The organism is Micromonospora sp. WMMD734 (assembly GCF_049178975.1).
Classification (GTDB): Bacteria; Actinomycetota; Actinomycetes; order Mycobacteriales; family Micromonosporaceae; genus Micromonospora; species Micromonospora wenchangensis.
Window position 1 is genome coordinate 3,511,798 of the sequence record NZ_JBMHMK010000001.1, and the last position, 115,343, is coordinate 3,627,140.

A 115,343-nucleotide genomic window follows, 5' to 3' on the forward strand; every position below is an offset into this window, starting at 1 on the left:
GGGCGATCACCTCGTCGGTCACCCCGTCGGTGAGCACGGCGGTCAGCGACGGCGTGGCTGATCCGAGGGAGCCGTCGGAGCGGACCGGGGCACCGGCCGGCGTGGCCGTCGGGCCGACGTCGGCGTCCAGCTCGGCGAAGGCGACGGGGAAGTGCAGCCGCAGCCACTCCGCGCATCCCTCCAGCTCGGCGGCGGTGGTGGCGTCGAGCTGCTGCCGGTTGTCGCGCAGGTGCCGCAGGGTCTCCTGGGCGTCCGCCCGGTGGCCGTGCCAGAGCTGGTAGCGCAGCAACGCGGCGGCGTGCCGTTCGGAGAGGTGCCCGGCCCGCAGCGCCTCGCGCTGCGACTGGAGGTGCTGGCTCACCGCCGCCGGGTTGACCCGCCACTGGCAGGCGGCCAGCATCGCGGTCAGCGCCGCCCGGCGCGGCTCGTCGTCGCACATGTCGTGCGCCAGCTTGAGCGACTCCACCGCGTCGTCGACGCGGTCCTCGGCCAGCGCGTGCGTCGCCGAGTCCTGGAGCACCGTGATCGCCCACGGTTCGGCCAGGCCACCGGCGGCGAGCAGGTGCCCACCGATCGCCGGTGCCGGAGCGCCCTCGGCGTGCAGCAGTTCCGCCGCCCGGGCGTGCATCTCGGACAGCGCGTCCGGGGCCAGGTCGTGCAGGACGGCCGCCCGCGCCGCCGGGTGCCGGAACCGGCCGCCGTGCAGCAGGCCGGACATCGTCAACGCGTTGAGCACCCACTGGACCCGGGCCGGCTTGGTGTCCAGCAGCCGGGCCAGCAACGCCGGGGTGGCGAAGTCGCCGAGCAGGGCCAACCCGTGGGCGGTCTCCAGGATGGTCGGGTCCCAGCGGCGCAGGCAGGCCAGGACGGCCTGGCGGAACTGGTCACCGACGACCACCTCGGTGGGCTCCGTCGCCCCGGCGACCCGCCGGTCCTGGCCGAGCGCGTGCAGCAGCAACGGGTTGCCACCGCTGACCCGGTGGTACGCCGGGGCGAGCGCCGTGGCCGTCTCGTCGTCGGTCCAGCCGCGCAGCAGTTCGGCGACGCCCGCCTCGGACAGCGGTGACAGCTGGATGTTGCAGAAGCTCGCCTGCCGGCTGATCTCGGCCCGGAACTCCGGATGGAACGGCTGGGGCTGCGGTGACTCGGTGAGCACCACCAGGATCTGTGCGGCGGTGAGCCGGCGCTGGAGGTAGAGCAGGGTGTGCAGGGTCCGCTCATCGGCGAACTCGACGTCGTCGACGAGCAGTACGAGCGGCCGGCTACGGGCGAGGTCGAGCAGCTCGACACACATGGCGTGCACGGCCCTGATGTCGGCGTCACCCTCCGTCGCGACGCCGTCGATGTCGACGAACGCGCCGATGCGCCGCATCACCTCGGCCGGCAGCGGCACGCTGTGGAACAGCTGCCCCATCACGGCCGCGGGCAGCAGCCGTTCCGCCCGGGAACAGGCGGCGCGCAGCACCAGCCCGCCCGCCGCGCCGACGTGGTCGGCGAAGGCCCGCAACAGCTCGGTCTTGCCCGTGGCACCGGGGCCGCTGATCAGCGCGACCCGCCCCCTGCCCGTGGCACTGTCGGAGTAAAGGTCCCGCAAGATGTCAAGCTCGCGGCTTCTCTCCACAAAATCCACCCGTCTCCCCCCAGGTCAGCGATGACGCATCGAACGGGCGCTGCCGGCTCCGGGTCAGGCCCCCGACGAAACCGTTCGGCTCGATGCCACGCGGTCCGCCGGGACCCGCCCGGTCACTGGCCACGTCAGCCGGCAAACCAGGTCTTGCAATGATGACTGCCAATTGATTGATGGCTTTCACCGCGTCCCGACGGCGAGCACAGCATACATAGACACCCGTACAAGACGGTAGTGGGGTGATGATACTTCGTCACCGATATTACGAGCGGGGATGGCGTTTTGTCGGTTTGTCGTCCCCGGTCGAGAAATTACCACTCGGTAGCAATTACATGATCGAAGAGCCATCGCGACCCCTCCCACCTGCGCGGATGGCCGCAGATTCCACCCACGGCACACGGCCCTGACCTGGGAAATGACTCCGGCAGAGGACTCCTACCGGAAGCTTTCGGGCCAACTCCCCCCGGCCTGCACCGTTGCCCCCGACGTCGGCACACCATCACCGACCGGACGAGAAGCATCGAATCGGGCAATCTACTCTTGAGCAAAAATTGAGTTTCAGGGAGAAGACAGCTCTATTACAGAAGCAATTCATAAGCATTGGTCAATGCCGTACCCTTGCGGCAAGCCGGGGGCTATCACAAATGCGACTCACCGGGCCGCAAAGTAACCGCAGGTTGGCCGGCCGTTGAAATCTGGCCCCCGGTCGGGAGTTAGGGGTCGCTTCCGGGTATGCGCCGACCGGCGGTGCCGCCACGCTGGAGGCATCCGAGGGCAGTGACGCGAAACACTGTCGATCGCGTCTCCCGCCCCCAGCCGAGGAGGAAAGCGTGGACGATCTCACCCGGGTGAGCAGCGCGCGGCGGTTCAGCGACGTTCGCGGCGGCGACCACTTCGACGTGGTGCTCGAAGGTGGCCCGGTCGGGCTGACGGCCGTCGAGCGGGCCCACAGCGCGCCGGCCGGCACCGGCCGGATCAAGGTGCCCTACCTGGGCGGCTACGAGCACTTCGAGCGTTCCAGTGACCACGACGGCCTCAACGACGACGCCTCGCGGGTGGTGGTCTTCCGCTGGACCATGCGGACGAAGATCGCCGAATGAGCGGTACGACGGGCGGGGCGCCGGCCACCGGCGTCCCGCCCGTCGTGTTGTCCGCACCCGGTGCGCTCGGTGCCCCGTCGCCCGGTTCGGCGGCGTCGGGCGGGTGCCCACCGGTTCCCACCCCGCAACGCCCGTCCCGGGGGACGATCCTCCCGGTAGCGGGCGCGGATCCAGTCAGGCCGCCGGGCCGCCGGAGACCGCGTGGTGCAACTGCGCGCCGATCAGCTTGATCACGTCGGCGGCGTGGTCGTTGAGGTAGAAGTGCCCACCCGGATAGACCCGCACGTCGCATTCGCCGCTGGTGTGCTTCGCCCAGTCGTGCGCCTCGTCCAACGTGGTCACCGGGTCCGCGTCCCCGGTCAGCACGGTGATCGGGGCGTCCAGGCGCTGGTCCGGGTCGGTCCGGTAGGTCTCCACCGCCTTGTAGTCGCCGCGCACCGCGGGCAGGATCATCGGCAGCAGCTCCGGGTCACCCAGCACCCTCGGGTCCGAACCGCTGAGCCGGGCCAGTTCCCGCAGCACGCCGGCATCGTCGCGGGTGTGCACGTAGCGCTCGTCGCGGACCCGGGACGGCGCCCGGCGACCGGAGGCGAACAGGCGCACCGGCGGCTGACCCGTCCGCGTCTGCAACCGCAGCCCCACCTCGTAGGCGAGCACGGCACCCATGCTGTGCCCGAAGAGCGCCACCGGCCGGTCCAGCCACGGCCGCAGCGCCTCGAACACCCCGTCGGCCAGGGCGGCGACGGAATCCAGCACCGGCTCGTGCCGGCGGTCCTGCCGACCCGGGTACTGGATCGCCAGCACCTCCACGGCGGGCGTGAGGGCCCGGGAGACCGGGAACAGATAGCTGGCCGAGCCACCGGCGTGCGGCAACGCCACCAGCCGGATCGCGCTGGTCGGCGACGGGTGGAACCGCCGCACCCAGAGGTCGTTCTCGAGCGTTGCCGTCATCACTGGTCCCCTACGGATCGGCGCTGCGGGTGCGCCCACAGCAGGACGTCTCCAGCGGGCCAACCCCCGTGCCGACGGCTCGACCGACGCGCCGACCGACCCGCCGGGCACGGATGTCGAACCGACGCCCCCCGTGTGACGCCGGTGCCCGCTGTCGAAGCGAGCGTAGGAACGTCCGAAACGCCGGGACAACCCCTAAGCGGGGCACCGGGCCCCTAGCCCGGCACCGTCACGACCGGCGGCACGGACGACGGTGGCGTCCCCGCCCACCGCGGGAACGCCACCGTCGGAACCGTACGGTCAGGCCACCGGATGTGCCGGCCGGGACGGTTGGGGGGTCGAGTCCGGCCCGATCCGGACCGCCGGCGGCTCGGTGTCGAGGCGTCCTTCCGCCGCGGCCTGCTCCGCCCGGGTCGACGGGTCGCCCCCCGTCCCGGCCGGATCGGCCGAGACGGCCGCAGCGTCCGGGTCGACCGCCGGGGTGCCGGCGGGCCCGGCGTCGGCGGGTCCGCCTGACGGATCCTGACCGGGCACCGAGGCCCCCACGTTGCGCAGCAGCACGGCGGCCAGGACCGCAGTCACCACCAGGATGCCGGCCGCGGCGACCGCGGCGACCCGCAGTTCGTCGGCGAAGGCGGCCCGGGCCAGCGCGACCAGCGTGTCCGCCGCGGTGGCGGAGAGGGTACGGCTCTCCTCGACCGCGCCACCCAGGGTCTCCCGGGCGGTCGCCCAGGAGTCGGCCGGGACGCCGTCGGGGGCCCCACCGGAGAGCTGCCGCCGGTAGACGTACGTGCCGATGCTGCCGAGGATCGCCACACCGAGCGCCGCGCCGAACTGGCTACCGGTCTCGGAGAGCCCGGCCGCCGCGCCGGCCCGCTCCGGCGGCGCGGTGGAGACGATCAACTCGGCGCTGAGCGTCAGCACCATCGCGATGCCACCCGTCATCAGCGCCTGGCCCACCACCACCATGGCCAGCCCCGAGTCGTCACCGACCTGGGCGAGCACCAGGCAGCCGGCGGCACCCACCAGCAGCCCCCCGGCGGCGACGTAGGCCCGCCGGAAGCGTTGCGCCAGCATCGGCGCGAGCACCGCCGCGCCGATGCCCGCCGCGCCGGCGGCCGGCAGCGACCACAGGCCGGCGGTGAACGGCCGCAGCCCGAGCACCAACTGGAGGTACTGGCTGATGAAGAACATGAACCCGACCAGCGCGAAGTTGGCGAGCACGTTCATCACCACGGCCGCGCTGAACGCGGGGGCGCGGAACAGCCGGACGTCGATCACCGGGTCGGCGAGCCGGCGCTGACGCAGGACGAACACGGTCAGGAAGAGCAGACCGGCGAGCACACCGGCCACCGGTGGCCAGGTCATGCCGTCCTCGGCGAACTGCTTGATGCCCCAGATCATCGGCAGCACGGCGACGAACGCCAGCACCGTGCTGAGCAGGTCGAGCCGGCCGGCGGCGGGGTTGCGGAACTCGGGCAGCAGCAACGGGGCCAGGATCAGCAGCAGCAGCATGATCGGCACGTTGATCTCGAAGACGGTGCCCCAGGAGAAGTACTGCAACAGCGCCCCGCCGGCCACCAGGCCGATGACGCCACCGGCGGAGAAGCCGGCCGCCCACATGCCGATCGCGGCCCGGCGCTCGTTCTCGTCGTGGAACATGTTGCGGATCAACGACATGGTCGACGGCATGAGCGTCGCACCCGCGGCACCCATCACCGCCCGGGTCCCGATCAGCATGCCGGGACTGGTGGAGAGGGCCGTTGCCACGGATGCGGCACCGAACACCGCCGCGCCGATCATCAGCAGCCGGCGGCGCCCGATCCGGTCCCCCAGGGTCCCCATCGGAATCAGCAGGCCGGCCAGCACGAAGGCGTAGACGTCCGTGATCCAGAGGAGCTGACTGCTGGTCGGCTCAAGGTCCGCCGTGATGAACGGCAGAGCGTACGACAGCACGGTCATGTCCATGCTGATGATCAGTGTCACCATGACGAGTACCGCGAGGCCGATCCACTCGCGGCGGCCGGCCTTTGCCTGCGCTGTAGCCATGGCCGAAAGCTACCACCGGATTTAGACGCTCGTATACATCCGATGGATGAATTAGGGGGTGGTTCCGAGTAGGGTGACGCCCGTGGGTCATCGGGAACGCCTGCTGGCAGGGGCCAGGGTCTGCCTCTACGAGCGCGGCTACACACGCACCACCGCCCGCGACATCGTCGCCGCGTCGGACACGAACCTGGCGTCGATCGGCTACCACTTCGGCTCCAAGGAGGCGCTGCTGACCGCCGCCCTGGTGCAGGCGTTCGAGGAGTGGGGCGTCGAGATCGACCGGGTGCTGCGCGACGGCACCCAGCCCGACCTGATGGACCGGCTGGAGACCATGTGGACCGGCCTGGTGGAGTCGTTCGGCACGCACCGGCCGCTCTGGGTCGCCGGGATCGAGGCGTTCGCGCTGGCCGAGCACCTGCCGGTGCTGCGCGAACAGCTCGCCGAGACGTACACCCGGGCCCGGCCCGCGCTGGCCACCTTCGTCATCCGCAACGGGGGCGAGAACGTCCCCGAGGCGACCCGCAAGGCCGTCGGCTCGTTCCTGCTGGCGTTGATGACCGGCCTGACGGTGCAGCGGCTGCTCGATCCCGAGGCCGCCCCCTCCGGCAAGGACCTGGCCGAGGCGCTGCGGGTGATCGTCGGCGCGGTCAACGAATCAGGCGACCCCGAAACCCCGTCCTCCGACGCCTGACCCCCACCCGCCGGGTCGCGTCCCGACCGACCGGACAGGGGTACGACCCACCACCGCCCGCGTACAGGGGGTCGGGATAGGGGTCGGGGCGGACCCGCCGGACCGGTCACTCCACCCGGACCAGGCCGGCGCGGAGCATGTCCTCCAGCCAGACGTCGAAGTCGCGCCGGGTGACCGCCGGATCGGCCGACCACTGCCGGGCCAGCACACCGGCCGCCCGCTCCAGCGAACCGCCCTGCTGCTGCAACGCGATCCACATCGCGGCGGCGGTCGCCCCGAACCGGTATCGCAGCCCGCTCCGTTCGGAGATCAGCTCAAGCTGCCCGTTCCGGGTGACCTTGGCGACGATGCCCTGTTCGAGTCGCACCCGCATCCTCCCTGCCTCTCCCCGTGTCCACCCTGGTGGCACCCTGCGGCGAACCGTGACGTCCACCAGGCCCGCTCACTACGGTATGAGGTCGGACGGTGACACGGTACGGCCATGGACCCACGTCGAAGGTGGACAAAACCCCACCCGTACGCGGGGAGGAAGCCCGAGGTCCGCCGGCCACCCGTGGGGGTCGGCGGACCTCGGGCCTCCTCGGAAGAGGGTCAGTCCGACGCTTCCAACTCGTCGTCGAGGATGTCGAACAACTCGTCCGCGGTGACCGACGCCAGGTCCCGGGCGTCCGACGTCACCTCGGCCGCCCCGTACGCCGCGTTCCACCGGGACATCAGCGCCTGGAGCCGGACGGTGATCCGGCCCCGCTCCGCCTCGTCCGGCACGGTGCCGTCCAGCAGCGTCTCCCACCGGGCCAGCTCCGCCTCCAGCGACGGCGCGGCCGGCAGGTCACCGGCCAGCTCGGACCGGACGAACCGGGCCACCGCCGCCGGACTGGGGTGGTCGTAGATGAGGGTCGCCGGCAACCGCAGCCCGGTCGCCGCACCGAGGCTGTTGCGGAACTCCACGGCCGCCAGGGAGTCGAAGCCCAGCTCCAGGAAGCCCTTGTCCACGTCCAGCAGGTGCGGGCGGTCGTGCCCCAGCACCTCGGCCGCGCGGGCCTGGACCAGTTCGGTCACGGTCCGGTCGGCGTCATCCGGCGACAGGCCGGCCAGCCGGTCGGCCAGCGGCCGCTCCCCCGCCACCGGGCCGGCCGCACCGGCCGCCGCCCGCCGGGCCGGCGTCCGGACCAGGCCGCGCCACAGCGGCGGCACCCCGTCGGCCCGGGACCGGATCGCGGCCAGGTCAAGCCGGACCGGCAGGGCCACCGCCGGCACCGGCCCGAGGGTCGCGTCGAACAGCGCCAACGCGTCGGGCGTGGACAGTGCGGCCACCCCGGAACGGGCCATCCGGCGCAGGTCCGCCGCACCGAGGTGACCGGTCATCCCGCTGCCCGCCTCGGCCCACAGGCCCCACGCCAGCGCGGTGCCGGCGAGACCGTGCGCCCGCCGGTGCTGGGCGAGGGCGTCGAGGTAGGCGTTCGCCGCGGTGTAGCTGGCCTGGCCGGCGCCACCCAGGGTGGCCGCAGCCGAGGAGAACAGCACGAACCAGCGCAGCGGCCGGTGCAGGGTGAGTTCGTGCAGGTGACGGGCGGCCTCCGCCTTGGGGCCGAGCACCGCCGCCGCCCGCTGCGGGGTCAACGTCGGCAGCAGCCCGTCGTCGACCACCCCGGCCGCGTGGACCACCCCGGTCAGCGGGTGCTCGGCGGGCACCCCGTCGAGCAGGGCCGCCACCGCCGCCCGGTCGGCCAGGTCGCAGGAGGCCACCGTCACCTCCGCGCCGGCCGCCGTCAGCCGGCCGACCAGCTCGTCCACGCCCGGGGCCGCCGGACCGCGCCGGCTGGCCAGCAGCAGCCGCCGTACGCCGTGCCGGGTGACCAGGTGCTCGGCGAGCAGCCGGCCCAGGCCGCCGGTGCCGCCGGTGACCAGCACCGTGCCCGTCGGGTCGGTGCCGACGGGCAGCTCACCGTCGGGCACCGGCAACGCCGCGAGCCGGGGTGCGAGCAGGCCACCCCGACGGACCGCCAGTTGCGGTTCGCCGTCGACGGCCAGCGCCGCCCGCACCGCCGCCGGGTCCGGCCCGTCGACGTCGATCAGGACCAGCCGGCCCGGGTTCTCCTCCTGCGCGGCCCGGACCAGCCCCCAGACGGTGGCGTCCACCGGTCGGGGCACGTCCTCGCCGTCGGCGGTGGCGACCGCCCGGGTCGTCACCAACGCCAGCCGGGCACCGGCGAACCGGTCGTCGGCGAGCCACCCCTGCACCAGGGACAGCGCCCCGGTGGCCACCGCCGAGGGCGAGTCCGACGGGGAACGCCAGGCCACCACGACGGTGCCCGGCGTGCCGTCGGCCTGCGCCGCGAGCGCGGCGAGGTCGGCGTACCGGGGCACCCCGAGGCCGAGGTCGTCGTCGCCGAGGACCACGGTCGTGGCGTCGCCGGTGCCCTGCGGCGTCTCCACCGCGGCCCAGGTGAGCTGGTACAGCGACGAGCGGTGTGCGGCCCGGGCCCCGCCCAGCTGGTCGGCGGCCAGCGGCCGGACCACCAGCGAGGCCACCGAGGCGACCGGCGCGCCGGTGGTGTCGGCGAGGTCGAACGACACCTCCTGCGGGCCGGTCGGGCGCAGCCGCACCCGCAGCGCCGTCGCGCCGGTGGCGTGCAGGGTGACCCCGCGCCAGGCGAACGGAAGCCGGAGCAGGTCGTCGTCCGGTTCGTCCCCGGTCAGGTCGAGGGTGTGCAGCACCGCGTCGAACAGCGCCGGGTGCAGGCCGAACCGGTCGGCCGTGGACGTCGCCTCGTCGGGGAGCGCCACCTCGGCGTACACCTCGTCGCCGTTGCGCCAGGCGGCCCGCAGGCCCTGGAACAGCGGGCCGTAGTGGTAGCCGGCGTCGGCCAGCCGGTCGTAGCGGCCGGCCAGGTCGACCGGGGTGGACCCGGCCGGCGGCCAGGCGTCGCCGGCCGCGCCGGCCGGCGCGGTCGACGCCGCCGGGGCCAGCACGCCGGTGGCGTGCCGGGTCCACCCGTCGACGCCGTCCTCAGGCCGGGAGTGCACGGTGACCGGGCAGCGTCCCGTCGCGTCGGGCGCTGCGACCACCACCTGGAGGTCGATGCCGCCCCGGGGCGGGACGACCAGCGGGGCCTCCAGCGTCAACTCCTCCACCTGGGCGCAGCCGACCTGGTCACCGGCGCGGACGGCCAGCTCGACGAACGCCGTGCCGGGCAGCAGCACCGTCCCGGCGAGGTCGTGTTCGGCAAGCCACGGGTGGGTCCGCAGCGACAGCCGGCCGGTCAGCACGGTGCCGTCGACACCGGCCAGCCCGACGACCGCGCCGAGCAGCGGGTGGGCGGCCGGGCGCTGACCCAGCGCCGGCACGTCACCGCCGCCCGCCGGGGCGTCCAGCCAGAGCCGACGCCGCTGGAACGGGTACGTCGGCAGGTCGGTGACCCGGGCGCCGGTGGGCGCGAACCAGGCCCGCCAGTCCACCGGGACGCCCCGGGTGTGCAGGGTGGCGAGGGCGGTCAGCAGGGTCGCCGCCTCGTCCCGGCCGCCGCGCAGCACCGGCACCAGGGCGACACCGCCGGTGTCGGTGACGCACTCCCGGCCCATCGCGGTGAGCACCGCGTCCGGCCCGACCTCCAGGAACGTGGTGACGCCGGCCGCCTCCAGGGTGGCGATCCCGTCGCTGAACCGGACCGCCTCCCGGACGTGCCGCACCCAGTAGCCGGGGGTGGTGATCTCGTCGGGGTCGGCGAGCCGACCGGTCAGGTTGGACACCACGGGCACCTGCGGCGGGGCGAAGGTCAACCCGGCGGCGACCCGGTGGAACTCGGCGAGCATCGGCTCCATGTGCGGGGAGTGGAACGCGTGGCTGACCCGCAGCCGCTTGGTGCGGCGTCCCCGGGCCCGCCAGTCGTCGGCGAGGGCACCGACGGCGTCGTGGTCACCGGAGATCACCACGGACCGGGGTCCGTTGACCGCCGCGACACCCAGCTCGGTCTCCCGGCCGGCCAGCTCCCGGCGTACCTCGTCCTCGGATGCCTCGACGGCGACCATCGCGCCGTCCTCCCGCATCGCCTGCATCAGCCGGCCACGCGCGGTGACCAGGGTGGCCGCGTCGGGCAGCGACAGCACCCCGGCGACGTGTGCGGCGCTGATCTCGCCGATGGAGTGCCCGGCCACCAGGTCGGGCCGGACGCCCCAGGATTCGAGCAGCCGGTACAGCGCCACCTCGATGGCGAACAGCGCGCTCTGGCTGTAGACGGTCTGGTCGAGCAGCGCGGCGTCGGCGACGTCGGGTTCGGTGTAGAGCACCTCCCGCAGCGGCCGGTCGAGCTGCGCGTCCAGGTGGGCGCACACCTCGGCGAACGCCTCGGCGAACGCCGGGTACGCCGCGGCCAGCTCGCGGCCCATGCCGAGGCGCTGTGCGCCCTGGCCGGTGAAGAGCATGGCGAACCTGCCCGCTGACGGCGTCCCCTGCACCCACTCGGCGGGGTCGGTGCCCTCGGCGGCGGCGCGCAGGGCGCGGACCGCGTCGTCCCCGGCGGGGGCGACCACCACGGCCCGACGCTCCAGCACCGCCCGGGTGGTGGCCAGCGAGTACGCCACGTCGAGGGTGGCCCCGGTGTCGGCGACCAGCCCGGCCTGGGCGCGCAGCGCCTGCGCCGAGCGGGCGGAGAGCAGCCAGGGCAGCACCGGCGGGGTGTGCCGGGCGTCCCCGTCGGCGGGCGTCGCCTCGACCGCCGGCGCCTGCTCGATGATGACGTGGGCGTTGGTGCCGCTGATGCCGAACGAGGAGACCCCGGCGCGGCGGGGCCGCTCCAGTGCCGGCCACTGCTGCGCCTCGGTGAGCAGCCGCACCCCCCCGGCCGACCAGTCCACCTGCGGCGACGGCTGCTCGGCGTGCAGGGTGCGGGGCAGCAGCCCGTTGCGCATCGCCAACACCATCTTGATCACACCCGCGACGCCGGCCGCGCCCTGGGTGTGGCCGATGTTCGACTTGATCGAGCCGAGCCAGAGCGGCCGGTCCTGCGGCCGGTCCTGACCGTAGGTGGCGAGGACCGCCTGCGCCTCGATCGGGTCACCGAGGGTGGTGCCGGTGCCGTGCGCCTCGACCAGGTCGACCTCGTCGGGGCGGACGTCGGCGGCGGCCAGCGCCTGCCGGATGACCCGCTGCTGGGCGGGGCCGTTCGGGGCGGTCAACCCGTTGGACGCGCCGTCCTGGTTGATCGCCGAACCCCGCACCACCGCGAGGACGTGGTGGCCGTGCCGTTCGGCGTCGGACAGCCGCTCCAGCAGCAGCATGCCGACGCCCTCGGACATTCCGGTGCCGTCGGCGTCGGCGGAGAAGGACTTGCACCGGCCGTCGGAGGCCAGCCCCCGCTGGAGGCTGAAGTCGAGGAACGTGTCCGGCTTGGACATCACCGTGACCCCGCCGGCCAGCGCCAGCGAGCACTCGCCGGAGCGCAGCGCCTGCACGGCCAGGTGGATCGCCACCAGCGACGACGAGCACGCGGTGTCGACGCTGACCGCCGGCCCCTCCAGCCCGAGGGTGTACGAGATCCGGCCGGACGCGACGCTCGCCATGCTGCCGTTGCCCAGGTAACCCGCCAACTCCTCGGGCACCTCGGACAGCCGGCTGCCGTAGTCGTGGTACATCACACCGGTGAACACCCCGGTCGGGCTGCCCTTGAGCGAGGTCGGGTCGATCCCGGCCCGCTCCAGCACCTCCCACGACGTTTCCAGCAGCAGCCGCTGCTGCGGGTCCATGGCGACCGCCTCACGCGGGCCGATGCCGAAGAAGTCCGGGTCGAAGTCGGCCGCGTCGTAGAGGAAACCACCCTCCAGCGAGGACGTCCGGCCGGGCTTGCCGGGCTCCGGGTCGTAGAGGTGGTCGAGGTCCCAGCCCCGGTCGGTGGGGAACGGCGAGATGGCGTCCGCGCCGTCGACCAGGAGCTGCCACAGGTCCTCGGGGGTGCGGACCCCGCCGGGGAAGCGGCAGCTCATCGCGACGATGGCGACGGGTTCGTCGACCACCGGCCGGACCACGGTGGTCGGCTGTGCCTGCGCCGGACCGCCGAGGAGCGTGCCGTGCAGGTAACCGGCCAGCGCCGTCGGGTTGGGGTAGTCGAAGACCAGGGTCGCCGGCAGCCGCAGCCCGGTGGCGGTGTTGAGCTTGTTGCGCAGCTCCACGGCGGCCAGCGAGTCGAAGCCGAGTTCCTTGAACGCCCGCGCCGGCTCGACGGCGGTGCCGCTGTCGTGGCCGAGGACGGCCGCGACGTTGGCCCGGACCAGGTCGAGCAGCACCCGGTGCTGGTCGTCTGCGCCGAGGGTGACGAGCTGCCGGTGCAGGCCGGAGCCGGTGGCCGGGGTGGCCTGGCCACCTGCCGCCCGCCGGGCCGGGAGCCGGACCAGGCCGCGGAACAGGGCCGGCAGGTGTTGGCCCTGGGCGCGCAGCGCGGCGGTGTCCAGCCGGACCGGCACCAGCAGCGCCTCGTCGCCGGCGACCGCCGCGTCCAGCAGGGCCAGACCCCGGTCGGAGTCCAGCGGCAGGACGCCGGAGCGGGCCATCCGGGCCACGTCGGCGTCGCCGAGGTGCGCGGTCATCCCACTGCGCTGCTCCCAGAAACCCCAGGCCAGCGACGTGGCCGGCAGACCGAGCGTCCGCCGGTGCACGGCCAGGGCGTCGAGGAAGACGTTCGCGGCGGCGTAGTTGGCCTGGCCCGCCCCGTCGAGGACCCCGGCGGCGGAGGAGAACAGCACGAACGCCGACAGCTCCCGGTCGCGGGTGAGCTCGTGCAGGTGCCAGGCCGGGTCGGCCTTGGCCCGCCACACGGTGTCGAGCTGTGCCGGGGTCAGGGCGGTCAGCAGGCCGTCGTCGAGGACCCCGGTGGTGTGCACGACGGCGGTCAGCGCCGGGATGGCGTCGAGCAGCCCGGCGACGGCGTCCCGGTCGGCCAGGTCGGCGGCCACCACCTCGACGGTGGCCCCGAGGCCGGTCAACTCGTCGCGCAGCTCCGCCGCACCCGGCGCGGTCAGCCCGCGCCGCGAGGTCAGGACCAGGTCCCGCACCCCGTGCACCGTCACCAGGTGCCGGGCGACGAGCGCGCCCAGCACACCGGTGCCGCCGGTGACCAGGACGGTGCCGTCGGCCCGCCAGGACCCACCGGTGGTGGTGGCGCGGGTCAGGCGCGGCACCCGCACCTGACCGTCGCGCAGCGACAACTCCGGCTCACCGGTGCCGACCGCCGCCAGGATCTCCTCCACCGGGGTCTCCGGGTCGGCGTCCACCAGCACGAGCTGGCCGGGGTTCTCCGCCTGCGCGGCGCGGACCAGGCCCCAGATCGGGGCGTGGGCCAGGTCGGTGCCGCCGTCGACGGCACCGTCGGTGATCACGACCAGCCGGGCGGCGGCCTGGGTCGGGTCGGCCAGCCAGGACTGGAGCAGGGCGAGGGTCTCCCCCACCGCCGTACGGGCGGCGGTGGCCGGGTCGAGTTCGGCGGCGGGCGGGGTGAGCGGGGCGAGCACGACGTCGGGGACGCCGAGGCCGAGGCCCTCCAGGTAGCCCCACGACTCGGCGGCGGTGCCGGTGGGCACGGTCACCCAGTCGACGTGGTAGAGGTCCCCGTCGGTCGGGGCGGCGGCGGTGAGCTGGACCGGCCGGGACACCAGCGCGCCGATCACGGCGACCGGTTCGCCGTCCGGGTCGGCCAGGTGCAGGGTGGCGGACTCCGGGCCGCTGGCGGTGACCTTCACCCGCAGGGCGGTCGCGCCCGTGGCGTGCAGCGTCACGTCCGTCCAGGCGAACGGCAGATACGGCGGACGACCCACCGGCACCGGCTCACCGATCCCCACCACCTGCAACGCCGCATCCAACAACGCCGGATGCACCCCGAACCGCGCCGCCTCACCATGCGCCTCCTCCGGAAGCGCAACCTCAGCAAACACCACCTCACCAACCCGCCAGGCAGCCTGCACCCCCTGGAACACCGGACCATACTCGTACCCCTGCACCACCAGCTCGTCATACAACCCCGCCGTCGCCACCGGCACCGCACCCGACGGCGGCCATTCCCGCAGGTCGAAGCCGGGGTCGGTGACGTCGGCGGAGAGCACGCCGGTGGCGTGCCGGACCCAGCTGCCGGTGTGTTCCGGCCGGGAGTGCACGGTGACCGTCCGGCGGCCGGTGTCGTCGGCGGCGGCGAGCAGCAACTGCACCTGTACGGCCCCCTGCTCGGGCAGGATCAGCGGGGCGTGCAGGGTCAACTCGTCGAGGTGACCGAGCCCGACGTCGTCCCCGGCGTGCAGGACGAGTTCGACGAAACCGGTGCCGGGCAGCAGGACGGTGCCGTTGACGGCGTGGTCGGCCAGCCACGGGTGGGTGTCCAACGAGATCCGGCCGGTGAACAGCACCTCACCGGACTCGGCCATGGTGACGGCGGCCCCCCACAGCGGGTGCCCGGCGGAACCGAGACCGGCGGAGGTGAGGTCGGCGCTGCCACCGGTGGCGTTCAGCCAGTAGCGGCGGCGCTGGAACGGGTACGTCGGCAGCGGCACCTCACCGCGCGGACGCGCCGGCAGCACCGGCGACCAGTCGACGGTGACGCCCCGGGCGAAGGCCTCACCGAGCGAGGTGAGCCAGCGACGCAGCCCGCCCTCGCCCCGGCGCAGCGACCCGACGGCGGCCACCTCGAACCCCGCATCGGCGGCGGTCTCCTCGACACCCATCGTCAGCACCGGATGCGCACTGCACTCCAGGAACACCCGCATCCCGGCGTCGAGCAGGGCGCGGGTGGTCTCCTCGAAGCGGACGGTCTGCCGCAGGTTGGTGTACCAGTAACCGGCGTCCAGACCGGTGGTGTCCAGCACCCCGCCGGTGACTGTCGAGTAGAACGGGACGGTGGCGGCCCGCGGCGTGACCTCAGCGAGGTCGGCACGCAACCGCTGCTCGATCAGCTCCACCTGCGCCGAGTGCGACGCATAGTCCACGTTCACCCGCTTGGCCCGCAGGCCCTCGGCGGTCAGCGTCGCGACCAGGTCGTCGACGGCGTCCGGGTCACCGGAGACCACCACCGACGACACCCCGTTGACGGTGGCGATGGACACCCGGCCGTCGTAGGCGTCGAGGCGCTCGCGGACCCGCTCGGCGGGCAGGCCGATGGAGGCCATCGCACCCCGACCCGCCAACACCTCCGCAATCGCCAAACTCCGCAACGCCACCACCAACGCCCCATCCCGCAACGACAAACCACCCGCCACCACCGCCGCCGCAATCTCACCCTGCGAATGCCCAATCACCGCATCCGGCACCACCCCAAACGACCGCCACAACCCCGCCAACGACACCATCACCGCCCACAACACCGGCTGCACCACATCAACCCGCTCCAACGACGGAGCACCCTCCACACCCCGCAAAACCTCCACCAACCGCCACTCCACAAACTCCGACAACGCCACCCCACACTCATTGACCCGCTCCGCAAACACCGGAGACGAATCCAACAACTCCACCGCCATCCCCACCCACTGCGAACCCTGCCCCGGAAACACGAAGACCGTGCCGCCCTGGAGCACGCCGGGTGCGGTGCCGTCGGCGGCGAACGCCCGCGCCCCGGCGACGAAGTCGCTCCGGTCACCGACGATCACCGTGCGGCGGTCGAGCAGCGCCCGCCCGGTCGCCAGCGCGTACGCGAGGTCACCGGCCTTGACGGACCCGTCGCCCGCGACGTCGGCCACCCGGGCGGCCTGCTCCCGCAGGGCCTGGTCGGTACGGGCCGACAGCACCCAGGGCAGCAGCTCCGGCTCGGGGGCGTCGACCGGCGGCTCCTCGGCCGGGGGCGCCTGTTCGAGGATGACGTGGGCGTTGGTGCCGCTGATGCCGAACGAGGAAACCCCGGCGCGGCGGGGCCGGTCCAGCGCCGGCCACGGCTGCGTCTCGGTGAGCAGCCGCACCTCACCGGCCGACCAGTCCACCTGCGGGGTGGGCTCGTCCACGTGCAGGGTCCGGGGCAGCACCCCGTTGCGCATCGCCAACACCATCTTGATCACACCCGCGACACCTGCCGCACCCTGGGTGTGCCCGATGTTCGACTTCACCGAGCCGAGCCAGAGCGGCCGGTCCCCGGGACGTTCCTGACCGTACGTGGCCAGCAGCGCCTGCGCCTCGATCGGGTCGCCGAGGGTGGTGCCGGTGCCGTGCGCCTCGACGGCGTCCACCTCGGTCGCCGGGATGCCACCGGCCGCCGCGAGCGCCTGCCGGATCACCCGCTGCTGTGAGGGACCGTTCGGGGCGGTGAGGCCGTTGGACGCGCCGTCCTGGTTGATCGCCGAACCCCGCACCACCGCGAGGACGTGGTGGCCGTGCCGTTCGGCGTCGGACAGCCGCTCCAGCAGCAGCATGCCGACGCCCTCGGACATCGCCGTGCCGTCCGCGCCGGCCGCGAAGGACTTGCACCGGTGGTCGGCGGCCAGGCCCCGCTGGAGGCTGAACTCGATGAACGTGTCCGGGGTGGACATCACGGTGACGCCACCGGCCAGCGCGAGCGAGCACTCGCCGGAGCGCAGCGCCTGCACGGCCAGGTGGATCGCCACCAGCGACGACGAGCACGCGGTGTCGACGCTGACCGCCGGCCCCTCCAGGCCGAGGGTGTAGGCGATCCGGCCGGACGCGACGCTTGCCATGCTGCCGTTGCCCAGGTAGCCGGCGAGTTCCTCGGGCACCTCGGGCAGCCGGCTGGCGTAGTCGTGGTACATGACCCCGGCGAAGACGCCGGTGAGGCTGCCGCGCAGCGAGTTCGGGTCGATGCCGGCCCGCTCCAGGGCTTCCCACGAGGTTTCCAGCAGCAGCCGCTGCTGCGGGTCCATGGCGACCGCCTCACGCGGGCTGATCCCGAAGAAGTCGGGGTCGAAGTCGGCCGCGTCGTAGAGGAAACCACCCTCCATGGCGTACGTCTTGCCGGTCCGGCCGGGCTCCGGGTCGTACATGCCGGCCAGGTCCCAGCCCCGGTCGGTGGGAAACGGGGTGATCGCGTCGGTGCCGTCGGCGAGCAGCCGCCACAGGTCCTCGGGGGTGCGGACCCCACCGGGGAAACGGCAGCTCATCGCCACGATGGCGACGGGTTCGTCGTCGGCGACGGGGGTGGCCACGGTCGGGGCCTGCGGGGTGGCCGCGCCGAGGATCCTGGTGTGCAGGTAGTCGGCGAGCGCGGTCGGGTTGGGGTAGTCGAAGACCAGGGTCGCCGGCAACCGCAGCCCGGTGGCGGTGTTGAGCTTGTTGCGCAGCTCGACGGCGGCCAGCGAGTCGAAGCCGAGTTCCCGGAACGCCCGGGACGGCTCGACGGTGGCCGGGCTCTCGTGGCCGAGCACCCCGGCGACGTTGGCCCGGACCAGGTCGAGCAGCAGTCGCCGCTGGTCGGCGTCGGCGAGGCCGAGCAGTTGCCGGTGCAGGGCCGAGCCGCCGACCGGCGTCGCGGTCGCACCGGCGGCGCGCCGGGCCGGGAGCCGGACCAGGCCCCGGAACAGGGCCGGGAGCTGCTGGCCCTGGGCGCGCAGCGCGGCGGTGTCCAGTCGGACCGGCACCAGCAGCGCCTCGTCGGTGGCCACTGCCGCGTCGAGCAGGGCGAGGCCCTGGTCGGTGCCGATGCCGAGCACGCCGGAGCGGGCCATCCGGGCCACGTCGGCGTCGCCGAGGTGCGCGGTCATCCCACTGCGCTGCTCCCAGAAACCCCAGGCCAGCGACGTGGCCGGCAGACCGAGGGCCCGCCGGTGCGCGGCCAGGGCGTCGACGAAGACGTTCGCGGCGGCGTAGTTGCCCTGCCCGGAGCCGTCGACCACGCCGGCGGCCGAGGAGAACAGCACGAACGCGGACAGCTCCCGGTCCCGGGTGAGGTCGTGCAAATGCCAGGCCGGGGTGGCCTTGGCCCGCCACACGGTGTCGAGCTGCGCGTCGGTGAACGCGGCGACGGTGCCGTCGTCCAACGCGCCGGTGGTGTGCACGACGGCGGTCAACGCCGGGATGCCGTCGAGCACCCCGGCGACCGCGTCCCGGTCGGCCAGATCGGCGGCCACCACCTCGACGGTGGCACCCAGCCCGGCCAGCTCGTCGCGCAACTGCACCGCACCCGGCGCGGTCAACCCACGCCGCGAGGTCAGCACCAGGTCCCGCACCCCGTGGACCTCCACCAGGTGCCGGGCCACCAACCCGCCCAGCACACCGGTGCCGCCGGTGACCAGCACCGCACCGTCGGCCCGCCACACCGGGTCCCCGGCGTCGGCGCGGGCCAGGCGCGGCACCCGCACCTGACCGTCGCACAGCGACAACTCCGGCTCACCGGTGCCGACCGCCGCCAGGATCTCCTCCACCGGGGTCTCCGGGTCGGCGTCCACCAGCACGAACTGACCCGGGTTCTCCACCTGGGCGGCCCGCACCAGACCCCACACCGGGGCGTGCACCAGGTCGGTCACCTGGTCGGCGGCGCCGCTGGTGAGCACCACCAGCCGGGACTCGGCCAACCGGGGGTCGGCCAACCAGCGCTGCAGCAGCGCGAGCGCCGTACCCACCGCGGCCCGCGCGGCGACCTCGACGTCGGCGACCGGTCCGTCATCGGTGAGCCGGGCGAGGACCAGCTCCGGCACGTCGTCGGCGAGATCCGCCAGGTGGGACCACGAGGGCGTCGTCGGGGTGGCGGGCACCGCGACGGTGGTCCAGTCGACCCGGTAGAGGTTGCCCTCGGTGGTGGCGGCGGCGAGCTGCACCGGCCGGGACACCAGGGAGCCGATCTCGGCGACCGGCGCACCGGTCGGGTCGGCCAGATGCAGGGTGACCGCCTCCGGGCCGGTCGGGGTGACCTTCACCCGCAGGGCGGTCGCGCCCGTGGCGTGCAGCGTCACATCCGTCCAGGCGAACGGCAGATACGGCGGACGACCCACCGGCACCGGCTCACCGATCCCCACCACCTGCAACGCCGCATCCAACAACGCCGGATGCACCCCGAACCGCGCCGCCTCACCATGCGCCTCCTCCGGAAGCGCAACCTCAGCAAACACCACCTCACCAACCCGCCAGGCAGCCTGCACCCCCTGGAACACCGGACCATACTCGTACCCCTGCACCACCAGCTCGTCATACAACCCCGCCGTCGCCACCGGCACCGCCCCCGACGGCGGCCACGCCGACAGGTCGAAGCCGGCGGCGGCCGGGGTGTCGGTGAGCACGGCGGTGGCGTGCCGGGTCCACGGCTGCTCCGCCTCGGCATGCTCGGCCCGGGAGTGGACGCTGACGGTCCGCCGGGTCGACTCGTCGGCGGCGGTCATCAGCAGCTGCACCTGCACGGCCGCGCGCTCGGCGAGCAGCAGCGGGGCGTGCAGGGTCAGCTCCTCCAGGTGGCCGAGGCCGACGTGGTCACCGGCGTGCAGCACCATCTCGACGAAGGCCGCGCCGGGCAGCAGGACGGTGCCGTTGACGGCGTGGTCGGCCAGCCACGGGTGGGTGTCCAACGAGATCCGGGCGGTGAACAGCACCTCGCCCGACTCGGCCATCGCCACCGACGCCCCCCACAGCGGGTGGCCGGCCGCGCCGAGGCCCACCGACGCCACGTCGGTCGTGCCGCTGGTCGCGTCGATCCAGTAGCGGCGACGCTGGAACGGGTACGTCGGCAGCGGCACCTCACCACGCGGACGCGCCGGCAACGCCGACGACCAGTCCACCGGCACCCCACGGACGAACGCCTCACCCAGCGAGGTGAGCCAGCGACGCAGCCCGCCCTCGCCCCGGCGCAGCGACCCGACGGCGGCCACCTCGACCCCCGCATCGGCGGCCGTCTCCTCGACACCCATGGTCAGCACCGGATGCGCACTGCACTCCAGGAACACCCGCATCCCCGCCCGCAGCAGCACCCGGGTGGTCTCCTCGAACCGGACGGTCTGCCGCAGGTTGGTGTACCAGTAACCGGCGTCCAGACCGGTGGTGTCCAGCACCCCGCCGGTGACTGTCGAGTAGAACGGGACGGTGGCGGCCCGCGGCGTGACCTCAGCGAGGTCGGCACGCAACCGCTGCTCGATCAGCTCCACCTGCGCCGAGTGCGACGCATAGTCCACGTTCACCCGCTTGGCCCGCAGGCCCTCGGCGGTCAGCGTCGCGACCAGGTCGTCGACGGCGTCCGGGTCACCGGAGACCACCACCGACGACACCCCGTTGACGGTGGCGATGGACACCCGGCCGTCGTAGGCGTCGAGGCGCTCGCGGACCCGCTCGGCGGGCAGGCCGATGGAGGCCATCGCACCCCGACCCGCCAACACCTCCGCAATCGCCAAACTCCGCAACGCCACCACCAACGCCCCATCCCGCAACGACAAACCACCCGCCACCACCGCCGCCGCAATCTCACCCTGCGAATGCCCAATCACCGCATCCGGCACCACCCCAAACGACCGCCACAACCCCGCCAACGACACCATCACCGCCCACAACACCGGCTGCACCACATCAACCCGCTCCAACGACGGAGCACCCTCCACACCCCGCAAAACCTCCACCAACCGCCACTCCACAAACTCCGACAACGCCACCCCACACTCATTGACCCGCTCCGCAAACACCGGAGACGAATCCAACAACTCCACCGCCATCCCCACCCACTGCGAACCCTGCCCCGGAAACACGAACACCACCCCGGAGCCGCCCTGCAACGGCGTCGGCACCGCGGCCCCGGCGACCAGGGCGTCCGCGCCGGTCAGGAAGTCGGTGACGTCACCGACGACGACGGCCCGCCGGTCCAGCGCCGCCCGCCCCTTCGCCAGCGTGTACGCGAGGTCGCCCGGGTCGGTGGTGGCGGCGGACACGGCGGCCCGGAGCTGGGCGGCCTGGGCGCGCAGCGCCTCCTCGGTCTTGGCCGAGAGCACCCACGGCAGCACGGCCGGCGGCGCGACGATCTCGCCCTCCAGCTCGACCGGCGGGGCCTCCTCCACGATCACGTGGGCGTTGGTGCCGCTGATCCCGAACGACGACACGCCCGCCCGGCGCGGCCGGTCCAGCGCCGGCCACGGCTGCGCCTCGGTGAGCAGCCGCACCTCACCGGCCGACCAGTCGATTTGCGGCGACGGCTCGTCGGCGTGCAGGGTGCGCGGCAGCAGCTCGTTGCGCATCGCCAACACCATCTTGATCACACCCGCGACACCTGCCGCACCCTGGGTGTGCCCGATGTTGGACTTGATCGAGCCGAGCCAGAGCGGACGCTCACCCGGCCGGCCCTGCCCGTACGTGGCGAGCAGCGCCTGCGCCTCGATCGGGTCGCCGAGGGCGGTGCCGGTGCCGTGCGCCTCGACGGCGTCCACCTCGGTCGCCGGGATGCCACCGGCGGAGGCCAGCGCCTGCCGGATCACCCGCTGCTGCGACGGGCCGTTCGGCGCGGTGAGCCCGTTGGACGCGCCGTCCTGGTTGGTGGCGGAGCCCCGGATCACCGCGAGCACCTGGTGGCCGTTGGCCCGTGCGTCGGACAGCCGCTCCAGCAGCAGCATGCCGGCGCCCTCACCCCAGCCGGTGCCGTCGGCCCCGGCCGCGAACGACTTGGACCGGCCGTCCTTGGCCAGGCCCCGCTGGCGGCTGAAGTCGATGAACGTGTCCGGGGTGGACATCACGGTGACGCCACCGGCCAGGGCCAGCGAGCACTCCCCGGCCCGCAGCGCCTGCACCGCCAGGTGGATCGCGACCAGCGACGACGAGCAGGCGGTGTCGATCGACACCGCCGGCCCCTCCAGGCCGAGGGTGTAGGCGACCCGGCCGGAGACGATGCTGGCCAGGCTGCCGTTGCCCAGGTAGCCGGCCAGTTCGTCGGGCACCTGGTGCAGGCGCAGGGCGTAGTCGTGGTACATGACGCCGGCGAAGACACCGGTCGGGCTGCCCTTGAGCGAGGTCGGGTCGATCCCGGCCCGCTCCAGCACCTCCCACGACGTCTCCAGCAGCAACCGCTGCTGCGGGTCCATCGCGACCGCCTCACGCGGGCTGATCCCGAAGAAGTCCGCGTCGAAGTCGGCCGCGTCGTAGAGGAAACCACCCTCCATCGAGTACGTCTTGCCGGGCTTGCCGGGCTCCGGGTCGTACATGCCGGCCAGGTCCCAGCCCCGGTCGGTGGGGAACGGGGAGACCGCGTCCACGCCGCCCTCCAGCAGCTCCCACAGCTGTTCCGGGGTGCTCACCCCGCCGGGGAAGCGGCAGCTCATCGCGACGATCGCGATCGGCTCCTGGGTGAACGAGGCCGACGCCAGCTCCGGCACCACCACGTCCACGTCGGTGCCGAGCACGGTGGAGACCACGAACTCGGCGAGCGCCACCGGCGTCGGGTAGTCGAAGACCAGGGTCGCCGGCAGCCGCAGCCCGGTGGCGGCGTTGAGCCGGTTACGCAGCTCCACCGCGGCCAGCGAGTCGAAGCCCAGCTCGTTGAAGGCGCGGCGGGGCTCGATCGCCTCCGCGCCGTCGTGGCCGAGCACGGCGGCGACGTGCGCGCGGACCAGGTCGAGGGTGACCCGGTCCCGTTCGGCCGGGGTGAGGCCGGCGAACTGCCGGGCCAGCCCCTGCGCGGCGTCTGCCGGGCCGGCGGCCTGCGCGGCCCGCCGGGCCGGCAGCGGTACCAGGCCGCGCAGCAGCGCCGGCACCCCGTCGGGCCGGTTGCGCAGCGCGGTCAGGTCGACCCGGATCGGGGCGAGCACCGGCTCGTCGACGCCGAGCGCCGCGTCGAGCAGGGCCAGGTTCTCGGCCGGGCTGAGGCCGGGCATGCCGGACCGCTCGATGCGCTGCAACGCGGCGGCGTCCAACTGGCCGCCCATGCCGCTGTCGCCGGTCCACAGGCCCCAGGTGAGGGCGACGGCGGGCCGTCCCTGCGCCCGACGGGTGACGGCCAGCGCGTTCAGGGTGGCGTTCGCGGCGGCGTAGTTGCCCTGCCCGGCGCAGTCGAGCAGGCTCGCCAGGGAGGAGAAGAGCACGAACGCGGTCAGGTCGGCGTCGCGGGTCAACCGGTCGAGGTTGACCGCGCCGTCCAGCTTGGCCTTCAGCACCGCGTCGATCCGCTGCGGGGTGAGCGAGCCGATCGTCCCGTCGTCGACGATGCCGGCGGCGTGCACCACCGCCCGCAGCGGCCGGTCGGCCGGGACGGCGGCGAGCAGCGCGGCCAGGGCATCGGCGTCGGCCGCGTCGCAGGCGGCCACCTCGACGCTCGCGCCGGCCGCTTCCAGCTCCGCGCGCAGCTCCGCCACACCGGCCGCCGCCGGGCCACGACGGCTGGTCAACAGCAGATGACGTACGCCGTGGTTGCCGGCCAGGTGCCTGGCGACGTGCGCGCCGAGCCCGCCGGTGCCGCCGGTGACCAGCACCGTACCGTCGGTCGGCCAACCGGCGTCGTCGCTGCCGTCGGGGGTGGTGGCGACCCGGGCCAGCCGGGGCACACTGATCTCCCCGTCGCGTACCCGCAGTTCCGGTTCGCCGGTGGCCAGGGCGGCGGCCAGCAGCGGCGCGGGGGCGTCGGCGAGCCGGACGGTGACGAACCGGTCCGGGTTCTCCGTCTGCGCCGCCCGCAGCAGACCCCAGACCGCCTCGGTGGCGAGGTCGTCGGCACGGCTGACGAAGACCAGCCGGGTGCCGGCCAGGCGCGCGTCGGCCAGCCACTGCTGCACCAACGTCAACGCACCGGCGGTGGCGGCCCGGACGTCACCGGCGGCGACCCCGACGAACGCGAACTCGGGCGCGGTCGCGCCGGCGTCGATCGCGGCACCCAGCGCGGCCGGGTCGGCGTGCCGGGTGGCCGAGCCGATCCGCTCGTCGCCGAGCACCACCCAGCGGGGGGTGCCCGCCGGGGCGGGCCGGTGCCCGAGCTTCGTCCACTCCAGCCGGAACAGCCGCTCGTGGTAGCCGCCCCGGGCCGCGGTGAGCTGGGCGGTGGAGACCGGCCGGGAGACGAACGACCGCACCGTGGCCACCGGTGCGCCGGTGGCGTCGGCGAGGGTCACCGACACGCTGTCCCCGGCGGCCGGGGCGATCCGCACCCGCACCTCGGCCGCACCGGCGGCGTGCAGGGTGACGTCGTTCCAGGCGAACGGGATGCGCACCTCGTCGTCGGTGGGCTCGCCCCGGCGGGCCGCGTCGATGGCGTGCAGGGCGGCGTCGAGCACCGCCGGGTGCAGGCCGAACCGGGCCGCCTCGGCCCGGCTGTCGGCGGGGAGCGCGACCTCGGCGTACACCTCCTGGCCGTGTCGCCAGACGGCCTTGAGGCCCTGGAAGACCGGGCCGTAACCGTAGCCCTGGTCGGCGAGTTCGGCGTAGATGCCGGCCAGGTCGACCGGGCGGGCGTCGCGCGGCGGCCACTGGGTGAGCGGCTGCCCGGCGTCGGCGGACTCCGGGGTGAGGAAGCCGCTGACGTGCCGGGTCCAGAGCTGGTCGTCCGGGTCGGACCCGTCGGGCCGCGAGTAGACGGCCACCGGGCAGCGGCCGGCCGGGTCGGCGACGCCGACGACCACCTGGAGGGCGACACCGCGCTCGTCGAGCGCCAGCGGAGCCTCCAGGGTCAGTTCCTCGACGGTGGGGCAGCCGACCTGGTCGCCGGCCCGCACGGCCAGCTCGACGAAGGCGGTGCCGGGCAGCAGCGCCACCCCGGAGATGGTGTGGTCGGCCAGCCACGGGTGGCTGCGCAGTGACACCCGACCGGTGAGCACCACGCCCTCGCCGCCGGCCAGGCCGACGACCGCGCCGACCAGCGGATGCCCGGCGGCGAGCTGACCGAAGCCGGTCGCGTCGGCGCTGCCGCCACCGGATTCCATCCAGAACCGGCGACGCTGGAACGGGTACGTGGGCAGCGCGACCCGGCGGGCCCCCCGGGCGGCGAAGAACGCCGTCCAGTCCACCGGCACGCCCCGCACGTGGGCGCGGGCGACGGCGGTGACGACGTCGGTCTCCTCGTCGTGGTCGGCGCGCAGCAGCGGGGCGAAGACCACGTCGGCGTCGTCGTCGAGGCAGGCCGGACCCATCGCGGAGAGCACACCGGCCGGACCCAGTTCGAGGAAGGTGGTGACCCCCTCGTCGACCATCGCCCGGACGGCGTCGGCGAACCGGACGCTGTCACGCACGTGCCGCACCCAGTAGTCGGGGTCGCACAGTTCACCGGCGAGCACCGGCCGGCCGGTGACCGTGGAGACGACCGGGATGGTCGGCGGGCGGTAGGTGAGCACGTGCGCCAGCCGGCCGAACTCGGCGAGCATCGGCGTCATCAGCGGCGAGTGGAAGGCGTGGCTGACCTTGAGCCGCTTCGTCTTGTGCCCGGCGGCGGCGAGGGCGGCGACCACCTCCAGCACGGCGTCCTCGTCGCCGGAGACCACCACCGAGGTCGGGCCGTTCACCGCGGCCAGGCCCACCTGCTCCTCGCGCCCGGCCAGCAGCAGGCGGAGCTGCTCCTCGGTGGCCTGCACCGAGATCATCGCGCCCTCGGCGGGGAGCTGCTGCATCAGCCGGCCCCGGGCGGCGACCAGCAGCGCGGCGTCCTCCAGGGAGAGCACCCCGGCGACGTGGGCGGCGGCCAGCTCACCGATCGAATGCCCGGCGAGCAGGTCCGGCCGGACCCCCCACGACTCCAGCAGCCGGAACTGGGCGACCTCCACCGCGAACAGCGCGCACTGGGTGTAGGCGGTCTGGTCGAGCAGGGCCGCCTCGGCGGTGCCGGGCTCGGCGAACAGCACGTCGGCCAGCGGCACGTCCAGTTGCAGGTCGAGCCAGCCGCAGGCGTCGTCGAACGCGGCGGCGTAGACCGGGTAGCTGCGGTGCAGCTGCCGGCCGGCGTCCAGCCGCTGGCTGCCCTGCCCGGTGAACAGGAAACCGAGCCCACCACCGGTGGCCTGGCCCAGGTGTACGCCGGGCACGTCGCCACCGGCGGCGAGGGCGGCCAGGTCACGGCTGGCCCCGGGCCGGTCCCGGGCCACCAGCACCGCCCGCTGCTCCAGCGCGGTCCGGGTGGTGGCCAGCGAGTACGCGACGTCGAGCAGTTCCGGGGCGTCCCCGTCGGTGTCCACGACGGCGAGCAACACGGTGGCCTGGTCGCGCAGCGCCGCCTCGCTGCGGGCGGAGAGCACCACCGGCAGCACCTCGCTGGGCAGCTGCGGCACGGCGGGCACGGCCTCGTCGTCGACAGCCGGCGGCTCCTCGACGATGACGTGCGCGTTGGTGCCGCTGACCCCGAACGAGGAGACCCCGGCCCGGCGCGGGTGGCCCGGGTCGTCCCACGGGCGGGCCTCGGTGAGCAGCGCGACGGTGCCGGCCGACCAGTCCACGTTGGGGGTGGGCGCGTCGACGTGCAGGGTCTGCGGCAGCACCCGGTGCTTCATCGCCATCAGCACCTTGATCACCCCGGCGACGCCGGCGGCGGCCTGCGAGTGGCCGATGTTGGACTTGAGGGAACCGAGCCACAGCGGCCGGTCGGCGGGGCGTTCCCGGCCGTAGGTGGCGATGATCGCCTGGGCCTCGATCGGGTCGCCGAGCCGGGTGCCGGTGCCGTGCGCCTCGACCAGGTCGACGTCGGTGGCGGCCAGACCGGCCGAGGCCAGCGCGGACATGATCACCCGCTGCTGGGACGGCCCGTTCGGGGCGGTCAACCCGTTGGACGCGCCGTCCTGGTTGATCGCCGAACCCCGGATCACCCCGAGCACCCGGTGGCCGTTGCGGCGGGCGTCGGAGAGCCGCTCCAGCACCAGGATGCCGACCCCCTCGGCCCAGCCGGTACCGTCGGCCGCCGCCGCGAACGGCTTGCACAGCCCGTCCGGGGCGAGGCCCCGCTGCCGACTGAACGCGGTGAACGCGCCCGGGTGCACCATCACCGCGACCCCACCGGCCAACGCCGTGGTGCACTCGCCGCGCTGCACGGCCTGGCAGGCCAGGTGCAGGGCGACCAGCGAACCCGAGCAGGCGGTGTCCACGGTCAGCGTCGGGCCCTCGAAGCCGAAGGTGTAGGCGAGCCGGCCGGACACCACGCTCGGCGCGTTGCCGGTGAGCAGGTAGCCGTCCAGGCCCTCCGGGGCCTCGTGCAGCCGGGGGCCGTACTCCTGCGGTTCGGCGCCGATGAAGACACCGGTCTGGCTGCCGCGCAGCGACGCCGAGTCGATCCCGGCGTCCTCCAGCGCCTCCCAGGCGGTCTCCAGCACCAGCCGCTGCTGCGGGTCCATCGTCATCGCCTCGCGCGGGCTGATGCCGAAGAAGTCCGCGTCGAACTCGGCCGCGCCCTCCAGGAAACCGCCCTGGCGCACGTAGGTCTTGCCCGGCTTGCCCGGGTCCGGGTCGTAGAGGCCGTCGGTGTCCCAGCCCCGGTCGGTCGGGAAGTCGCTGATCACGTGCCGGCCCTCGAAGACCAGCCGCCACAGGTCGTCGGCGGAGGTGCTGTGCCCCGGGTAGCGGCAGCCGATACCGACCACCGCGATCGGCTCGTCGTCGGCGGCGGGCCGGCGCAGCGGCGCGGCGACCGGCGCGGGCGCGGCGTCCCCACCGAGCAGGGTCCGCAGCAGCCGCCCGACCGCCTGCGGCGTCGGGTGGTCGAAGACCAGGGTGACCGGCAGGTCCAGGCCGGTCGCGGCGGCGAGCCGACGGTGCAGCTCGACCGCGGCGAGCGAGTCGAAGCCCAGGTCGCGGAAGGGCCGGCCGGGCTCGACCGCGTCCGGGCCGTCCGGCAGTACGGTCCGCAGCACGTCGCGGGCCTGCTCCCGGACCAGCGCGGTGAGCGCCCGGTCCTGCTCGTCGGCCGTGCGGCCCTCCAGCCGTCGCCGCAGTGCCGACAGGGCGTCGGGCTCGGCACCGGTGGGGTTCACGGACTCGCTCATGGCACGCTCCACTAGGTCTCCGGGTTCGACGCCCGGCTCGGTGTGTCGGCTTTCGGCGCCCGATCACGGCAAGGCCGCCGCGACCGGTAGGGGGACCGGTCGCGGCGGCCTCGCGGCGACCGGTGGGTTCACCGGTCGGGGCGGTGTTACTCCTCGGGCGCGAGCAGCGCGCCGGAGGCGGCGTCGCGGACCGTGATCGCGGACATCGGGCACATGTCGGCGGCGTCGATGACCGCCTCGTCGGGGGCGGTCTCCGGGGCCAGGGCGGACGCCTTGCCCGCCCGGATCTCGATCTGGCGGGGGGCTGCGCCGGCGCAGACCCCGGTGCCGATGCAGGCGTCCCGGTCGACGGTGACGGTCCACCTGGTGTCCACAGCGGTCACCAGGCCACCAGCAGCTTGTTCGGGCCCCGGACCAGCAGGCCGGACTTCCACGACACGCCCGCGTCGCCGTCGGCCAGGCTCAGCTCGGGGAACCGGTCCAGGATGGTGTGCAGGGCGACCTGCAGCTCCATCCGGGCCAGCTGCGCGCCGAGGCAGTGGTGCGGGCCGTGGCCGAACGCGACGTGCGGGTTCTGCTCGCGGGTGAAGTCGAAGGTCTCCGGGTTGTCGAAGACCTCCGGGTCCCGGTTGGCCCCGGGCAGGGAGACCAGCACCGGCTCACCGGCACGCACGGTGATCCCGCTCAGCTCCACGTCCTCCACCGCGTACCGGGGGAACATGGCGGCCGGGTTCAGCGGGATCATCCGCAGCAGCTCCTCCACGGCCGCCGGCACCAGGCTCCGGTCGGCGCGCAGCTGCGCCATCAGCTCCGGGTGGGTGAGCAGCGCGTAGACGAAGTTGGGGATGTGCGTGGAGACCGTCTCGACGCCGGTGAGCAGCAGCCCGACCCCGGCGATGGACAGCAGTTCCTGCTCGGTCAGCCGGTCGCCCTCGTCGCGGGCCTTGACCAGCGCGCCGAGCAGGTCGTCGGTGGGCTGCTCACGGCGCTGCGCGACGAGCTTGCCCATGTAGCCGAACAGCTGCTCGGCGTAGACCATCAGCTGCTCGCTGGTGCTGGTCAGCCCCTCGGTCCAGATCCGGAACTGGGCCCGGTCCTCGAACGGCACCCCGAGCAGCTCGCAGATGACGGTGATCGGGTACGGCAGGGCGAACAGCTCGACCAGGTCACCCGGGGAACCCTTGGCGATCATCTCGTCGACGTACTCGTTGGCGATGCGCTGGGCGCCCTCGCGCATCTCGTTGACCCGGCGGGCGGTCAGCGCCTTGCCGGCGAGCTTGCGCAGCCGGGTGTGGTCCGGCGGGTCGAGCCCGATGATGCCCTCGTAGGTCATCTCCTCGCGGGTACGGGGCTGGTCCTTGCCCTGCGCCGCGGCCCGGCTGAACCGCGGGTCGGTCAGCACGGTCTTGACGTCCTCGTACCGGGTGGCCAGCCAGGACACCTCGCCGTACGGCAGTTGCACCCGGGCCAGCGGCTCGGTGCTGCGCAGCAGCCCGTAGACGGGGTCGATGTCGATCCCGGGCGCCTCGCTGAACGGATATTTACGGATCTCCTGATCGATCGTCACGGAGCACTCCCTCGGGTCGCACCGGGCGCACGTGATCCGGCGCTGGCGTCGATGTTCTTCGGCCGCTCGGTGCGGTACGGCGTATCCGGGCGACACGCCGGGCGCCGGCCGGACCAGGCGAGGGATACGTAATCAGGAAAGGAAATCCACCTACACCCCCGCGACGCCCCTAGCCTCCCCCTACCGACTGCGCTAAGGGGCGGCTCTGGGGTTCCGCTAGGGGTCCGGGCGGACGGGCCGCCACTAGCGTGTGGGCGAGGCAACGCGCTGTTGACCGTCGAGCGATTCTCGCGGGCGCGCACCGGTGATTGAGTCACGCCACGTCGGTGGGCGCAACCCCCCATGGAGGATGGTTGATGTCCCTGCTCGTTTCCACGACCGCCGATCCGGGGCGGTTCCACTCCTTCGGGCCGCACCACATCGATGAGCTGGGCGCCCGGTACGGATTGTCGGCCGACAATCTGCACGCGGTCCGCACCATTTCCCAGGTGCTGCCGTTCCGGGTCAACGAGTACGTCCTGTCGCACCTGATCGACTGGGACCGTATCCCGGACGACCCGATCTTCCGGCTGGTGTTCCCGCAGCGCGGCATGCTCGCCGCCGCCGACGAGCGGATCGTCGGCGACCTGCTGCGCGCCGGTGACCGTAAGGGGCTGCGCGGCGAGGTGGCCCGGATCCGCGCGGGGCTCAACCCGCACCCGTCCGGGCAGCAGCAGCACAACGTGCCCAGCCTGGACGGCCAGGAGTTGCCGGGCATGCAGCACAAGTACCGGGAGACGGTGCTGTACTTCCCGCAGCAGGGGCAGACCTGCCACGCGTACTGCACCTACTGCTTCCGGTGGGCACAGTTCGTCGGGGACGCCGACCTGCGATTCGCCGCACCCGGCCCGGAGCAGTTGGTGAGCTACCTGCACCGGCACCCGGCGGTGACCGACGTGCTGGTCACCGGGGGCGACCCGATGATCATGTCGACGGAGCGGCTGCGCAGCCACGTGGAGCCGCTGCTGGCCGTCGACACGGTGCGCACCATCCGGTTCGGCACCAAGGCGGTCGCCTACTGGCCGTACCGGTTCGTCTCCGACAGCGACGCCGACGACCTGCTGCGGCTGTTCGAGCAGGTGGTCGCGTCGGGGCGCAGTGTCGCGGTGATGGCGCACTTCAGCCACCCCCGGGAGCTGGCCACCGAGGTCGCCGGCCGGGCCATCGCCCGGATCAGGTCGACCGGGGCGGTGGTCTACTGCCAGGCCCCGCTGATCCGCTACGTCAACGACGACGCCCGCGCCTGGAGCGAGATGTGGCGGGCGGAGCTGGCTGTCGGCGCGGTGCCCTACTACATGTTCGTCGAGCGGGACACCGGTCCCCGGGACTACTTCCAGGTGCCGCTGACCCGGGCCGCCGACATCTTCCGTACCGCGTACCAGGACCTGCCCGGCCTGGCCCGGACGGTGCGCGGACCGGTCATGTCGGCCACCCCCGGCAAGGTCCTGGTCGACGGCGTCGAGCGGACCCCGGACGGCGACTTCTTCCAGCTCCGGCTGATCCAGGCTCGCGACCGGCGGCTGGTCGGCAGGCCGTTCCGGGCCCGTTGGTCGGCCGACGCGGCCTGGCTGAGCGACCTGGAGATCGACCCGAGCGCCCCGGCGGACATCCTCGCCGCGGTCAGCCCCAGCGCGGCCCGCCCCGGCGCGGCCGTCACCGCCTGAACCACCCACCGACCCGAAGGGAGCTGGCGATGGCCGGCCGGAAGATCTCGCCCAACCTCGCACTCGACCAGTTGGTCGCACAGCGCATCGCCGCCGGCGAGTCCATCGTGCACCTGGGCTTCGGCGAGTCCCGCCTGCCGGTGTTCCCGCCGCTGCTGCGGGCACTGACCGAAGGCGGCGACCGTAACGCCTACGGGCCGGTGGTCGGCGACGCCGCCACCCGGGACGCGGTGGCCGGGTACTTCTCCCGTCGCCGGCTGCCCACCGAGGCCGACCAGGTGATCATCGCGCCAGGCAGCAAGCCGCTGCTGATGGCCCTGCAACTGGTCGTCGGCGGGGACACCCTGCTCGCCGCGCCGAGCTGGGTCACCTACGCCCCGCAGGCCCGGCTGGCCGGCAAGACCGCGCTGGGGGTGCCGGTCCCCGAGTCGTGCGGCGGGGTGCCCGACCCGGCGGCGCTGCGGGAGACGATCCGCGCCGCCCGGGTGCTGGGTCACGACCCGCGCCTTCTGGTGCTCACCTCGCCGGACAACCCGACCGGCACGCACGCCCCGGACGACCTGGTCCGCGAGCTGTGCGCGATCGCCGAGGAGGAGGACCTGCTGATCGTCTCGGACGAGATCTACCGGGACATCCTGCACACCCCGGGCACGGACCTGCTCTCCCCCGCCGAGGTCGCCCCCCGGCGGACCGTGGTGCTCACCGGGCTCAGCAAGAACCTGGCGCTCGGCGGCTGGCGGATCGGCGCGGCCCGGTTCCCCGCCGGTGGATGGGGTGAACGCCTCCGGGCCGACGTGGCCTCGGTCGCCAGCGAGATCTGGTCCACCCTGGCCGGGCCGATGCAGTCGGTCGCCCGGTACGCCTTCGCCGAGCCGCCGGAGATCCGCGAGCGGCTCGTCGAGGACGCCGCGCTGCACGGCGCGGTGGCCGGCGCCGTGCACCGGATCATGGTGGAGGCGGGTGCCACCTGCCGGCCGCCGACCGGCGCGTTCTACGTCTACCCGGACTTCGCGCCGCTGCGCGAGCCGCTGGCCGAGCAGGGCATCACCGACGGCGCAGGGTTGCAGCGCTACCTGCTGGAGGAGCTGGGCATAGCGGTGCTCTCCGGCCACCACTTCGGCGACCGGCCGGAGGCGCTGCGGTTCCGGGCCGCCACCAGCATGCTCTACGGCGAGACCCGGGAGCAGCAGCGGCAGACGCAGACCGCCGCCGACCCGCTGACGGTGCCGCACGTCGCCGACGCGTTGGTCCGCATCGAGCAGGCCCTGGCCAAGCTTCCCCGGTGACCCGCACCGACTCCCCCGCCGACCGCGCCGGTGCCGGTCTGCCCCGACGACAAGGACGCCCCAGATGACCAGCGCCATCGTCTTCCCCGGGATGGGTCCGTGCGACTTCGCCGACGTCGCGAAGTTCATGCTCATCGACCGGGACGCCCGCGAGCTGCTCGCCACCGCCAGCGACGCCCTGGACTACGACCTGTTCGCCAGGTACCGCGACAGCGACAGCGACTACTCCGAGTACGCGCAGGTGGCCTTCCTGGTGAACTGCGTGGCGCTGGCCCGGTGGGCGGAACGGACCATGGACCTGCGGCCGGACCTGATCGCCGGGCCCAGCTTCGGGGGCAAGGCCGCCGCCGTGTTCAGCGGCGCGCTGGACTTCGCCGAGGCGGTCCGGATGACGGCGCGGCTGTCCCGGATCGAGACGGAGTACTTCACCGCCGAGCAGCGGGGCGTGGTGACGATGTCGTTCGTCCGTACCCCGGCCGAGCGGCTGCGGGAGATCCTGGCCGAGCTGGACGAGGCCGGCGAGTGGTACGAGATCTCCTGCTACGTGGACACCGACTTCTGGATGGTGACCCTGCACGAGGGGCGCACCGACTGGCTGGCGCAGCGGCTGCGGGCCGGCGGTGGGTTGCCGCTGTACGTGATGGACCCGCCGCTGCACGCCGCCGCGTTCGGGCCGTTGCGCGACCGGGTGGAGGCGGAGCTGTTCGGGTCGCTGCACTTCACCGACCCGCAGATCCCGGTCGTCGCCGACCAGGACGGCACCGTACGCACCACCGCCGACGGCGTACGGACGATGCTGCTCGACGGAATCGTCACCCCGGTGCGCTGGCCCGAGGTGGTCGCCACGTTCCAGCGGTCCGGGGTGCAGACGGTGCACGTCTGCGGACCGGACCGGTTGTGGGGCCGGGTCGGCGCAACCGTCCGCAACTTCCGGACCACCATCGTGGACCCCCGGCGGGCGCTGCGGCCGATCCGCCGCAGCGTTGCCGCCTGACGGTCGGCAGAGCACGGAGGACGAGATGACCCAGCACACCGACTACGCCCTGCACGGCAGGTTCCTCCAGGGGTTGGCCGCGGCGCCCCGGGCCACCGCCCTGCACGTGCCGTCCGGGCCGGTCAGCTACGAGGAGCTGCACGCCACCGCGTTGCGCTGGGCGGGGGCGTTGGCCGCCGGCCCGGACGGGCCGCCCCGGGTGGTCGGCATCCTGGCCGGCAAGACCCTGGAGTCGTACGCCGGGCTGCTGGCCACCCTGTACGTCGGCGCGACCGCCGTACCGCTGCACCCGGAGTTCCCGGCGGCCCGGACGGCGGGGATGCTCACCGCGTGCGGGGTGTCCACCCTGCTGCTCGACGAGGCCGGGCTGGCGGTCCGGGCCGAGCTGGGCGACGCGGTGGCCGGGGTGCCGGTGTTCGCGCCGGTGGTGGACCCGCGCGGCAGCGGCAGCGGGCTGCGGCTGCCGGTGGTGGGGGCGACGCCGCTGGCCACGCCCCGCGCCGCCGGCCCGGACGACGTCGCCTACGTGCTGTTCACCTCGGGGTCGACGGGGCGGCCCAAGGGGGTGCCGATCACCCACGGGAACCTGCGGCACTACTTCTCGGTGCTGGACGACCGATACGACTTTGGTCCGGACGACCGGTTCTCCCAGTCGTTCGACCTGAACTTCGACTGCGCGATGTTCGACCTGTTCTGCGCCTGGGGTGCGGGGGCGAGCGTGCACCCGGTGCCGCCGGCGGCCTACCGCGACGTGCCGGCGTTCGTCGCCGAGCGGGGCCTGACGGTGTGGTTCTCCACCCCGAGCGCGATCACCCTGGTCCGGCGGACCGGCCGGCTGGCGGCGGCGGCGATGCCGTCGCTGCGGTGGAGCTTCTTCGCCGGGGAGGCGCTGCACGCGGCGGACGCGGTGGACTGGCAGGCATCGGCCCCCGGGTCGACGCTGGAGAACATCTACGGCCCGACCGAGCTGACCGTGACCATCACCGGGCACCGCTGGTCGCCGCAGACCTCGCCGGGGTTGTGCGTCAACGGTCTGGTCCCGATCGGGACGCTGCACGACGGGCACGACGGGGTGCTGCTCGACGCCGACGGCACGGCCAGCGAGGTGGAGGGGGAGCTCTGCATCACCGGCCCGCAGCTCACCCCCGGCTACCTCGACCCGGCCGACGACGAGGGCCGGTTCCTGCTGCGCGACGGCCGGCGCTGGTACCGCACCGGGGACCGGGTCCGGCGGTTGGAGAACAAGGAGCTGATCTACCTGGGTCGGCTCGACTCGCAGGTGCAGGTGCACGGCTGGCGGGTGGAGCTGGCCGAGATCGAGCACGCCCTGCGGGGCTGCCCCGGCATCGAGGACGCGGTGACCGTGGCCCGTACCGGGGCCGGCGGCACCGAACTGGTGGTCTTCTACACGGGTGCGCCGACCGCCCCGGCGGAGCTGTCCCGGCAGTTGCGGCAGATCCTGCCCAAGGGGATGCTGCCGCGGTCGTACCGGCACGTGCCGGAGTTCCCGTTGAACTCCAACCGCAAGGTCGACCGCGCCCGGCTGGCCCGCGAGGCCGCCGGGAACTGACCCTGTCGATGCCCGGCCCGGAGCGCTCCGGGCCGGGCATCGTGCCGTCCACCCCGGGTGCCGGCAGGAGAAAACCCCTGGCCGGTCCCCCTCCTGAAGGGACCGGCCAGGGGCCGTCGGGGGCCGGGTCAGCGCTGCGCGGGCTGTCCGGCGCGCTCGGCGAGGGCCCGGCGGTCGATCTTGCCGTTGGCGTTGACCGGCAGTTCGTCGATCACCCGGACCTGCTGCGGCACCATGTAGTCGGGCAGCGCCTCCAGGCAGAACGCGCCCAGTTCCATCTCCTCCACACCGGTGACGCCCTCGTCGAGCACCACGAACGCGGCCAGCACCGGGTCCTTGCCCTCCTGCGGCAGCATCAGCGCGGCGGCGCCGGCGATGCCCGGGAACTCGCGGACCCGGCGCTCCACCTCACCCAGCTCGACCCGGTTGCCCCGGATCTTGACCAGGGAGTCGGCCCGGCCGGTGAAGTACAGCTCCCCACCCTCGCCCCGGTAGGCCAGGTCGCCGGTGCGGAAGACCACCTGCCCGGTGGCCGGGTTGAGCGGGTCGGGGACCAGCGCGGCGGCGGTGGCCTCCGGGTCGTTCCAGTAGCCGTGGAACAGGGCGGCGCTGCGCAGGTGGATCTGCCCGACGACACCCGGCTCGTCGACCGGCCGGCCGTCCTCGTCGATCAGCAGCATCTCCGCGCCTGGGTGGGCGTGGCCGATGGAGATCCGGTCGACGTCCTCGGGCAGCGGGTTGGGCACGTCGGTGAAGGACGCGGCGATGGACTCGCTGCTGCCGAAGCAGTTGACCACCCGGGCGTGCGGCAGGGCGCGTTGCAGCTCCCGCATCTCGGGCAGGGGGAAGTTCTCGCCCGAGTAGAGCACCCCGCGGATCTGCTCGCCGAGCGCGGCCAACCCGGCGAACTCGTGCCGCAGCACCCCCCGCCAGATCGACGGCACGCCGTTGACCTGGGTGGCGCCGCTGTCGGCGAGGAACTGCACGAAACGGCGCGGCCAGCGCAGCAGCGACCGGGGCACCGGCACCACGGCCGCGCCGCTGCCCAGCGCCAGGCCGATGTCGAGCAGCGAGAAGTCGAACTGCAACGGCGAGGTGGTGGCGACCCGGTCCTCGGCGGAGACGATGCCGTGCCGCAGCATCCCCCGGAAGAAGGCGAGCACGCCCCGGTGGCTCATCACCACGCCCTTGGGCCGGCCGGTGGTGCCGGACGTGAAGATCATGTAGGCCGGGTCGGTGGGCACCAGTTCCCGGCGGTGCCGGGTGCGCGGCGCGGGCGTCCGCTCGACCTGGATGCCGTCCGGGCCGAACCGGGCGGTGCCCAGCGGCGCAGGCACACCCTCGCGGCGGCCGTCGACGGGTTGCAGGTGCAGCGCGGCGGCGGTGCTCTCGGCGATCAGCGCGAGCCGCTGGGCCGGGGTCTCCGGGCTGACCGGGATGAACGTCAGGCCCAGCGAGGAGCAGGCCAGGAAGACCGCGATGGCGGTCGGCGAGGTGTCCGACTCCAGGATCACCCGGTCGCCGATGTCCAGGCCGAGCTCGTCGAGGGCAGCGGCGTAGCCGTCGACCCGCTGGGCGAGCTGACGGTACGAGATGGAGCCGACCTCGCCGCCGACGGCCTGGATGACGGCCGGCTTGTCGGGCGTCAACCGGGCGCCCGCCAACAGGAACTCGTGCAGCGTCTCCACGGAGGCATGCGTGCGCGCGAAGTTCTCTCGACTCATGGCCGGAGCGTATCGGCGGCCCCGCCGGCCCCCACCCGCATCGACCCCCCTAACGACCCCTTACCCGGGTCGGCCGAGGGCCGGGGAATTGTCGGGTCGTCAGCGCCCACGGGCGTTGTTAGCGTCTGTTCACCCTGCACCGGAAGGAATCGCGGACATGTGGGATCAACGGTTCGAGGCCATCCTGCGCCAGCACCTGCCCTTCCTCGACCCCGAGGAGACGCTGCTGGCCGGCACCAGCCTGCGCGACTCCGGCCTGGACTCCCTCGCCATGGTCGAACTGCTGGCCACCCTGGAGAGCGAGTACGACGTGCGCTTCGTCGACGAGGCGATGTCGATGGAGACGTTCGCCACCCCGCAGACGCTGTGGCGCGTGCTGACCGACATGCGGGGCGCGCCCGCTGCGGTGTGAGCGGCACGCGTCCCGAACAGTGCCCGTGACCGGTCCGGTCACGGGCACTGTTCGTGGTTGCCGGGTCAGCGGCCGATCGCCTCCAGGTCGGCGAGGTCCTCGGCGGTGAGGGTCAGCGCCGCCCCGGCGACGTTCTCCCGCAGGTGCGCCACCGACGAGGTGCCGGGGATGAGCAGGATGTTGGGTGAGCGCTGCAACAGCCAGGCCAGCGCGACGGCCATCGGCGTGGCGTCCCGGCGGGCGGCCACGGCCGACAGCGCCGCGGACTGCAACGGGCTGAAGCCACCCAGCGGGAAGTACGGCACGTAGGCCACCCCCTGCCCGGCGAGCCTGTCGATCAGCGCGTCGTCGTGGCGGTACGCCAGGTTGTAGAGGTTCTGCACGCAGACGATCGGGGCGATCGACTGCGCCTCGGCGACCTGTTCCGGCGTCACGTTGCTCAGTCCCAGGTGCCGGATCAGGCCCTCCTGCTGGAGCGCGAGGAGCGTCTCGAACGGCTCGGCGAGGGAGCCGGCCGCGGGGCCCATGGCGTCGCCGAGTCGGAGGTTGACCAGGTCCAGGGCCTCGACGCCGAGGTTTTCCAGGTTCTCCTCGACGGCCCGGCGCAGTTGCTCCGGCTCGCGCGCGATGGGCCAGCCGCCCTGCGGGTCCCGGGTCGCGCCGACCTTGGTCACCAGGTGCAGCCCTTCGGGGTACGGGTGCAGGGCCTCGCGGATCAGCCGGTTGGTGACGTGCGGCCCGTAGGCGTCGCTGGTGTCGATGTGCGTGATGCCGAGGGCGACGACCTCCCGCAGGACGGCCAGGGCGGCGTCCGGGTCGGCGGGCGGTCCCATCACCCCGGGGCCGGCGAGCTGCATGGCGCCGTAGCCGAACCGGCTGACGGTCAGGTCGCCCAGCGTCCAGGTGCCGCCGGGCAGAGTACGGGTGAGCATGCGGTTACCTCGGCCTTTCTTGGTGAACGGGCTGGTACCGGACCACTATCGGTGAGGTAGGTTTCTGATGGGAAGTAGGCACCTGAAAGTGCGTAGCACACCGACTGTGGGAGGAACGGCCATGACGACGAGGACGGCGGCCGAGCGCCGCGCGGAGACGGCGGTGGCGTACGACGCGTTCGTGGCACAGTGTCCCAGTCGGGAACTGCTCGCCCGGATCTCCGACAAGTGGGTCGCGCTGGTGCTGGCCGCGCTGCGTACCGACGGGTCGCACCCCTTCGGCGCGGACTGCGCCGGCACTCCCCGACCGATGCGCTACTCGGAGCTGTCCCGCCTGCTCGCCGGGGTCAGCCAGAAGATGCTCACCCAGACGCTGCGTACCCTGGAACGCGACGGCCTGGTCACCCGGACCGCGACGGCGACCGTGCCGGTCACGGTCACCTACGAGCTGACCGAGCTCGGTTTCTCGCTGCACGAGACGATGCGTGCCCTCAAAACCTGGGCCGAAACGCACCTGGACGACGTGCACGCCCACCGGGCGGCCTACGACGCCCGCCACCCCGCCCCGGAGGCCCGCTCCGCCTGAAACGGGCCGTCCGGGTGGTCGGGGTTTCAGAGCTTGTCGAGGAACTGGGTGAGGATCTCGGTGAACCGCTCCGGGGTCTCCAGGTGGGGCAGGTGGCTGGCCCCCTCGATGATCTCCCAGCGGGCCCCGGGGACGAGATCGTGGAAGGGGCGCACGGCCGCCGGGGTGACCTCGTCGTACTCGCCGCTGATCACCAGGGTCGGGGTGTCGATCTGCGGCAGCCGGTCGAGCAGCGAGTAGTCGCGCAGCGTGCCGGTGATGTGGAACTCGCTCGGCCCGTTCATCGCGTGGTAGACGGTCGGATCGCCGTTGATCTCCATGAAGGTGGCCATCAGCTCCGGCGGCAACGGCTTCCGCCGGCACACGTGCCGCTGGTAGAACACCATCATCGCGGCCGTGTACGCCGGGCTGCCGGTGGTGCCGGCGGCCTCGTGCCGGCGCAGCGTCGCGTCCACCCCGGGGGGCAGCGCGGCCCGCAGCACGTCCAGCTCCGGCAGCCACAGCGGGTACGACGCGGGCGCGTTGGCGATCACCAGGCCGCGCAGCCCGGCCGGCCGGTCGGCCGCGTGGGCCGCCGCCAGCACCCCGCCCCAGGACTGCCCGAACAGCACGTACTCCTCGGCGATGCCGAGCCCGCGCAGCAGGTTGTCGAGTTCGGCGAGGAACAGCTCGACGGTCCAGAAGTCGGCGCCCCGGCCCCGCAGGTGGGTGGAGCCACCGTTGCCGAGCTGGTCGTAGTGCACCACCGGCCAGCCGGACCGGCTCAACCCGGCCATGTTCAGCAGGTAGTCGTGGGTGCTGCCGGGCCCGCCGTGCAGCACCACCAGCGGCGGCTTGCCGTCGTGCAGCTCGCCCGTCACCCGGTACCAGGTCCGGTGGTCACCGAACTCGACGGTGCCCTTCGCGGTCGGTGCCAGTGTCATGTCGTCCACTCCCGGTGTCGTCACTGCGCGATCCAGTCCCGTACCACCCCGGCGGTCGTGGCGACCTGCCCCTCCATCATGGTGAAGTGGTCGCCGGGCACCTCCCGGAGCGTGTGCGGGGTCTCCCAGGTGGCCCGCCACCCGTCGTCGTCCCCGCCGGCCACGATGGACTCCTGCGGCCGGACGAAGAGCACCGGCGTGTCGATCTCCTCCACCGGGCAGCTCTGCAACAGCCGGACGTAGCGGCCCATCGCCGACAGCCGGGCGCTGCTGAACTCGCCGAAGGTGGCCTCCCGGTCCAGCAGCGAGTCGAGCATGTGGGTGAAGAACGTCGCCGTGGTGCTGCCGGTGGTGAGGTAGGTGTCCAGCAGCACCACCCCGGCCGGGCCGTGCCCCTGCCGCTCCAGCTCACCGGCGGTGGCGTGGGCGAACAACCCGCCGGAGGAGTATCCGACGATCACGTACGGCCCCTGCTCGGCGATCGGACGGACCATCTCGGCGAAGACCCGTACCGCCGCGTCGGCGGAGGCGGGCAGGCTCTCGTCCCGGCCGAATCCGGGCACCGGCAGGGTCCACACGTCCCGGGTGCCGCCGAACTCGGCGGTGAACCGGGCGTACTGCTGGTCGCCGCCGAGCGCCATCGGCGACGGGAAGCAGATGATCGCCGGCCCCTGGTCGCCCCGGGCGAGCCGGCGCGGGGCGGGGACCTGCGGCAGGTCGGCCGGGCCGTCGAAGGTGGGCCGGATGTCGGCCACCGCGTACAGCAGGGACAGGCCCTGCTGCACCCGGCCGCTCTTGACGGCGGTGCGGAACAGCGCGCTCATCGTGTCGGCGGCGGCGTCGGGCGTGCCGGCCCGCTCCTCGGCCGGTGGCGCGGCCAGCTCGGTGCGCAGCAGCGCGGCGAGTTCGTCGACGCTGCCGTGGTCGAAGACCACCCCGGTGGCCAGCCGCAGACCGGTCGCCTCGTTGAGCGCGGTGCGCAGCTCCATCGCGGTGAGCGAGTCGAAGCCCAGCTCGACGAAGCGCAGCGCCGGGTCGAGGTCGGCGGCGTCGCCGTGGCCGAGCACCGTCGCGGCGCGCGAGCGGACCAGGTCGGCCAGCAGCGCCTGCTGGCCGTCGGCGTCCAGCCCGCCGAGGGTACGCCGCAGCGCCGCCGGGTCGGGCCGGTTCGTTGCCGACGCGGCCCGCCGGGTCGGGGTGACCAGGGCCCGCAGGATCGCCGGCACCTCGTCGCCCGCCGGGGTGCCCAGGTCGGCCTTGACCGGGACGAGCACCGCCTCGGTGCGGGCCAGCGCCGCGTCCAGCAGAGCCAGCCCTTCGGTGGTGGACATCGGCAGCACCCCACCCCGCGACATCCGGGCCCGGTCGGTGCCGCCGAGGTCGTCGGCCATCCCACCGCCGGCCCACGGCCCCCAGGCCAGGGACTGGGCGGGCAGTCCGGCGGCCCGCCGTGCCCCGGCCAGCGCGTCGAGGAAGGCGTTCGCCGCCGCGTAGTTGCCCTGCCCCGGGCCGCCGAGCACGCCGGCCGCCGAGGAGAACAGCACGAACGCGGTGAGGTCCGCGTCGCGGGTCAACTCGTGCAGGTGGGTGGCGGCGTCGACCTTGGGGCGCAGCACCGCGTCGAGGCGGTCCCGGGTCAGTGACGGGATGATCCCGTCGTCGAGCACCCCGGCGGCGTGCACCACCCCGGTCAGCGGGTGCCCGGCGGGCACCCCGGCGAGCAGTGCGGCGACCGCGTCCCGGTCGGCCAGGTCGCAGGCGGCCACGGTGACCTCCGCTCCCCGGGCGGTGAGGTCGTCGCGCAGCGCGGCCATCCCGTCGGCGTCCGGCCCACGCCGGCTGGCCAGCAGCAGGTGCCGCACCCCGTACGTGTCGACCAGGTGCCGGGCGACGAGCCCGCCGAGGGTGCCGGTGGCGCCGGTGAGCAGCACGGTCCCGCCGTCGGTGAAGGTGCTGCCGGGGGTGCCGTCGGGCGCGGCGGCGGGCACCAGCCGGGCGGCGTGGGCGACGCCTTCGCGGACGACGAGCTGCGGTTCGCCGCCGGCCAGCACCGCCGGGAGCGCCTGGGCCGACCCGTCGTGGTCGTCGAGGTCGACCAGGACGATCCGGCCCGGGTTCTCCGACTGGGCCGACCGGACCAGACCCCAGGCCGCCGCGGCGGCCGGTTCGGTGACCCGGGTGCCCTGCGCGCCGTGGGTGAGCACCAGCAGCCGGGACGACGCCAGCCGCTCGTCGGCGAGCCAGCCCTGGAGCAGGGTGAGCAGCTGCCCGGTGGTGTGCCGGGCACCGGCGGCGAGGTCCCGGGCGTCGGGTTGGACGCTGGCGACCAGCACCACGTCCGGTGCGGCCCTGCCCGCGTCCAGGGCTGCGGTGAGGGCCGTCAGGTCGGGGTGTGTTTCGGCGAGCAGGCCGACGGTGTCGAGCGCGGCGGCCACCTTGAACTCGTCGACGCCGACCAGCGCCCACCGGCCGGTGGCCGGGGTGGCGGGCAGCGGCACCGGGGTCCAGTCGACCCGGTAGAGGTGTTCCTGCCGGCTGGCGCGGGCGGCGGTGAGCTGACCCGCGTCGATCTCCCGCAGCACCAGCGAGTCGACCCGGGCGACGGGTGCGCCGTCCTGGTCGGTGAGGGTGAGGGCGACCTCGTCGGGGCCGGCAGGGGTGACGGTGACCCGCAGCGCGGCGGCACCGGTGGCGTGGACGGTGACCCCGGTCCAGGAGAACGGGACGCCGGGCCGGCCCTCGCCCCGGCTCAGCCCGACGGCGTGCAGGGCCGCGTCGAACAGGGCGGGGTGCAGGTGGAACCGGTCGGCGTCGAGCACGTCGGCGGGGAGCGCCACCTCGGCGTACACCTCGTCGCCGTGCCGCCAGGCGGTCCGCAGGCCCTGGAAGACCGGGCCGTAGACCAGTCCGGCGTCGGCCATCCGCTCGTAGATCCCGTCGACGTCGACGGGGGTGGCGGCGGCCGGCGGCCAGACGGTCGCCGGGGTGGCCGGTGGGTCGGCCGGGGCCGGGGTGAGCAGGCCGGTGGCGTGCCGGGTCCACGGCGCGTCCCGGTGCCGGGAGTAGACGGTGACCGGCCGGCCGCCGTCCTCGCCGGGTGCGCCGACGGCCACCTGCACCTGGACGCCGTCGTCGTCGGGGACGACCAGTGGGGCCTGGAGGGTGAGTTCGGCCAGCCGGCCGCAGCCGACCTGGTCCCCGGCCCGGAGGGCGAGTTCGACGAGTCCGGTGCCGGGCAGCACGATCGTGTCGCCCAGCGCGTGCTCGGCCAGCCACGGGTGGGTACGCCGGGACAGCAGCCCGGTGGCGATCAGCCCGTCGGTGTCGGGCAGGGTGGTGACGGCCGACAGCAGCGGGTGCCCGGCGTCGAGCAGCCCGGCGGCGGTGACGTCCCGGTCCGCGCCGGTGTCCTGCATCCAGTAGTGCTGGTGCTGGAAGGCGTAGGTGGGCAGGTCGACGGTCCGGCCGCCGGGGTTGACCGCCGCCCAGTCGAGGTCGACGCCGGTGGTCCACGCCTGCGCCATCCCGGTGGCGTACGCGGTGACCTGTTCCCGGTCCCGGCGTTGCAGCGCGATGGTCACCATGTCGTCGAGGCTGTCGGCGACCATCGCGGTGAGCACACTGTCCGGCCCGATCTCGATGAACCGGGTGACTCCGCGTGCGGCGAGGGCGGCGACCGCGTCGGCGAACCGGACGGTGCCCCGCACCTGGCCCTGCCAGTATTCGACCGAGCCGAGTTCGTCGTCACCGGCCAGGTCACCGGTCGCGGTCGACACCAGCGGAATGCCCGCCGGGTTGGCGGTCACCCCGTCGACGACCTGCCCGTATTCGGCCAGCATCGGGTCCATCAGGTGCGAGTGGAACGCGTGCGACACCCGAAGCCGACGGGTCTTCACCGCAAGGGAGGCTTCCAGCGCGCCGATCTGCTCCTCCGTGCCGGACACCACCACCGCGCGGGGGCCGTTCACCGCCGCCACGTCGATGTCACCGAGGTCCAGCTCATCCAGCGGCGCGGCGATCGCCAGCATCGCCCCACCCGCCGGAAGCGCCTGCATCAGACCACCACGCGCCGCCACCACCCGACACGCGTCCTCCAACGACCACACCCCGGCCACATGCGCGGCGGCCAACTCACCGATCGAATGACCGGCCACGAAGTCCGGCTTCAACCCCCAGGATTCGGCGAGCCGGAACAACGCCACCTCGACCGCGAACAACGCCGGCTGCGTCCACCCCGTCTGGTCCAGAACACCGTCCGGGTCGGTGAACATCACCTCCCGCAGATCACCGTCCAGCAGGGGCGCGAACGCGGCACACACCTCGTCCAGGGCAGCCGCGAACACCGGGAACGCTTCGGCCAACTCACGACCCATGCCGACCCGCTGCGCACCCTGACCGGTGAACACCACCGCCGTACGACCCCCGGTGACCCGACCCGACAGGCCGGCACCCGAGGTCAGCGCCTCCAGGGAGACGGCCAGGTCGGCGGCCGTACCACCGACGGCCACCGCCCGGTGATCCAGCGCCGCCCGACCGACGGCCAGCGAATACCCGACGTCGACCGGCCGTTCGTCGGTGAGGAAGTCCCGCAGCCGGGTGGCCTGGGCGGTGAGGCCGGTGGTGGAGCGGCTGGCGAGCGGCCAGAGCACCACGGCCGGTGCCGGCGTCGGCTCGGGGGCCACGACGGGCTGCGGGTACTCCTCGACGATGACGTGGGCGTTGGTGCCGCTGATGCCGAACGACGACACCGCCGCCCGACGGGGGTGGCCGTTGGCGGGCCAGTCGACCGCCTCGGTGGCGAGCCGTACGTCACCGGCGGACCAGTCCACGTGCGGGCTCGGCGCGTCCACGTGCAACGTGCGGGGCACCACCCCGTGCCGCATCGCCAGCACCATCTTCATCACCCCGGCGACACCCGCCGCCGCCTGCGTGTGACCCAGGTTCGACTTCACCGAACCCAACCACAACGGCCGCTCCCGATCCCGACCGTACGTCGCCAGAATCGCCTGCGCCTCGATCGGATCACCCAACGTGGTGCCCGTACCGTGCGCCTCCACCACGTCCACCTCGGCGGCCGACACCCGGGCGTTGGCGAGGGCCTGCCGGATCACCCGCTGCTGCGCCGGCCCGTTGGGGGCGGTCAGGCCGTTCGACGCGCCGTCCTGGTTGACCGCCGAGCCCCGGACGAGACCGAGGATGGTGTGTCCGTTCCGCCGGGCGTCGGAGAGGCGTTCGAGCACCAGCACGCCGACGCCCTCGGACCAGCCCGTCCCGTCAGCCGCCGCCGCGAACGGCTTGCACCGACCATCCGGCGCCAACCCCCGCTGCCGCGAGAACTCCACGAACGTCTCCGGCGTCGCCATCACCGTCACCCCACCGGCCAACGCCAGATCACACTCACCCGACCGCAACGCCTGACCCGCCAGGTGCATCGCCACCAACGACGACGAACACGCCGTGTCTACGGTGACGGCGGGGCCTTCGAGGCCGAGGGTGTAGGCGATCCGCCCGGAGACGACGCTGCCGGCGCTGTGCCCGGTCACGTAGTCGTGGTACATCAGGCCGGCGAAGACACCGGTGGCGGAGCCACGGACCGAGGAGGGGTCGATGCCGGCCCGCTCGAACGCCTCCCAGGAGACCTCCAACAGTTGCCGCTGCTGCGGGTCCATCAGCACGGCCTCGCGGGGCGAGATGCCGAAGAACGCCGGGTCGAAGCCGGCCGCGCCGGGCAGGAAGCCGCCCTGGTCGGCGTAGCTGGTGTCGGGACGGGTGCTGGTCGGGTCGTAGAGCCGGGCCAGGTCCCAGCCCCGGTCGGTGGGGAAGCCGTCGATGGCGTCGACGCCGTCGGCGACGAGCCGCCACAGGTCCTCCGGGGAGGACACCCCGCCGGGGTAGCGGCAGGCCATCCCGACGATCGCCACCGGTTCGTCACCGAACGCCGTGGTGGCGCTGCGCCGTTCCTGCGGTACGTCGAGCGCGCCGCTCAGCTCGCCGTACAGGAACTCGGCGAGGGCCACCGGCGTCGGGTAGTCGAAGATCAGAGTGGCCGGGAGTCGCAGACCGGCCGCCGTGGAGAGCGCGTTGCGCAGCTCGACGGCGGTGAGCGAGTCGAAGCCGAGGCTCTGGAAGGTGCGGTCCGCCTCGACCGCGTCCGGGCCGGCGAGGCCGAGCACGGCGGCGACGTGGGTGTGCACCAGGTGCCGGACGGCACCGGCGCGCTCCTGCTCCGGCAGGCCGGCCAGCCAGTCGCCGCCCGCCCGGTCGACGGCGCTGGCGGCGGTGGCCGTGCGCCGGGTCGGCCCGGTCAGGGCGCGGAACACCGGGGGCAGCCGGTCGCCGAGGGTACGCAGTGTCGGCACGTCGAGCCGGGCCGGGACGAGGGTGGCCGGTCCGCCGGCGACGGCGGTGTCGAGCAGGGCCAACCCGTCGGTGGTGGTCAGCGGCAGCACCCCGCCCCGGGACATCCGCTCCCGGTCGGCGTCGACGAGCCGGTCGGTCATCGCCGAACCCTCACCCCACAGCCCCCACGCCAACGACACCGCCGACAACCCGGCAGCCCGACGGGTGGTGGCAAGCGCGTCCAGGAACGCGTTCGCCGCCGCATAGTTGCCCTGCCCCGGCGCACCCAGCACCCCGGACAACGACGAGAACAACACGAACGCCGACAGCTCCCGACCCCGGGTCGCCTCGTCGAGCAGCCACGCCGCATCCACCTTGGGCCGCAGCACCGCCGAGACCCGGTCCGGGGTCAGCGACGACACCACGCCGTCGTCGAGCACACCGGCGGTGTGCACCACGGCCGACAGGTCCGGCACATCGGCCAGGACGGCGGTCAACTGGTCCCGGTCGGCCACGTCGCAGGCGACCAGGTCCACCCGCGCGCCAGCGGCAGTCAGCTCGGCGACGAGGTCGTCGGCACCGGCGGCGGCCGGGCCGCTGCGGGAGAGCAGCAGCAGCCTCGGCACGGCGTGCGCCGTCACCAGGTGCCGGGCCACGGCCGCGCCGAGGGCACCTGTCGCACCGGTGACCAGCACCGTGCCGGTGCCGTAGAGCGGGGCGTCCGACGGGGTCGCCGGGAGCGTCCGGCGGACGATCCGGGGCACCCGGACGACGCCGTCGCGGATCGACACCTGCGGGTCGCCGGCCGCCAGGGCCGCCGGCAGGGCGTCGTCGGGCCGGTCGGTGTCGGCGTCGACGAGCAGGATGCGGTCGGGGTTCTCCGCCTGCGCGGAACGCAGCAGCCCCCAGACCGCCGCGCCGGCCAGGTCGGTCACGTCGTCGCCGACGGCGTGGCGGGTGAGGACGACCAGCGGCGCGGGGTCGTCCCCGGCCAGCCAGCGCTGGGTGACCGCCAGCACCCGGTGCAGCTCGGCGTGCACGTCGTCGGTGCCGCCGGCCCGCAGCACCACCGCGTCGGTGGGGCCGCCGTCGGTCGGGGTGGCCCCCACGGTGTCGGGGTGCCAGGTCCAGGTGGTGGCGGTCGGGATGACGGTGACCGGCTGCCAGTCCAGGCCGAACAGCGCGTCGGCGACACCGGTGCCGGCGGTGACCTGCACGGGGCGGAGCACCAGCGACCGTACGGTGGCCACGGGTGCGCCGACCGCGTCGGCGACGGCGATCCGGACCCCGCTGCCGGCCGGGGTGAGCCGGACCCGCAGGCTGGTCGCGCCGGTGGCGTGCAGCGTCACCCCCGACCAGGCGAACGGCAGCCCCCGGGGGGTGTCGCCGTCGGCGCGGGTGAGGACGTGCAGGCCGGCGTCGAACAGCGCCGGGTGCAGGCCGTAGCCGTCGGTTTCCGTACCGTCGGGGAGGTCGACCTCGGCGAAGAGTTCGTCACCGGCCCGCCAGGCGCGGCGTAGGCCCTGGAAGACCGGGCCGTAGTCGAGGCCGCCGGTGGCGAGGTCGTCGTAGAGGCCGACCAGCGGCAGCGGCTCGGCGTCGGCGGGGGGCCACGCGGTGAGCGCGACACCCGGGGTGTCCCCGGCGGTGAGGACGCCGGTGGCGTGCCGGGTCCACGGGACGTCGTCGCGTTCCCGGGAGTGCACCAGGACGGCCCGACGGCCGGTCGGGTCAGGCGGCTCCACGGCGACCTGCACCTCGACGCTGCCGGCGGCGGGGACGACGAGCGGCGCGTGCAGGGTCAGTTCGTCGAGCAGGCCGACGCCGGCCTGGTCGCCGGCGTGGATGGCGAGTTCGACCAGGCCGGTGCCGGGGAACACGACAGTCCCGCCGACGGCGTGGTCGGCGAGCCACGGGTGGGTGTGCAGCGACCACCTGCCGGTGAAGACGACGCCGTCGGTGTTGGCCAGCGGCACGGTGGCGTCGAGCAGCGGGTGGGTGGCGGCGAGCAGGCCGGCGCCGACGAGGGCCGGGTCGTAGAGCCAGTAGTGCTGGCGTTGGAAGGCGTAGGTGGGCAGGTCGACCTGCCGGGCGCCGGGGTGGATGGCGGCCCAGTCGAGGTCGACGCCGGTGGTCCACGCCTGCGCCATCCCGGTGGTGTACGCGGTGACCTGTTCCCGGTCCCGCCGCTGCAACGCGATGGTCACCGCGTCGCCGACGCTGTCGGCGACCATGGTGGTGAGGACGCTGTCCGGCCCGATCTCCACGAACCGGGTCACCCCCCGCGCGGCGAGGGCGGCGACGGCGTCGGCGAACCGCACCGTGCCCCGCACCTGGCCCTGCCAGTATCCGACCGAACCCAACTCGTCGTCGGTGGCGAGGTCACCGGTCGCGGTGGACACCAGCGGGATGCCCGCCGGGTTGGCGGTGACGCCTTCGAGGACCAGCCCGTAGCCGGCGAGCATCGGGTCCATCAGGTGCGAGTGGAACGCGTGCGACACCCGCAACCGACGGGTCTTCACCTCGAGGGAGGCTTCCAGCGCCGCGATCTGCTCCTCGGTCCCCGACACCACCACCGCACGGGGACCGTTCACCGCCGCCACGTCGATGTCGCCCAGGTCCAACTCGGCCAACGGGGCGGCGATCGCCAGCATCGCCCCACCCGCCGGAAGGGCCTGCATCAAGCCACCCCGGGCCGCCACCACGCGGCACGCGTCCTCCAGGGACCACACCCCGGCGACGTGGGCGGCGGCCAGCTCACCGATGGAGTGCCCGGCCACGAAGTCAGGCTTCAACCCCCAAGACTCGGCCAGGCGGAACAGGGCCACCTCGACCGCGAACAGAGCCGGCTGCGTCCAGCCCGTCTGGTCCAGGACACCGTCCGGGTCGGCGAACATCACCTCCCGCAGATCACCGTCCAGCAGGGGCGCGAACGTGGCACACACCTCGTCCAGGGCAGCGGCGAACACCGGGTACGCCGCCGCGAGGTCACGGCCCATGCCGACCCGCTGCGCGCCCTGACCGGTGAACACCACCGCCGTACGACCGGTGGTCAGGTGGCCGTGCACGCCCTGGCCGGCGGCGAGGGCGCGGAGACCGGCGACGCCGTCACCGACGGCCACCCCCCGGTGCTCCAGGGCCGCCCGGCCGGTGCCGAGGGTCAACGCCACGTCGGCGGGGTCCAGGTCGGCGTCGGCGAGGAAGTCGGCGAGACGGGCAGCCTGGGCGGCGAGGCCGCTGGCCGACCGGCCGGAGACCGGCCACAGCGGCACCGGCGTCGGGGCCGGCGGCGCGGGCGGCGCGGTTTCGGGGGCCTGTTCCAGGATCAGGTGGGCGTTGGTGCCGCTGATGCCGAACGACGACACCGCCGCCCGACGCGGCCGGTCCAGCTCCGGCCAGCTCACCTCGTCGGTGGCGAGCCGTACGTCGCCGGCGGACCAGTCCACGTGCGGGCTCGGCGCGTCCACGTGCAACGTCCGCGGCACCACCCCGTGCCGCATCGCCAACACCATCTTCATCACACCCGCCACACCAGCCGCCGCCTGCGTGTGACCCAGGTTCGACTTCACCGAACCCAACCACAACGGCCGCTCCCGATCCCGACCGTACGTCGCCAGAATCGCCTGCGCCTCGATCGGATCACCCAACGTGGTACCCGTACCGTGCGCCTCCACCACGTCCACCTCAGCCGCCGACACCCCGGCATTCGCCAGGGCCTGCCGGATCACCCGCTGCTGCGAGGGACCGTTCGGAGCGGTCAGCCCGTTCGACGCGCCGTCCTGGTTCACCGCCGAACCGCGAACCACGCCCAGCACCCGGTGCCCGTTGCGCACCGCGTCGGACAACCGCTCCAACACCAGCACGCCGACGCCCTCGGACCAACCCGTCCCGTCAGCCGCCGCCGCGAACGGCTTGCACCGACCATCAGGCGCCAACCCCCGCTGCCGCGAAAACTCCACGAACGTCTCCGGCGTCGCCATCACCGTCACCCCACCGGCCAACGCCAGATCACACTCACCCGACCGCAACGCCTGACCCGCCAGATGCATCGCCACCAACGACGACGAACACGCCGTGTCGACCGACACCGCCGGCCCCTCCAGCCCGAGCGTGTACGCCACCCGACCGGTGACGACACTGCCGGCGCTGTGCCCGGAGACGTAGTCGTGGTACATGACCCCGGCGAACACGCCGGTGGACGAGCCGCGCAGCGTGCCCGGGTCGATGCCGGCCCGCTCGAACGCCTCCCACGACACCTCCAGCAGCAGCCGCTGCTGCGGGTCCATGATCACCGCTTCGCGGGGGGAGATGCCGAAGAAGACCGGGTCGAACTCGGCGGCGTCGGTGAGGAAACCGCCCCTGTCCACGTACGTGGTGTCGGGGCGGGTGCTGGTCGGGTCGTAGAGCCGGGCCAGGTCCCAGCCCCGGTCGGTGGGGAAACCGTCGATGGCGTCCGCGCCGTCGGCGATCAGCCGCCACAGGTCCTCGGGCGAGGTGACGCCGCCGGGGTAGCGGCAGGCCATCCCGACGATCGCCAGCGGCTCGTCCTCGGCGACGGTCGTGGCGACCTTCCGGACGGCGTCGACGCCGTCCGGGCCGGCGATCTCGCTGAGCAGGTGCCGGGCCAGGTCACGCGGCGACGGGTAGTCGAAGATCAGGGTGGCGGGCAGCCGCAGGCCGGTGGCGGCGGAGAGCCCGTTGCGCAGCTCGACGGCGGTGAGCGAGTCGAAGCCCAGTTCCTGGAACGCCCGGCCGGCGTCGATGCGTTCGGCGGAGGCGTGCCCGAGCACCGCCGCCACCTGGCTGAGGACCAGGGCGGTCGCGGCGCGTTCGCGTTCCTCGGCGGACAGCGCGGCGAGGTCCGCCGCCCACCCGGTGGCGACGCCTGCGGCGGCACGGGCGGCCGTCCGCCGGGCCGGGCGGACCAGGCCGTGGAACGGCAACGGCAGGTCCTCGCCGAGGGTACGCAGGGCAGCCAGGTCGAGCCGGGCCGGCACCGCGGTCGGGTACGGGTTGGCCACGGCGGTGTCGAGCAGGGCCAGCCCGTCGGCGGTGGTCAGCGGCAGCACCCCGCCCCGGGACATCCGCTCCCGGTCGGCGTCGCCGAGCCGGTCGGTCATCGCCGAACCCTCACCCCACAGCCCCCACGCCAACGACACCGCCGACAACCCGGCAGCCCGACGGGTGGTGGCAAGCGCGTCGAGGAACGCGTTCGCCGCCGCGTAGTTACCCTGCCCCGGCGCACCCAGCACCCCGGACAACGACGAGAACAACACGAACGCCGACAGCTCCCGACCCCGGGTCGCCTCGTCGAGCAGCCACGCCGCATCCACCTTGGGCCGCAGCACCGCCGACAGCCGGGCGGCGGACAGCGACGACACCACGCCGTCGTCGAGCACACCGGCGGTGTGCACCACCGCCGACAGGTCCGGCACACCGGCCAACACGGCGGTCAACTCATCCCGGTCAGCCACGTCGCAGGCGACCAACTCGACCCGCGCGCCGGCCGCGGTCAGCTCGGCGACCAGGTCGTCGGCCCCCTGCGCGGCGGGACCCCGGCGGGACACCAGCAGCAGCCGGGTCACCCCGTGCGTGGTCACCAGGTGCCGGGCCACGGCCGCGCCGAGGGCACCTGTCGCACCGGTGACCAGCACCGTGCCGCTGCCGTAGAGCGGGGCGTCCGGGGTGGACGGTTCGACGACCTGACGGGTGAGCCGGGGCACCGAGACCACGCCGTCGCGGACCCGTACCTGTGGCTCGCCGGTGGCCAGGGCCAGCGCGAGCGTCCCGGCCACGTCCGCGTCCGGGTCGGTGTCGACCAGCAGCAGCCGGTCGGGGTTCTCGGCCTGCGCCGAGCGGAGCAGCCCCCAGACGGCCGCCCCGGTCAGGTCGGTCCCGTCGCCGCCGACGGCACGCCGGGTGAGCACCACGAGCCGGTGGGTGTCGGGGCCGGCCAGCCACTCCTGCACCAGGCCGAGGACCCGGTTCACCTCGTCGTGCACTGCTTGCGGACCGGCGGCATCCCCGGCGCTGCCGGCGGTCAGCACCAGCAGGTCCACCTCGGGGGTGGCCGGCGCGGTGCCGGTGGCCGGATGGTGGGCCCAGGACGGGACGACCGTGCCGGTGAGGGTACCGATCTCCGGCCAGGTCAGGTCGAACAGCGCGTCGGCGACCCCGCCCGGACGGGTCGCCTGGACGGGGCGCAGCACCAGCGAGTCGACGGTGGCGACGGGTGCGCCGACCGCGTCGGCGACCGCGATCCGGACCCCGGAGCCGACCGGGGTGAGCCGGACCCGGACACCGGCCGCGCCGGTGGCGTGCAGGGTGAGGCCGGTCCAGGCGAACGGGAGTCCCCGGAAGGTGTCCCCGTCGGCGAGGCCGAGGGCGTGCAGGCCGGCGTCGAGCACGGCGGGGTGCAGGCCGAACCCGTCGGCGTCCACCCCCTCCGGCAGGGTGACCTCGGCAAAGAACTCGTCGCCGCGCCGCCAGACCCGGCGCAGGCCCCGGAACACCGGGCCGTAGCCGAGGCCGCCGGCCGCCAGGTGCTGGTAGAGGTCGTCGATGGGCACCACTTCGGTGTCGGCCGGCGGCCACTGCGTGAGCGCGGTCCCGGTGGTACGCGGCCCGGGGGCGAGCACCCCGCTGGCGTGCCGGGTCCACGGGGCGTCGGTGTCGGCGCTGCGGGCGTACACCTGGAGGGTGCGGGTGTGGTCGGTGCCGGCGGGGCCGACGACGACCTGGAGCTGGACGCCGCCGTGTTCGGGCAGGACCAGCGGGGCTTCGATGGTCAACTCGTCGACGGTTTCGACGCCTACCTGTGCCCCGGCGTGCAGGGCGAGGTCGACGTAGCCGGTGCCGGGGAAGACCACCGCGCCGCCGACGGTGTGGTCGGCGAGCCACGGGTGCCGGTCGAGGGAGAGCCGGCCGGTGAGGACGGCCCCGTCGGCGTTGGCGAGGGTGACGGCCGCGCCGAGCAGCGGATGGTCGGCGGAGTCCAGGCCCATCGCGGTGGCGTCACCGGGGTCGGCCGGGGCGTCCAGCCAGAACCGCTGGTGCTGGAAGGCGTAGGTGGGCAGGTCGACGGTCCGGCCGCCGGGGTTGACCGCCGCCCAGTCGAGGTCGACGCCGGTGGTCCACGCCTGCGCCATCCCGGCGGCGTACGCCTCGACCTGTTCCCGGTCCCGCCGCTGCAACGCGACGGTCACCGCATCGTCGACGCAGTTGGCGACCATCGCGGTGAGCACACTGTCCGGCCCGATCTCGATGAACCGGGTCACCCCACGGGCCGCCAGGGCGGCCACCGCGTCGGCGAACCGCACCGTCCCCCGCACCTGACCCTGCCAGTACCCGACGCTGCCCAACTCGGCATCGGTGGCGAGATCACCAGTCGCGGTCGACACCAGCGGGATTCCCGCCGGGCTCGCGGTCACCCCGTCGACGACCTGCCCGTACCCGGCCAGCATCGGGTCCATCAGGTGCGAGTGGAACGCATGCGACACCCGCAACCGACGCGTCTTCACCTCAAGCGACGCCTCCAACGCCGCGACCTGCTCCTCGGTCCCCGACACCACCACCGCACGGGGACCGTTCACCGCCGCCACATCGATGTCACCGAGATCCAGCTCGGCCAGCGGCGCGGCGATCGCCAACATCGCCCCACCCGCCGGAAGCGCCTGCATCAAACCACCACGCGCCGCCACCACCCGACACGCGTCCTCCAACGACCACACCCCGGCCACGTGCGCCGCAGCCAACTCACCGATCGAGTGACCGGCCACGAAGTCAGGCTTCAACCCCCAGGATTCGGCGAGCCGGAACAGGGCCACCTCGACCGCGAACAACGCCGGCTGCGTCCACCCCGTCTGATCCAACACACCATCCGGATCGGCGAACATCACCTCCCGCAGATCACCGTCCAACAACGGCCCGAACGCCGCACACACCTCGTCCAACGCAGCCGCGAACACCGGGAACGCCGCCGCCAACTCACGACCCATCCCCACCCGCTGCGCACCCTGCCCGGTGAACACCACCGCCGTACGACCGGAGGTCACCCGACCCGACACACCACCGCCGGCGGCCAGGGTCTCCAGACCGGCCACGTCGTCGCCGAGCACCACACCCCGGTACGCGCCGGCGGCCCGGGTGGTGCCCAGCGAGAACCCGACGTCGACCGGCCGTTCGTCGGTGAGGAACTCCCGCAGCCGGGCGGCCTGCCCGGCGAGCGCCGCCGTCGACCGGCCGGACAGCGGCCAGAGCACCACCGGCGGCTCGGCGGTCCCGGCCGACTCGACGACCTCAACGGGGGGGGCCTGCTCCAGGATCACGTGCCCGTTGGTGCCGCTCACCCCGAACGACGACACCCCGCCCCGGCGCGGCTGGCCGTGATCGGGCCACTGCCGCGCCTCGGTCAGCAGCTGCACCGTGCCGGCGGACCAGTCGACGTGGGTGGACGGCTCCCCCACGTGCAGGCTCTTGGGCAGGACGCCGTTGTGCAGCGCCATCACCATCTTGATCACGCCGCTGACGGCGGCGGCGGCCTGGGCGTGGCCGATGTTCGACTTGACCGAGCCGAGCCAGAGCGGCCGGTCCGCCGGCCGGTCCCGCCCGTACGTGGCGATCAGCGCCTCCGCCTCGATCGGGTCACCGAGGGTGGTGCCGGTGCCGTGCGCCTCGATCAGGTCGACGTCGCCGGAGGTGAGGCCGGCGTTGGCGAGCGCCTGGAGGATGACCCGCTGCTGGGCCACCCCGTTGGGGGCGGTGAGCCCGTTGGACGCGCCGTCCTGGTTGATCGCGGAACCCCGGATGACGGCGAGCACCCGGTGGCCGTTGCGCTGGGCGTCGGAGAGTCGTTCCAGCAGCAGCATGCCGACGCCCTCACCCCAGCCGGTGCCGTCGGCGTCGTCGGAGAACGGCTTGCAGCGGCCGTCGGAGGCGAGCCCCCGCTGCCGGCTGAACGCGACGAACGCGCCGGGCGTCGACATGACGGTGACGCCACCGGCCAGCGCCAGCCCGCACTCCCGTTGCCGCAGCGCGTGCGCGGCGAGGTGCAGCGCGACGAGCGACGACGAGCAGGCGGTGTTGACGGTGACGGCCGGCCCCTCGAACCCGAGGCTGTACGCGACCCGGCCGGAGATGACCGCCCCGGAGCTGCCGGTGCTCATGTACGCCTCGACCGGCTCGGGCAGCACGGTGAGCCGGTCCCAGTAGTCCTGGCCGCCGCAGCCGACGAAGACGCCGACCGGGCCGCCGCGCAACGTGTCGGGGTTGATGCCGGCCCGTTCGCACGCCTCCCAGCTCGTCTCCAGCACCAGCCGCTGCTGCGGGTCCATGGCCAACGCCTCGCGGGGAGAGATGCCGAAGAACTCGGCGTCGAACTCGTCGGCGTCGTGGACGAACCCGCCCTGTTGGACGTAGCTGCTGCCGGCGGCGTCCGGGTCGGCGTCGTAGAGGGCGGCGGTGTCCCAGCCCCGGTCGGTGGGGAACTCGCCGATGGCGTCGACACCGTCGGCGACCAGCCGCCACAGGTCCTCGGGCGAGTTGACCCCGCCCGGGTAGCGGCAGGCCATGCCGACGATCGCGATCGGGTCCTGCTCCTGCGACTCGACCTCGCGCAGCCGCTCCCGGGTGCGGTGCAGATCGGCGGTGACCCGCTTCAGGTACTCGAGGAGCTTCTCTTCGTTCGCCATCCGAACCTCACCAAACTCGTTGCCAGCGGGACACGTTGCTCCGGGAGCGCGGTGGCGGCTCAGGTCATGCCGAGTTCCTTGTCGATCAGGTCGAACACGTCGTCGGCGGAGGCCGTTTCGAGCCGGTCGACGAGGGTGGTGCCGGTGGTGGTGCTGAGCGTCTCGTTGAGCTTCGCCAGCAGCGACTGGAGCCGGGCGGTGACCCGGTTGCGTTCGATCTCCTCCGGCGTCAGGCCGGCCACGGTGACCTCCAGCCGGTCCAGCTCGGCCAGCAGGCCGCCGGCGGTGTCGCCGGTGTAGCCGAGTTCCGCCCGGAGCTGGTCGGCCAGGGCGGTCGGGTTGGGGTGGTCGAACACCAGGGTGGCGGAGAGCCGTACGCCGGTGGCGGCGCTGAGCCGGTTGCGCAGCTCGACGGCGGTCACCGAGTCCATGCCGAGTTCCTTGAAAGCCCGCTGCGGTTCGACCAGGTCGGCGTCGCCGTAGCCGAGGACGGCGGCCACGTTGGTGCGGACGGTCTCCAGCAGCAGGGCGCGCTGTTCGGCCTCGGGCAGCGTGCCGAGCCGGTCGGCGAGCGCCGACGACGCCCCCGCCTCGGTGGTCTCGGCGGCCTCCGGTGCGGCGTCGGGCAGCTCGGCCAGCAGCGGCCGGGGCCGGGAAAGGGTGTAGATGGGAGCGAACCGGGCCCAGTCGATGTCGGCGACGACAAGGTGGCTCTCGTCGTGGTCGAGGGCCTGTCCGAGCGCATCGACGGCGAGCCGGGGGTCCATCACGCCGACGCCGAGCCGGTCGAGGTGCGCCCCGACCTCGCCGCCGGCCATGCCACCGCCGCCGCCCCAGCTACCCCAGGCGACCGAGGTGGCGACCGCGCCCCGACTGCGCCGCCGGTGCGCCAACGCGTCCAGGTACGCGTTCGCGGTCGCGTACCCGGCCTGCCCGGCGCTGCCCCACACCGCAGCGCCCGAGGAGAACACCACGAACGCGTCCAACGGCCGGTCGGCGGTCAACTCGTCCAGGTGCACCGCGCCGAGCACCTTCGCCCGGCACACGTCGGCGAAGTCGTCCAGGCCGGTCTGCCCCAACGGCACCTCGGGGTGCAGCACCCCGGCGGCGTGGAACACGGCGGTCAGCTCGTCACCGAGGTCGGCCAGCAGCGCGGCGACCGCGTCCCGGTCGGCCACGTCGAGGGCGACGACCTCGACCTCCGGGTGCCGGGCCGTCAGCTCGGCCGCACCCGGGGCGTCCGGGCCGCGCCGGCTCGCCAGCACCACCCGCTGCGCGCCGTTGCCGACCAGCCATTCGGTGACGTGCCCGCCGACCCCGCCGGTGCCGCCGGTGACCAGGACGGTGCCGGCGGGTCGCCAACGCCGCTCGGGCGCCCCGGTCACCGGACGGCGGACCATCCGGCGGGCCAGCGTGCCGGCCGCCCGCAGCGCCACCTGGTCCTCGCCGCCGCCGGTCAGCACGTCGGCCAGCCGGTCGACGGTCTGCGGCGTCCACTCGGCGGGCAGGTCGACCAGGCCGCCCCACCAGCCGGGGTAGTCGAGGGAGAGCACCGTGCCCAGGCCCCACAGGGCGCCCTGGGCCGGGTCGGCGACCGGCTCGAACCGGTCCACCCCGACCCCACCGGCGGTGACGCACCAGAGCCGGCCGCTGAAGTCGGACGCGGCCAGCGCGTGCACCAGCGACACGGTGGCGGTGATCCCGGCGGACAGGCCGACACCCAGCGGGTCGGGGCCGTCGTCCAGGGCGAGCAGGGACAGCACCCCGGCGGGGGCCTCCCGGCCGGCGTGGTCGGTGCCGGTGACGGTGACCACCTCGGCGCCCCGGGCGGTCAGGCCGTCGGCGAGCGTACGCAGCCGCTCGTCGTCGGCCAGCGCCGCCGGGGCGACCACCCACCACACGCCGGTGAGCTGCCCGCCGGTGGGCACCTCGGTCGGCCGCCACACCACCCGGTACCGCCAACCGTCCACGGTGGCGACGTCACGCTGCCGGGACCGCCACGACGTCAGGCCGGGCAGCACCTCCCCGACCAGTGCGCTGTCGACGCCGAGCCCGTCGGCGAGCAGGTCGACGTCGGCGCGTTCCACGGCGTCCCAGAACCCGGCGTCGGTGCCGCCGGAGACCGGGGCGGCGACGGTCGGCGCGATCCAGTAACGCTCGTGCTGGAAGGCGTACGTGGGCAGGTCGGCCCGGCGGGTGCCGGGTAGGGCGGCGGCCCAGTCCACGTCGACGCCCCGGACGTACAGCTCGGCCAGGGAGGTGAGCAGCCGGTCCAGGCCGCCGTCGTCGCGGCGCAGGGTGCCGGTGACCACCGTCGGCCGGTCCGCCGACTCCAGCGTCTCCTGCATCCCCATGCCGAGCACCGGGTGCGGGCTGACCTCCACGAACCCGGTCCAGCCCTGCCCGGCGAGAGAGCGGATCGCCGGGTCGAACCGGACCGTGTTGCGGAGGTTGTCGTACCAGTAGCGGGCGTCGAGGGTGGCGGTGTCCACCCAGTCGCCGGTGACGGTGGAGAGCATCCGGATCGTCCCGGTCTTCGGGTTGATCGGGGCCAGGTCCTCCAGCAGCCGGTGTTCCAGCAGCTCCACCTGCGCGGAGTGCGAGGCGTAGTCGACGGCGACCTGCTTGACCCGCACCCCCTCCTCGCTCAGCTCGGCGATGAGTTCGCGCAGCGCCTCCGGGGTGCCGGAGACCACCACCGAACCGGCACCGTTGACCACGGCGAGGGAGATGTCGCCCGCCCATCTGGCGATCCGCTCCTGCGCCCGGTCGGCCGGCAGCCCGACCGAGACCATGCCGCCCCGGCCGGCCAGCTTCTCGCCGATGGCCCGGCTGCGCAGGGTCACCACCCGCGCCCCGTCGGCCAGGGAGAGCCCGCCGGCCACACAGGCGGCGGCGATCTCACCCTGCGAGTGGCCGACCACCGCGTCGGGTTCGACGCCGTAGCTGCGCCAGGTGGCGGCGAGGGAGACCATCATCGCCCACAGGGCGGGCTGGACGACGTCCACCCATTCCAGGGAGGGTGCGCCGGGCACCCCCCGGACCACGTCGAGCAGGTCCCAGTCGACGTAGGCGCGCAGCTCGGTGGCGCAGCGGCCCATCTGCTCGGCGAACACCGACGAGGAGTCCAGCAGCGCGGCGGCCATGCCGACCCACTGGGCGCCCTGGCCGGGGAAGACAAACACGACCCGACCGGCGGCGTCGGCGGTGCCGGTGACCGAGGTGGCGGCGGGCAGCCCCTCGGCGACCGCGCCGAGCGCCGTCCGCAGGTCCGGCAGGTCGCCGCCGAGCACCACGGCCCGATGGTCGAGCCGCGCCCGGCCGGCCAGCGTCCGCCCCACGGCGGCCGGGTCGGCAGGTACGGCGTCCAGGTGCGACAGCAGCCGCCGCGCCTGGGCCCGCAGCGCCCGGTCGGTGTGCCCGGAGAGCACCCACGGCAGCACCGCCGGGGTGGCCGGCTGCTCGTCCTCCTCGGCCGGGGCCACCTCTTCGAGCACGACGTGGGCGTTGGTGCCGCTGATGCCGAAGGAGGAGACCGCACAGCGGCGGGCCCGGCCGGTCTGCGGCCACTCCACCGGCTCGGTGAGCAGCTTGACCGTGCCGGGCGACCAGTCGATCTCGCCGCTGGGCTCGTCGACGTGCAGGGTACGGGGCAGCACCCCGTGCCGCATCGCCTGCACCATCTTGATCACCCCGCCGACCCCGGCGGCGGCCTGCGAGTGGCCGATGTTGGACTTCAGCGAGCCGAGCCACAGTGGCCGGTCGGCGGGCCGGTCCCGGCCGTACGTGGCGAACAGCGCCTGCGCCTCGATCGGGTCGCCGAGCCGGGTGCCGGTGCCGTGCGCCTCGACCGCGTCGATCTCCTGCCCGGCGAGCCGGGCGTTGGCCAGCGCGGCCCGGATGACCCGACGCTGGGAGGGCCCGTTGGGGGCGGTGAGCCCGTTGGACGCGCCGTCCTGGTTGATCGCGGAGCCCCGGATGACGGCGAGCACCGGGTGGCCGTTGCGGCGGGCGTCGGAGAGCCGTTCCAGCACCAGCGACCCGGCGCCCTCGGCCCAGCCGGTGCCGTCGGCGGCGGCGGCGAACGACTTGCACCGACCGTCGAAGGACAGCGCCCGCTGCCGGGAGAACTCGACGAACGCGTCGGGGGTGCCGATCACGGTGACCCCACCGGCGACGGCGAGCGACGACTCCCCGGAGCGCAGCGACTGGCAGGCCCAGTGCAGGGCGACCAGCGACGACGAGCAGCCGGTGTCGACGGTGACCGCCGGCCCCTCCAACCCGAGGGTGTACGACAGCCGGCCGGACACGATACTGCCGGCGCCCCAGCTGTTCGGGTAGTCGTGGTAGACGACGCCGGTGAACACGGCGGTGGGGCTGCCCTTGAGCGACAACGGGTCGATGCCGGCCCGCTCCAACGCCTCCCAGGACGTCTCCAGGAACAGCCGCTGCTGCGGGTCCATCTCGGCGGCCTCGCGGGGCGAGATGCCGAAGAAGGTGGGGTCGAAGGCGGGGGCGTCGTAGAGGAAGCCGCCGTCGCGGGTGTAGCTGGTGCCGGGGTGGTCCGGGTCCGGGTCGTAGAGCCGGTCGAGGTCCCAGCCCCGGTCGGTGGGCATGCCGGAGATCGCGTCGGTGCCGGCCGCGACGAGGTCCCACAGGGCCTCGGGCGAGTCGACGCCGCCGGGGTAGCGGCAGCCCATGCCGACGATGGCGATCGGTTCGGCGGCGCGCTCCTCGATGTCGCGGAGCCGCTCGCTGGTCTCGTGCAGGTCGGCCGTGACCCGCCGCAGGTAGTCACGAAGCTTCTGTTCGTTGGACATCAGGAACCCATTCCCGGACGGCGCCGACGGAGCGGACGGATCATGAGGTGCCGAACTTGCTGTCGATGAAGTCGAAGAGGTCGTCGTCGGAGGCGGTGTCGAGATCCTCGGTGACGCTGGCGACCTCGGCCGGGCGTTGACCGGCGGTCCACGCGGCGAGCATGGTGCGCAGCCGCTCCCCCACCCCGGCCCGGGTGCTCTCGTCGAGCGCGGCGACCGCGTCGGCGTCCAGGGTGGACAGCGCGGCCTGGAGTCGGTCGAGGTCGTCGAGCAGGGTGACGCCCCCGGCGTCGGCGGGCACCAGTTCGGTGAGCAGTTGCTGGGCCAGCTCGGTCGGGGTCGGATAGTCGAAGACCAGCGTGGCGGGCAGCCGCAGCGCGGTCTCGGTGGTGAGCCGGTTACGCAGCTCGACGGCGGTCAGCGAGTCGAAGCCGGCCTCCTTGAACGCCCGCTCCGGGTCGACGTCCGCGCCGGAGGCGTACCCGAGGACGGCGGCGACCTGGTCGCGGACCAGCGCAAGGACGGTGTCCAGGCGGTCCGGTGACGGCATCGCGGCGAGCCGGCCGGCGAGGTCGGCGGTCACGGTGACCGGGGTGGCCGGTTCGGCCTCGGGTTGGGCGTCGGGCAGCGCGGCCAGCAGCGGCCGGGGCCGGGCCAGGGTGTAGATCGGGGTGAACCGGGTCCAGTCGATGTCGGCGACGACGAGGTGGCTCTCGTCGTGGTCGAGGGCCTCCCGCAGCGCCCGGACGGCGAGCCGGGGTTCCATCGGCGGGGTGCCCTGCCGGCGCAGGTGCGCGGTGGCCTCCCCGTCGGCCATCCCGCCGCCGGCCCAGCTGCCCCAGGCGACCGAGGTGGCGACCGCCCCCCGACTGCGCCGCCGGTGCGCCAGCGCGTCCAGGTACGCGTTGGCCGTCGCGTACCCCGCCTGACCGGCACTGCCCCAGACCGCCGCACCGGAGGAGAACACCACGAACGCGTCCAACGGCCGGTCGGCGGTCAACTCGTCCAGGTGCACCGCACCGAGCACCTTCGCCCGGCACACCTCGGCGAACTCGGCCACGCTGGTCTCCGGGAGCGACCTCTCCTGGTGCAGCACCCCGGCGGCGTGGAACACGGCGGTCAGCTCGTCACCGAGGTCGGCCAGGAGCGCGGCGACCGACTCCCGGTCCGCCACGTCACACGCCACCACCTCGACACCCGGATGCCGGGCCGTCAGCTCCGCCGCGCCCGGGGCCGCCGCGCCCCGCCGGCTCGCCAGCACCACCCGCCGGGCACCCTGGTCGATCAGCCATTCGGTCAGGTGCCCGCCGATGCCACCGGTGCCGCCGGTGACCAGCACCGTGCCGGTGGGCGTGTAGCGCCGCTCGGGGTTGCCGGCGGCCGGCCAGCGGACCAGCCGCCGGGCCAGCACCCCGGCGGTACGGACGGCCACCTGGTCCTCCGCGCCGGCGGCGAGCACGTCGGCGAGCCGTGCGACGTGCTCGTCGGTCCAGTCGGTGGGCAGGTCGACCAGGCCACCCCAGGAGTGCGGGTATTCCAGGGACAGCACGGTGCCGAGGCCCCACAGCGCGCCCTGCGCGGGGTGCGGCAGTTCCTCGAACCGGTCGACGGCGATGCCGCCCGCGGTGAGGCACCAGATCCGGCCGGCGAAGTCGGTGGCGGTGAGCGCCTGGATCAACGCGACGGTGTCGGTGACGCCGACGGACAGTCCGGCGTCGACGGCGTCCGGGGTGTCGTCGAGGGCGAGCAGGGACAGCACCCCGGCGGGGGTGTCCCCGGCGGGCAGCTCGGTGCCGGTGACGGTGACGACGTCGACGCCCCGGGCGGCCAGTCCGGCGGCGAGGGCGGACACCCGGGCGTCACCTGTCGACGCGGCCGGTACGACGAGCCACCAGGTGCCGGTGAGGTCGCCGCCGTCGGGCAGCTCGGTGGAGCGCCACACCACCCGGTACCGCCAGTCGTCCACGGTGGCCGTGTCCCGTTGCCGGGCCCGCCAGGCGGCGAGGCCGGGCAGCACCTCGGTGACGACGCCCGGGGCGACGCCGAGACCGTCGGCGAGCACCTCGGTGTCGCCCCGGTCGACGGCGTCCCAGAATCCGCCGTCGGCCTCGTCGGTGCCGGTGCCGGTGGTGGCCTCGGGCTCGATCCAGTACCGCTGGTGCTGGAAGGCGTAGGTGGGCAGGTCGACGGTCCGGCCGCCGGGGTTGACCGCCGCCCAGTCGAGGTCGACGCCGGTGGTCCACGCCTGCGCCATCCCGGTGGCGTACGCCTCGACCTGTTCCCGGTCGCGGCGTTGCAACGGAATCGCCGCAGCGTCCTGCACGCAGTCGGCGACCATCGCGGTGAGCACACTGTCCGGCCCGATCTCGATGAACCGGGTGACTCCGCGTGCGGCGAGGGCGGCGACCGCGTCGGCGAACCGGACGGTGCCCCGCACCTGACCCTGCCAGTAGCCGACGCCACCCAACTCGGCGTCGGTGGCCAGGTCACCGGTCGCGGTCGACACCAGCGCAATGCCCGCCGGATTGGCGGTCACCCCGTCGACCACCAGCCCGTACCCGGCCAGCATCGGGTCCATCAGATGCGAATGGAACGCGTGCGACACCCGAAGCCGACGCGTCTTCACCTCCAGCGACGCCTCCAGCGCGCCGATCTGCTCCTCCGTGCCGGACACCACCACCGCGCGGGGGCCGTTCACCGCCGCCACGTCGACATCGCCCAGGTCCAGTTCATCCAGCGGCGCGGCGATCGCCAGCATCGCCCCACCCGCCGGAAGCGCCTGCATCAGACCACCACGCGCCGCCACCACCCGACACGCGTCCTCCAACGACCACACACCGGCCACATGCGCGGCGGCCAACTCACCGATCGAATGACCGGCCACGAAATCGGGCTTCAATCCCCACGACTCCGCGAGACGGAACAGGGCCACCTCGACCGCGAACAACGCCGGCTGCGTCCACCCCGTCTGATCCAGAACCCCGTCGGGGTCAGTGAACATCACCTCCCGCAGATCACCGTCGAGCAACGGCCCGAACGCCGCACACACCTCGTCCAACGCAGCCGCGAACACCGGGAACGCCGCCGCCAGCTCACGACCCATCCCCACCCGCTGCGCACCCTGACCGGTGAACACCACCGCCGTACGACCCCCGGTCACCCGACCCGACAGGCCGGCACCCGAGGTCAGCGCCTCCAGGGAGGAGGCCAGGTCGGCGGCCGTACCCCCGACGGCCACCGCCCGGTGATCCAGCGCCGCCCGACCGACGGCCAGCGAATACCCGACGTCGACCGGACGCTCATCGGTGAGGAAGTCCCGCAGGCGGTCGGCCTGCTCGGCCAGCGCACCGGCCGACCGGGCGGACAGCGGCCAGAGCGCCACCGGCGGCTCGGGGGTCGCGGCCGGCGTGGCCGGCTCGGCAGGCGGGGCCTCCTCCACGATCACGTGGGCGTTGGTGCCGCTGATACCGAACGACGACACCCCGGCCCGGCGCGGGCGGTCCCCGGCCGGCCAGTCGACCGGCTCGGTGAGCAGCCGCACGTCCCCGGCCGCCCAGTCGACCTGCCGGGACGGGGTTTCGGCGTGCAACGTGCGCGGCAGCGTCCCGTGCCGCATCGCCATCACCATCTTGATCACCCCGGCCATGCCGGCGGCGGCCTGGGCGTGACCCATGTTGGACTTGATCGAGCCGAGCCACAGGGGGCGGTCCCGGTCCCGGCCGTACGTGGCGAGCAGCGCCTGCGCCTCGATCGGGTCGCCGAGGGTGGTGCCGGTGCCGTGCGCCTCGACCGCGTCGACCGCGTCGGGGGTGATCCGGGCGTTGGCCAGCGCCGCCCGGATCACCCGCTGCTGGGCCGGCCCGTTCGGCGCGGTCAGCCCGTTCGACGCGCCGTCCTGGTTGACGGCCGAACCCCGGATCAGCCCGTAGACGCGGTGCCCGTTGCGCTGCGCGTCGGAGAGCCGTTCCAGCATCAGCACCCCGACACCCTCGGCCCAGCCGGTGCCGTCGGCGTCGTCGGAGAACGACTTGCACCGGCCGTCCGGGGCGAGCCCCCGCTGCCGGCTGAACGCCACGAACGGGGTGGGGTTCGACATCACCAGCACCCCACCGGCGACGGCGGTGGTGCACTCACCGGCCCGCAGCGCCTGGCTGGCGAGGTGCAGCGCGACGAGCGACGACGAACACGCCGTGTCGACGGTCATCGACGGCCCCTCGAACCCGAACGCGTACGACACCCGGCCGGAGATCACCGACGCGGAACTGCCGGTGCTCAGGTACGCCTCCGACTCGGCAGGGGCGAGGCCGAGCAGGTCGCCGTAGTCCTGGGCGCCGGAGCCGACGAACACCCCGACGGGGCTGCCGCGCAGCGCCTCCGGGTCCATCCCGGCCCGCTCGACCGCCTCCCAGGTGACCTCCAGCATCAGTCGCTGCTGCGGGTCCATGGCGATCGCCTCGCGGGGCGAGATGCCGAAGAACTCGGCGTCGAACGCGCCCGCCTCGTAGACGAAGCCGCCGGAGCGGACGTAGCTGGTCCCGGGCTGGTCCGGGTCGGCGTCGAAGAGGGCGTCGGAGTCCCAGCCCCGGTCGACGGGGAACGCGCTGATCGCGTCGGTGCCGCTGTCGACCAGCCGCCACAGGTCCTCCGGGGACCGGACGCCGCCGGGGTAGCGGCAGCTCATCCCGATGATGGCGATCGGCTCGTCGGGGTCGGACCCGCCGACGCCGGACGTGACGGCGGTCGGGGCGGCGGTGCCGACGAGTTCGTCGTACAGGTGGCGGGCCAGCACGGCGGGGGTCGGGTGGTCGTAGACCATGGTCGCCGGCAGCCGCAGCCCGACGGCCGCGCCGAGGGCGTTGCGCAGCTCCACGGCGGTCAGCGAGTCGAAGCCGAGTTCCCGGAACGGCCGCTGGACGTCCACGGTGGTGGCCGCGTCGTACCCGAGGACGGCGGCGACCTGGACGCGGACGGTGTCCAGCAGGTACGGCAGCCGCTCGGCCTCGGGCAGCCCGGCCAGCACGGAGGTGTCGGTGGACGCGGCCGGAACGGCGGTCGGGCCCGGTTGGGCGTCGGGGAGCGCGGCGAGCAGCGGGCGGGGCCGGGCCAGGGTGTAGATCGGGGTGAACCGGGCCCAGTCGATGTCGGTGACCACGAGGTGGCTCTCGTCGTGGTCGAGGACCTGCTGCAACGCGCCGAGGGCCAGACGTGGCTCCATCGGCGGGGTGCCCTGCCGCAGAAGCTGCTCGGTGGCCTGCTCGTCGACCATGCCACCGCCGCCCCAGGTGCCCCAGGCCACCGAGGTGGCGGTCAGGCCCCGGCGGCGGCGCTGGTGGGCCAGCGCGTCGAGCCAGGCGTTGCCGGTGCCGTAGGCGGCCTGCCCGGCGCTGCCCCAGACGGCCGCGCCGGAGGCGAACAGCACGAACGCGTCGAGCGGCCGGTCGCCGAGCAGCGCGTCGAGGTGGGTCGCGCCGAGCACCTTGGCCCGGCACACGGCGGCGAAGTCGTCGAGGCTGGTGTCGCCGAGCGGGGCCGGGTCGTAGAGCACCCCGGCGGCGTGGAAGACGGCGGTCAGCTCGTCGCCGATCCCGTCGAGCAGCGCGGCGACCGCGTCCCGGTCGGCCACGTCGCAGGCGACTACCTCGACGCCGGGCAGGCGGGCGGCCAGGTCGGCGGTCCCGGGGGCGGCGGGGCCGCGTCGGCTGGCCAGCACCACCCGCTCGGCCCCCCGGTCGAGGAGCCATTCGGTGAGGTGCGCGCCGATCCCGCCGGTGCCGCCGGTGACCAGCACCGTGCCGGTGGGCGTGTAGCGCCGTTCGGGGCTGCCGGCGACGGGCCAGCGCACCATCCGCCGTGCCAACACCCCGGCGGTACGCAGGGCCACCTGGTCCTCGCCGCCGTCGGCGAGCACGTCGACGAGCCGGTCGAGGGTGTCGGGCGTCCAGTCGGCGGGCAGGTCGACCAGGCCGCCCCACCAGCCGGGGTAGTCGAGGGAGAGCACCGTGCCGAGCCCCCAGAGGCCGGCCTGTGCGGCGTGCGGCAGGTCCTCGTACCTGTCGACGGCGACGCCGCCGGTGGTGAGGCACCAGAGCCGGCCGGTGAACTCGGCGGCGGCGAGGGCGTGCACGAGTCGTACGGTGCCGGTGACGCCGGCGGACAGCCCGGCGTCGTACGGGTCCGGGGTGTCGTCGAGGCCGAGCAGCGAGACGATCCCACCCGGGGTGCTCCGGCCGGTGAGCGGGTCGGTGCCGGTGAGCCGGGTGACGGTGGCACCCCGGGCGGCGAGCGCGTCGGCCAGGGCGGTGACCCGGGGGTCGTCGGTGAGCGTCTCCGGGGTGACGAGCCACCAGTCGCCGCTGAGTTCCGGCCCGGTGGGCAGGTCGGCGGCCCGCCACACGACCCGGTAGCGCCAGTCGTCGGTGACGGTGGCCGGGGCGGCGGTGGGGGCGGCCAGCCAGTACCGCTGCCGGGCGAAGGCGTAGCCGGGCAGGTCGACCTGCCGCGCCCCCGGTTGCACGGCCGTCCAGTCGAGGTCGACGCCGGTGGTCCACGCCTGCGCCATCCCGGCGGCGTACGCGGTGACCTGCTCCCGGTCCCGCCGCTGCACCGCGATCGCCGCAACGTCCTCCACGCAGTCGGCGACCATCGCGGTGAGCACACTGTCCGGCCCGATCTCGATGAACCGGGTCACCCCACGGGCCGCGAGGGCGGCGACGGCGTCGGCGAACCGGACGGTCCCCCGCACCTGACCCTGCCAGTATTCGACCGAGCCGAGTTCCTCGTCGGTGGCGAGGTCACCGGTCGCGGTGGACACCAGCGGGACGCCCGCCGGGTTCGCGGTCACCCCGTCGACCACCTGCCCGTACTGCGCGAGCATCGGGTCCATCAGGTGCGAGTGGAACGCGTGCGACACCCGCAACCGACGCGTCTTCACCTCCAGCGACGCTTCCAGGGCGGCGATCTGCTCCTCGGTGCCCGACACCACGACCGCGCGCGGACCGTTCACCGCCGCCACGTCGATGTCGCCGAGGTCCAACTCGGCAAGCGGCGCGGCGATCGCCAACATCGCGCCACCGGCGGGAAGGGCCTGCATCAGACCACCCCGCGCCGCCACGACCCGGCACGCGTCCTCCAGGGACCAGACACCCGCGACGTGCGCGGCGGCCAACTCACCGATCGAGTGACCCGCCACGAAGTCCGGCTTCAACCCCCACGACTCGGCGAGGCGGAACAGGGCCACCTCGACCGCGAACAGGGCCGGCTGCGTCCACCCGGTCTGATCGAGGACACCATCGGGGTCGGTGAACATCACCTCCCGCAAGTCACCGTCGAGCAGCGGCCCGAACGCCGCACACACCTCATCCAGAGCAGCCGCGAACACCGGGAACGCCGCCGCCAGGTCACGACCCATCCCGACCCGCTGCGCACCCTGACCGGTGAACACCACCGCCGTACGACCCGTGGTGATCCGACCCGACACACCGCCGCCGGCGGATAGGGCGTCGAGACCGGCGGACAGCTCGGCGGCCCCACGGCCCACCGCCACCCCCCGGAACTCCAACCCGGCCCGACCCGCACCCAACAAGAACCCGACATCCACCGGACGCTCGTCGGAGTCGGCGGCGAAGGCGGCGATCCGGGCGGCCTGGCGGGCCATCCCCTCGGGGGAACGCCCCGACACCGGCCAGAGGACGACCGGCGGGGTCGGCCCCGGCGTGCCGGCCTCGACGGGCGGGGCCTGCTCGACGATGAGGTGCACGTTGGTGCCGCTGATGCCGAACGACGACACGCCGGCGCGGCGCGGCCGGTCCAGCGCCGGCCACTCGACCTGTTCGGTGAGCAGCCGCACGTCCCCGGCGTCCCAGTCGACCTGCCGGGACGGCGTCTCGGCGTGCAGGGTGCGCGGCAGGGTGCCGTGCCGCATCGCCATCACCATCTTGATCACACCGGCGACCCCGGCGGCGGCCTGGGCGTGCCCGATGTTCGACTTGATCGAACCGAGGAACAGTGGCGTCTCCCGGTCCCGGCCGTAGGTGGCGAGCACCGCCTGCGCCTCGATCGGGTCACCGAGGGTGGTGCCGGTGCCGTGCGCCTCGACCACGTCCACGTCGGCGACGGAGAGCCGGGCGTTGGCCAGCGCCGCCCGGATCACCCGCTGCTGGGCCGGCCCGTTCGGCGCGGTCAACCCGTTGCTCGCACCGTCCTGGTTGACTGCCGAACCCCGGATCAGCCCGTAGATCCGGTGCCCGTTGCGCTGCGCGTCGGAGAGCCGCTCCAGCACCAGCACCCCGACGCCCTCGGACCAGGCCGCCCCGTCCGCGCCGTCGCCGAAGGACCGGCACCGGCCGTCCGGGGACAGCGCGCGCTGCCTGCTGAACTCGACGAAGAGTTGCGGGGTGGCCATCACGGCGACCCCGCCGGCCAGGGCCAGCCCGCACTCCTCCTTGCGCAGCGACTGGCAGGCCAGGTGCATCGCCACCGACGACGACGAGCAGGCGGTGTCGACGGTGATCGCCGGCCCCTCCAGGCCCAGGTTGTAGGCGACCCGGCCGGAGACGAGGCTGCCGGAGGTGGTGCTGTCCACGTAGTCGTGGTGCATCACGCCGACGAACACGCCGGTGGCGCTGCCCTTGAGGGCGACCGGGTCGATGCCGCCGTGCTCGAACGCCTCCCAGGACGCCTCCAGCAGCAGGCGCTGCTGCGGGTCCGTCTCCACCGCCTCGCGGGGGCTCATCCCGAAGAACCCGGGGTCGAAGTCGGCGGCGTCGTAGAGGAAACCACCGTGCCGGGTGTAGCTCTTGCCGGGCTTGCCGGGTTCCGGGTCGTAGACGCCGTCGACGTCCCAGCCCCGGTCGGTGGGGAAGCCGGAGATGGCGTCGGTGCCGTCGGCGACGAGCCGCCACAGGTCCTCCGGCGACCGGACCCCGCCGGGGTAGCGGCAGCCCATGCCGACGATCGCGATCGGCTCCTGGTCCCGGCCCTCCACCTCACGCAGCCGCCGGTTGGCCTGTTGCAGTTCGGCGGTGGCGCGCTTGAGGAAGGTCCGGAGCTTGTCGTCGTTCGCCATCGTTCACACCAATCTTTCCCGCGCCGGAGGTTCGTCGGAGGCTGCCGTCAGGAGAGGCCGAGTTCGTTCTCCAGCACGTCGAACAGTTCCTCGTCGGTGGCGGACTCGTAGTCGTGCGGGGTGTCGTCGTCGGGGCGGCCGGTACGGTCCTGCCAGCCGCGCAGCACCGCCTCGAGCCGGGCGGTGAGCCGGGCGTGTTCCGCGCCGGGCACCTCGGTCAGGGCCTTCTCCAGCCGGTCGAGGTCGGCGAGCACCGCACCTGCCGGGTCGGCGTCGGGCACCACCAGGTCGGCCTTGAGCGCGCGGGCCAGGGCGGTGGGTTCGGGGTGGTCGAAGACGAGGGTGGCAGGCAGCCGCAGCCCGGTGACGGTGCTGAGCACGTTGCGGAACTCGACGGCGGCGAGGGAGTCGAAGCCGAGGTCCTTGAACGCGCGGCCGGGTTCCACCGACGCCGGGCCGGGGAAGCCCAGCACGGCGGCGGCGTGCGTGCGGACCAGGTCGAGCAGCAGGGTGTCCCGGTCGGCGTCGGAGAGGCCGGCGAGGCGCTGCGCCAGCGGCGGGCCGTCGGCTGCCGCACCCGCTCCGGCGGCGGACGGCCGGGCGGGGGTACGGACCAGGCCGCGCAGCACGGCGGGCAGCGCGTCGGTGCGTCGCCGCAACGCGTCCAGGTCCAGGCGCACCGGTACGGTCGTGGGCCGTCCGGCGGCGACGGCCGCGTCGAACAACGCCAGCCCCTCGTCGGTGCTCATCGCGGGCATCCCGAGCCGGCGCATCCGGTGCAGGTCGGCGTCGTCGAGGTGGCCGCCCATCCCGGTGCCGGTGGCCCACAGGCCGTAGGCCAGGGAGGTGGCGGGCAGCCCGTCGGCGCGGCGGCGTTGGGCGAGGGCGTCGAGGAAGAGGTTCGCGGCGGCGTAGTTGCCCTGCCCGGCCCCGGCCACCCAGCCCGCCGACGAGGAGAACAACACGAAGGCGGTCAGGTCGTGGTCGCGGGTGAGGTCGTGCAGGTGCCAGGCGGCGTCCACCTTGGGCCGCAGCACCCGGTGCAGTTGCTCGGGGGTGAGGGCGTCGACCAGCGCGTTCTCGGCGGTGCCGGCGGCGTGCACCACCGCGCCGACCGGGTGGTCGGTGAGCAGGGCGGCGACCGCGTCCCGGTCGGCGACGTCGCAGGCCGCGACCGTCACGTCCGCACCGGCGGCGGTGAGGTCCGCGACCAGGTCGGCCGCGCCGGGCGTGGCCGCGCCGCTGCGCCCGGTCAACAGCAGCCGGCGTACGCCGTGCCGGGTGACCAGGTGCCGGGCGACGAGGCTGCCCAGCCCGCCGAGCCCGCCGGTGATCAGGACGGTGCGGTCGGTGGCCCAGGCACCGTCGGCGGGCGCGTCGGTGCCGACCCGGGTCAGCCGGGGTACCAGCAGCCCGCCGTCGCGGACGGCCACCTCGGGTTCGCCGGTGGCCAGGGCCGCCGCCAGGTGGTCGGTGCCGCTGTCGTCGGTGTCGACCAGGACGAACCGGCCCGGGTGTTCGGCCTCGGCCGCCCGGACCAGCCCCCACAGGGCCGCCGCGGCGGGGTCGACCGGGGTGTCACCGGCCCCGACCGCGTCCCGGGTGAGCAGCACCAGCGTGCTGTCGGCGCACGCCGGGTGGCCGAGCCAGCGGCGCAGCAGCCCCAGCAGGCGTTCGGTGGCCCCGTGTACGGCGGCCGGCGGGGTGCCGGACGGGTCGAGGGTGACCACGACGGTGTCGGGGGCGGGTTCGGGCAGTTCCGCGTCGACGTCGAGCGCGGTCCAGGTGCCGGTGGCGGCGGCCGGGGTGGGGACGGGCTGCCAGGCCACCTCGTACAGGTGCCGGTTGCCGGCGACGCCGAGCGCGTCGGCGGCGACCGGCCGGGCCACCACCTGGTCGATGGTGGCGACCGGGTTGCCGTGTCCGTCGGCGACGGTGACGGCCAGCTTGTCGCCGGTGGCCGGGGAGATCCTGATGCGCAGGGTGGCGGCGTGCGCGGCGTGCAGGGTGACGCCGCGCCAGGAGAACGGCAGCGGGGTGTCGCCCGCGCCCTCGTCGACCAGGTTGGCGTGCAGGGCGGCGTCGAGCAGCGCCGGATGCAGCAGGAACCGGGACGCGTCGGCGGCGGCCACCTCGGGCAGCGCCGCCTCGGCCCACACCTCGGCGGCGTCGCCGTCGCCGCGCCGCCACACCGCGCGCAGACCCTGGAACACCGGCCCGTAGCCGTAGCCGTGGTCGCGCAGCCGGTCGTAGAGGCCGTCGAGGTCGACGGGTTCGGCACCGGCGGGCGGCCACTCGGTGAGGTCGGCGGCGGCCGGGTCGGCCCCGGCCTGCCGGACCAGGACCCCTTCGGCGTGCCGGGTCCAGCCGGTGTCGTCGGCCGCGTCGTCGGCCCGGGTCCAGATCCCGACGGTACGCGCGCCGCTGTCGTCTGCGGCGTCGACGGTGACCCGCAGGGCCAGACCCCCGTCGGCGGGCAGCACCAGCGGCGCGTTGATGGTCAGTTCGTCGAGGACCGGGCAGCCGACCTGGTCACCCGCGCGCAGGGCGAGTTCGACCAGCCCGGTGCCGGGGACGAGGACGGTGTCGAACACGGCGTGGTCGGCGAGCCACGGCTGGGTGCCGCGGGAGAGCCGGCCGGTGAGCACCACGCCACCGGTGTCGGGCAGGTCGACGACAGCGCCGAGCAGCGGGTGGTCGGCGGGGAGCTGGCCGAGTCCGGTGGTGTCGCCGCTGCCGGGCGGCACGGCGAGCCAGTACCGCTGGTGCTGGAAGGCGTAGGTGGGCAGGTCGACCTGCCGGCCGCCCGGGTTCACCGCCGCCCAGTCCAGGGCGGTCCCGCTGGCCCACGCCTGGGCCATGCCGACCGCGTACGCCTGCACCTGGCCGTCGTCGGGCGCGTTCTCGTCCTGCCCACGCCTGCGGCGCTGGAGCGCGATGGCGGTGGCGTCCTCGACGCAGTCGGCGACCATCGCGGTGAGCACACTGTCCGGCCCGATCTCGATGAACCGGGTCACCCCACGCGCGGCGAGGGCGGCGACCGCGTCGGCGAACCGCACGGTCCCCCGCACCTGACCCTGCCAGTAGCCGACGCTGCCCAACTCGGCATCGGTGGCCAGGTCACCGGTCGCGGTCGACACCAACGGGATACCCACCGGGTTCGCGGTCATCCCGTCGACGACTTGCCCGTACTGCGCGAGCATCGGGTCCATCAGGTGCGAGTGGAACGCATGCGACACCCGAAGCCGACGCGTCTTCACCTCAAGCCGGGACTCCAGGGCGGCAATCTGCTCCTCGGTCCCCGAGACGACCACCGCGCGAGGGCCGTTCACCGCCGCGACGTCCACATCGCCGAGGTCCAGCTCGGCAAGCGGCGCGGCGATCGCCAACATCGCCCCACCCGCCGGAAGAGCCTGCATCAAACCACCACGCGCCGCCACCACCCGACAGGCATCATCGAGAGACCAGACACCGGCCACGTGCGCCGCAGCCAACTCACCGATCGAATGACCCGCCACGAAATCCGGCTTCAACCCCCAGGATTCCGCCAGCCGGAACAGGGCCACCTCCACCGCGAACAGAGCCGGCTGCGTCCACCCCGTCTGATCGAGAACCCCATCTGGGTCGGTGAACATCACCTCCCGCAGATCACCGTCCAACAACGGCCCGAACGCCGCACACACCTCGTCCAACGCAGCCGCGAACACCGGGAACGCCGCCGCCAACTCACGACCCATCCCCACCCGCTGCGCACCCTGCCCGGTGAACACCACCGCCGTGCGACCGGAGGTCACCCGACCCGACACACCACCGCCAGCGGCCAGGGCCTCGAGACCGGCGGACAGGTCGGCGGCCCCACGGCCCACCGCCACCCCCCGGAACTCCAACCCGGCCCGACCCGCACCCAACGAGAACCCGACGTCCACCGGACGCTCGTCGGTGAGGAAACCGCGCAGCCGGGCGGCCTGCCCGGCCAGCGCCGCCGCCGACCGGCCGGACAGCGGCCAGAGCAGCACCGGCGGCTCGGCGGCCGGCGTCGGTGCGGCGATGTCGTCCGGGTCGGCGGCCTCGACTGCCTGCTCCAGCACCACGTGCGCGTTGGTGCCGCTGAGCCCGAACGACGACACGGCCGCCCGTCGGGGTCGCCCGGTGGCCGGCCAGTCGACCGGCTCGGTGAGCAGCCGGACGTCGCCCGCCGTCCAGTCGACGTGCGGGGTGGGCCGGTCGACGTGCAGGGTGCGGGGCAGTACACCGTGCCGCATCGCCAACACCATCTTGATCACACCGGCGACACCGGCGGCGGCCTGGGTGTGCCCCAGGTTCGACTTCACCGAGCCGAGCCAGAGCGGCTGTTCCCGGTCCCGCCCGTACGTGGCGAGCAGCGCCTGCGCCTCGATCGGGTCACCGAGCCGGGTGCCGGTGCCGTGCGCCTCGACGGCGTCGACCTGGTCGGCGGTGAGCCGGGCGTTGGCGAGGGCGTCGGCGATGACCCGCCGCTGCGAGGGGCCGTTGGGGGCGGTGAGGCCGCTGCTCGCGCCGTCCTGGTTGACCGCGGTGCCCCGGACGACGGCCAGCACCCGGTGCCCGTGCCGCTGGGCGTCGGAGAGCCGCTCGACCAGCAGCATCCCGACGCCCTCGGCCCAGCCGGTGCCGTCGGCGGCGGCGGCGAACGGCTTGCACCGGCCGTCGGTGGCCAGTCCCCGCTGGCGGCTGAAGTCCACGAACGTCTCCGGGGTGGCCATCACCGTCACCCCACCGGCCAGTGCCAGGGTGCACTCCTCGCGGCGCAGCGACTGGATGGCCAGGTGCAGCGCGACCAGCGACGACGAGCAGGCGGTGTCCACGGTGAGGGCGGGGCCCTCCAGGCCCAGCACGTAGGCGACCCGGCCGGACAGGATGCTGCCGGTGTTGCCGTTGCCAATGAAACCCTCCAGCTCGGCGGGCACCTGCGGCAGTCGGCTGGAGTAGTCGTGGTACATCAGTCCGGCGAACACGCCGGTACGGCTGCCACGGACCGAGGTCGGGTCGATGCCGGCCGATTCGAACGCCTCCCAGGACGCCTCCAGCAGCAGCCGCTGCTGCGGGTCCATCGCGATCGCCTCGCGTGGGGAAATGCCGAAGAATTCGGGGTCGAATAGCGCGGCGTCGGAAAGGAAACCGCCGGTCTTCGCGTACGTCTTACCGGTCTTGGAATCGTCGGGGTCGTAGATGTCCTCGACGTTCCAGCCCCGGTCGTCGGGAAAGTCGCCGACCGCGTCGGTGCCGTCGACCAGAAGCTGCCACAGGGCGGCCGGACCGTCCACACCACCCGGGAAGCGGCAGCTCATACCGACGATCGCGATCGGGTCGTATTCCCGACGCTCGGCCTGACGCAACTGCCGACGGGCCTCACGCAGATCGGTGGTGGCCCGCTTCAGGTACCCGAGAAGCTTCTCCTCGTTCTCCATCTACGTCTCCCGCCACTAGCCCCAGCCGGGCAGACCCGGGTCAATATCGACTTACGGGTCAGCGCGGCGGCAATTGTCGAAACAGAGAGCTTCTTCGGGGATTGTTGGTTGTTCGCGATGACCCTACGGCGGCCCGGCGCAGCACTAACCCCCTACCGCCCCCAGAGCGCCCCCTAGCCCTCGACGCCGCTACCTCGACCGTGGCAGCCACTCTCCGGGTCACCCCGGCGGCGGCTGGGGTGACCCGAAACCGTTCCGACCGCCCGCCAGCACGCCGGGCACGGGGGCGAGGGCTCAACCTCGTGCTCTTGCCCAGGACAGGAAGCGCTCGGTCATCCGGGTCGGCGGATGATCCGGATGGAGTCGGGTGAGCTGGTTCGTTGCCTCGATCATCAGGGCGCCGAGGTACACGAGCAGGCCCGTGCGGTTGTCCCGGTACTCGAGCAGCAGCGAGAGCTTGGCCGGCTGGCAGGGCCAAGCGCTGCCGCAACTACGGCACCGCCACGCCGGGCGCATGGCAACGTGCGGAACAGGGGGCCGTACCACCACGACATCGACCTCTTCTCGACTGGAGAGGGCCGCTCCACTCAGGATGCGGAGCGGCCCCGGGCAGGACCCGCTACCGCCTTCCGGCCACCAGCGAGCCCGCCATGAATGACAGTCTGTTGAGCAGGCCACTACTGTCGGAAGGCGAAGCGCCCGGTCGTGTCGCAGCCTCGAAGCCGTTCGCTCGTGCGGCGATACCGAGTGATTCTCGCGTAAGAATTGTGGAGGGATCGTGGAGGAACCGACCGCCGGTCTGATCCGGGCCCAGCTGCGCCGGATGCGCCTCGCCGCCGGACTCAACCAGGAGGAGTTCGGCAAGCAGGTGCACTATTCGGCGTCGATGGTGTCCAGCGTGGAAACAGGCACCCGCCCATTCGACAGGCAGTTCCTCTCCCGGGCTGACGAGGTGCTCCACTCCGGCGGCCTCTTGGTCTCCCTGCTTCGGATAATGGAGAAGGAGGGCCAGCCCAGCTGGTTCCGGCCGTGGCTCGAAGCCGAACGCGCCGCCCGGCAGCTTCGTTGCTTCCACCCTGGCCTCGTTCCCGCGTTGCTCCAGACGGAGAACTACGCCCGCGCGGTGATCCGCTGCGATGACCTGCTCACCGACGACGAGGTGGAGAGGAAGGTGGCAGCCCGGATGGACCGCCAGGCAGTTCTCCACCAGCCGGACCCACCCCAGCTCATCGCTGTCATCGACGAGGCCATACTGCACCGCACCGACGAGGGCTACCGGGGCCTGATGACCCGCCAGATCGACCACTTGGTGGTCATGACCGAACGCCCCCAGATCAGTGTGCACGTCATTCCGCGCCTGACCGGCTTCCATGTGGGCATGTCCGGGCCGTTCGCACTGGCCAGGGGCCTGGACGGCAGCTGGGTGGGCACCCTGGAGAGCCAACTCGCCGGCACGACGATCGACAGCGAGGGAGACCTGGCTAGCCTCTTGGCGAGGTGGGAGTCGGTCCGCAACGACGCCCTGCCCCGCCGCCAGTCGATGGAACTCCTGAAGGAGGCAGTGACGTCATGGACCTGAGCAACGCCCAGTGGCGCAAGGCAAGCCGCAGCGGAAACACCGACTGCGTCGAGGTAGCCGCCAACATGCCCGGTCTGGTTGCCGTCCGCGACAGCAAGGACCTCGCAGGGCCGGTCCTGACCTTCGACCCACAGAACTGGAAATCTTTCGTGGAACACGCCGCACGGCACTGACCCGGGACGCGGCGGATGGCCCCCAGCGTGCGCTGGGGGCCATCCGTCCTCGTGTTTTGACCGTTGTGTGGGGAGGGTGGGCAGGGTGGTGTGGTGTGGGTGTTCGTGGTGGTGTGGGGGTGGGGTGTTATTTGCCTTTGTGGATGGCGTTGCGGCGGATGACGGGGTAGCGGGTTCGGCGTTTGCGGCGTTTTCCGGCGGGGCGTCCGGGTCCGGGGTGTCCGGGTTTCGGGTGGCCTGGTGGTTGCCAGGCGTTGCGTAGAGCGGGCGAAACGTGTCGGCGGGTCTGGCCGGGGGTGGGGGTTGTGGTGGTGGTGGGTTCCCAGGGCAGCCGGTGGTGGGTGAGGTGGGTGCGGGTGCAGAACAGGTGGAGGTAGGCGTAGGCGTGTAGGCGGAGCCAGGTGGTCAGGGTGTCGGGTTGGCGGGGGTGGAAGTCCGGGGCGTGGGCGGTGGTCTTCAGGTAGCGGAAGTAGTGCTCGATGTCGTAGCGGGTCAGGTAGGTCATGACGAGGGTGAGTAGGTCGTGGCGGGTGCCGGAGTACCAGAGTGCGAGGTCGCCGGCGCGGCGGCTGGGGCGTAGGTGCTGGACTCGGGCGAGGAGCACGGTGCCTTCCACGATCGGGAGGGTGGTCTGGTCGGTGAATCCGCGGCTGGCGCGGGTGAGTTTGGGGTGGACGTGGTGCCAGGCCCGGACGGTGACGGTGCCGTAGATGTCGACCGGGCCGCTGACACCGGCGTCCGGGGTGAGGTCGGGTTCGCGCAGGGTCAGCCGGAATCCGTGTCGGCGGGGCCGGCCTCCGAGTGGGTGGGCGGCCCGGTGTTCGGGTCTGGTCCACATGGTCTGCGAGGTCGCGAGTCTGACCAGGACGTCCGCGGGAATCCTGCGTTCGCGGATCAGGTGGGTGATCCGGGCCGCGGGGTAGCCGGAATCGAGGAGGAACAGCGACGGGTCGCCCGGGCGGGCGCCGTCGGCTGCGCAGATCTGTGCGATGTGGCCGACGGTGACCTCGACCAGGTCGTCGTCGGAGGTGATGCGGTCGGCCAGGACCGGCACGACCCACGAGTCCGGGGTCAGCGTCAACCGGACGACGTGCTGATACCGCCACCCGGTCCTGATCAGCGCCGCGCCACGCGGGCCGCCCGGGGTGTACTGCGGTTGCCGGTCCGGGCTGGTGGCTGCGTTCGGCCGGGGCCACGCGGTGGTATCGACGGCATACACCCGCGGCAGACCGGACCGAGCGGCGATCCGGCACGCCGCCCGCAACGCCCGGCCGGTATCGATCTCGCCGTCGCGTAACGCCCGGTACGCCGCGGCGTGCCCGGTGACCGTGCCCAGCGACAGATGCGCCGGGCAGCCACACCGTCCCTGGTCCGCGGCCAGCTCATCGACCAGCGAGAACAACGTCCTCGACCGCGACACGAGGACACCCTCGTACAACTCCCGCCGCCACGAATCCAACAAGATCCGGCCCAGCTCGCTGTCACCGGCACCGGTAGCCGCTACGCTCCTCATCGAGAACCCTGCCCATTGATGATCTTTGTGTGAGAACTCAGATCATGGACAGGGTTCTCCCTGTTCCGCTAGACCTCGACCACCACAAATCCCCACGATGGTCAAAACACGAGGGCGGATGGCCCCCAGCGTGCGCTGGGGGCCATCCGTCATCTCATGCCGTGCCCGCTATCGCGTGGACGACTCCACCCGGCACAGGTACCCGCCGCAGTGGGCCTTCCGCAATAGCCGCCAGTCAGAAGCGGGACCACTTCTGACTGGCGACGCCGAGGCAGTCCCACAGGTGCAGTTTGCCGCCGTTGTTGGGGTTCTGGTCCCGGACGTCGACGCACCTGTTGGCGCTGAGGTTGACCAGGTCCCCGGCGCCGTTGAGGGTGAACCGCTGGGCCGGGTTGCCGTTGCAGGTGACCAGGTTGACCTCGGTGCCGTTGGCGGTGCCGGCCCAGGCCGGGTCCATGCACTTGCCCATCGCGCGGACGGTGCCGTCGGTGGCGAAGGTCCACGCCTGCGCGGCGGTGGTGTTGCAGTCCCAGATCTGGAGCTTGGCCCCGTCCACCGCGTTGGAACTCGGGATGTCGATGCATCGGCCGCTCTGCGTGCCGCGCAGCCGGGTGGTGCCGGGCTGCGGGTTGCCGCCGCCGGGCACGTAGCTGGAGACCCGGACGTAGTCGACGAGCATCTGCTGGGGGAACTGGGTGGACCCGTCGGGGTAGCCGGGCCAGTTACCGCCCACCGCCACGTTGAGGATCATGAAGAACGGGTGGTCGTAGACCCAGCGGTTGCCGCCGAGCCGGGACGGGTCGACGCGGTGGTACTCGACGCCGTCGAGGTACCAGACGATCAGGTTCGGCTCCCAGTCCACCCGGTAGGTGTGGAAGGTGTCGGCCAGCGGCTGGCCGATGGTACGGCTGCCGGTGATGCCTCCCCCGCCGGAGTAGCCGGGGCCGTGCACGGTGCCGTAGACGGTGTTGGGTTCCCGGCCGATGTTCTCCATGATGTCGATCTCACCGGCGGCGGGCCAGCCGGCGCTGCCCATGTCGTTGCCGAGCATCTAGAACGCCGGCCAGATGCCCTGGCCGCGGGGGATCTTGATCCGGGCCTCGAACCGGCCGTACGCCTGGGTGAAGGTGGCGGCGGTGAGCAGCCGCGCCGAGGTGTACTCGCACCTGCCGTAGTGGCACTGGTAGTTGGCCGGGTTCTCCTTGCGGGCGGTGATGACCAGGTTGCCCTGTCCGTCGTGGACGGCGTTGCTGGTGCTGTTGGTGTAGTACTGCCGTTCGTTGTTGCCCCAACCGCCACCGCCGATGTCGAAGCGCCACCGGTTCTGGTCGACGGGGGTGCCGGCAGCGGCGTTGAACTCGTCCTGCCAGGTGATGCCGCCGATGGCGGCCGAGGCGGGCTCGGCCTGGGCGGGCAGGACGAGGGCGGCGGCGAGGGTGACGAGGGCGACCGCCGCGCGGGCGAGGGATCGGGGCCGGGGGACGGCTCGGGCTCCGGGCACGGGAGGCTCCTTGGGCGACATCGGGGGCGGGGAGCACGCCAGGGGAGAGCGCTCTCCACGAAGGATGTCGATATCCGGCACTTCTGTCAAGAATGTTTCCAGTTAGCTCGCCCTAATCAGGAGCCCGCCGACCGGTCAGTGAAAAGAAAACTACTCTGCGTGATCAGAGTCGTTGCGCGCCGGCGACCTCGGAGGTGTCCCGCGCGAAGCCCGACCGGTGGCCGGAAGGCGGGGCGGGCGGGACGCGGTGCGGACCGCCCGCCGACCGCCGGGACCGCTCAGCGGTGCAGCCCGCGCCAGGAAGGATTGCTGCCACGCCAGGCGTCGGCCAGGATGACCGCCGCCGCCCGGCTCGGGCACTGCTGCACGCGGGAGCGACCCGACGCCCCGCCGATCTGCGCCTGGACCTCCCAGGCCTCCCCGTCGGTACGGATGTAGACGTCCCGCCGCCCGCGTGGGCTCGGGTCACCGTTCCACCAGTGCTCCTCGACCATCATTCACCGACCGTATAGCAAATTGGCCGCGGAACGTGAGTCACGAATTCGTCGAGGCCCGCCGCCGGCCCCGCCCGGTCACCCCTGCCGGGGCGTGAGCAGGTAGTCGTCGGCCTCCGCGCTCCAGGCCAACGTGACCTCACCGGCCGTGGCGGCGGCCTTACCGAACTGGAGGAAACTGCGGTAGCCGAGCTTCTTCTCGCTGAATTCGGGGCGGGCCCGGCGGAGCTGGTTCTTGAGCCCGGACAGCGCCACCGGGCCACCGGCCGCGGCCAGCTCCGCCACCACCGTACGCAGCAACGCGAAGGCGACCTCCTGGTCGCCGTGCTCGGGCAGGGACACCTCCGGGTCGCCCTTGGCCGGCCCCTCGGCCAGCTCGACGACATTGTGCCCGGCGAGGTGGCGCAGCAGCTCACCGAAGGTGCGGAACCCGTAGTCGGACTCGCTGAACGTGGGGTCCTTGCGCAGCAGGGTGCGCTTGAGCCGGGAGGCGGTCACCTCCCCCTCCGAACTGCCCTGGAGGCCGGCGACGGTCTGGGCGACCAGCACGGCGAGCGCCTCGGCGTCGCGTACCGGCTCCTCGGCGGCCGGCGACGAATCCGGCTGCTCCGGCTGCTCCGGTGTCGGCTCCACCGCCGTCGGCTCCGGCTGCTGCGGCTCGGCCGGGCGCGACGCGCGACCCCGCCGGCCGCGTACGGGTGGGAGGTCGACGCCCTCCAGCCGGTCGTAGTAGAGGAACTCGTCGCAGGCGGGCGGGAGCAGCGCCGAGGTGGACTTCTCCACCCCGACCCCGATCACCCGCTTGTTGAGTTCGCGCAGCTTGTGCACCAGCGGGGTGAAGTCGCTGTCCCCGGTGCAGATGACGAAGGTGGAGATGTAGCCGCGCTCGAAGGCCAGTTCCACCGCGTCCACGGCCATCTTGATGTCGGCGGCGTTCTTGCGGGACGCCCCCATCCGCTGCGGGATCTCGATCAGCTCGACGTGCGAGCGGGTGAGCATCCGACGGTCCTCGTCGAAGTATGACCAGTCCGCGTACGCCCGACGGACGACCACCCGCCCCCGCTCGGCGAGGGCGTCGGCGATCGGACGGAAGTCGAACGCCCGCCCGCCGTGGTGTTCCCGGGCGCCCAGGGCAAGGTTCTCGTAGTCGAGAAAGAGCGCGATTCGATCCTCGTGATCCACCGCAACACCCTAATCCCGCGCCCCTGCCCCACCACCCCGCCACGTCGCACCACCCCACCAAAACCCCCCCGAACCCCACCGAAGCCCCCCACAGCCACCCCACCGAATCCCGGCGATCACCCCGCCGAAGCCCCGGCGATCAAGAGGAAAACGTCAGCCGGCGGCCGGCTCATGACGTATTTCTCTTGATCACCGGGGCTGGCCGGCGGGGAGCGCGGGAAGCGCGGGGCGCAGGGTCAGGGGGTGCGGTTCTCGGCCAGGGCCTTGATGCCGTCGAGCACCGACTCGATGTGGGAGCGGAGCTGGCCGAGCCTCGACTCGACGATCTGCTCCTCGTGCTCGGGGGCCTGGTCGATCACGAGGCTGAGCCCGGAACGGCCCGGACCGACCCGGACCGTCTGCCGCAGCCGGGTGCCGGCCCCCTCCGGTTCCAGCTCGAACCGCCAGGTGGCCGCCGGCGACGACACGTCGGCCCGGCCGGCACCGTCCTGGCCGGCGAACATGCCGTCCACGTCCGTGACGACCCACCCGAAGACCCGTTCCTGGTCCAGTTCGGTGACGTAGGAGGCGGTGCGCCACTGCCCGATACGCGGGTGGCTGTTGTACCCGAGGAAACTGGCCCCCTTGACGAGTTCGTCGGCACCCTCGAACCACTCGACCCGTTGCAGCTCGGGACTCAGCCGGGCCGGCAGGTGAATGTCGGTCACCAGTTCCCAGACCCGGGACGGAACTGCCTCGACGTAGACCTCGTAGGTCACGCCCGGCCCATCGGCATAACGCAAAATCGCCACCTTCGATCGGATCCGACGCGCGCCGGATCACCCCACAATGCGATCGACGATAATGCATGTCGTCGAGGGACCGTAGGGCTGCCGGGCGCTCACCGGTCCGCTCCGGCCGCGGGGGGCGTTGCCATCTTGTGGTTCTGCCCCGGAATGCGGAAATGGTGGAAGCTGACCGTGGCGCTGACCTCCAACGCCTGCACCCAGTGCCACCAGCCCACCGGGACGAACAGCAGCTGCCCCGGTTCCAGCACGACGTCGAGCACCGTCGCCTCGGCGTACCGGGGGTGCCGGGTGAGGTCCGGGTCGGCCGCGTCGACCGCGCTGAACGTGCCGCCGCGCGGATAGACCAGGTGCCGCTCGTACGACGGGACCAGCCGGACGTGCTTACGGCCGAGCACCTGGCCGAGCAGCACCGAACTGTTGTCCACGTGCAGCGGCGTCACCGTGCCGGCCGGCCCGAGCAGCAGGTGACCGAGCCCGGACGGGTCCACGATCCCCTCCGGGGCACGGATGTCGGCGGCGAGCGGGCGCAGCGCGCCTGACCAGTTCTCGTTGCGCGGCACCATGTAGTAGTCGTTGGTGTGCCGGCCCGAGGCGAGCAGCGCCAGGTACTCGCGGAACGGCATGCTGGTGCGGTGCCTGTCGTACTGCCAGGCGTGGTCGGGGTTGGCGTCCCGGCCGGTCATCACCTCGACCTCGGCGTCGCCGCAGGCCGCCGCCAGGCCGGACAGCGTCCAGCCGAGGGCGGGCCAGTCGGCCATCAGGCCGTCCAGCACGACCGGCCGGTTGCCGAAGTAGTAGCGGGAGAAGAACTCCGCGGGGTCGAGGTCCGCACGGTGCTCCAGCGTCCGCCCGCCGTCGCTGTCGCGCAGCGTCCGGTACGTGTCGAGGACCGACTCCAGCCAGTCGTAGCGCAGCGCGAGCCGCCGGCACACCGCGAAGTACGGATGGTCGGCCAGTTCCCGCAGCTCGGCGTCGATGGCGTCGGGGTCGGCGGACCCGGCGACGGCGGCGGCCCGCGCCTGCGGCACCGACGCGCCCATGGCGAGGTTCTCGACCAGCCACTCCCGCCACGCGGGGTCGAGCCGGGACGGGACGACCGTGGTCATGCCCCGGCCGCCGGCACGAGGGTGAGCCGGGGCGGGCGGACCGCCTCCTGACAGGTCGGGTACGAGTTCTTCACGTGGGCCGGGATGTGGTCCGGCGGCGGGGTGAGCCGCAGCTCCCGGGTGTACTCCTGACAGTTGACGTAGGAGTTCTTCACGTGGGCCGGGATGTGCTCCGGCGGCGGGGTGAGCCGCGCCTCGCGGTCGTACTGGTCGCAGTTGACGTAGGAACCCTTGACGTGGGCGGGGAAGTGGTCCGGCAGCTCGGTCATGGGGCCAGTCAACGGGCCCCGGCGTCCCGGCCACCAGGGGTCGGTGTCCCGGCCGCCCGGGACGTTCCCGCAGGTCATGGGTAGACTCCCGGCCGGAAACGATCATCGGAAGGGCCCCATGACAAAGCGTTACGAGCTGCCGCTGCTGGTGTTGACCGCGGCGACCGGGGCGGTCGACGGGGTCAGCTATCTCGCCCTGGACCGGGTCTTCACCGGCAACATGACAGGCAACGTGCTCTTCATCGGTTTCGGGCTGGCCGGGGTGTCCGGCCTGCCGGTGCTCAACAACCTGGTGGCGTTGCTGACGTTCATGCTCGGCGCGGTGCTCGCCGCCCGGCTGACCCGGGGCGCGTCGGGGCCGGCGGCGCTGCCCGCCGCCGGGCTGGCCATCCTGGTCGGCGGCAGTGTGCTGACCCTCGCCCTGGCCGGTTTCTGGCTCGCCACCGGCCCACCGGCGCACGGGGTGATGCTGGCCGTCACCGGCCTGCTCGCCCTGGTGCTCGGCGCGCAGGCGGCGGCGGTCAAGCACATCGGCATCCGGGACCTCTCGACGGTGGTGGTGACCATGACCATGGTGAACCTGTCCGCCGACAGCCGGGCCGCCGGTGGTGCGGGCACGGCATGGCTCCGCCGGTTCGGGGCGATCACCACGATGGGGCTGGGCGCGTTCGTCTCCGCGGTGCTGACGTTGCGGGTGAACGGGGCGGTGGCGCTGGTCGTGGCCGGGGCGCTGCTGGCCGTCGGCACGACACTGATCGCGGTGGTCCGCCGCCGCGAGGTCGCCGCGACCGCGTCGGCGGACGCCTGACCCCGCCGACCTGCGGCGGGTGCCGCAACAACCTCGTCCGGGCGGGGAAAGACCAAAAACTTTTGTGGGTTTCCTACAACGGTCACCGCTCAGGGTTCGGTGATTACGACATGGCGCTACCGGCCGGCACGCGGAAGGGTGATCGCTGTCGGGGGTCGATGCCTTGCGGCGCGTACTCGTGGATCTACCGGAGGAGTCGGTCGGGTGTTCAGCCGTGTCGCCATCGTCAACCGGGGTGAGGCCGCGATGCGCCTCATTCACGCGGTCCGAGAGCTGGCCGCGCAGACCGACACTCCGATCGAAACAGTAGCCCTCTATACCGACGTCGATCGCACCGCGACCTTCGTCCGCGAGGCCGACATCGCCTACGACCTGGGTCCGGCGTCCTCCCGGCCGTACCTCGACCTGAAGCGGCTGGAGCACGCCCTGGTCGAGACCGGGGCCGACGCGGCGTGGGTCGGGTGGGGTTTCGTCGCCGAGGACCCGGCCTTCGCGGAGCTGTGCGAGAAGATCGGCATCACCTTCGTCGGGCCCAGCCCGGACGCGATGCGCAAGCTCGGCGACAAGATCGGCGCGAAGCTGATCGCCGAGGAGGTCGGCGTGCCGGTCGCGCCGTGGAGCCGGGGCGCGGTGGAGACCCTGGAGGCCGCGATCGCCGCCGCCGCCGAGATCGGCTACCCGCTGATGCTCAAGGCGACCGCCGGCGGCGGCGGCCGGGGCATCCGCGTGGTCACCAGCGACGCCGAACTGGCCGACGCCTACCAGCGCACCAGCCAGGAGGCGGCGCGCGCCTTCGGCAGCGGCATCGTGTTCCTGGAGCGCCTGGTCACCGGTGCCCGGCACGTCGAGGTACAGGTCATCGCGGACGGTCAGGGCACCGCCTGGGCGCTCGGCGTACGGGACTGCTCGGTGCAGCGACGCAACCAGAAGGTCATCGAGGAGTCGGCCTCCCCGGTGCTCGGTCCGGAGCAGACGGCCGAACTCAAGTCCTCGGCCGAACGGCTGGCCGTCGCGGTCGGCTACCGGGGTGCCGCCACCGTCGAGTTCCTCTACCACCCCGGTGACCGGCTGTTCGCCTTCCTGGAGGTCAACACCCGGCTCCAGGTGGAGCACCCGATCACCGAGCTGACCACCGGCTTCGACCTGGTCAAGGCGCAGTTGCACGTCGCGGCGGGCGGCCGGCTCGACGGCGTGCCGCCGGTGGAGCGTGGGCACGCCATCGAGGCCCGGCTCAACGCCGAGGACCCGGACCGCGACTTCGCCCCCGCCCCGGGCCGGATCGCCCGGCTGGACCTGCCCGCGGGTCCCGGCATCCGGGTCGACACCGGGGTCAGCGAGGGCGACACCATCCCGGCCGACTTCGACTCGATGATCGCGAAGATCATCGCGTACGGGCGGGACCGGGACGAGGCGCTCGGCCGGCTGCGCCGGGCGATGGCCGAGACCACGGTGATCATCGAGGGCGGTGCGACCAACAAGAGCTTCGTGCTCGACCTGCTCGACCAGCCCGAGGTGATCGACGCCAGCGCCGACACCGGCTGGATCGACCGGGTACGCGCCGAGGGCCGGCTCGTGTCGCACCGGCACTCCGCCGTCGCGCTCGCCGCCGCCGCGATCGAGGCGTACGAGGAGCAGGAGCAGGCCGAACAGCAGCGGCTGCTGTCGACGGCGTTCGGTGGCCGCCCGCAGGTGCAGCACGTCAGCGGCCGGCCGCTGGACCTCAAGCTGCGCGGCGTCGGGTACCGGATGCGGGTGGCCCGGGTCGGCGCGCACCGGTTCCGGGTCGGCATCGAGGCCGGCGGCGACGTGCACACCGCCGACGTCGAGCTGGACCGGTTCGACCGGCACACCGGGCAGATCGCCGTCAACGGCGCCCGGTACCGGCTGCTCACCGGCACCCACGGCGCGATCCACCTGGTCGAGGTGGACGGCGTGACCCACCGGGTCGGCCGTGACGAGGGCGGCGTGGTCCGCTCGCCGATGCCCGCGCTGGTCGTCGCCACCCCGGTGGAGGTGGGCGCCGAGGTCGAGGCGGGCGCGCCGGTGCTGGTGCTGGAGGCGATGAAGATGGAGACGGTGCTGCGGGCACCGTTCCGGGCCCGCCTCAAGGAGTGCGACGTCTCCGTCGGCAGCCAGGTGGAGGCCGGCGCGGCGCTGCTGCGGCTGGAGCCGCTCGGCGACGACGCCGACGACGCCGCGGGTGCCGAGGCCGCCCCGCCCGTCGCCCTGGACCTGCCCACCGCGCCCGACCAGGCCCCGGCGATCGAGCGGTCCCGGCGCGGCCAGGAGGACCTCCGTGGACTGCTGCTGGGCTTCGACGTGGACCCGCACGACGACGGCCGGGTGCTCGACGAGTACCTCGCCGCACGGCGGGCCGCCATCGAGGACGGCCACCGCCCACTGGCCGAGGAGATCGATCTCGTCGACGTCTTCGCCGACCTCGCCGAACTCAGCCGCAACCGGCTGACCGGGGAGGACGTCAGTGGCGACAACCACGTCCCCAGCGCCCGCGAGTACTTCCACACCTACCTGCAGAGCCTCGACGTCGAGCGGGCCGGTCTGCCGGCGCACTTCCAGGCCAAGCTGGCCAAGGCGCTCGGCCACTACGGCGTCACCGAGCTGGACCGCTCCCCCGCCCTCGAAGCCGCCGTGTTCCGGATCTTCCTGGCCCAGCAGCGGGCGGCCACCGACGCCACGGTCATCGCGACGTTGCTGCGCTCCTGGCTGCGTGAGCCGCCGCCGGACGCGGTGCTGCGCGAGCCCGCCGGTCTCGCCTTGGAGCGGCTGGTGGCGGCGACGCAGGTCCGTTTCCCGGTCGTCGCCGACCTGGCCCGCGGGGTGGTGTTCGCCTGGTTCGCCCAGCCGCTGCTGCTGCGCAACCGGGCCCGGCTGTACGCCTCGGTCCGCCGGCACCTGCGTCATCTCGACGCGCACCCGGACGCGGCGGACCGTGCCGAGCGGGTCGCGGAGATGGTCCGCAGCACCGAACCCCTGGTCCGGGTGCTCGGCCAGCGGCTCGTGCGGGACCACCTGGACAACGCGGTGATGCTGGAGGTGCTGACCCGGCGGTACTACGGCAACAAGGGCCTGGCCGACGTGCGGACCCGCCGGGTGGCGGACTGCACGTTCGTGGTGGCCGAACGGGCCGACTCCAGCCTGCTCTCCGCCGCCGTACGCTTCGACGCGCTGGGCGACGCGCTGCGCGGGCTCGCCGAACTGGCCGGGGACGGCTCGGCCGTCGACGCCGACATCTATCTCGGCTGGGAGAACCAGCCGGAGGACTTCGACGCGATGGCCGCCGCGCTGCTGGAGGTCGTCAACGCGCACCCGCTGCCGGCCCAGGTCCGCCGGCTCACCACCACCGTCGCGGGGCGCGGCGGCGCGGTGATGCACCACCACTTCACGTTCCGTCCGTCGAGCACGGGGATGAGCGAGGAGCGGCTGATCCGTGGCCTGCACCCGTACATCGCGCAGCGGATGCAGTTGGAGCGGCTGCGTAAGTTCGACCTGACCCGGCTGCCGTCGTCGGACGAGGAGGTCTACCTCTTCCAGGCCGTCGCGCGGGAGAACCCGTCCGACGAGCGGCTCGTCGCGTTCGCCCAGGTACGCGACCTCACCGCGCTGCGCGAGCACGACGGGCGGCTGGTGGCCCTGCCCACGGCCGAGGACATCGTCGCCACCTGCCTGGACTCGATCCGCCGGGCGCAGACCCGCCGCCCGTCCAAGACCCGCTTCAACACCAACCGGATCGTCATCTACGTCTGGCCGCCGAGCGACCTGACCCGCGAGGAGATGGAGATGATCGCCGAGCGGGTCCGCCCGACGACCGTCGGCGCGGGGCTGGAGGAGATCCTGTTCATCGCGCGCCAGCGCGACCGCCGCACCGGCGAACTGAACAAGATCGCGGTGCGCATCGCGTTCGACGCCACCGGCGGGGCCGAGCTGACCATGGGTGAGCCGCCTGTCGACCCGGTCGAGCCGCTCGACGACTACCGGCTCAAGGTGCTGCGGGCCAGCAGCCGCAACACGGTCTACCCGTACGAGCTGACCGGGATGCTCGGCCAGTTCGTCGAACACGACCTCGACGACGACCACGCGCTGGTGCCGGTGGACCGGCCCCGGGGGCGCAACACGGCGGCGATCGTCGCGGGTGTGGTCACCACGCCGACGCCGAGGCACCCGCAGGGGGTGACCCGGGTGGTGCTGCTGGGCGACCCGACCAAGTCGCTCGGCGCGCTCTCCGAGGCCGAGTGCCGGCGGGTGATCGCCGCCCTGGACCTGGCCGAACGGCTGCGGGTGCCGCTGGAGTGGTACGCCCTGTCGGCCGGTGCGCGGATCTCGATGACGTCGGGCACCGAGAACATGGACTGGGTGGCGGCGGCGCTCAAGCGGATCGTCGAGTTCACCCAGGACGGCGGCGAGATCAACATCGTGGTCGCGGGGATCAACGTGGGTGCCCAGCCGTACTGGAACGCCGAGGCGACGATGCTCATGCACACCCGGGGCATCCTGGTGATGACGCCGGAGGCCGCGATGGTGCTCACCGGCAAGCAGTCGCTGGACTTCTCCGGTGGGGTGTCCGCCGAGGACAACTTCGGCATCGGCGGCTACGACCGGGTGATGGGCCCCAACGGGCAGGCGCAGTACTGGGCACCGAACCTGACGGCCGCCCGGGACGTGCTGATGTCGTACTACGACCACACGTACGTCGCGCCCGGGGAGGACGCCCCGCGCCGGGCGACCACCGCCGACCCCGTCGACCGGGACGTCTCCATTTTCCCGCACACCGTGGCCGGCAGCGACTTCACCACCGTCGGCGAGATCTTCTCCGCCGCCGCCAACCCGGACCGCAAGAAGCCGTTCGACATCCGTACGGTGATGCGGGCGCTGTCCGACCAGGACCACCCGGTGCTGGAGCGGTGGGCGGGCATGGCCGACGCGGAGACCGCGGTGGTGCAGGACGTGCACCTGGGCGGCATCCCGGTCTGCCTGCTCGGCATCGAGTCGCGGTCGGTGCCCCGGCGGGGTTTCCCGCCCACCGACGGCCCGGACACCTACACCGCGGGCACCCTGTTCCCGCGCTCGTCCAAGAAGGCCGCGCGGGCGATCAACGCGGCCAGCGGCAACCGGCCGCTGGTGGTGCTGGCCAACCTGTCGGGCTTCGACGGCTCGCCCGAGTCGATGCGCAAGCTGCAACTGGAGTACGGGGCCGAGATCGGCCGGGCGATCGTCAACTTCCGTGGGCCGATCGTGTTCTGCGTGATCTCCCGCTACCACGGTGGGGCGTTCGTGGTCTTCTCCAAGGCGCTGAACCCCAACATGACGGTGCTGGCGCTGGAGGGCTCGTTCGCCTCGGTGCTCGGCGGTGCCCCGGCGGCGGCGGTGGTGTTCTCCGGCGACGTCAACGCCCGTACCGCAGCCGACCTGCGGGTGCGCGACCTGGAGTCGCGGGTCGCGGCGGCCACCGGCACCGAGCGGGCGGCGCTCACCGCCGAACTCGACGAGACCCGCGCGGCGGTCCGCGCGGAGAAGCTCGGCGAGGTGGCGGCGGAGTTCGACCGGGTGCACAACATCGGGCGGGCGGTGGAGGTCGGCTCGGTCGACGCGGTGATCCGGGCCGCCGAGCTGCGTCCCCGCATCATCGAGGCGATCGAGTCCCGACTGGGCTGACACCCGCCGGTAGCGCCCCGCGCCCCGGCCGCCGTGAGCGGTCGGGGCGCGGGGCGCTTCCCCGGTCAGCCGGTGGTGGTCGCCCCGGCGTCGGCCAGCAGCCGCTGGCGCATCAGGAACTTGCGGACCTTGCCCGTCGGCCCCATCACCACACCGTCGTCGGGCACCGTGACCACCCGCCGCAGCGTCGCGCCGACCACCGGGCCGAGCGCGGCGCGGACCCGGTCGGCGCGGTCCAGCGCCGGATCGGCGTCGTCGGCGAGCAGCAGCAGCACCTCGGTGACGATGCGGTCGTCGTCCTCCCGCACCGCGATGACCGTGCAGTCGCGTACGTCGGGGCAGTGCTTGAGGATGCGCTCCTCGGACAGCGCCGTGTAGAGCCAGTTGCCGTCGCCCAGATCGACCGCGTCGCTGGCCCGGTCGACGTGGTGGTAGTTGCCGTCCGGGTCGCGGTACATCAGGTCACCGGTCAGGTAGTAGCCGTTCAGCCGGGTGCGGAAGGTGTTGACCGAGTCGTTCCAGTAGCCGAGCGCCAGCGTCGGTGACTTGAGCCCGACGTGCCCCACCTGCCCCTCGGGGACCTCCTCGCCGGTGGTGACGTCGAGCAGGGCGATCTGCGCGAACGGGTACGGCTTGCCGACGCAGCGGTCGTAGTGGTCGCTGCCGAGGCGGTGGCTGATCCGGAATGCGCCGTGGCCCATCTCGGTGGAGCCGAGCATGTCGACGAACTTGGACCCCGGCACGTCGACCATGCCCTGCCGGGTGTACGCCGGGTGGCTGCCGACGGCGACCAGCCGCCGGATGTGCGACTCGTGGGCGCAGTCCCCGGTGTTGAACCAGTTGCGCACCGACCTCAGGTCGCGGGTGCTCAGGTCGTGCCGGGCCAGTTCGGACCAGGTCACCGCGAAGCCGAATACGCCTGTCGGTCGCCAGCGTTCGATGGCGTCCAGGATCGTCTCGGCGCTGCGCGCGAACGGGCCGCCCTGCGCCGACAGGTACAGCAGCTGGTAACCGTTGCAGAGCGCCTGGTTGACCGTGATGATGCCGGCGGTGTGCGCCGCCGGCAGGACGGACAGTTCGCGCACCTCGCCGTACGGGCGGGACTCGGTGAGCCGCACGGCCCGGATGGCGGCGAACAGCCCGTGGTGCGAGTGGACGATCGCGGCCGGCACCCGGGTGGTGCCCGACGAGTGGGTGATGGCGACCGGGTCCTCGGGGTGGTGACGGTAGTGCGGCGGGGCCTGGCCGGGGTCACCGGTGCCGGTCTCGGCGGCGTCGCCGAGGATCGGCACCCCGAGGTCGTGCTCGCGCAGCGCGGCGTGGTCGGCGTCGACGACGACCCCGACGCCGCGCAGCCGCCTGATGAACTCGGCCGCCAACTCGATAGGCATGTTGCCGTTCATCAGGGCGGGGATCGCGCCGAGCCGGTTGAGGGCGAAGAAGTTGAGGAACACGTCGGGCGCGGACGTCACATAGACCGCGACCGGGTCGCGCCGGCCGATGCCGCGCTGCCGGAACCAGTCGGCGCGGGCGGCGACCCGCTCGGTGAGGGTGGCCAGCGACAGCGGCGTCCAGGCGGGGATGCCGTCCACGTCGACGTCGAAGGTCACCCGGGGCAGGTCCGGGTCGGCACCGTGCTCGGCGAGCCGGAGCAGCACGTTGCCGGCCCCCAGCTCCATGTCGGCCGCGAGCGTCGCCCGGAAGTTGTCGGCACCCAACGCGTTGTCTCCTCACCTGGCACGCTCACGGTCGCCGCACCCCGGCGCAGCGGCCGATCGGGGACACGCTCAGGCTAGAGCGCCGATCACCTGCAGACAATGGCCAACATCAATCCTGGTCGCACCGGGCCGGTCGACGCCGGCCGGGTTCAGGAGACCTCGCGGTTGAACAGGTGCGACGACCAGACCAGGCTGACCGCGGCCAGCACGATCATGATGAGGGCGCCCTGCCAGACCACCGGTTCGGCGAGCTGCCCGTCGAACAACGCCCGCATGCCGTTGGTCGCCCAGGAGAACGGATTCCAGAACGCGACCCGCTGGATCCACAGTGGGGCCAGCACCAGCGGGATGAGCACCCCGGCGAGCAGGGAGATCGGCTGGCCGACGGTGTTCACCAGCACGCCGAGGCTGTTCTCGTTGCGCACCAGCAGCGCGATGTCGTACGAGATCGACGTGCTCAGCAGCACCATCACCGACAGCAGCGCGTACGAGATGAGCAGGTTGCCCAGGTGCACCCGCAACCCGAACGGCAAGGCCACGATCGTGATGATCACCGCCTGCACCACGTTCAGGCAGACGTGCATCAGCGCCCGGCCCAGCAGCAGGCCGGTCCGGCTCACCGGGGTCACCCGGCACCTGTCGATGATGCCGGCGCGCAGCGCGCTGAGCAGCCCGTACCCGGCGAACAGGCCACCGAACAGGCCCATCGCCACGAACAGGCCGGGCACGTAGATGCGGTAGGCGTCGGCGTACGAGGAGGCGCCCCGGTCGACCATCACCACCTTGAGGAACGGGGCAAACAGGATGAGGTAGGTGACCGGCTGGGCCAGGCTGAACGCCACCATCACCGGGTTGCGCACCATCAGGCCGACCTCCTGTTGGAAGATCAGCCAGGTGTCGCGGACCAGTTTCACTGCGGCTCCTCTCGTACCGGCCGGGTCACTCCTCCAGGGAGCGGCCGGTCTTGGCCAGGAAGACGTCGTCGAGGCTGGGCCGGCGGGCCTCGATCGCCCCGGGCTCGATCCCCCGCCCGAGCAGGGTGCGCATGATCTGCGGAATCGCCGTCGCGGCACTGTCCACATAGAGCCGCAGGGTGCCGTCGACCGCCTCCGACGAGTGCACGTACGGCTGCTCGGTGAGCAGTTTCGTGGCGATCGGCAGGTCGGCGTCGACCGGGCCGTCCGTCACGTCGGCGCGGGTCAGGTCGATCGCGACCACATCGCCGGAGATCTCCCGCTTGAGATCCGACGGGGTTCCCTCGGCGACGATCCGACCACCGTCGATGATGGACAGCCGGTCGCACAGGGTGTCGGCCTCGTCGAGGTAGTGGGTGGTGAGGAAGACCGTCATGCCCTCCGCCCGCAGCCGCCGGACCTCCTGCCACATCCGTACCCGGCTCGGCGGGTCCAGCCCGGCGGTCGGCTCGTCGAGGAAGATGACCTGCGGCGAGTGGATCACCCCGAGCGCCACGTCGAGCCGCCGCCGCTGCCCCCCGGAGTACGTCCTGATCCGGCGGTCGGCGAAGTCGTCGAGCTGGAACGCCCCGATCGCCGCCTCGGCCCGGCGCTGCGCCTCGGCCTTGCCGAAGCCGTACAGCCGGGCCTGGAGCACCAGATCCCGGCGGGCGGTCGAGTCGTCGTAGGTGCCGCTGGCCTGGGCCACGAAGCCGATCTGCCGGCGCACCTGGGCCGGGGCGCGCAGCAGGTCGACACCCGCGATCGTCGCCCGGCCCCCGTCCGGGCGGATGAGGGTGGCCAGCATCCGCATGGTGGTGGACTTGCCCGCGCCGTTGGGGCCGAGGAACCCGACGATCTCGCCCCGCTGCACGGCGAAGTCGACCCCGCGCACCGCCTCGACGGTGGTGGCGTTACGGCCACGGCCGACCCGGTAGGACTTGCGCAGGCCGGTGGCCTCGATCATCGAGCCTCCTCGGACGGGGACGACGCCGGGCCACCGGGGTGTCGACGGTGGACGGCGACACCCGTGCGGGTGCGTCAGGTCAGGCTAGTGTGGCCGTACCCGCAGGACAATGGTCGATGGGCCGCGCGGCCAGGGCGGCGAGGTGCCGGGCTGCGGCGGCGGCGCCACCGGCTGCGGCGAACGACTCGCCCACCCGGCGGGCCTGCGCCCGGTAGCCCGGCTCGTCGAGCACGGCGGTGAGCGCGGCGGTGAGGTCCGCCGGGGTGGCCGAGGCGAACCCGACCTCGATGCCGGCGCCCGCCTCGGTCACCTGACGGGCCACCGTCGGATGGTCGTGCCGGATCGGCGCGACCACCACCGGCACACCGTGCGCCAACGCCTCGGTCACCGTACCCAGCCCACCGTGCGACACCAGCGCGTCGAGCCGGGGCATCAGCTCCAGCACCGGCACCCGGGGGGCGGCCAGCACGTGCACGGGCGGGTCGGGCAGCACGTCGGGCGAGGCGGTCACCACCACCTGCACCCGGTCGGCCAGCGCCGCCGTCGCCGCCATCATCCGCTGGTAGAAGTCCCGGGCCAGGTGCTCGGCCATCGTCCCGACGGTGACCAGCACGTGCCGGCGGGCCGGGTCCCAGGCGTCCCAGTCGAAGGCCGGCGCGTCGGGGCGGTGGCCCAGGGCCGGGCCGGTCAGCACGCACCGCGCCGGCAGTGGCGTCGCGCCGGTCAGCGCCGTCCCGGTCAGCCCGATCACCAGGTACGGCGAGAACCGCAGGTCGATCGACTCGTCCACGGGCAGGTCGGTCATCGCCCAGACCCGGGCCAGTTGCGCGCGTACGTGGTCGGCGAAGCCGGGCAGGTCAGGCGGGGTGAGCTCCAGCGTGCCCACGCAGAAGGTCGCCCACGGCACCGAGTGCCGGTGGGCGGCCAACGCGCCGGCCAGCGCGTACTGGTCGACGACGACGACGTCCGGCCGGTGGTCGGCGACCGCCCGGTCGACGGTGTCCCGGATGAACCGGTTGACCGGCAGCACGTGGCCCTCCCAGAGGCTGCGTACCGATGCCATGCCGGTCTCGCCGTCGAGGCGGAAGTACCGCTTGCCGGTCGGGTAGAGCGTCGCGTCGGGGCCGATCAGCGGACGCAGGTCGCTGCGGGGACCGCACCACGCCACCTCGTGCCCGGCGGCCTGGAGCGCCTGACCGATGGCGAGCGGGGCGTTGAGATGCGACGCCACCGGCAGGACGACGAACAGGAAGCGGGCCACGTCGATATTCTGGCACGCGTTGACAGCGACGGACGCCGCTGATGGGATTCTCGCCGTGGCGGTCCACGAGCAACGTTCCCGGGTGCAACCGTCCACTGTGCTGCGCACCGGTCCGGCGGGGCGCGGCCCGGTCGCCGGGCACCCCCGCTCGACCCGGGCACCGGCGGCATGACGGCGCTCGACGCGGTCGCGGTCCACCTGCCGCCGCACCGCGTCCCGATCGAGAGCCTGGCCGGCCCGCTGGAGCTGACCGAGATGCAGGTCCGGCTGTTCCGCCGGTTCCACGGCCTCGACCAGGTACGCCGCGATCCCGACCGGTCCCTGACCGACCTGCTGCGCGACGCCGCGACCGGGCTCACCGCCCTACGCGGGCAGGAACACCGGGTCCGGTTCGTCCTGTACGGGCGGGCGTTCCCCGTCGTGGTGCCGTACCCGGTCAACCCGCTGCACGACGTGTGCCGCGCGCTGGGGCTCGGCCACGCGGTCGCCTTCACCCTGACCCAGCAGTCCTGTGCCAGCGCGCTGCTCGCCGTCGAGATGGCCGGTCGGCTGCTGACCGCCGAGCCGGGGCCGCACCCGCCGGGCGAGGGACCGCTTGCGCTGGTGCTCACCGCCGAGAAGGCGTTCACCCGGGACGCCCAGTTCATTCCGGAGACCTCGGTGTTCAGCGAGGGGGCGTCGGCGTGCCTGGTCAGCCTCGACGGCCCCCGGGACCGGCTGCTCGGCTACGCCTGCCGGCAGCGGGGCGAGTTCGACGTCGCCGGGGGCGCGTCCGGCGCGCAGTTCCAGCGCGAGTACCGGCCGGCGCTGGCCGAGGTGATCGGACGGGCACTGGCGGTCGCCGGGGTGGACCTCGACGACATCCGGCTGATCCTGCCCCACAACGTCAACGTGGTGACCTGGCAGCGGCTCAGCCGGCTGCTCGGGTTCCCGCGCGACCGGGTGCTGCTGGACAACGTCCGGGAGACCGGCCACGTCTTCTGCGCGGACGCGTTCACCAACTACCTGACCGCCCGCGACCGCGGCCTGCTGCGCCCCGGTGACCGTTACCTGGTCGCGGCGGTCGGCGCCGGCGAGGGCGCGACCTTCGCCGCGATGGTCTTCGCGCACTGACCCCGCGCCCCCGCCCACTGCCGGGCGTCGAGGAACCGGACCCCGAGGAAGGAGCACCGTGATGGCGGTCCCGTCGACCGACCTGCACCTGATCCGGGCCGCCCGGCGGGTCTTCACCGGGCCGGCCACGCTGCTGGCCGACCCGGACCAGCGGGCCCGGTCCGCCCGCTACCTGGCCGACCTCGCCCGACCGTACGGGCTGGAACTGCCGGACCGCCCGGGGCAGGACGCGCCGGGCCGGTCCCACGCGGAGATGGCCGAGGCGCTGATCGGGGCGCTCGTGCCGGCAGAGGAACCGGTTGACCTGCTCGTGCTGGCGTTCGCCCGGCACGACGTGCTGCCCGGCCGGGCCACCGCCACCTACCTGAGCCACCTCTGCCCGGGGACGCCGCTCTCCTTCGCCGTCTGCGACCAGGGCCCGGCGGCGGTCGTCAGCGGTCTCCGGCTCGCCCACGCGTATGCCTCGTCCGGCGGCGGCACGACGGCCCTGGTGATCGCCGTCGACCAGGCTGTGCTGCCGTACCGCACGCCGACGCCCGCCCCGGCCCGGCAGCAGGCGGTCGGCATGCTCTGCCGCACCGCCCCGGGGGCCGGGGCGGTGCCGGAGCACACCGGCGACGTGGCGCACGCCCCGGCCCGGATGACGGTGCTCCGCCAGCATGCCGACGTGGCGGCCGGCGACGTCGCCGCGCTGGCCGGGTCCGAACTGGCCGCGCTGTCGGCGGGCCGGCCCGACGCCCGGCTGGTGCTCGGTGCCGACCTCGCGGCGGCCTGGCCGACGCACCCGACCGACGGGGTGACCGTCGCCCCGCCGGGGCAGCCGGTCACCGGACCGTGGTGGACCCTGCTCGACGTCCTCGCCGCCGACCCGGACCGGTCCCGGCCGGTGCTGACCGCCGACTACGACCCCGACCTGCGCTACCTCTGCCTGACCGGCTGGCAGACCACCCCCACCCGCCCGGTTGGCGACGCGGCCATCACCCGGGCCGCGCCGACCGCCTAGACGGAGATCCACCGGGTACGCTGCGGGCGTGGCTGTCCGGCGTCCCCCCTACCTACTCCGGCTGAAGGTGACCAACTTCCGGAGCCTCCGCGACGTCGAGGTGCGTCTGGGGGCGCTGAACGTGCTCGTCGGCCCCAACGGCGCGGGCAAGTCGAACTTCCTCGATGTCATCGCGTTCCTGGGCGACGCCACCCGGGCCGACCTGGCACCGGCGCTCGACCGCCGCGCGGGATTCGATCGGGTGGCCTTCCGGGACGCTCGGGGGGCGCGGCAGACGATCAGCATCGAGGTAGAGGCCGCAGTCACCAGAAACAGTTCCTTGAAGGCGACCGACACTTACACGCTGGAGTTCTCATCCGACAAGCTCAAGTCGGGTCGCAGCGAGAGGGAGCGGTACTACCTACGGCGAGCCGAGAGCTTCGCGTTCAAGCGGACAGCCGGTCCGGGCCGGCGCATCACGGTCAAGGGTGGCCTGATCACCTTCCACAAGCCGGAGGGCGGTGAGGACACCGCCAGCCTGCGGGAAGGTTCGCTCGGCCTGTCCACCCTGCCCAAGCTCAGCCCCGAGGACGGCGGCGAGCAGGTCGAGGCCCTGGCTGACATGTTCGCCAGCTTCCGCGTCTTCGATGTCGACGTCGCCGCCGCGCGGCAACCATCACAGGAACGTGCGAGTGAGCGTCTACACGATGACGCGAGCAACCTCGCCGCCTTCCTCGCCTTCCTCGCCGACCGGCACCCCGATCGGTTCGACGCGCTGCAACGCGACGCCCGTGCGTTCATTCCCGGTCTCGAACGTCTTCAGTTCACCGCCATCGGCGGTGCCGGTGAAGGAACGGTCCTCACCCTGGTGGAGCAAGGCCTGTCCGGGGCGACCACGCTGCAGGAGGCCTCCTACGGGTCCATCCGCGCCCTCGCGCTGCTCTCGCTGCTCTACGACCCGTCGCCGCCACGACTGACCTGCATTGAAGAGATAGACCACGGGTTGCACCCGCACATCCTCGACCGCCTGGTAGAGCTGTTGCGCGAGGCGTCCGGACGCACGCAGTTCCTGATCGCCACCCACTCCCCCCCGCTGGTCAACCGGCTGACGCCGGACGAACTCATCGTGTGTGAGCGGGGCGCGGACGCCGCGTCGAAGATCCCCGCGATCGCTCCCGAAGCTGTCAAGGCCATGGAGCAGGAACTACACGGCGAGCTCGGGCTGGGTGAGCTGTGGTTCTCCGGCGCTCTCGGGGGCTGCCCAGAATGACCGCGAGACGAGGTGATAACCGCTCGGTGGTGGTGATCCTCGGTGAAGACGACAACGACCGCAGGACGATTCAGATCCTGGTGGCCGCGTTGCGCCCGGACATCCCCCGCGGAGCCCTCAGGCCGCTCCGCAAGCCGATGTCGCTGGTACGCAACGTGCCCCCGCAGCGGCTGCCGAGCCAGTCGACGAAGGCCGCGGCTCTGCTGCGGGCCGTCGACGTGCGGACGCCGATCCGCGCGGTCCTCATGCACGAGGATGCCGACGAGGTGGAGCCGGCACACCAGAAGCTGATCGCGAAGATCGAGGACAGCCACCGGTCGCTGCGCTGGCCGGTGGTCGCGATCGTGCCCGCGTGGGAGATCGAGACCTGGTGGTTCCTGTTCCCCGACGCGGTCCAGGCCGTCCGTCCCACGTGGCGTCGACCGGACCAGTTCGCCGGACGGGACGTCGGCAGGATCCGCAACGCGAAGGAAGAGCTCAAGAAGGCGGTCACACCGCCGGGCGCACGACCGTCGTTCCAGACCTACACGGAGGCCGACAGCATCGCCATCGCCGAGAGAATCGTGGCACTCGGCCAGTTGACGCCTCCCTGGTTCGCCCGCAGCGCCAGTTGGGAGACGTTTCTCGACAAGGTCAAGCAGCTGTAGAAAGCGTCTTCCCGAAGCCCACGCTCCGACCTCGCGGTCACGTGGGCCAGGTGCTCTGGACAAAGGCGCACAGCCGGGCGTTCGCCTCGTCGGTGCCGACGGTGATCCGGACCCCCGCACCGGGCAGGGCCATCACCAGGATGCCGGCGTCGCGGGCCTGCTCGGCGAACGGCACCGCCCGCTCCCCCAACGGCAGCCAGACGAAGTTCGCCTCGCTGGGGGCCACGGTGAGGCCGATCGCGCGCAGCCCGTCGATCAGCCGGGCCCGGGACGCCGCCAGGTCGGCGCAGCGTCGGGTCAGTTCGGGGGTGACCGCCTCGTCGAGGCTCGCCACCGCCGCCGCCTGGGCCAGGCTGTTCGGGAAGAACACCGCGCCCACCATGCCGGCCAGCGGCGTCACCCGGGGTGGCACCACCGCGTAGCCGACCCGCAGCGCGGCCAGCCCGTACGCCTTGGAGAAGGTCCGCAGGACGCAGACGTTGTCGTGGGCGCGGAACAGGTCCATCCCGTCGGGCACCTGCGGGTCGGTGACGAACTCCCGGTACGCCTCGTCGATGATCACCGGTACGTCGGCCGGGATCCGGGCCAGGAACGCCTCGATCTCGTCGCGGTGCAGCACCGCCCCGGTCGGGTTGTTCGGGTTGCACAGCAGCACGCACCGGGTCTGGTCGGTCACGGCGGCGGCCATCGCCGGCAGGTCGTGGCGGTAGCCGTCCATCGGCACCGGTACGCCCCGGGCCCCGACGTTGCCGATGATCAGCGGGTAGCCCTCGAAGGACAGCGCCGGGTGCACCACCTCCGGGCGCGGCCCGAGCGCCTGGACGAGGTGCTGGCACAGCCCGGCCGAACCGGGCCCGACGAGGATCGACTCCGGTCCCACGCCCAGCCGCGCGGCAAGCGCCCCCCGCAGCGCGGCGGCGGTGCGGTCCGGGTACCGCTGGAGGGCGGCGGCACCGTCCTCGACGATCCGCCTGATGCTCGGCAGCGGCGGGTACGGCGTCTCGTTCATCGACAGGTCGGCCGGCGGCTGGGTGCCGACGGTGGTCGCAGTGGTCATCGTCGCTCACTTCGTTGCGGGGCCGGCGGGACGGGTTGGTGGGCGTGCCGGTCGACGAGCAGCCCGAGCTGGTACATCCGGTCGACCGGGGACAGCGGCCTGACGGTCGTGCCGGACAGGTTGCCGGCGGTGAGCGCGAGCAGCCGGGGGTTGGCCGCGGTGCGCCGCATCATCCGCCCCCCGAGCAGCCGGGGCAGCCCGGAGACGCTGGTGAGCATGCGGGCCGCGCTGTGGCTGACCGTGGCGACGTGGTCGAGGTGGGGCCGGCGCGCGGCGTCGTAGTCCCGCAGTGCCCGGTCCACCCCGGCGTCGTCGGGGCGGCCCCCGTCGGCGGTGAGGGTGGCCGCCAGGGTCTCGGCGTCGGTGAGTGAGCTGTTGACACCCTGCGCCGCCATCGGGTGCACCGCGTGGGCGGCCTCGCCGAGGAGGGCGAGCCCCGGCACGGTCAGCCGGGCCGCCCGCAGCCGGTAGACCGCGAGGAGTTGCCGCCGGTCCAGGTGGGCCCGCAGCGCCGTCCCCAGCGGCCGGATCGCGGGCACCTCGGCGAGCAGCCGGTCGCACCAGTCGGCCAGGTCGGCGGCGCTGCGGCCGCGGAACTCGTCCGGGGTCACCTGGACGTAGACCCGGCACCGCCCGCCGGGCAGCGGGTAGACCAGGCACAGCCCGCGCCCGGTGCGGTAGGCCGACACCTCGTCGGCCACCTGGACCCCGGGCACGTCGAAGGCGACCAGGCCGTGCGGGTACTCCCGCCGCTCGACGTCGATGCCGACGGCCTTGCGCAGCGGTGAGGACATCCCGTCGGCGGCGACCACCAGCGCCGCCCGGATCTCCTGCTCGCCGTCGCCGCCGGCGACCCGGACCCCGGTGACCCGGCCGTCGGCGGCGCGCAGCGGGCCGGTGACCCGCTGCCCCCACCGGATCTCGACGCTGGCGGGCAGCCCGTCGGCGAGCACGGCACGCAGGTCGCCGTAGTCGGCGCAGAGGATCTGCCGGTACCGGCCGGGCAGGGTGCCGTAGTCGAGGGCGAGCAACGGGCCGCCCTGCGGGTCGCGGATGGCCAGTTGGTCGACCGGGCACGCGCCGGTGGCCCGCAGGGCGTCGAGCATGCCCCAGCCGTCCAGGATGCGTACCGTCTCGGGTTGCAGGATCTCGCCCTTGGCGATCGACGCGGGGGTGCGTTGCCGGTCGAGCACCAGCACCCGCAGGCCGCGCGCGCCGAGCGCGCGGGCGGCGGCCAGGCCGCCGGCCCCGGCACCGACCACGACGACGTCGGCGTCGGCGTTCATCGGGCGACCGCGCCGGGTGCGACGTCCGCCCGCCCGGCGACGGTACGCCGGTACTCACCGAGTGCCCGCAGCGCGACCGCCTGGGTGATCACCGCGTTGGGGTAGCGCAGGTGGTGGCGGATGTAGTTGCAGACCCGGGTGGCCGGCCAGCCGCCGTCGGGCCCGGCGGCGGCGAGCAGCCAGGAGACTCCCCGGTCGACAGCGTCGGCGTGCCCGGGGTCGCCGGTGGCCAGCAACCCCTGAACCGCCCAGCCGGTCTCCTCGACCGACCCGGCGGTGCCGTCGCCCGGCCCCCACGACCCGTCGGGCAGTTGGGTGTCGCGCAGCCAGCGCACCGCCCGCCGGACCACGTCGTGCCGGGCGTGCCCGACCCGGCACAGCGCGGCCACCACCACCGCCGTGCCGGAGGTGTGGTCGCGGTACCACAGGTTCTCGTAGCTGCCGTCGGGGCGCACGGCGGTCAGCAGCCAGGCCGCCCCGGCGGCGATCGCCGGGTGGTCGTCGGGGTGCCCCGCGTCGTGCAGGGCGTGCACGGCCTGGCTGGTGATGGCGGGGCAGGGGCCGTCGTTGGCGAGCTTGGTGTCGCGCACCCACAGGCTCCACGAGCCCCGGCTGTCCTGCCGGCCGACCAGCCAGTCCAGGCCGCCGCGCAGCACCGGGTCGGTGCCGGCGTCGGGGTAGCCGGCGAGCGCCGACAGGATCTCGGCGGACTCCAGGGTCACCGGCCAGCCGCCCACGTTGGAGTAGCTCCACCCGCCCGGCGGCACGTCCAGCACCGTGAACGCGGTCGGCTTGCGGGTGGCGTGGAAGAACTCGCGGGTGGGGCGCAGCCGGGGGTCGGCGGCGTACCCGGCGGCGATCAGCCCGGTCACCGCGTACCCGGAGCGGGTCAGGTCGAGGTTGGTCACCGCGTCCCAGGCGCCGTCGGGGCGTACCGCGCGGCGCAGCCAGCCCACCACGGCGGTGGCGATGTCCGGGGCTTCGCCGGAGCGGGCCAGGCCGAGCAGCACCAGGGCGGCCGGCCACGGGTCCTCGCTCAACGCGCCGGTGCGGCCCTCGTGGTCGTAGATCGCGCGCAGCAGCCGCAGCGCCGCCGGTCGGGCCCGCCGCAGGGTGGCCCGACGCAGCCGGCCGGTGGGCAGCAGATCGGCCTGCATCAGGGCCAACCCGATGAACGGCGCGGTACGGAACGACAGGCGCTGGCGGCGGACCCGGTCGAACAGGACGATCTCCAGCGGCAGCCGGCGCAGCGGGCCCGCCTCGGCGGTCATCCCGGCCATGGTGAGCAGTTGCCGGCAGAGCAGTGAGATGGCCGGGTCGGTGACCGTGTCGACGCCGCCCATCGCGGCCAGCCGGGCGCGGCCGGCGGTGATCGCCTCGGCGCTGGCGTCCGGTGCGGTCAGGGCCAGCGCGGCGACCGCGACGGCGGTGGCGACGACCTCGCTGTCGGCCCCCACCACGCCGCCCCAGCCGCCGTCGTCGTGCTGCTGCCGGCGCAGCCATGAGGTGCCGGCGTCGACCAGGTCGGCGCTGCCCACCGGGTCGGCGGCGTGCAGGGCGGCGACGGTGCCCGCGGTGCCCAGCACCGAGGCCGGCGGGTCGTCGCCGAACACCCCGTCGGGGCGCTGCCGGCGCAGCAGCGCCTCCGCGCCGCGGGTGATGGCCCGGTCGAGGGCCTCGGTGGGCACAGCGGTCATGACACGTCCTCCATGGCGGCTCGACGGGGGGTGGCCAGCGCCAGCGCGGGTCGTCCGGTGCCGAGTTCGTGCCCGGCGCGCATCGTCCGCTGCGCCCACCAGGTCAGGGCGACCATCGGCACCGCCAGCAGCAGTTGCACGCCGATCCCGAGCCCCAGCCCGACCAGGGCCGAGGCCAGCACCACCCGCTCGACCACCAGGACGGCGTGCGCCCGCAACGCCACCAGCACGGGCATGTCGGCGCGGTGCGCGACGAGCGGGGCCAGGGCGGCGACCCCCAGCGCCACGACGACGGCGAGCGTCGCCAGGTAGCCGGCCCGCCGGGCCGGCCCGGCCAGCAGCCCGGCGGCCAGCGCGGCGACGACGGTGCCGGCGTAGAGGGCCAGCACGGTACGGACCGCGAACGGGGTGCCCCGGCGTACCGGCAGGGTGCGGTAGCCGCCGGCCCGGTCACCGTCGATGTCGCGCAGCGCGCCGACCAGGTTGGACATCGTGTCGTGCGACCAGAACGCGACAATCGAGGCGAGCAGCACCGGCAGCGCCGACGGCTGCTGCGGGGACAGCCCGACGGTCAGCGTGCCGTAGAGCAGCGCGATCGCGCCGAGCGCGCCCCGGACCAGGTTGCCGGCGATGCCGCGCGCCTTGCACCAGCGGCTGTAGGCGACGATGCCGAACGCGCCGAGCACCGCCGCCGAGGTGGTGCCCCAGCCGCCGAGCACCGCCAGCAGCGCGAGGACGGCGAAGCAGGCGCAGCCGCACCACAGCGCCGTACGGGCGGCCAGCCGGCCGGACGGGATCGGCCGGTGCGGCTTGCTGCCGGCGTCGAGTTCCCGGTCGAAGTAGTCGCCGAGGTAGTGGCCGCCGAGCCAGCCGGCGGTCGGGGCGGCCCAGGCCGACAGCAGCAGCCACGGGTGGTGCGGCCCGTCGGCCAGGGCCGCGCCGGCGAGGCCGACCAGCCCGACGTACCACAGGGTGTACGGCCGCCAGGTCTCGACGTGTGCCCGCAACGCCCGTACCGAACCGGTCGCGCTCACGCCGTCTCGCTCGTCATCCAGTGGGCGATACCGGCGAGCACGGTGGCGCTGGGGGACGGGGTGAGCCCGGCCAGCTCGGCCAGTGCCCGCTCGGCGTGCTCCGCCATCTGCCGGCGGGCGCTGCGCACCGCGTCGACCTCGGCGAGCAGGTCGGCGACCCACTCGACGTCCCCCGGGCCGGCCCCGCGCCGGTGCAGCACCGCCATCAGTTCCACCCGGGCGGCGTCGGTGGCGGCGTCGTAGGCGAGCAGCAGCGGCAGGGTGGGTCGGCCGTTGTTGAGGTCGCTGGTGGCCGGCTTTCCCGTCTGTTCCGGGGTGGCCACGTAGGACAGCAGGTCGTCGCGGATCTGGAAGGCGATGCCGAGGTGTTCGCCGTAGCGGGCCAGTGCGGCGGCGACCTGCGGTTCGGCGCCGCCGAGCAGCGCGCCGACGTGACACACGGCGCGGAACAGCGCGCCGGTCTTGAGCCGGATCATCTCGGGGTAGCAGCGGGCGCCCTCGTCGAGGTCGCCGACGAGCTGCGTTTCGAGCAGCTGCCCCCGGCACAGGTCCCGACCGGCCTCGGCCAGGGCCGCCACGGCGGCGGCGACGTGCCCGGCCGGCACGGTCACCCCGGATTCTACAATGGACTGAAAAGCCGTGAAGATGAGGTGGTCACCCACCACGATGGCGTTGGGGATGCCGAAGGCGACGGGCACCGCGGGCCGACCCCGGCGCAGCGTGTCGGCGTCGATGATGTCGTCGTGCACGAGCGTCGCGACGTGCAGGTACTCCATCCCCAGCGCGGCCGGCAGGACGTCGGCAGGTGAACCGCCCACCGCCTCCGCCGCGTGCAGCGTCATCATCGGACGGAGCAGCTTGCCCGCCGGCAGCAGCGCGTAGCGGGCGATGCCGACCAACTGGTCGGTCGACTCCGGCCACCGGCGTTCGAGTTCCGCGTGCAGCAGTCGTCCCGATTCGCTGCGGGCAAGGTCGTCGATAAAGGGCGGATAGCGCGTGAAACCAGTAACCGTCATAGCGTGTCGACCCTTTCGCAAAGGCTCGGCCCAGCCGGCACGCGAGACGTTACCTGCCGGTCCGTCCATGAACAACCTTCGGAAAAGTGCTCCAGCTATGGAGAAACACGAATATCACAAACCTATTCACCGGCAAATCGGTCGATGCCAGAGAAATCCGCTGAACTGCTCACCGTGCGTCACACGGCACCGCGAAAACAGGTACGAACGTCGGATCGTCGGTCGGGCCGATCAGGCGTCCACAGCGAACTCCAACAGGGTCAGTCCCCCGGTCCCGCGGTAGGTCCCGACCGGCTTCAACCCCGCCGCCGCCGCGAGTGCCACGTGTTCGGGCACCCCCCGCTCCCGGCCACCCACCAGCACCAGCATCTGTAGGTCGTACGGCGAGCGGTGCGGCACGTACGGGTCGGTCGGCAGCACCTCCACCACCAGCACCCGACCGGTGCGCCCGGCCGCCTCGGCGCACCGGCGCAGGATCGCCGTCGCGTGCCTGTCGCTCCAGTCGGTCAACGCCCGGGACACCACATACACGTCGGCCCCGGCCGGCAGCTCGGCGAAGAAGTCCCCGACCACGGCGTCGACCCGGTCGGTCAGCCCGTGCGCGGCGAACGTCGCGGTCGCCGTGGCCACCGGCTCGTCGCGGTCGACCAGGGTGCCCCGCAGGTGCGGGTGGGTCGTCAGCAGCTCCCGCAGCAACCCGCCGGCACCCCCGGCGACGTCGGTCACGTGGCCCACCCGCCGCCACGGGTAGAGCGCCGCCACCTGCGGCGCGGTGAACCGCTGCTGGCTGAGCATCAGCGCGTCGAAGTAGGCCCGGTAGGCCGGGTGCGCGTCGAGGTCGGCCCAGAAGTCCCGCCCGTGCACCGCCTGGTAGCCCGGTCCGCCGGTGCGTACCGCGTGCGGCAGCCCGGTATAGGCGAGGTCCATCCGGGCCCCGAGACCGTCGAGGTCGAGGTAGCCGCCGTGGCCGCCGCCGTCGCGTTCACAGAGCAGCTCGCCGACGTCGGTCAGCGCGAACACGTCAGGCGCGGTCTCCACGAACACACCCCGGTGGACCAGGTAGCGCAGCAGCCGGCCGAGCGCTTCCGGGTCGGCGTCGCAGGCGGCGGCCAGCTTGTCCAGACCGGTCACGCCGGCCGCGATCCGCTCCGGCACCCGCAGGGTGACCGCCGTGCGTACGGCGAACGGGGTGGCCAGGTCGGTCAGCCGGCCGAGCCGGGCCGCCGGATCGTCATCGGTCGAGGTCTCGATCGTCACCGGGACAGCCCCCCGTCGCGCCGCGCGTCCACGATGGCCGTGGCCTCCGCCGGCCCGAATGCTCCCAGGGACGGCGCGACGGCGTCAATATCAACGGTGGAGATCCCATTCACCGGCGTGGAACAATGCGCCGACGGGCCCGGGCGCCCAGACCGGAGGAAGCACCGATGACCACGTCCCTCGTGCCGCAGGTACGGCTCGTCGCGGGCGCCCTGGGCGCCGAGGTCCACGGCATCGACCTGAACACCCTGACCGACGAGGGCTTCGCCCACCTGCACCGGCTGCTGCTCGCCCACCAGGTGGTCTTCGTGGCCGGGCAGACCGCGCTGACGCCGCAGGCGCACATCGCCTTCGGCCGGCGCTTCGGCGAGGTCGAGCTGCACCCGTACCTGCCCCGGTTGGCGGGGCACCCGGAGATCGTCCTGATCGACTCCGAGGACGGCGGCAAGGTGGACGTCTGGCACACCGACATGACCTTCCACCAGAGCCCGCCGATCGCCTCCATCCTGCACCTGGTGCAGCTGCCCGAGACCGGCGGCGACACCATGTGGACCAACCAGTGCAAGGTGTACGAGGCGCTCTCCGCCCCCATGCGGGACCTGCTCGACGGGTTGACCGCCATCCACGTCATCCGGATCGGCACCGAGTTCACCAGCCGGGCCGAACACCCGGTGGTCCGGGTGCACCCCGAGACCGGCCGCCGCTCGCTGTACGTCAACCGGCTGTTCACCTCGCACATCCCGCAGTTGAGCCGCAACGAGAGCGACGCGCTGCTGGAGTACCTGTTCGCGTTCTCCGAGGGCCCCCAGTTCACCTGCCGGTACCGCTGGCGGGTGGGTGACGTCGCGATCTGGGACAACCGGGTCACCCAGCACTACGCGATCAACGATTACACCGGCGTGCGGCGCGGGCAGCGGATCACCGTGCTCGGCGACCACCCGACCGGCGACGCGCCCCGGTGGGAGCACTACGTCGCCGCACCCGGCCAGCGTTACTGGCCGGACCGGGTCAACGCGGTGGAGAGCTACTGACGCGGGCGGCTGCTACCGGCCGGTGACCGGGGCCTCCTCACCAGGTGACCGGGAACGACGCGATGCCGCCGTTCATCCGGTCGTGCCGCCAGGGGATCTCGTCGAGCGGCACGGCGGGGGCCAGCCCCGGCAGCCGCCGCAGCAGCTCACCGATGGACAGCTCCACCTGCATCCGGCCCAGCGCGGTGCCCAGGCAGAAGTGCGGCCCGAAGCCGAAGGTGAGGTGCGGGGCGGTCGGCACCCGGTCGATGTCGAACACGTCGGGGTCGGGGAAGACGCGCGGGTCGCGGTTGCCGACCCACGGGATCGCCATCACGCAGTCCCCGGCGCGCATCGCCGCCCCGCCCAGGGTGAGGTCCTCGCGGACCACCTGGACCCGGAACATGCTGCTCACCGAGGTGTAGCGGAGGATCTCGTCGGTGGCCGAGGAGAGCTTGCCCGGGTCGGCCCGCAGCTTCGCCAACTGCTCGGGGTGCTGGAACAGCGCCCGCAACCCGGCGCTCGTGGAGTTGATCTCCAGCCCGCCGAGCAGCACGCCCATCGCCAGCTCGACCAGTTCCGCGTCGTCGAGTTCGTGCGCGTCGCGGCCCAGCACCCAGGCCGAGAGCAGGTCGTCGCCGGGGTCCGCCCGCTTGCCCGCCAACTGCCCGGCCAGGTATGCCCGCAGCTCCGCCTGCGCGGTGGCGGCGTCGGCGGACCCGTACGCGGTGACCGAGTTGAGGCCCTCGATCCAGCCGTAGAACCGGGGCCGGTCGGCCACCGGCACCCCCAGCACGTCGCAGACCACGTGCACCGGCAGCGGCGCCACCAGCGCGGCGACCAGGTCGGCGGGGCGGGGACCGGCCAACAGGTCGTCGATCAGCGCGTCGACCAGCCGGCGTACCCGGGGGCGGAAGGTGTCGATCCGGCGGGCGGTGAACGCCCGGCTGGCCACCCGCCGCACGACCGCGTGCGCCGGACCGTCCATGTTCAACTCCCGGGGGCCCGCGCCATCGGGCGTACCTGTCGCGCCGAGCGGCAGCCGGGAGAACCGGGGGTCGGCCAGCACCGTGCAGCAGTCCTGGTAGCCGAGCACCAGCCAGGCGGGCCGGCCGTCGGGCAGCCGTACCCGGCCGACCGGCTCGGTGACCATGTCGAGCAGTTCGGCGGGCAGGTCGCCGGTGAACGGCGCGAAGGGGTAGTCCCGCAGCTCCGAGACGACGGTCATGGCGAGCTACCCACCTGTCGGTCGGCGGTCCACATCGGGCACCGGTAAGACTCGGTCATCCGGACGGCCGCCGTCAATATCCATTGGTCGCCGCGACGATCTTCCGGGTGCGGACACCCATCGCCTAGCATCGGTGCACCAGGACTGCCGGGTGGTGCGCGCGGATGGGTCGGACTTGACTGCGGCTTTGCGGATTCTGCTGACGACGTGGGGCTGGCGGTCGCATTTCTACGGCCTGGTGCCGCTCGGCTGGGCCCTGCAGGCGGCCGGCCACGAGGTGCGGGTGGCCAGCCATCCGGCGCTGGTGCCGGCGATCACCTCGGCCGGGTTGGCGGCGGTGCCGCTGGGCGCGGACGTCGACTTCGCCACCGCGTTCGCGGGCCGGATCGGCGCGGTGGGCGCCCTGGACCGGGCCGAGGACGAGCCGGACGACACGGTCGAGCCGGCGATCACCGCCGACGGCGGCGTGGTCCGGTTCGCCGACGCTCTCCTCGACGAGCTGGTCGGGTTCGGCCGTTCCTGGCAGCCGGACCTGCTGGTCTGGGAGCCGTTCAACCTGGCCGCCGCAGTGGCCGCCGCCGCGCTGGACGTGCCCGGGGTACGGCACCTGTGGGGACCGGACTCCTCGGTGACCCTCCGGCTCGACCCGGAGCCGGTGCTCGGCCCGCTGGCCGGCCGGTTCGGGCTGGCCGCCACCGACGTGGACCTCGCCGGTGCGCTGACCCTCGACCCGGTGCCGCCGCCGATGCAGGTGCCGGCGACCGGCCCGACCCGACCGGTCCGGTACGTGCCGTACAACGGCCCGGCCGTGCTGCCGACCTGGCTGCACGGCCCGGCGGACCGACCCCGGGTGTGCGTCACGGCCGGCACCATGATGGCCGGGGCCGGGCTGGACGACCGGCTGGACCTCCCCCGGGTGGTGCGGGCGGTGGCCGGGCTGAACGTGGAGGTCGTCGTGCTGGTCGAGCCGGCCCAGCAGGCGGCGCTGCGCCCGCTGCCGGGCAACGTCCGGCTGGTCGACAGCCCGCTGGCCCTGCGGCTGGTGCTGCCGACCTGCGCCGCGCTGGTGCAGCAGGGCGGTGCCGGGACCACGATGACGGCGCTCGGCCTCGGGGTGCCGCAACTCGTCCTGCCACAGGTCAGCGACCAGCACTTCAACGCCGAGCGGCTGGCCGTCACCGGGGCCGGCACCTGGCTCGCCGGCGACCGGGCCGACGACGACACGCTGCGTGGGCTGGTCGGCGAGCTGATCGCCGACGGCCCCTGGCGGGCTGCCGCCGCGCTGATGCGCGACCGGGTCCACGCGATGCCCGCCCCCGCCGAGGTGCTGCCGGCGTTGGTGGACCTCGCCGCACGTCACCGGAGCTGACCCACCGTTCGACCACCCGAGGAGTCGCAGATGACGCAAGAGCCCATCCCGTACCCGCTCGCTCCGGCTCCGACGATCTACCACCCGTCACCTGACTACACCCGGCTGCGGGAGACCTGCCCGGTGGCGCCGATCGCGTTGCCCGACGGCGGGAAGGCCTACCTGGCCACCCGGCACGCGGACGTCCGCCGGGTCTTCACCGACCAGCGGTTCAGCCGGGCCGCGGCGGCCGGGCCGGACCGGCCGACCCGGGAGCTGGGTTCGCTGGCCGAGGACTCGCTGATCGGGATGGACCCGCCCCGGCACACCACGATGCGCCGGGCGGTGTCGCACGCGTTCACCGTCCGCCGGGTGGAGGCGCTGCGCCCGACGGTGGCCGCGCTCGTCGACCGGATGATCGACGACCTGGTGGCGGCGGGCCCGCCGGCGGACCTGATCCCCCACCTGTCCGCGCCGCTGCCGATCTACGTGATCAGCAAGCTGTTCGGCATCGCGGAGCAGGACCAGGACCGGGTACGCGAGTGGTCCGACGCGCTCGTCGGCGACTGGGACGCCGACCCGGCGGCCCCGCAGGCCGCCCTCGACGCGTTCGGCGAGATGATCGTCGAACGGCGCCGCGAGCCGGGCGACGACCTGATGAGCGCCCTGATCAAGGCCTGGGACGAGCACGACGACCTCACCGAACGGGAACTCGTCTCGGTGACCGCCGGCATCTTCGTCGGCGGCCACGAGACCACCACCAACCAGCTCAACCTGTTCCTGCTCGTGCTGGCCCGGCACCCCGAACAGCTTGCCGGGCTGCGCGGTGACGACCCGGTCGCGGTGGCCCGCGCGGTGGAGGAGCTGTCCCGGTTCATCCAGCTCGGCGACAACGGGGTGCTGCTGCCCCGGGTCACCACCGAGGAGGTGGAACTGGGCGGGGTGTGCCTGCCGGCGGGTACCCCGGTGCTGCCGGCGATCGCCTCGGCCAACCGGGACGGTTCGGTGTTCGCCGGGGCGGACACCCTCGACCTGACCCGGACCGACAATCCGCACCTGGCGTTCGGGGCGGGCCCGCACCACTGCCTCGGCGCGGCGCTGGCCCGGATGGAGTTGCAGGAGGCCCTCGGTGCGCTGCTGCGCCGGCTGCCCGGCCTGCGGCTGGCCGTACCCGAGGAGAAGCTGCGGTTCAAGCCCGGCCTGGTGGTACGCAGCCTGGAGGCGCTGCCGGTGACCTGGGACCGGGTCGAGCGGTGACCGTCGCCACGGCGGTCACCGGGTCGCCCGGCGGGCGGTGACCGGCCGGTCAGCCGGTGACCCGGGTCGGTGCCGCCGGGTCGAACGCGGCCTCGACGGCCACCTCCTCCACCCCGCGCAGCAGCGCCTCGGCCTGGGCCTCGGTGAAACAGCCCAGGTCGAAGATCACCTGGAGGAAGATCGTGTCCGGCTGGTCCTCCACCGTGATGAACGCCTGCTCGGGCAGGTGGTCGAGGGTGCCGTCCCAGACCAGGAACGTCTCGCCCGCCCGGCGGCGGATCTGCTCCGGGGTCACCTCGACGGCGCGGGCCGCGTGGTCCGCCGCCTGCCGGGTCACCACCCGCCGGTCGTTGATCCGCAGGGTCACCCGGGCCGGGTAGCCGCGCTCGTCGTCGAGCCGGGCGGCGGCCTCGGCGAGCTGCGTCGGGTCGTAGTAGGCGTACATGCCGGCGGCGACGGAGGCGCGGCGGGCCCGGGTCACCACCTCGTCCACGGTGGTGTCGGTGGCGTCCACGGTGAGCACCCCGTTCTGGCTCAGCGGGGCGATCGCCTCGGCGAACCCCGGCCGGAACCGGTTGCCGACGATGAGTTTGGCGGTCAGCGGGCTGACCCCGGTAGCCCGGCCCACCGCCACGGCGATCACCGCGAGCAGCACCCGGGAGGTGTCCGTCCGGGTGCGGCGGGCGATGGCCTGCACCGCCAGGTAGGCCGCCGGTGAGCTGAACCGGCCGTGCCAGAACCGCCGGCCGTGCCGGCCGGCCGGGTTGGTGACCCCGCCGAAGGTCGAGGGCGGCAGGTCGCGCAGGTGCGCCTCCCAGTGGCGGACCGCCCGGTCGCTCACCCGGCGCAGCTGCGGGGTGCGCTCGCGCCGGCCGAGGTCGAGCAGTTGCACCGTACGCGGGTCGGGCGCGCGCCGGGCCGTCAGGTCGACCAGTCCGAGGTCGGCCATCACCAGGGCGGTCGCCGTGCCGTCGACGACCAGGTGGTCGAGGGTCAGCACCCGGTGCACCAGCGCGCCCCGGTGCCGGATCACCGCCATCCGCACCGACCAGTCCCGGTAGAGGTCGTAGGGGGCCAGCAGCCGGGCGTGGCCCAACTCGTAGGCGAACTTCGCCACGTCGGCCGGGTCGGCGTCGTCGGGGACGTCCAGCACGTCCAGGGCGATCTCCCCGTCGGCGGCGACCACCTGACAGGGCTCGCCGTGCTCGTCGGTGCCCAGCCGCATCCGCAGCGCCGGGTGCCGGCTCATCAGGTCACCGAGCTGAGCCGCGACCTGCTCCACGGTGACCCCGGCCGGCACCGGGTGCGCGCCGCTGACGTTGTGCGTCCACCCGGTCTCCCGCATGTCCTGCATGATCGCCAGTTGACCCCAGGTCAGCGGCGCGGTCCCGGCCCCCGGGCCGGCGAACGGGACGAGCACCTGCGCCTCGGCGGTCTGCGCGAACATCGGTCAATCAGAGCAACGTTGATCGGCACGTGTCAACGTCGCCGGTCGGGTCGCCGGCCGGCCGGTGACGCCGGCGTTAGGGTACGGCCCATGCGGGACACCGTCCGGATCTGGATCCTGCCGGCCCGGGTCGGCCCGGACGAGCTGGCCCGCTACGACGCGGTGCTCACCGCCGACGAACGCCGCCGGGCGGCGGCGCTCGGCCCGGCCACCGCCCGGGACCGGTTCACCGTGGCGCACGGGGCGCTGCGGCTGCTGGTGGGCGCGGCCCTGGGCGTCGCACCCGGACGGCTCGCCTGGCGGCGGGGCCGGTACGGCAAGCCGACGTTGACCGAGCCCCGGGGCGGGCCGCAGACCAGCCTGTCGTACTCCGCCGGGCTGGTCGCGGTGGCGGTGGGCGGTGACCGTCCGGTGGGGGTCGACATCCAGCACGTTGCGCCGGACCGGGACCCGGTGGCGCTGGCCGCCCGGTTCTTCGCCGCCGGGGAGGCCCGGCACGTCGCCTCGGGGCCGGACGTCGCCGACCGGGCCGACCGGTTCGCCCGGCTGTGGGCCCGCAAGGAGGCGGTGGTCAAGGCGGCCGGGGAACGGCTCTGGCCGCACCTGACGCTGCCGGTGCACCGGGGCGACGTGGTGGCGTGCGGCGACCCTCCTGGCGTACACCGGGTCACCGACGTCGCGACCCCGGCCGGCTACCGGGTCGCGGTGGCCCTGACCGGCGACGGGCCCTACGACACGGCGTCGTTCCACGGCCTCGACGGACCGTCCGGAGCGGTCCCGCGACCGGTCGGCTGAAGATCGCGACAGCCGTTGACACCTGCCGATCACGTTTGCTCTGATGGGCTCCATGTTGGAGCGTGTGGTCCAGTGACAGAGCCCGACACGACCACCGCGCCACAGCTGCGTGGGCAGGTCGTCGACACGATGGTCGCGCTGCTGACCCGGATGCTCCGGCCGGAGGCACCGGTCACCGTCGGCACGCAGCTGATGGACGAGCTGGGCCTCAGCTCCTCCCTCGCGCTGGAGCTGCTGCTCGAGATCGAGGACGAGCTGGAGATCCAGATCGACGTCGAGGATCTCGACGAGGACCGGATGACCACGGTCGGCGACCTGGCCGACTACATCACCCAGCACTGCACCCCCCGCTGACGCCCCGCGACGGGGGCCCGGCCGGTATCTTCCGAAGGAGTTCCATGGACCGGCCCCGCCTGAGCGTGGTGATCCCCGCCCACAACAACGCCGTCGCGCTCGACACGACCGTCGCGTCACTGACCCGGCAGACCCTCCCGACGCAGGAGTTCGAGGTCATCGTCGGCGACGACGGTTCGGCCGTCCCGCTGACCCCGGTCGTCGAACGCTACGCCGACCGGCTGCGGATCGCCTGCGTGCGCAGCGAGACCAACCGGGGCCGCAGCGCCAACCGCAACGCGGCGGCGGCCCGCGCCCAGGCCGACGTCCTGCTGTTCCTGGACGCCGACACGGTCGCCCATCCCACCCTGCTCGCCCGGCACCGCGACCACCACGCCGCCCGCGGCGGCCGGCCCGGGGTCCTGCTCGGTCAGCGCTACGACCTCGACTGGGCCGGCGCGGACGCGGTGCGCCGGGGCGAACCCGTCGACCCGGAGCTGCTGGACGCCGAGCGGGGCGACCCCCGGCTGGAGGACATCGCCCACCCGCAGCGCATCCGCGACTTCCCCAGCGCGCCCTGGGTGCTGGGCCTGACCCACAACGCCTCGGTCGACCGGGAGTCGTTCCTGCGGGTGGCCGGCTTCGACGAGGCGATGGTCAAGTGGGGGTTCGAGGACCTGGAGTTCTTCTACCGGATCTTCCACCTGCACGGGGGCCGGCCCGACGTGTTCGAGCTGGACGTCGAGGCGACGTCGTACCACCTGCCGCACTTCCGCAAGACGTCCAACGGGCTCGCCTCGATGGACAACATGAAGTACCTGCTGCGCAAGCACCTGCGCTACGACGTCGAGGTGCTGTACGCGATCAACACGTTCGGCCGGCACCTGGGCCGCATCCGGCTCTACGGCCAGGCCATCGAGGCGTACCGGCGGGCGGGGTTGGGACGGCCGGAGGCGCTGCCCGACACGCTGCGCACGGAACTGGCCGGCCGCACCGCGTTGGTGATCGGCAACGGGGTGTCCACCCTGGAACTGGGCCCCGACTCGCAGACCTTCGACCACGACGCGCCGGCCGGGCCGACCAACGCGCACCTGCTCGGCACGGTGCTCCAGCAGTTCAAGGCCGGCGCGCTCGACGTGATCGTCAACGTCGACCTGTGGCGCTTCCTGCTGCCCGAGGACCTGCCGGCGTTCCTGACCCGGGGGCTGCTCAAGGCCGACCGGATCGAGCTGGTCTGCACCGACGCCCCGGTCGACCAGCGGGCGATGCTGCCGGTGCCGCTCGTGGCCGACCTCGA

Annotated in this window: 53 protein-coding genes and 2 pseudogenes (2 of these 55 only partly in view); 22 read left to right on the forward strand and 33 right to left on the reverse strand. The window is 73.5% G+C overall.

Annotated features, from left to right (window positions below):
• Nucleotides 1-1,630: the 5' portion of an AAA family ATPase gene (locus ACN267_RS14985; protein ID WP_421488947.1), read on the reverse strand. The gene continues 1,205 nt to the left of window position 1, outside the view; only the first 1,630 of its 2,835 coding nucleotides appear in the window; it begins with the start codon at nt 1,628-1,630; its stop codon lies beyond the left edge, outside the window.
• 827 nt (nt 1,631-2,457) lie between these two features.
• Between ACN267_RS14985 and ACN267_RS14990 the strand changes: the two genes are divergently transcribed.
• The gene (locus ACN267_RS14990; RefSeq protein WP_204957240.1) at nt 2,458-2,727 is read left to right on the forward strand and encodes a DUF5988 family protein; all 270 of its coding nucleotides are present in this window, start codon (nt 2,458-2,460) and stop codon (nt 2,725-2,727) included.
• Between the two features lie 174 nt (nt 2,728-2,901).
• On the opposite strand, the gene ACN267_RS14995 is transcribed toward ACN267_RS14990, so the two are convergent.
• Together ACN267_RS14995 and ACN267_RS15000 are read right to left on the reverse strand one after the other, a co-directional pair.
• Complete coding sequence (locus ACN267_RS14995; protein WP_204957239.1) at nt 2,902-3,678, reverse strand: thioesterase II family protein; 777 nt, start codon at nt 3,676-3,678, stop codon at nt 2,902-2,904.
• 300 nt (nt 3,679-3,978) lie between these two features.
• On the reverse strand, nt 3,979-5,727 hold the full coding sequence (locus tag ACN267_RS15000) for an MFS transporter (RefSeq protein WP_421488948.1): 1,749 nt from the start codon (nt 5,725-5,727) through the stop codon (nt 3,979-3,981).
• A gap of 82 nt (nt 5,728-5,809) precedes the next feature.
• On the opposite strand from ACN267_RS15000, the gene ACN267_RS15005 reads away from it, so the two are divergent.
• Entirely contained in the window at nt 5,810-6,418 is a 609-nt protein-coding gene (locus tag ACN267_RS15005) for a TetR/AcrR family transcriptional regulator (protein ID WP_204957237.1), read from the forward strand.
• Nucleotides 6,419-6,524: 106 nt separating this feature from the next.
• On the opposite strand, the gene ACN267_RS15010 is transcribed toward ACN267_RS15005, so the two are convergent.
• The 4 genes from ACN267_RS15010 to ACN267_RS15025 all read right to left on the reverse strand — a co-directional run bounded on the left by ACN267_RS15010 (nt 6,525) and on the right by ACN267_RS15025 (nt 29,798).
• On the reverse strand, nt 6,525-6,791 hold the full coding sequence (locus tag ACN267_RS15010) for a PqqD family protein (RefSeq protein ID WP_204928161.1): 267 nt from the start codon (nt 6,789-6,791) through the stop codon (nt 6,525-6,527).
• 218 nt (nt 6,792-7,009) lie between these two features.
• Nucleotides 7,010-28,231 (reverse strand): SDR family NAD(P)-dependent oxidoreductase, encoded by a 21,222-nt coding sequence (locus ACN267_RS15015; RefSeq protein WP_421488949.1) that lies wholly within the window; start codon nt 28,229-28,231, stop codon nt 7,010-7,012.
• A 146-nt stretch (nt 28,232-28,377) separates the two neighbouring features.
• Nucleotides 28,378-28,614, reverse strand: coding sequence for a ferredoxin (locus tag ACN267_RS15020; RefSeq protein ID WP_088642118.1), 237 nt, complete (start codon nt 28,612-28,614; stop codon nt 28,378-28,380).
• Nucleotides 28,611-29,798, reverse strand: a complete 1,188-nt coding sequence (locus tag ACN267_RS15025) for a cytochrome P450 (RefSeq protein WP_204957235.1) — start codon at nt 29,796-29,798, stop codon at nt 28,611-28,613. The genes ACN267_RS15020 and ACN267_RS15025 overlap by 4 nt, the downstream gene beginning before the upstream one ends.
• A gap of 356 nt (nt 29,799-30,154) precedes the next feature.
• On the opposite strand from ACN267_RS15025, the gene ACN267_RS15030 reads away from it, so the two are divergent.
• The 4 genes from ACN267_RS15030 to ACN267_RS15045 all read left to right on the forward strand — a co-directional run bounded on the left by ACN267_RS15030 (nt 30,155) and on the right by ACN267_RS15045 (nt 35,351).
• On the forward strand, nt 30,155-31,501 hold the full coding sequence (locus tag ACN267_RS15030; protein ID WP_281899267.1) for a KamA family radical SAM protein: 1,347 nt from the start codon (nt 30,155-30,157) through the stop codon (nt 31,499-31,501).
• Nucleotides 31,502-31,530: 29 nt separating this feature from the next.
• Nucleotides 31,531-32,787: a pyridoxal phosphate-dependent aminotransferase gene (locus tag ACN267_RS15035; RefSeq protein WP_281899269.1), complete on the forward strand. Its 1,257-nt coding sequence runs from the start codon at nt 31,531-31,533 to the stop codon at nt 32,785-32,787.
• A 64-nt stretch (nt 32,788-32,851) separates the two neighbouring features.
• Nucleotides 32,852-33,781, forward strand: coding sequence for an ACP S-malonyltransferase (locus ACN267_RS15040; protein WP_204957232.1), 930 nt, complete (start codon nt 32,852-32,854; stop codon nt 33,779-33,781).
• A 25-nt stretch (nt 33,782-33,806) separates the two neighbouring features.
• Nucleotides 33,807-35,351 carry an AMP-binding protein gene (locus ACN267_RS15045; protein WP_421488950.1) on the forward strand — a complete coding sequence of 515 codons (1,545 nt, stop codon included), beginning with the start codon at nt 33,807-33,809 and terminating at the stop codon, nt 35,349-35,351.
• A gap of 128 nt (nt 35,352-35,479) precedes the next feature.
• On the opposite strand, the gene ACN267_RS15050 is transcribed toward ACN267_RS15045, so the two are convergent.
• Complete coding sequence (locus ACN267_RS15050; protein ID WP_204957230.1) at nt 35,480-37,075, reverse strand: D-alanine--poly(phosphoribitol) ligase; 1,596 nt, start codon at nt 37,073-37,075, stop codon at nt 35,480-35,482.
• A 157-nt stretch (nt 37,076-37,232) separates the two neighbouring features.
• Between ACN267_RS15050 and ACN267_RS15055 the strand changes: the two genes are divergently transcribed.
• Nucleotides 37,233-37,487 (forward strand): phosphopantetheine-binding protein, encoded by a 255-nt coding sequence (locus ACN267_RS15055; protein WP_204957229.1) that lies wholly within the window; start codon nt 37,233-37,235, stop codon nt 37,485-37,487.
• A 65-nt stretch (nt 37,488-37,552) separates the two neighbouring features.
• On the opposite strand, the gene ACN267_RS15060 is transcribed toward ACN267_RS15055, so the two are convergent.
• A complete protein-coding gene (locus ACN267_RS15060) occupies nt 37,553-38,419 on the reverse strand; it encodes an aldo/keto reductase family oxidoreductase (protein WP_421488951.1) in 867 nt (288 codons plus the stop codon).
• A gap of 121 nt (nt 38,420-38,540) precedes the next feature.
• Here ACN267_RS15060 and ACN267_RS15065 point away from each other — a divergent pair, with 121 nt between their 5' ends.
• Nucleotides 38,541-39,005: a winged helix-turn-helix transcriptional regulator gene (locus tag ACN267_RS15065; protein ID WP_421488952.1), complete on the forward strand. Its 465-nt coding sequence runs from the start codon at nt 38,541-38,543 to the stop codon at nt 39,003-39,005.
• 26 nt (nt 39,006-39,031) lie between these two features.
• Here ACN267_RS15065 and ACN267_RS15070 read toward each other — a convergent pair whose 3' ends face one another.
• From ACN267_RS15070 to ACN267_RS15090, 5 genes and pseudogenes are all read right to left on the reverse strand, one after another.
• The gene (locus ACN267_RS15070) at nt 39,032-39,937 is read right to left on the reverse strand and encodes a proline iminopeptidase-family hydrolase (protein ID WP_308447870.1); all 906 of its coding nucleotides are present in this window, start codon (nt 39,935-39,937) and stop codon (nt 39,032-39,034) included.
• A gap of 11 nt (nt 39,938-39,948) precedes the next feature.
• Complete coding sequence (locus tag ACN267_RS15075) at nt 39,949-55,956, reverse strand: SDR family NAD(P)-dependent oxidoreductase (protein WP_421488953.1); 16,008 nt, start codon at nt 55,954-55,956, stop codon at nt 39,949-39,951.
• A gap of 59 nt (nt 55,957-56,015) precedes the next feature.
• Nucleotides 56,016-60,779, reverse strand: coding sequence for a type I polyketide synthase (locus ACN267_RS15080; RefSeq protein ID WP_421490426.1), 4,764 nt, complete (start codon nt 60,777-60,779; stop codon nt 56,016-56,018).
• 37 nt (nt 60,780-60,816) lie between these two features.
• The gene (locus ACN267_RS15085; RefSeq protein WP_421488954.1) at nt 60,817-69,840 is read right to left on the reverse strand and encodes a type I polyketide synthase; all 9,024 of its coding nucleotides are present in this window, start codon (nt 69,838-69,840) and stop codon (nt 60,817-60,819) included.
• Nucleotides 69,841-69,887: 47 nt separating this feature from the next.
• Nucleotides 69,888-75,287 (reverse strand): annotated as a pseudogene (locus tag ACN267_RS15090) (SDR family NAD(P)-dependent oxidoreductase); the annotation flags it as partial.
• Between the two features lie 775 nt (nt 75,288-76,062).
• Between ACN267_RS15090 and ACN267_RS15095 the strand changes: the two are divergent.
• On the forward strand, nt 76,063-76,866 hold the full coding sequence (locus ACN267_RS15095) for a helix-turn-helix domain-containing protein (protein WP_281903140.1): 804 nt from the start codon (nt 76,063-76,065) through the stop codon (nt 76,864-76,866).
• Nucleotides 76,857-77,039, forward strand: a complete 183-nt coding sequence (locus ACN267_RS15100) for a DUF397 domain-containing protein (RefSeq protein ID WP_204957222.1) — start codon at nt 76,857-76,859, stop codon at nt 77,037-77,039. Before ACN267_RS15095 ends, ACN267_RS15100 begins: the two co-directional genes overlap by 10 nt.
• Before the next feature lie 127 nt (nt 77,040-77,166).
• Here the strand turns inward: ACN267_RS15100 and ACN267_RS15105 are convergent, their stop codons facing one another.
• The 7 genes and pseudogenes from ACN267_RS15105 to ACN267_RS15135 form a co-directional block, all read right to left on the reverse strand.
• Nucleotides 77,167-78,552 carry a hypothetical protein gene (locus tag ACN267_RS15105; protein WP_421488955.1) on the reverse strand — a complete coding sequence of 462 codons (1,386 nt, stop codon included), beginning with the start codon at nt 78,550-78,552 and terminating at the stop codon, nt 77,167-77,169.
• A gap of 235 nt (nt 78,553-78,787) precedes the next feature.
• Nucleotides 78,788-80,074: pseudogene (locus ACN267_RS15110) on the reverse strand (family 16 glycosylhydrolase).
• Between the two features lie 257 nt (nt 80,075-80,331).
• Complete coding sequence (locus ACN267_RS15115; RefSeq protein WP_088642133.1) at nt 80,332-80,550, reverse strand: hypothetical protein; 219 nt, start codon at nt 80,548-80,550, stop codon at nt 80,332-80,334.
• A gap of 75 nt (nt 80,551-80,625) precedes the next feature.
• Nucleotides 80,626-81,729, reverse strand: a complete 1,104-nt coding sequence (locus ACN267_RS15120; RefSeq protein WP_204957220.1) for an NYN domain-containing protein — start codon at nt 81,727-81,729, stop codon at nt 80,626-80,628.
• Nucleotides 81,730-81,965: 236 nt separating this feature from the next.
• The gene (locus tag ACN267_RS15125; protein WP_204957219.1) at nt 81,966-82,511 is read right to left on the reverse strand and encodes an SRPBCC family protein; all 546 of its coding nucleotides are present in this window, start codon (nt 82,509-82,511) and stop codon (nt 81,966-81,968) included.
• A gap of 98 nt (nt 82,512-82,609) precedes the next feature.
• Nucleotides 82,610-83,623 carry a cupin-like domain-containing protein gene (locus ACN267_RS15130; RefSeq protein WP_204957218.1) on the reverse strand — a complete coding sequence of 338 codons (1,014 nt, stop codon included), beginning with the start codon at nt 83,621-83,623 and terminating at the stop codon, nt 82,610-82,612.
• Entirely contained in the window at nt 83,620-83,892 is a 273-nt protein-coding gene (locus tag ACN267_RS15135; RefSeq protein ID WP_281899297.1) for a hypothetical protein, read from the reverse strand. The genes ACN267_RS15130 and ACN267_RS15135 overlap by 4 nt, the downstream gene beginning before the upstream one ends.
• A 118-nt stretch (nt 83,893-84,010) precedes the next feature.
• Between ACN267_RS15135 and ACN267_RS15140 the strand changes: the two genes are divergently transcribed.
• Nucleotides 84,011-84,700: a YoaK family protein gene (locus ACN267_RS15140; RefSeq protein ID WP_421488956.1), complete on the forward strand. Its 690-nt coding sequence runs from the start codon at nt 84,011-84,013 to the stop codon at nt 84,698-84,700.
• Nucleotides 84,701-84,904: 204 nt separating this feature from the next.
• Nucleotides 84,905-90,370, forward strand: a complete 5,466-nt coding sequence (locus ACN267_RS15145) for a carboxyl transferase domain-containing protein (protein ID WP_204957215.1) — start codon at nt 84,905-84,907, stop codon at nt 90,368-90,370.
• 65 nt (nt 90,371-90,435) lie between these two features.
• On the opposite strand, the gene ACN267_RS15150 is transcribed toward ACN267_RS15145, so the two are convergent.
• From ACN267_RS15150 to ACN267_RS15165, 4 genes are all read right to left on the reverse strand, one after another.
• Entirely contained in the window at nt 90,436-92,049 is a 1,614-nt protein-coding gene (locus ACN267_RS15150) for a class I adenylate-forming enzyme family protein (protein ID WP_421490427.1), read from the reverse strand.
• Between the two features lie 188 nt (nt 92,050-92,237).
• Complete coding sequence (locus ACN267_RS15155) at nt 92,238-93,002, reverse strand: ABC transporter permease (RefSeq protein WP_204957214.1); 765 nt, start codon at nt 93,000-93,002, stop codon at nt 92,238-92,240.
• A gap of 25 nt (nt 93,003-93,027) precedes the next feature.
• Complete coding sequence (locus ACN267_RS15160; RefSeq protein ID WP_204957213.1) at nt 93,028-94,008, reverse strand: ATP-binding cassette domain-containing protein; 981 nt, start codon at nt 94,006-94,008, stop codon at nt 93,028-93,030.
• 79 nt (nt 94,009-94,087) lie between these two features.
• A complete protein-coding gene (locus tag ACN267_RS15165) occupies nt 94,088-95,269 on the reverse strand; it encodes a glycosyltransferase (RefSeq protein WP_421488957.1) in 1,182 nt (393 codons plus the stop codon).
• Between the two features lie 168 nt (nt 95,270-95,437).
• Here ACN267_RS15165 and ACN267_RS15170 point away from each other — a divergent pair, with 168 nt between their 5' ends.
• From ACN267_RS15170 to ACN267_RS15185, 4 genes are all read left to right on the forward strand, one after another.
• The gene (locus ACN267_RS15170) at nt 95,438-96,382 is read left to right on the forward strand and encodes a 3-oxoacyl-[acyl-carrier-protein] synthase III C-terminal domain-containing protein (RefSeq protein WP_204957211.1); all 945 of its coding nucleotides are present in this window, start codon (nt 95,438-95,440) and stop codon (nt 96,380-96,382) included.
• A gap of 61 nt (nt 96,383-96,443) precedes the next feature.
• Nucleotides 96,444-97,385, forward strand: a complete 942-nt coding sequence (locus tag ACN267_RS15175) for a 2-hydroxy-acid oxidase (protein ID WP_239484663.1) — start codon at nt 96,444-96,446, stop codon at nt 97,383-97,385.
• 28 nt (nt 97,386-97,413) lie between these two features.
• The gene (locus ACN267_RS15180; RefSeq protein WP_421488958.1) at nt 97,414-98,634 is read left to right on the forward strand and encodes an AAA family ATPase; all 1,221 of its coding nucleotides are present in this window, start codon (nt 97,414-97,416) and stop codon (nt 98,632-98,634) included.
• Nucleotides 98,631-99,281, forward strand: a complete 651-nt coding sequence (locus tag ACN267_RS15185) for a hypothetical protein (RefSeq protein WP_281899309.1) — start codon at nt 98,631-98,633, stop codon at nt 99,279-99,281. Before ACN267_RS15180 ends, ACN267_RS15185 begins: the two co-directional genes overlap by 4 nt.
• Nucleotides 99,282-99,318: 37 nt before the next feature.
• Here the strand turns inward: ACN267_RS15185 and ACN267_RS15190 are convergent, their stop codons facing one another.
• The 6 genes from ACN267_RS15190 to ACN267_RS15215 form a co-directional block, all read right to left on the reverse strand.
• Nucleotides 99,319-100,338, reverse strand: a complete 1,020-nt coding sequence (locus tag ACN267_RS15190) for an aminotransferase class I/II-fold pyridoxal phosphate-dependent enzyme (RefSeq protein WP_239484661.1) — start codon at nt 100,336-100,338, stop codon at nt 99,319-99,321.
• Nucleotides 100,335-101,624: an FAD-dependent oxidoreductase gene (locus tag ACN267_RS15195; protein ID WP_421488959.1), complete on the reverse strand. Its 1,290-nt coding sequence runs from the start codon at nt 101,622-101,624 to the stop codon at nt 100,335-100,337. Before ACN267_RS15195 ends, ACN267_RS15190 begins: the two co-directional genes overlap by 4 nt.
• Nucleotides 101,621-103,321 carry a prenyltransferase/squalene oxidase repeat-containing protein gene (locus ACN267_RS15200; RefSeq protein ID WP_421488960.1) on the reverse strand — a complete coding sequence of 567 codons (1,701 nt, stop codon included), beginning with the start codon at nt 103,319-103,321 and terminating at the stop codon, nt 101,621-101,623. Before ACN267_RS15200 ends, ACN267_RS15195 begins: the two co-directional genes overlap by 4 nt.
• The gene (locus ACN267_RS15205) at nt 103,318-104,355 is read right to left on the reverse strand and encodes a UbiA family prenyltransferase (protein ID WP_421488961.1); all 1,038 of its coding nucleotides are present in this window, start codon (nt 104,353-104,355) and stop codon (nt 103,318-103,320) included. Before ACN267_RS15205 ends, ACN267_RS15200 begins: the two co-directional genes overlap by 4 nt.
• Nucleotides 104,352-105,371 carry a polyprenyl synthetase family protein gene (locus ACN267_RS15210; protein ID WP_421488962.1) on the reverse strand — a complete coding sequence of 340 codons (1,020 nt, stop codon included), beginning with the start codon at nt 105,369-105,371 and terminating at the stop codon, nt 104,352-104,354. Before ACN267_RS15210 ends, ACN267_RS15205 begins: the two co-directional genes overlap by 4 nt.
• A gap of 231 nt (nt 105,372-105,602) precedes the next feature.
• The gene (locus tag ACN267_RS15215; RefSeq protein ID WP_421488963.1) at nt 105,603-106,628 is read right to left on the reverse strand and encodes a methyltransferase; all 1,026 of its coding nucleotides are present in this window, start codon (nt 106,626-106,628) and stop codon (nt 105,603-105,605) included.
• Nucleotides 106,629-106,795: 167 nt separating this feature from the next.
• Between ACN267_RS15215 and ACN267_RS15220 the strand changes: the two genes are divergently transcribed.
• Nucleotides 106,796-107,659, forward strand: a complete 864-nt coding sequence (locus tag ACN267_RS15220) for a TauD/TfdA dioxygenase family protein (RefSeq protein WP_204957203.1) — start codon at nt 106,796-106,798, stop codon at nt 107,657-107,659.
• A 37-nt stretch (nt 107,660-107,696) separates the two neighbouring features.
• Here ACN267_RS15220 and ACN267_RS15225 read toward each other — a convergent pair whose 3' ends face one another.
• Nucleotides 107,697-108,866 (reverse strand): cytochrome P450, encoded by a 1,170-nt coding sequence (locus tag ACN267_RS15225; RefSeq protein ID WP_239484660.1) that lies wholly within the window; start codon nt 108,864-108,866, stop codon nt 107,697-107,699.
• A gap of 187 nt (nt 108,867-109,053) precedes the next feature.
• On the opposite strand from ACN267_RS15225, the gene ACN267_RS15230 reads away from it, so the two are divergent.
• Nucleotides 109,054-110,235, forward strand: a complete 1,182-nt coding sequence (locus ACN267_RS15230) for a nucleotide disphospho-sugar-binding domain-containing protein (RefSeq protein WP_421488964.1) — start codon at nt 109,054-109,056, stop codon at nt 110,233-110,235.
• Nucleotides 110,236-110,265: 30 nt separating this feature from the next.
• Nucleotides 110,266-111,471 carry a cytochrome P450 gene (locus ACN267_RS15235; protein WP_421488965.1) on the forward strand — a complete coding sequence of 402 codons (1,206 nt, stop codon included), beginning with the start codon at nt 110,266-110,268 and terminating at the stop codon, nt 111,469-111,471.
• A 49-nt stretch (nt 111,472-111,520) separates the two neighbouring features.
• On the opposite strand, the gene ACN267_RS15240 is transcribed toward ACN267_RS15235, so the two are convergent.
• Entirely contained in the window at nt 111,521-112,918 is a 1,398-nt protein-coding gene (locus tag ACN267_RS15240; protein WP_421488966.1) for a condensation domain-containing protein, read from the reverse strand.
• Between the two features lie 90 nt (nt 112,919-113,008).
• Between ACN267_RS15240 and ACN267_RS15245 the strand changes: the two genes are divergently transcribed.
• The 3 genes from ACN267_RS15245 to ACN267_RS15255 all read left to right on the forward strand — a co-directional run.
• On the forward strand, nt 113,009-113,713 hold the full coding sequence (locus ACN267_RS15245) for a 4'-phosphopantetheinyl transferase family protein (RefSeq protein WP_421488967.1): 705 nt from the start codon (nt 113,009-113,011) through the stop codon (nt 113,711-113,713).
• A gap of 72 nt (nt 113,714-113,785) precedes the next feature.
• Nucleotides 113,786-114,067 carry a phosphopantetheine-binding protein gene (locus ACN267_RS15250; RefSeq protein WP_281899330.1) on the forward strand — a complete coding sequence of 94 codons (282 nt, stop codon included), beginning with the start codon at nt 113,786-113,788 and terminating at the stop codon, nt 114,065-114,067.
• A gap of 44 nt (nt 114,068-114,111) precedes the next feature.
• Nucleotides 114,112-115,343: the 5' portion of a glycosyltransferase family 2 protein gene (locus tag ACN267_RS15255; protein WP_281899332.1), read on the forward strand. The gene runs 82 nt beyond the window's last position; 1,232 of the gene's 1,314 nt are visible here — the first part of the coding sequence; its start codon is at nt 114,112-114,114; its stop codon lies off the right edge, out of view.

Excerpts from the sequence above, each read along its gene's own strand:
- ACN267_RS14995 (WP_204957239.1), bottom strand. The coding sequence starts at position 3,678 with ATGACGGCAACGCTCGAGAACGACCTCTGGGTGCGGCGGTTCCACCCG.
- ACN267_RS15000 (WP_421488948.1), bottom strand. The coding sequence starts at position 5,727 with ATGGCTACAGCGCAGGCAAAGGCCGGCCGCCGCGAGTGGATCGGCCTC.
- ACN267_RS15010 (WP_204928161.1), bottom strand. The coding sequence starts at position 6,791 with ATGCGGGTGCGACTCGAACAGGGCATCGTCGCCAAGGTCACCCGGAAC.
- ACN267_RS15015 (WP_421488949.1), bottom strand. The coding sequence starts at position 28,231 with ATGAGCGAGTCCGTGAACCCCACCGGTGCCGAGCCCGACGCCCTGTCG.
- ACN267_RS15030 (WP_281899267.1), top strand. The coding sequence starts at position 30,155 with ATGTCCCTGCTCGTTTCCACGACCGCCGATCCGGGGCGGTTCCACTCC.
- ACN267_RS15035 (WP_281899269.1), top strand. The coding sequence starts at position 31,531 with ATGGCCGGCCGGAAGATCTCGCCCAACCTCGCACTCGACCAGTTGGTC.
- ACN267_RS15040 (WP_204957232.1), top strand. The coding sequence starts at position 32,852 with ATGACCAGCGCCATCGTCTTCCCCGGGATGGGTCCGTGCGACTTCGCC.
- ACN267_RS15045 (WP_421488950.1), top strand. The coding sequence starts at position 33,807 with ATGACCCAGCACACCGACTACGCCCTGCACGGCAGGTTCCTCCAGGGG.
- ACN267_RS15050 (WP_204957230.1), bottom strand. The coding sequence starts at position 37,075 with ATGAGTCGAGAGAACTTCGCGCGCACGCATGCCTCCGTGGAGACGCTG.
- ACN267_RS15055 (WP_204957229.1), top strand. The coding sequence starts at position 37,233 with ATGTGGGATCAACGGTTCGAGGCCATCCTGCGCCAGCACCTGCCCTTC.
- ACN267_RS15060 (WP_421488951.1), bottom strand. The coding sequence starts at position 38,419 with ATGCTCACCCGTACTCTGCCCGGCGGCACCTGGACGCTGGGCGACCTG.
- ACN267_RS15065 (WP_421488952.1), top strand. The coding sequence starts at position 38,541 with ATGACGACGAGGACGGCGGCCGAGCGCCGCGCGGAGACGGCGGTGGCG.
- ACN267_RS15075 (WP_421488953.1), bottom strand. The coding sequence starts at position 55,956 with ATGGCGAACGAAGAGAAGCTCCTCGAGTACCTGAAGCGGGTCACCGCC.
- ACN267_RS15085 (WP_421488954.1), bottom strand. The coding sequence starts at position 69,840 with ATGGCGAACGACGACAAGCTCCGGACCTTCCTCAAGCGCGCCACCGCC.
- ACN267_RS15100 (WP_204957222.1), top strand. The coding sequence starts at position 76,857 with ATGGACCTGAGCAACGCCCAGTGGCGCAAGGCAAGCCGCAGCGGAAAC.
- ACN267_RS15105 (WP_421488955.1), bottom strand. The coding sequence starts at position 78,552 with ATGAGGAGCGTAGCGGCTACCGGTGCCGGTGACAGCGAGCTGGGCCGG.
- ACN267_RS15115 (WP_088642133.1), bottom strand. The coding sequence starts at position 80,550 with ATGATGGTCGAGGAGCACTGGTGGAACGGTGACCCGAGCCCACGCGGG.
- ACN267_RS15130 (WP_204957218.1), bottom strand. The coding sequence starts at position 83,623 with ATGACCACGGTCGTCCCGTCCCGGCTCGACCCCGCGTGGCGGGAGTGG.
- ACN267_RS15135 (WP_281899297.1), bottom strand. The coding sequence starts at position 83,892 with ATGACCGAGCTGCCGGACCACTTCCCCGCCCACGTCAAGGGTTCCTAC.
- ACN267_RS15140 (WP_421488956.1), top strand. The coding sequence starts at position 84,011 with ATGACAAAGCGTTACGAGCTGCCGCTGCTGGTGTTGACCGCGGCGACC.
- ACN267_RS15150 (WP_421490427.1), bottom strand. The coding sequence starts at position 92,049 with ATGGAGCTGGGGGCCGGCAACGTGCTGCTCCGGCTCGCCGAGCACGGT.
- ACN267_RS15160 (WP_204957213.1), bottom strand. The coding sequence starts at position 94,008 with ATGATCGAGGCCACCGGCCTGCGCAAGTCCTACCGGGTCGGCCGTGGC.
- ACN267_RS15170 (WP_204957211.1), top strand. The coding sequence starts at position 95,438 with ATGACGGCGCTCGACGCGGTCGCGGTCCACCTGCCGCCGCACCGCGTC.
- ACN267_RS15175 (WP_239484663.1), top strand. The coding sequence starts at position 96,444 with ATGGCGGTCCCGTCGACCGACCTGCACCTGATCCGGGCCGCCCGGCGG.
- ACN267_RS15185 (WP_281899309.1), top strand. The coding sequence starts at position 98,631 with ATGACCGCGAGACGAGGTGATAACCGCTCGGTGGTGGTGATCCTCGGT.
- ACN267_RS15190 (WP_239484661.1), bottom strand. The coding sequence starts at position 100,338 with ATGACCACTGCGACCACCGTCGGCACCCAGCCGCCGGCCGACCTGTCG.
- ACN267_RS15195 (WP_421488959.1), bottom strand. The coding sequence starts at position 101,624 with ATGAACGCCGACGCCGACGTCGTCGTGGTCGGTGCCGGGGCCGGCGGC.
- ACN267_RS15200 (WP_421488960.1), bottom strand. The coding sequence starts at position 103,321 with ATGACCGCTGTGCCCACCGAGGCCCTCGACCGGGCCATCACCCGCGGC.
- ACN267_RS15210 (WP_421488962.1), bottom strand. The coding sequence starts at position 105,371 with ATGACGGTTACTGGTTTCACGCGCTATCCGCCCTTTATCGACGACCTT.
- ACN267_RS15220 (WP_204957203.1), top strand. The coding sequence starts at position 106,796 with ATGACCACGTCCCTCGTGCCGCAGGTACGGCTCGTCGCGGGCGCCCTG.
- ACN267_RS15225 (WP_239484660.1), bottom strand. The coding sequence starts at position 108,866 with ATGACCGTCGTCTCGGAGCTGCGGGACTACCCCTTCGCGCCGTTCACC.
- ACN267_RS15235 (WP_421488965.1), top strand. The coding sequence starts at position 110,266 with ATGACGCAAGAGCCCATCCCGTACCCGCTCGCTCCGGCTCCGACGATC.
- ACN267_RS15240 (WP_421488966.1), bottom strand. The coding sequence starts at position 112,918 with ATGTTCGCGCAGACCGCCGAGGCGCAGGTGCTCGTCCCGTTCGCCGGC.
- ACN267_RS15245 (WP_421488967.1), top strand. The coding sequence starts at position 113,009 with ATGCGGGACACCGTCCGGATCTGGATCCTGCCGGCCCGGGTCGGCCCG.